Source organism: Sphingomonas sp. Marseille-Q8236 (assembly GCF_965112005.1).
Genome location: NZ_CBCOPO010000001.1, coordinates 2,505,209 through 2,601,476, shown reverse-complemented (window position 1 = coordinate 2,601,476; position 96,268 = coordinate 2,505,209). Strand labels below are relative to the sequence as shown.

Annotated in this window: 93 protein-coding genes and 3 tRNA genes (1 of these 96 only partly in view); 47 read left to right on the top strand and 49 right to left on the bottom strand. The window is 66.1% G+C overall.

All coding sequences use genetic code 11. The annotated features are described in order from the left end of the window. Together ACWPWT_RS12460 and moaB are read left to right on the top strand one after the other, a co-directional pair. Positions 1–1,676: lytic transglycosylase domain-containing protein (locus tag ACWPWT_RS12460; RefSeq protein WP_454279853.1), on the top strand; the 1,676-nt coding region annotated here is incomplete at its 5' end. A gap of 188 nt (positions 1,677–1,864) precedes the next feature. Further along, on the top strand, positions 1,865–2,392 hold the full coding sequence (moaB, locus tag ACWPWT_RS12455; protein WP_454279852.1) for a molybdenum cofactor biosynthesis protein B: 528 nt from the start codon (positions 1,865–1,867) through the stop codon (positions 2,390–2,392). A 4-nt stretch (positions 2,393–2,396) separates the two neighbouring features. Here the strand turns inward: moaB and ACWPWT_RS12450 are convergent, their stop codons facing one another. Then, positions 2,397–2,729 carry a VOC family protein gene (locus ACWPWT_RS12450; RefSeq protein WP_454279851.1) on the bottom strand — a complete coding sequence of 111 codons (333 nt, stop codon included), beginning with the start codon at positions 2,727–2,729 and terminating at the stop codon, positions 2,397–2,399. A gap of 105 nt (positions 2,730–2,834) precedes the next feature. Here ACWPWT_RS12450 and ACWPWT_RS12445 point away from each other — a divergent pair, with 105 nt between their 5' ends. Continuing rightward, positions 2,835–3,902, top strand: a complete 1,068-nt coding sequence (locus ACWPWT_RS12445; protein WP_454279850.1) for a PA0069 family radical SAM protein — start codon at positions 2,835–2,837, stop codon at positions 3,900–3,902. 48 nt (positions 3,903–3,950) lie between these two features. Beyond that, positions 3,951–4,085 (top strand): hypothetical protein, encoded by a 135-nt coding sequence (locus ACWPWT_RS12440; RefSeq protein ID WP_261267952.1) that lies wholly within the window; start codon positions 3,951–3,953, stop codon positions 4,083–4,085. 45 nt (positions 4,086–4,130) lie between these two features. Here the strand turns inward: ACWPWT_RS12440 and dnaE are convergent, their stop codons facing one another. Continuing rightward, entirely contained in the window at positions 4,131–7,619 is a 3,489-nt protein-coding gene (gene dnaE / locus ACWPWT_RS12435) for a DNA polymerase III subunit alpha (protein ID WP_454279849.1), read from the bottom strand. 103 nt (positions 7,620–7,722) lie between these two features. On the opposite strand from dnaE, the gene ACWPWT_RS12430 reads away from it, so the two are divergent. Then, the gene (locus tag ACWPWT_RS12430; protein ID WP_454279848.1) at positions 7,723–8,289 is read left to right on the top strand and encodes an HdeD family acid-resistance protein; all 567 of its coding nucleotides are present in this window, start codon (positions 7,723–7,725) and stop codon (positions 8,287–8,289) included. 48 nt (positions 8,290–8,337) lie between these two features. Here ACWPWT_RS12430 and ACWPWT_RS12425 read toward each other — a convergent pair whose 3' ends face one another. The 5 genes from ACWPWT_RS12425 to ACWPWT_RS12405 all read right to left on the bottom strand — a co-directional run bounded on the left by ACWPWT_RS12425 (position 8,338) and on the right by ACWPWT_RS12405 (position 14,400). After that, positions 8,338–8,817, bottom strand: a complete 480-nt coding sequence (locus ACWPWT_RS12425) for a glutathione peroxidase (RefSeq protein WP_454279847.1) — start codon at positions 8,815–8,817, stop codon at positions 8,338–8,340. Continuing rightward, complete coding sequence (locus tag ACWPWT_RS12420; protein WP_454279846.1) at positions 8,814–9,407, bottom strand: GNAT family N-acetyltransferase; 594 nt, start codon at positions 9,405–9,407, stop codon at positions 8,814–8,816. Before ACWPWT_RS12420 ends, ACWPWT_RS12425 begins: the two co-directional genes overlap by 4 nt. Next, positions 9,404–10,102, bottom strand: a complete 699-nt coding sequence (locus tag ACWPWT_RS12415) for an ABC transporter ATP-binding protein (protein ID WP_454279933.1) — start codon at positions 10,100–10,102, stop codon at positions 9,404–9,406. Before ACWPWT_RS12415 ends, ACWPWT_RS12420 begins: the two co-directional genes overlap by 4 nt. 13 nt (positions 10,103–10,115) lie before the next feature. After that, positions 10,116–11,366 carry a lipoprotein-releasing ABC transporter permease subunit gene (locus tag ACWPWT_RS12410; RefSeq protein WP_454279845.1) on the bottom strand — a complete coding sequence of 417 codons (1,251 nt, stop codon included), beginning with the start codon at positions 11,364–11,366 and terminating at the stop codon, positions 10,116–10,118. A gap of 586 nt (positions 11,367–11,952) precedes the next feature. Then, entirely contained in the window at positions 11,953–14,400 is a 2,448-nt protein-coding gene (locus tag ACWPWT_RS12405; protein WP_454279844.1) for a TonB-dependent receptor, read from the bottom strand. 246 nt (positions 14,401–14,646) lie between these two features. On the opposite strand from ACWPWT_RS12405, the gene ACWPWT_RS12400 reads away from it, so the two are divergent. Next, positions 14,647–15,126 (top strand): Hsp20 family protein, encoded by a 480-nt coding sequence (locus ACWPWT_RS12400; protein WP_261267959.1) that lies wholly within the window; start codon positions 14,647–14,649, stop codon positions 15,124–15,126. A gap of 178 nt (positions 15,127–15,304) precedes the next feature. On the opposite strand, the gene ACWPWT_RS12395 is transcribed toward ACWPWT_RS12400, so the two are convergent. Both ACWPWT_RS12395 and secG read right to left on the bottom strand, forming a co-directional pair. After that, positions 15,305–16,954 (bottom strand): CTP synthase, encoded by a 1,650-nt coding sequence (locus ACWPWT_RS12395; RefSeq protein WP_454279843.1) that lies wholly within the window; start codon positions 16,952–16,954, stop codon positions 15,305–15,307. Between the two features lie 106 nt (positions 16,955–17,060). Continuing rightward, positions 17,061–17,447, bottom strand: a complete 387-nt coding sequence (gene secG, locus ACWPWT_RS12390; RefSeq protein ID WP_261267961.1) for a preprotein translocase subunit SecG — start codon at positions 17,445–17,447, stop codon at positions 17,061–17,063. 382 nt (positions 17,448–17,829) lie between these two features. Here secG and ACWPWT_RS12385 point away from each other — a divergent pair, with 382 nt between their 5' ends. The 8 genes from ACWPWT_RS12385 (at position 17,830) to eda (ending at position 25,072) form a co-directional block, all read left to right on the top strand. Then, complete coding sequence (locus ACWPWT_RS12385) at positions 17,830–18,150, top strand: MarR family transcriptional regulator (RefSeq protein WP_454279932.1); 321 nt, start codon at positions 17,830–17,832, stop codon at positions 18,148–18,150. After that, a complete protein-coding gene (locus ACWPWT_RS12380; protein ID WP_454279842.1) occupies positions 18,086–18,460 on the top strand; it encodes an SH3 domain-containing protein in 375 nt (124 codons plus the stop codon). Before ACWPWT_RS12385 ends, ACWPWT_RS12380 begins: the two co-directional genes overlap by 65 nt. After that, complete coding sequence (argC, locus tag ACWPWT_RS12375; RefSeq protein WP_454279841.1) at positions 18,457–19,383, top strand: N-acetyl-gamma-glutamyl-phosphate reductase; 927 nt, start codon at positions 18,457–18,459, stop codon at positions 19,381–19,383. Before ACWPWT_RS12380 ends, argC begins: the two co-directional genes overlap by 4 nt. A gap of 9 nt (positions 19,384–19,392) precedes the next feature. After that, the gene (gene zwf / locus ACWPWT_RS12370; protein ID WP_454279840.1) at positions 19,393–20,856 is read left to right on the top strand and encodes a glucose-6-phosphate dehydrogenase; all 1,464 of its coding nucleotides are present in this window, start codon (positions 19,393–19,395) and stop codon (positions 20,854–20,856) included. A gap of 103 nt (positions 20,857–20,959) precedes the next feature. Further along, entirely contained in the window at positions 20,960–21,670 is a 711-nt protein-coding gene (gene pgl, locus ACWPWT_RS12365; protein ID WP_261267965.1) for a 6-phosphogluconolactonase, read from the top strand. After that, complete coding sequence (edd, locus tag ACWPWT_RS12360) at positions 21,667–23,484, top strand: phosphogluconate dehydratase (protein WP_454279839.1); 1,818 nt, start codon at positions 21,667–21,669, stop codon at positions 23,482–23,484. The genes pgl and edd overlap by 4 nt, the downstream gene beginning before the upstream one ends. 20 nt (positions 23,485–23,504) lie before the next feature. Continuing rightward, entirely contained in the window at positions 23,505–24,470 is a 966-nt protein-coding gene (gene glk / locus ACWPWT_RS12355; protein ID WP_454279838.1) for a glucokinase, read from the top strand. Then, positions 24,467–25,072 (top strand): bifunctional 4-hydroxy-2-oxoglutarate aldolase/2-dehydro-3-deoxy-phosphogluconate aldolase, encoded by a 606-nt coding sequence (gene eda / locus ACWPWT_RS12350; protein ID WP_454279837.1) that lies wholly within the window; start codon positions 24,467–24,469, stop codon positions 25,070–25,072. The genes glk and eda overlap by 4 nt, the downstream gene beginning before the upstream one ends. Before the next feature lie 106 nt (positions 25,073–25,178). Here the strand turns inward: eda and ACWPWT_RS12345 are convergent, their stop codons facing one another. Beyond that, positions 25,179–26,048: a LysR family transcriptional regulator gene (locus ACWPWT_RS12345; protein WP_454279836.1), complete on the bottom strand. Its 870-nt coding sequence runs from the start codon at positions 26,046–26,048 to the stop codon at positions 25,179–25,181. Between the two features lie 94 nt (positions 26,049–26,142). On the opposite strand from ACWPWT_RS12345, the gene bla reads away from it, so the two are divergent. Further along, positions 26,143–26,997, top strand: a complete 855-nt coding sequence (gene bla, locus ACWPWT_RS12340) for a subclass B3 metallo-beta-lactamase (protein ID WP_454279835.1) — start codon at positions 26,143–26,145, stop codon at positions 26,995–26,997. Positions 26,998–27,000: 3 nt separating this feature from the next. On the opposite strand, the gene mltG is transcribed toward bla, so the two are convergent. The 6 genes from mltG to fabD form a co-directional block, all read right to left on the bottom strand. Next, positions 27,001–27,969 carry an endolytic transglycosylase MltG gene (mltG, locus tag ACWPWT_RS12335; RefSeq protein ID WP_454279834.1) on the bottom strand — a complete coding sequence of 323 codons (969 nt, stop codon included), beginning with the start codon at positions 27,967–27,969 and terminating at the stop codon, positions 27,001–27,003. Between the two features lie 192 nt (positions 27,970–28,161). Beyond that, positions 28,162–29,418: a beta-ketoacyl-ACP synthase II gene (gene fabF / locus ACWPWT_RS12330; RefSeq protein ID WP_454279833.1), complete on the bottom strand. Its 1,257-nt coding sequence runs from the start codon at positions 29,416–29,418 to the stop codon at positions 28,162–28,164. 122 nt (positions 29,419–29,540) lie between these two features. Beyond that, complete coding sequence (locus ACWPWT_RS12325; protein ID WP_007403554.1) at positions 29,541–29,777, bottom strand: acyl carrier protein; 237 nt, start codon at positions 29,775–29,777, stop codon at positions 29,541–29,543. A 130-nt stretch (positions 29,778–29,907) separates the two neighbouring features. Continuing rightward, a complete protein-coding gene (fabG, locus tag ACWPWT_RS12320) occupies positions 29,908–30,648 on the bottom strand; it encodes a 3-oxoacyl-[acyl-carrier-protein] reductase (RefSeq protein ID WP_261267973.1) in 741 nt (246 codons plus the stop codon). 10 nt (positions 30,649–30,658) lie between these two features. Then, on the bottom strand, positions 30,659–31,081 hold the full coding sequence (locus ACWPWT_RS12315) for a GxxExxY protein (RefSeq protein WP_454279832.1): 423 nt from the start codon (positions 31,079–31,081) through the stop codon (positions 30,659–30,661). A 46-nt stretch (positions 31,082–31,127) separates the two neighbouring features. Continuing rightward, positions 31,128–32,087, bottom strand: coding sequence for an ACP S-malonyltransferase (fabD, locus tag ACWPWT_RS12310; protein ID WP_454279831.1), 960 nt, complete (start codon positions 32,085–32,087; stop codon positions 31,128–31,130). Between the two features lie 256 nt (positions 32,088–32,343). On the opposite strand from fabD, the gene rpsF reads away from it, so the two are divergent. Genes rpsF through rplI form a run of 3 tightly spaced genes read left to right on the top strand, consistent with a single transcriptional unit; the run spans position 32,344 to position 33,587 of the window. After that, complete coding sequence (gene rpsF, locus ACWPWT_RS12305) at positions 32,344–32,754, top strand: 30S ribosomal protein S6 (RefSeq protein WP_037567458.1); 411 nt, start codon at positions 32,344–32,346, stop codon at positions 32,752–32,754. Continuing rightward, positions 32,754–32,978 (top strand): 30S ribosomal protein S18, encoded by a 225-nt coding sequence (gene rpsR, locus ACWPWT_RS12300; protein WP_007403456.1) that lies wholly within the window; start codon positions 32,754–32,756, stop codon positions 32,976–32,978. Before rpsF ends, rpsR begins: the two co-directional genes overlap by 1 nt. Before the next feature lie 12 nt (positions 32,979–32,990). Further along, positions 32,991–33,587, top strand: coding sequence for a 50S ribosomal protein L9 (rplI, locus tag ACWPWT_RS12295; protein ID WP_261267976.1), 597 nt, complete (start codon positions 32,991–32,993; stop codon positions 33,585–33,587). A gap of 423 nt (positions 33,588–34,010) precedes the next feature. Here rplI and ACWPWT_RS12290 read toward each other — a convergent pair whose 3' ends face one another. Together ACWPWT_RS12290 and mutL are read right to left on the bottom strand one after the other, a co-directional pair. Continuing rightward, positions 34,011–34,976, bottom strand: coding sequence for a hypothetical protein (locus tag ACWPWT_RS12290; RefSeq protein ID WP_454279830.1), 966 nt, complete (start codon positions 34,974–34,976; stop codon positions 34,011–34,013). 125 nt (positions 34,977–35,101) lie between these two features. Beyond that, positions 35,102–36,892, bottom strand: a complete 1,791-nt coding sequence (mutL, locus tag ACWPWT_RS12285) for a DNA mismatch repair endonuclease MutL (RefSeq protein WP_454279829.1) — start codon at positions 36,890–36,892, stop codon at positions 35,102–35,104. A gap of 135 nt (positions 36,893–37,027) precedes the next feature. Here mutL and ACWPWT_RS12280 point away from each other — a divergent pair, with 135 nt between their 5' ends. From ACWPWT_RS12280 to ACWPWT_RS12245, 8 genes are all read left to right on the top strand, one after another. Then, complete coding sequence (locus ACWPWT_RS12280) at positions 37,028–38,068, top strand: rod shape-determining protein (protein WP_261267979.1); 1,041 nt, start codon at positions 37,028–37,030, stop codon at positions 38,066–38,068. 24 nt (positions 38,069–38,092) lie between these two features. Beyond that, entirely contained in the window at positions 38,093–38,962 is an 870-nt protein-coding gene (mreC, locus tag ACWPWT_RS12275) for a rod shape-determining protein MreC (protein ID WP_261267980.1), read from the top strand. Further along, complete coding sequence (gene mreD, locus ACWPWT_RS12270) at positions 38,959–39,483, top strand: rod shape-determining protein MreD (protein ID WP_454279828.1); 525 nt, start codon at positions 38,959–38,961, stop codon at positions 39,481–39,483. Before mreC ends, mreD begins: the two co-directional genes overlap by 4 nt. 1 nt (position 39,484) lies before the next feature. Further along, complete coding sequence (gene mrdA, locus ACWPWT_RS12265; protein WP_454279827.1) at positions 39,485–41,554, top strand: penicillin-binding protein 2; 2,070 nt, start codon at positions 39,485–39,487, stop codon at positions 41,552–41,554. Further along, the gene (gene rodA, locus ACWPWT_RS12260) at positions 41,551–42,660 is read left to right on the top strand and encodes a rod shape-determining protein RodA (RefSeq protein WP_261267983.1); all 1,110 of its coding nucleotides are present in this window, start codon (positions 41,551–41,553) and stop codon (positions 42,658–42,660) included. Before mrdA ends, rodA begins: the two co-directional genes overlap by 4 nt. 114 nt (positions 42,661–42,774) lie before the next feature. Next, positions 42,775–42,850 (top strand) — tRNA-Lys (locus tag ACWPWT_RS12255). A 77-nt stretch (positions 42,851–42,927) separates the two neighbouring features. Beyond that, on the top strand, positions 42,928–43,290 hold the full coding sequence (locus ACWPWT_RS12250; protein WP_261267984.1) for a DUF6481 family protein: 363 nt from the start codon (positions 42,928–42,930) through the stop codon (positions 43,288–43,290). Next, on the top strand, positions 43,287–43,958 hold the full coding sequence (locus ACWPWT_RS12245; RefSeq protein ID WP_261267985.1) for a spermidine synthase: 672 nt from the start codon (positions 43,287–43,289) through the stop codon (positions 43,956–43,958). The genes ACWPWT_RS12250 and ACWPWT_RS12245 overlap by 4 nt, the downstream gene beginning before the upstream one ends. Positions 43,959–44,006: 48 nt before the next feature. Here the strand turns inward: ACWPWT_RS12245 and ACWPWT_RS12240 are convergent, their stop codons facing one another. The 6 genes from ACWPWT_RS12240 to ACWPWT_RS12215 form a co-directional block, all read right to left on the bottom strand. Continuing rightward, positions 44,007–44,186, bottom strand: a complete 180-nt coding sequence (locus ACWPWT_RS12240) for a DUF4169 family protein (protein ID WP_454279826.1) — start codon at positions 44,184–44,186, stop codon at positions 44,007–44,009. Then, positions 44,186–45,640, bottom strand: a complete 1,455-nt coding sequence (locus tag ACWPWT_RS12235) for a phospholipase D-like domain-containing protein (RefSeq protein ID WP_454279825.1) — start codon at positions 45,638–45,640, stop codon at positions 44,186–44,188. The genes ACWPWT_RS12240 and ACWPWT_RS12235 overlap by 1 nt, the downstream gene beginning before the upstream one ends. 70 nt (positions 45,641–45,710) lie before the next feature. Beyond that, entirely contained in the window at positions 45,711–46,754 is a 1,044-nt protein-coding gene (locus ACWPWT_RS12230; RefSeq protein ID WP_454279824.1) for a sulfate/molybdate ABC transporter ATP-binding protein, read from the bottom strand. Continuing rightward, entirely contained in the window at positions 46,751–47,596 is an 846-nt protein-coding gene (gene cysW, locus ACWPWT_RS12225; protein WP_454279823.1) for a sulfate ABC transporter permease subunit CysW, read from the bottom strand. The genes ACWPWT_RS12230 and cysW overlap by 4 nt, the downstream gene beginning before the upstream one ends. Beyond that, on the bottom strand, positions 47,593–48,423 hold the full coding sequence (cysT, locus tag ACWPWT_RS12220; protein WP_261267990.1) for a sulfate ABC transporter permease subunit CysT: 831 nt from the start codon (positions 48,421–48,423) through the stop codon (positions 47,593–47,595). Before cysT ends, cysW begins: the two co-directional genes overlap by 4 nt. A gap of 4 nt (positions 48,424–48,427) precedes the next feature. Further along, positions 48,428–49,462, bottom strand: coding sequence for a sulfate ABC transporter substrate-binding protein (locus ACWPWT_RS12215; RefSeq protein WP_454279822.1), 1,035 nt, complete (start codon positions 49,460–49,462; stop codon positions 48,428–48,430). Positions 49,463–49,666: 204 nt separating this feature from the next. On the opposite strand from ACWPWT_RS12215, the gene ACWPWT_RS12210 reads away from it, so the two are divergent. After that, entirely contained in the window at positions 49,667–51,106 is a 1,440-nt protein-coding gene (locus ACWPWT_RS12210; protein ID WP_454279821.1) for an NAD-dependent succinate-semialdehyde dehydrogenase, read from the top strand. Positions 51,107–51,176: 70 nt separating this feature from the next. On the opposite strand, the gene ACWPWT_RS12205 is transcribed toward ACWPWT_RS12210, so the two are convergent. Beyond that, the gene (locus ACWPWT_RS12205) at positions 51,177–51,545 is read right to left on the bottom strand and encodes a winged helix-turn-helix transcriptional regulator (RefSeq protein WP_261267992.1); all 369 of its coding nucleotides are present in this window, start codon (positions 51,543–51,545) and stop codon (positions 51,177–51,179) included. A 108-nt stretch (positions 51,546–51,653) separates the two neighbouring features. Between ACWPWT_RS12205 and ACWPWT_RS12200 the strand changes: the two genes are divergently transcribed. Then, positions 51,654–52,262, top strand: coding sequence for an NAD(P)-dependent oxidoreductase (locus ACWPWT_RS12200; RefSeq protein WP_454279820.1), 609 nt, complete (start codon positions 51,654–51,656; stop codon positions 52,260–52,262). Between the two features lie 142 nt (positions 52,263–52,404). Beyond that, positions 52,405–52,480: transfer RNA gene (locus ACWPWT_RS12195), tRNA-Lys, on the top strand. A gap of 20 nt (positions 52,481–52,500) precedes the next feature. Here ACWPWT_RS12195 and ACWPWT_RS12190 read toward each other — a convergent pair. The 3 genes from ACWPWT_RS12190 to ACWPWT_RS12180 all read right to left on the bottom strand — a co-directional run bounded on the left by ACWPWT_RS12190 (position 52,501) and on the right by ACWPWT_RS12180 (position 57,860). Next, positions 52,501–53,124 (bottom strand): hypothetical protein, encoded by a 624-nt coding sequence (locus ACWPWT_RS12190; protein ID WP_454279819.1) that lies wholly within the window; start codon positions 53,122–53,124, stop codon positions 52,501–52,503. Positions 53,125–53,235: 111 nt separating this feature from the next. Beyond that, positions 53,236–54,894, bottom strand: coding sequence for a S10 family peptidase (locus ACWPWT_RS12185; RefSeq protein WP_454279818.1), 1,659 nt, complete (start codon positions 54,892–54,894; stop codon positions 53,236–53,238). Positions 54,895–55,274: 380 nt separating this feature from the next. Continuing rightward, on the bottom strand, positions 55,275–57,860 hold the full coding sequence (locus tag ACWPWT_RS12180; RefSeq protein ID WP_454279817.1) for a M1 family metallopeptidase: 2,586 nt from the start codon (positions 57,858–57,860) through the stop codon (positions 55,275–55,277). Between the two features lie 137 nt (positions 57,861–57,997). Here ACWPWT_RS12180 and ACWPWT_RS12175 point away from each other — a divergent pair, with 137 nt between their 5' ends. After that, on the top strand, positions 57,998–58,951 hold the full coding sequence (locus ACWPWT_RS12175; RefSeq protein ID WP_454279816.1) for an NAD(P)H-dependent flavin oxidoreductase: 954 nt from the start codon (positions 57,998–58,000) through the stop codon (positions 58,949–58,951). On the opposite strand, the gene ACWPWT_RS12170 is transcribed toward ACWPWT_RS12175, so the two are convergent. Continuing rightward, entirely contained in the window at positions 58,948–59,409 is a 462-nt protein-coding gene (locus ACWPWT_RS12170) for a DUF1465 family protein (protein WP_261268055.1), read from the bottom strand. The genes ACWPWT_RS12175 and ACWPWT_RS12170 overlap by 4 nt on opposite strands. 74 nt (positions 59,410–59,483) lie before the next feature. Continuing rightward, the gene (locus ACWPWT_RS12165) at positions 59,484–59,681 is read right to left on the bottom strand and encodes a YdcH family protein (protein ID WP_261268056.1); all 198 of its coding nucleotides are present in this window, start codon (positions 59,679–59,681) and stop codon (positions 59,484–59,486) included. A 204-nt stretch (positions 59,682–59,885) separates the two neighbouring features. On the opposite strand from ACWPWT_RS12165, the gene ACWPWT_RS12160 reads away from it, so the two are divergent. Continuing rightward, positions 59,886–60,041, top strand: a complete 156-nt coding sequence (locus ACWPWT_RS12160) for a YdcH family protein (RefSeq protein ID WP_261268057.1) — start codon at positions 59,886–59,888, stop codon at positions 60,039–60,041. 164 nt (positions 60,042–60,205) lie between these two features. Here ACWPWT_RS12160 and ACWPWT_RS12155 read toward each other — a convergent pair whose 3' ends face one another. Together ACWPWT_RS12155 and dksA are read right to left on the bottom strand one after the other, a co-directional pair. After that, positions 60,206–60,601 carry a PilZ domain-containing protein gene (locus ACWPWT_RS12155; RefSeq protein WP_454279815.1) on the bottom strand — a complete coding sequence of 132 codons (396 nt, stop codon included), beginning with the start codon at positions 60,599–60,601 and terminating at the stop codon, positions 60,206–60,208. Positions 60,602–60,795: 194 nt separating this feature from the next. Then, the gene (gene dksA, locus ACWPWT_RS12150) at positions 60,796–61,257 is read right to left on the bottom strand and encodes an RNA polymerase-binding protein DksA (RefSeq protein ID WP_261268059.1); all 462 of its coding nucleotides are present in this window, start codon (positions 61,255–61,257) and stop codon (positions 60,796–60,798) included. A 413-nt stretch (positions 61,258–61,670) separates the two neighbouring features. On the opposite strand from dksA, the gene ACWPWT_RS12145 reads away from it, so the two are divergent. Beyond that, a complete protein-coding gene (locus tag ACWPWT_RS12145) occupies positions 61,671–61,985 on the top strand; it encodes a hypothetical protein (RefSeq protein WP_454279814.1) in 315 nt (104 codons plus the stop codon). On the opposite strand, the gene ACWPWT_RS12140 is transcribed toward ACWPWT_RS12145, so the two are convergent. The 3 genes from ACWPWT_RS12140 to ACWPWT_RS12130 form a co-directional block, all read right to left on the bottom strand. Next, entirely contained in the window at positions 61,969–62,400 is a 432-nt protein-coding gene (locus ACWPWT_RS12140) for a hypothetical protein (RefSeq protein WP_454279813.1), read from the bottom strand. The genes ACWPWT_RS12145 and ACWPWT_RS12140 overlap by 17 nt on opposite strands. 66 nt (positions 62,401–62,466) lie before the next feature. Then, positions 62,467–62,679 carry a hypothetical protein gene (locus tag ACWPWT_RS12135; RefSeq protein WP_454279812.1) on the bottom strand — a complete coding sequence of 71 codons (213 nt, stop codon included), beginning with the start codon at positions 62,677–62,679 and terminating at the stop codon, positions 62,467–62,469. 47 nt (positions 62,680–62,726) lie between these two features. Then, positions 62,727–63,242, bottom strand: coding sequence for a host attachment family protein (locus ACWPWT_RS12130; RefSeq protein WP_261268062.1), 516 nt, complete (start codon positions 63,240–63,242; stop codon positions 62,727–62,729). Between the two features lie 89 nt (positions 63,243–63,331). Here ACWPWT_RS12130 and serS point away from each other — a divergent pair, with 89 nt between their 5' ends. The 5 genes from serS to tyrS all read left to right on the top strand — a co-directional run bounded on the left by serS (position 63,332) and on the right by tyrS (position 68,437). Further along, a complete protein-coding gene (serS, locus tag ACWPWT_RS12125; protein ID WP_454279811.1) occupies positions 63,332–64,609 on the top strand; it encodes a serine--tRNA ligase in 1,278 nt (425 codons plus the stop codon). Next, entirely contained in the window at positions 64,609–65,373 is a 765-nt protein-coding gene (gene surE / locus ACWPWT_RS12120; RefSeq protein ID WP_454279810.1) for a 5'/3'-nucleotidase SurE, read from the top strand. Before serS ends, surE begins: the two co-directional genes overlap by 1 nt. A gap of 43 nt (positions 65,374–65,416) precedes the next feature. Continuing rightward, positions 65,417–66,631, top strand: coding sequence for a peptidoglycan DD-metalloendopeptidase family protein (locus ACWPWT_RS12115; RefSeq protein ID WP_454279931.1), 1,215 nt, complete (start codon positions 65,417–65,419; stop codon positions 66,629–66,631). 112 nt (positions 66,632–66,743) lie between these two features. Beyond that, positions 66,744–67,154, top strand: coding sequence for a hypothetical protein (locus ACWPWT_RS12110; RefSeq protein WP_454279809.1), 411 nt, complete (start codon positions 66,744–66,746; stop codon positions 67,152–67,154). Between the two features lie 56 nt (positions 67,155–67,210). Next, on the top strand, positions 67,211–68,437 hold the full coding sequence (gene tyrS, locus ACWPWT_RS12105; protein ID WP_454279808.1) for a tyrosine--tRNA ligase: 1,227 nt from the start codon (positions 67,211–67,213) through the stop codon (positions 68,435–68,437). Between the two features lie 212 nt (positions 68,438–68,649). On the opposite strand, the gene ACWPWT_RS12100 is transcribed toward tyrS, so the two are convergent. Continuing rightward, positions 68,650–69,090 (bottom strand): DMT family transporter, encoded by a 441-nt coding sequence (locus tag ACWPWT_RS12100; protein ID WP_454279807.1) that lies wholly within the window; start codon positions 69,088–69,090, stop codon positions 68,650–68,652. Positions 69,091–69,123: 33 nt separating this feature from the next. Further along, positions 69,124–71,178, bottom strand: a complete 2,055-nt coding sequence (gene recG / locus ACWPWT_RS12095) for an ATP-dependent DNA helicase RecG (RefSeq protein WP_454279806.1) — start codon at positions 71,176–71,178, stop codon at positions 69,124–69,126. Between the two features lie 78 nt (positions 71,179–71,256). Between recG and ACWPWT_RS12090 the strand changes: the two genes are divergently transcribed. Further along, positions 71,257–71,523, top strand: coding sequence for an FAD assembly factor SdhE (locus ACWPWT_RS12090; protein ID WP_061779069.1), 267 nt, complete (start codon positions 71,257–71,259; stop codon positions 71,521–71,523). Positions 71,524–71,574: 51 nt separating this feature from the next. Next, on the top strand, positions 71,575–75,042 hold the full coding sequence (mfd, locus tag ACWPWT_RS12085) for a transcription-repair coupling factor (protein WP_454279805.1): 3,468 nt from the start codon (positions 71,575–71,577) through the stop codon (positions 75,040–75,042). A 41-nt stretch (positions 75,043–75,083) separates the two neighbouring features. Here mfd and ACWPWT_RS12080 read toward each other — a convergent pair whose 3' ends face one another. Then, positions 75,084–75,512: a YybH family protein gene (locus ACWPWT_RS12080; RefSeq protein ID WP_454279804.1), complete on the bottom strand. Its 429-nt coding sequence runs from the start codon at positions 75,510–75,512 to the stop codon at positions 75,084–75,086. Further along, positions 75,500–77,209 carry a putative bifunctional diguanylate cyclase/phosphodiesterase gene (locus ACWPWT_RS12075; RefSeq protein WP_454279803.1) on the bottom strand — a complete coding sequence of 570 codons (1,710 nt, stop codon included), beginning with the start codon at positions 77,207–77,209 and terminating at the stop codon, positions 75,500–75,502. Before ACWPWT_RS12075 ends, ACWPWT_RS12080 begins: the two co-directional genes overlap by 13 nt. A gap of 83 nt (positions 77,210–77,292) precedes the next feature. On the opposite strand from ACWPWT_RS12075, the gene moaA reads away from it, so the two are divergent. From moaA to ACWPWT_RS12060, 3 genes are all read left to right on the top strand, one after another. Beyond that, on the top strand, positions 77,293–78,336 hold the full coding sequence (gene moaA / locus ACWPWT_RS12070) for a GTP 3',8-cyclase MoaA (protein WP_454279930.1): 1,044 nt from the start codon (positions 77,293–77,295) through the stop codon (positions 78,334–78,336). Next, positions 78,333–79,112, top strand: a complete 780-nt coding sequence (locus ACWPWT_RS12065; protein ID WP_454279802.1) for an NAD kinase — start codon at positions 78,333–78,335, stop codon at positions 79,110–79,112. The genes moaA and ACWPWT_RS12065 overlap by 4 nt, the downstream gene beginning before the upstream one ends. Positions 79,113–79,222: 110 nt before the next feature. Then, a tRNA-Asn gene (locus ACWPWT_RS12060) sits at positions 79,223–79,297 on the top strand. 40 nt (positions 79,298–79,337) lie between these two features. Here ACWPWT_RS12060 and ACWPWT_RS12055 read toward each other — a convergent pair. The 3 genes from ACWPWT_RS12055 to ACWPWT_RS12045 all read right to left on the bottom strand — a co-directional run bounded on the left by ACWPWT_RS12055 (position 79,338) and on the right by ACWPWT_RS12045 (position 81,362). After that, the gene (locus ACWPWT_RS12055; protein WP_454279801.1) at positions 79,338–80,486 is read right to left on the bottom strand and encodes a glutathionylspermidine synthase family protein; all 1,149 of its coding nucleotides are present in this window, start codon (positions 80,484–80,486) and stop codon (positions 79,338–79,340) included. Beyond that, positions 80,483–80,863: a hypothetical protein gene (locus ACWPWT_RS12050; RefSeq protein ID WP_454279800.1), complete on the bottom strand. Its 381-nt coding sequence runs from the start codon at positions 80,861–80,863 to the stop codon at positions 80,483–80,485. Before ACWPWT_RS12050 ends, ACWPWT_RS12055 begins: the two co-directional genes overlap by 4 nt. 130 nt (positions 80,864–80,993) lie before the next feature. Further along, entirely contained in the window at positions 80,994–81,362 is a 369-nt protein-coding gene (locus tag ACWPWT_RS12045) for a glycine zipper 2TM domain-containing protein (RefSeq protein ID WP_261268076.1), read from the bottom strand. Between the two features lie 138 nt (positions 81,363–81,500). Here ACWPWT_RS12045 and ACWPWT_RS12040 point away from each other — a divergent pair, with 138 nt between their 5' ends. Further along, entirely contained in the window at positions 81,501–81,920 is a 420-nt protein-coding gene (locus ACWPWT_RS12040; protein WP_454279799.1) for a secondary thiamine-phosphate synthase enzyme YjbQ, read from the top strand. Positions 81,921–82,029: 109 nt separating this feature from the next. Further along, positions 82,030–82,611: a CC0125/CC1285 family lipoprotein gene (locus ACWPWT_RS12035; RefSeq protein ID WP_454279798.1), complete on the top strand. Its 582-nt coding sequence runs from the start codon at positions 82,030–82,032 to the stop codon at positions 82,609–82,611. 62 nt (positions 82,612–82,673) lie between these two features. On the opposite strand, the gene ACWPWT_RS12030 is transcribed toward ACWPWT_RS12035, so the two are convergent. The 3 genes from ACWPWT_RS12030 to ACWPWT_RS12020 all read right to left on the bottom strand — a co-directional run bounded on the left by ACWPWT_RS12030 (position 82,674) and on the right by ACWPWT_RS12020 (position 86,332). After that, complete coding sequence (locus tag ACWPWT_RS12030) at positions 82,674–83,012, bottom strand: hypothetical protein (protein WP_454279797.1); 339 nt, start codon at positions 83,010–83,012, stop codon at positions 82,674–82,676. A gap of 209 nt (positions 83,013–83,221) precedes the next feature. Further along, the gene (secA, locus tag ACWPWT_RS12025; protein ID WP_454279796.1) at positions 83,222–85,966 is read right to left on the bottom strand and encodes a preprotein translocase subunit SecA; all 2,745 of its coding nucleotides are present in this window, start codon (positions 85,964–85,966) and stop codon (positions 83,222–83,224) included. A 108-nt stretch (positions 85,967–86,074) separates the two neighbouring features. After that, complete coding sequence (locus tag ACWPWT_RS12020; RefSeq protein ID WP_454279795.1) at positions 86,075–86,332, bottom strand: hypothetical protein; 258 nt, start codon at positions 86,330–86,332, stop codon at positions 86,075–86,077. Between the two features lie 257 nt (positions 86,333–86,589). Here ACWPWT_RS12020 and argJ point away from each other — a divergent pair, with 257 nt between their 5' ends. The 3 genes from argJ (at position 86,590) to ACWPWT_RS12005 (ending at position 88,949) form a co-directional block, all read left to right on the top strand. Next, complete coding sequence (gene argJ, locus ACWPWT_RS12015) at positions 86,590–87,816, top strand: bifunctional glutamate N-acetyltransferase/amino-acid acetyltransferase ArgJ (RefSeq protein WP_454279794.1); 1,227 nt, start codon at positions 86,590–86,592, stop codon at positions 87,814–87,816. A gap of 5 nt (positions 87,817–87,821) precedes the next feature. Continuing rightward, positions 87,822–88,433, top strand: a complete 612-nt coding sequence (locus ACWPWT_RS12010) for a glutathione S-transferase family protein (RefSeq protein ID WP_454279793.1) — start codon at positions 87,822–87,824, stop codon at positions 88,431–88,433. Between the two features lie 186 nt (positions 88,434–88,619). Continuing rightward, positions 88,620–88,949, top strand: a complete 330-nt coding sequence (locus tag ACWPWT_RS12005; RefSeq protein WP_454279792.1) for a helix-turn-helix domain-containing protein — start codon at positions 88,620–88,622, stop codon at positions 88,947–88,949. Between the two features lie 394 nt (positions 88,950–89,343). Here ACWPWT_RS12005 and trxA read toward each other — a convergent pair whose 3' ends face one another. The 4 genes from trxA to ACWPWT_RS11985 all read right to left on the bottom strand — a co-directional run. Further along, positions 89,344–89,664 carry a thioredoxin gene (gene trxA / locus ACWPWT_RS12000; protein WP_261268085.1) on the bottom strand — a complete coding sequence of 107 codons (321 nt, stop codon included), beginning with the start codon at positions 89,662–89,664 and terminating at the stop codon, positions 89,344–89,346. A gap of 51 nt (positions 89,665–89,715) precedes the next feature. Beyond that, positions 89,716–93,159, bottom strand: a complete 3,444-nt coding sequence (addA, locus tag ACWPWT_RS11995; protein WP_454279791.1) for a double-strand break repair helicase AddA — start codon at positions 93,157–93,159, stop codon at positions 89,716–89,718. Positions 93,160–93,312: 153 nt separating this feature from the next. Continuing rightward, on the bottom strand, positions 93,313–96,267 hold the full coding sequence (locus tag ACWPWT_RS11990; protein WP_454279790.1) for a PD-(D/E)XK nuclease family protein: 2,955 nt from the start codon (positions 96,265–96,267) through the stop codon (positions 93,313–93,315). Next, positions 96,260–96,268: the end of a nucleotidyltransferase family protein gene (locus ACWPWT_RS11985; protein WP_454279789.1), read on the bottom strand. Its footprint extends 747 nt past the window's final position; only the last 9 of its 756 coding nucleotides appear in the window; its start codon lies off the right edge, out of view — the gene reads right to left on this strand; its stop codon occupies positions 96,260–96,262. Before ACWPWT_RS11985 ends, ACWPWT_RS11990 begins: the two co-directional genes overlap by 8 nt.

The window sequence follows — 96,268 nt, the reverse complement described above, 5'->3', positions numbered from 1 at the left end:
CCGCGATCCGCGAAAGCCGCTGGACCGATGCGCAGTTGGAACTCGACGCGCTCAAGCCCGGCCCGCTCCACGCGATCGCTCGCGCCGAACTCTACACCGCCAAGGGCTCACCCAAGGTCGAGGTCGACCGGCTGGTCGCGCTGCTCAACGAAGCCCCCGAGCTGCCCCAGGCCGAACAGCTCGCCCGCCTGGCCCGTTCGCGTGGCGCGCGCGACCTGCCCCCGCTGCCCGAAGCCCATAATCTGATCTGGCAGGATGGCGCCCCCCGCCGGCTCCGCGCCAAAAGCGTAAAGAGCGATATGATCGCCGCCGATTTGGCGGTGAAGATGCAGCCTTTCGTCAAGGCGGATGACGGCCCCTCTGCCCTGGCGCTGCTCGAATCGACACAGGGCCTTTCGCCCGAGGCGCTGACCGAGTGGCAGCAGCGTGTTGCCTGGATCTATTTCCTGATGGGCGACGACGCCAACGCCCGGACCTTGGCCGCCAAGGCGGCGGACGGGGTCGGCGATTGGGCGATCCAGGGGCGCTGGACCGTCGCTCTCTCCGCCTGGCGTCAGAATGACTGCCAGACCGCCGAAACCGCGTTCGAGGGAACGGCGGCGCGCGCGACCGATGTCGACCTGCGCGCCGCTGCGCTCTACTGGGCGGCCCGCGCCGATATGGTATGCGGACGCCCCGACCGGGTCGAGGGACGGCTGCGTTCCGCCTCGCAATTCCGTGAGAGCTTTTATGGTCAGCTTGCCCGCCAGGCGCTGGGCATGCGTGGCGACCGGGAGTCACGCGGGCAACTGGTTGCGACCGACTGGGCCGCGCTGGACCGTCGCCCCAACATCCTGGTCGCCGCCGCGCTGGTCGAGATCGGGGAGACCGACCTGGCCGATGCCGTGATCCGGCAGCAAGCCCGGATCGGCCAGTCTGGCGAGTTCCGCAGTCTGGTCCGCCTGGCCGAATCGCTCGACCTGCCCGCGACGACCGTCTGGCTGGCGCATAACTGTCCGGCCGGTGTCACCGCGACCGCCGAGGCCCGTTATCCGACACCGAGTTGGACGCCTGACAGCGGCTGGCGCGTCGAAAAGGCCTTGGTCTACGCTCATACGCTGCAGGAGAGCGGATTCCGCAACAAGGTCATCAGCCCCGCCGGTGCCTATGGCCTGATGCAGATCATGCCCGCCGCCGCCACCGATTTCGCGCGCGAACGCGGTGTGTCGATCGACCGCAGCGCGCTGACCAAGCCCTCGACCAACATGGACATCGGGCAGCGCCATCTGGAGCGGCTCCGCGACATGACCGGCGTCACCGGCGGCCTGCTGCCCAAGGTCATCGCCGCTTATAATGCCGGGCCCAAGCCCGTGGCCGAGTGGAACAGCATCGTGCGCGACAATGGCGATCCGCTGCTCTACATCGAGAGCATCCCCTATTGGGAGACGCGCGGATATGTCACCATGGTCCTGCGCAATTACTGGATGTACGAAGGCCAGACCGGCAAGAGCAAGTCGCCCAGCCGGTCGGCGCTGGCCCAGGGGCTATGGCCGCGCTTCCCGGGGTTGCCGGGCGCGAGTGCGATCCGACTGCAACGCCCCAATATCGCACAAGCGAGCCTACCCGCGAAGACGACGATCGCCCTGAACGCCACGATCAGCCCGCAATCGAGCACGGCGGTTCCCCAGGCGAATTGAGTGGATTTGGGGCGTCGGCATAGCATGGCCTTCGACCTTGCTCAGGCTGAACGACATTTGGAGCGGGACCCGGTCCCCAACCTCGGTTCACGCTGAGCGACGTCGAAGAGCAAGTCCCGCCTTTCGCCAAGCCGCCCCCTCTATTCCCGTCGGAGCTTTACCCGCCAATCTCTGTTTCGAAAGCCGCCATGCCCATCGATACGACCCGCCCGTTCCTGCCCGTCCGCATCGCGGTGCTGACCGTCTCCGACACCCGCTCGCTGGCGGAGGATCGTTCGGGCGATACGCTGGTCGGGCTGCTGACCGAGGCAGGCCATGACCTGGCCGAGCGGACGATCCTGCGCGACGATGCCGACCATATCGTCGCACAACTCCATCGATGGATCGACGACGGCAGCATCGACTGCATCCTGACCACCGGCGGCACCGGCGTAACCGGCCGCGACGTGACCCCCGAAGCGGTCGAGCGCGTCGCCACCAAGATGATTCCCGGCTTCGGCGAACTCTTCCGCTGGCTCAGCTTCCAGACGATCGGCACATCGACCATCCAGTCGCGTGCCTGCGCCTGCGTCGCGCGCGGGACCTATATCTTTGCGCTGCCGGGCTCGACGGGTGCGGTGAAGGACGCTTGGAACGGCATATTGCGCGATCAGCTCGACAGCCGTCACCGCCCCTGCAACTTCGTCGAACTCATGCCCCGGCTGCTGGAGCGCTGATCGCTCACTCGCCCTGCATCGCGGCGAGTTCGTGACCGTCGACATCGCGAAAGTGGAAACGCCTGCCGCCCGGAAAGGCGAAGATCGGCACGCTGATCGCGCCACCCGCGCGCTCGACCGCCGCCTGTGCCGCCTCCAGGTCGTCGACGCGTATCACCGGCAACGGCGCGGCGACCTTCTCGGGTGAGGCGTCGAGGCCAAGATCGGTGTCCCCGCTCATCGTCGCGGCATAATCGGGACCGAAATCGGTGAAGTCCCAACCGAACGCATCGGCATAGAAGCGCTTGGCCTCCGCCCGATCGGAAACCGGAAGCTCCAGATACTCGAACCGTGCCATCACACTTCCCCTCGTTCTTGATACGTTCCCGTTGATGCGATAGCCTGACCCTATGGTCAAGGACGATTCTTCCGATATGATCGCGCGCCGCTCAGGGGCGCTACCGTGACGAGGATCACGGGCCGGGGCGCGACCGGGAATGCGACGAGCCGGCGCTTCAACCTGCCCGAACAGGAGGCGGACGGCGACTGGCTGGACCAGCGTGCGGTGGTCGATGGCGAACCGCCACGGCTGCGGACGAGCGTGACGATCGTCAAACCCCGCACGATCCTGACCCGGAATAGCTCGCCCGACGTGCCGTTCAGCCAGTCGATCAATGCCTATGGCGGGTGCGAGCATGGTTGCATCTATTGCTTCGCGCGACCGACCCATGCCTATCACGACCTGTCGCCGGGGCTGGACTTCGAGACCAAGTTGTTCGCCAAGCCGGATGCCGCCGCGCTGCTTCGCGTCGAACTCGCCAGGCCCGGCTATCGCGTCGCGCCGATCGCGCTGGGGACCAATACCGATCCCTATCAGCCGATCGAGCAGCAATGGCGGATCACCCGGCAAATCCTGGAGGTGCTGGCCGAAACGGACCATCCCGTCGCGATCACTACCAAGTCCGACCGGGTGGTGCGCGACATCGACATTCTGGCACCGATGGCTGCCAAGGGGCTGGCGACGGTGTGCGTCTCGGTCACGTCGCTCGACGCCAGATTGTCGCGGACGGTCGAGCCTCGCGCGCCCACGCCCGAGCGACGGCTTGCAGCGGTGGCGAAGCTGTCAGCGGCGGGCATCCCGACCTATGTCTCGCTGGCGCCGGTAATCCCGGCCATCACCGACCATGAGATCGAGCATCTGGTTGCCCGTGCGGCGCAGGCGGGGGCCGGTCATGCCTTCTTTATCCCCGTCCGCCTGCCGCACGAGGTCGCGCCGCTATTCCGCGCCTGGCTGGATACGCATTTCCCCGAACGGGCGGGCAAGGTGATGGCGATCATCCAGTCGCTGCGCGGCGGGCGAGACAATGATCCTGGCTTCTTCACCCGGATGCGCGGACAAGGCCCCTGGGCGGAATTGCTGCGCGTTCGTTTCCACCGAGCATGTCGGCTGCATGGGCTGAACCGCGATCGGCCGCTGCTCGACACCAGCCTGTTTCGCCCGCCAAGGGGAGCGCAAGGCGAGTTGTTTTGAGGATCATCCCGCTTCGTCCACGCGTTGGAACCGGGAAGGAGAGCGACGATGATCCACGACCCCGAACAGACCCCGCCCGAACAGGTGCCCAACGAGGACGAGGCCGACAGCTCCGGCGGCGGCTATGGCAATCATGGTGAGGCGGGCGACGAAGAGCAGGATCGGCGCGAAGTCGGGGGCTAATGCCGGGCCGTCGCCCCAGCGTGCGCTGGGGCGACGGTTCAGCCATTACCCCACCAATGCCAGACGCGCCTCCGACGACTTCATCGCGACTGCGGTCACGCCCGGCAGGTCCTCGATATGGCTGGCCAGTTCGGCGTCGAGCAGGAAGTTACGTCCCAGCATCAGCAGCGTATCGCCGTCCGGCCCCGCGATCCGCGCCCGGACCTCTCCCCGGCCGTTGCGCAGCGGGTCGAGCATCGCGTGAAGCGCCTTGAACGCCGCCTTGTCGGCCACCGTCACCTCGACCACGAACTTCGCGGTGCTGGCGAGCCCGTCGAATGGCTGGACCCGCTTGATGCTGACACGTGGGGCCTCTTCGCCCGGACGGCGATCAAGTTCGACGGTGATGAGCGCGCAATCGCCCTCCTTGGCGGCCTTTTCCAGATCGCCCGCCACCGAATCGTCGAAACAGGTCGCCAGGAACTGCCCCGTCGCGTCGGATAGCTGCGCCATCATATAGCGCTTGCCCCGCGCCGAGGTCCGCCAGCGCGCATCTTCGACCAAAGCCGCCATCGTCGCGCCGATCCGCGCGCCGTCGTCGGGGATGATCAGGTCGGTCAGCGAGGTGTAGGTCCGCGCGCCGTGCATCTTGGCGATATGCGCGTGGCGATCGACCGGATGGGCGGAGAAATAGAAGCCGAACGCTTCCTTCTCCTGCTCCATCCGCTGCGACAGGCTCCAGCGCGTGCCGGTCGGCAGCTTGACCGCGTCGCCCGCCACCTCGGTCTCACCGAACAACCCGCCCTGTCCGCTCGTCCGACCCTCATGGGTGCGCGCGGCGATGGCGAGAACGGTTTCGGCGACCGCATGGACGCCCGCTCGGTTGACCTCGATCCCGTCGAACGCCCCTGCGGACGCCAGCGTCTCCAGCTGGCGCTTGTTCATCAGGCGCGGATCGACCCGCTTGGCCAGCGCATCGAGCGAGGCGAAGGGGCCGCCCGCATTGCGCTCAACGACAAGCTTCTCCATCGCGCCCTCGCCCACCGACTTGAGCGCGCCCAGCGCGTAGCGGACGCCCAAGCCGTCCTCATGCGGCTCGACATCGAACTCCGCCTGGCTGGCGTTGATGCAGGGGGGCAGCATCGTCACGCCCATCCGCCGCGCATCGTCGACGAAGATCGCTAGCTTGTCAGTCAGCGCCATGTCGTAGCACATCGACGCGGCGTAGAATTCGTGCGGATGATGCGCCTTCAGCCACGCGGTCTGATAGGCGAGCAGCGCATAGGCTGCCGCATGGCTCTTGTTGAAGCCATAGCCGGCGAACTTGTCGATCAAGTCGAACAGCTCATTGGCCTTTTGCGACGGGATGCCGTTCACCTCCTGGCATCCCTTGACGAAGATGGCGCGCTGCGCGTCCATCTCCGCCTTCACCTTCTTGCCCATCGCGCGGCGGAGAAGATCCGCGCCGCCCAGCGAATAGCCCGCCAGGATCTGCGCGGCCTGCATCACCTGTTCCTGATAGACGAAGATGCCATAGGTCTCGGACAATATCTGTTCGAGCAGGGGATGCGGGTAGACGATCTCCTCGGTCCCCTGCTTGCGGCGACCGAAGCTGGGGATATTGTCCATCGGACCCGGCCGGTAGAGCGACACGAGCGCGATGATGTCGCCGAAATTGGTCGGGCGTACGGCGGACAGGGTGCGCCGCATGCCTTCCGATTCCAGCTGGAACACGCCGACCGTGTCGCCCTTCTGCAGAAGAGCGTAGGTGGCCTCATCATCCCAGGCCAAGGCCCCGAGATCGACCTCGACCCCGCGCTTGGCGAGCAGCTGCACCGCCTTTTGCAGCACGGACAGCGTCTTGAGGCCGAGGAAGTCGAACTTCACGAGGCCCGCACCCTCGACGAACTTCATGTCGAACTGCGTCACCGGCATGTCCGAGCGCGGGTCGCGATAAAGCGGCACCAGCTGCGCCAGCGGCCGGTCGCCGATCACCACACCGGCGGCGTGAGTGGACGAGTGACGCGGCAGCCCCTCCAGCTTGGTCGCCAGGTCGAGCAGGCGGCGGACCTGATTGTCGTTGGCATATTCCTTCGCCAACTCCGGCACGCCGTTCAGCGCGCGCTTCAGGTCCCAGGGGTCGGTCGGATGGTTAGGCACCAGCTTGGCGAGCCGGTCGACCTGACCATAGCTCATCTGGAGTACGCGGCCGGTATCCTTCAGCACCGCGCGCGCCTTCAGCTTACCGAAGGTGATGATCTGCGCGACCTGATCGCGACCATATTTCTCCTGGACGTAGCGGATGACCTCGCCACGCCGGGTTTCGCAGAAGTCGATATCGAAGTCGGGCATCGACACGCGTTCCGGGTTCAGGAAGCGCTCGAACAGCAGGCCCAGCTTCAATGGATCGAGGTCGGTGATGGTCAGCGCCCAGGCGACCACCGAGCCCGCGCCCGAACCACGGCCCGGCCCCACGGGAATGTCGTGATCCTTGGCCCATTTGATGAAGTCGGCGACGATCAGGAAATATCCGGGGAAGCCCATCTGGATAATGATGTCGACCTCGAACTTGAGCCGTTCGTGATAGGCCTCGCGCCAGCCGGGTTCGCCCTCGCCCTCCAGCTCGGCGATACGGTCGAGCCGCGCCTCCAGCCCCGCCGTCGCGTCGCGGCGGAGCATCGCCGCCTCGCCCTCGCGGTCGCCCGCGAGGCTGGGGAGGATCGGTTTGCGCCAAGGCGCCATCACCGCGCAGCGCTGTGCGACGACCAGCGTGTTGTCGATCGCTTCCGGCAGGTCGGCGAAGAGCTGCTTCATCACCTCGGCGGGCTTCAGCCAGGCCTCGGGGCTGCTCTTGGGGCGGTCGTCCATTTCGACATAGGTCGAATTGGCGATGCACAGCATGGCGTCATGCGCGTCGCGGAACCCGCTATCGGCAAAGCAGCAGGGATTGGTCGCGACCAGCGGCAGGTCCCGGTCATAGGCAAGGTCGATCAGATCCTGCTCGGCCGCGATCTCGATGGGATCGTCGCGGCGGGCGAGCTCGACATAGAGCCGGTCGCCGAAAATCGCCTGGAGCCGGTCGGCATAGGCCTTGGCCCGGTCCGGCTGGCCTTCGGCGAACAGCCGCGCGATGCCGCCCTCCCCGGCCGCGGTCAGCGCGATCAGGCCGGTGCTGAACTTCTCCAGCGTGTCGAAGCCGACATGCGCCGCCAGCTCGATCGGCCGGTCGAGATGCGCCGCCGACACCAGCGCGCACAGATTGTCATAGCCGGTCATGTCCTGCGCATAGAGCGCGATCCAGTCGACCACCGCGCCGACATTGTCGGGCATGTCGGGCCGCGCGACGCCCAGCATCGTGCCGATGATCGGCTGCACCCCCGCTTTCTTCGCGGCGTCGGAAAAGGCCATGGCGGCATAGAGGCCGTTGCGATCGGTCAGCCCGGCGGCGGGGAAGTTATTGGCCTGGGCCTGCGCGGCTATCGCCTTGGGATCGATCGCGCCATCGAGCATCGTGAAGGACGAAAAGATGCGGAGGGGCACATAACCGGAATGCATGCCCCATCCCTACCCGACCTCGCGTGATTCGACCAGCGCGGAACCCGGCCACAGGCGATCCGTTACGGCAACAGAAGGGCTGATCTACCGCAGGATATTGACGATGACCGACACCGATCGATCCTATGCGACTTCGCTTCGTCCCGGCGCGGGCTGGGGCTGGATCCTGGCCTACGGCATATTGTCGGCACTGCTTGGCCTGGCGGCGTTCGTCTTTCCCGTGCCGGCCACGCTGGCGGCGACGCTCGTCATCGGGGCGTTCTTTCTGGCGTCGGGGATCGTGGCGATCGGTGCGGGGATTTTCGGCAAGGGCCATGAGGGGCGCGGCTATGCCATCGGCTTTGGCCTGATCTCGCTCGTCATCGGACTGATCATGGCATTCGAGCCGGCGACGGGCGCAATCTCGATCACCTTGCTGGTCGCGGTATGGCTGGGCCTGCGCGGCGCGCTGGAGATCGGCTTGGGCGCGCGGATGCGCCGTCGGCGCGGATGGATGATCGCGCTGGGCGTGCTCAACATCATTCTGGCGGTATTCGTGCTGGCCACGCTGCCTTGGAGCGCGATGACGCTGCCGGGCTATATTTTGGGGCTGAGCTTCTTCTTCGGCGGCATCACGTCGATCGCTTCGGCACTGGATCACAAGAAGGGCGCGAGCGCGTTTTCGATTTGAGCGGGTGGCTCGGCCTTAAACTTCGCCCAGGCTAAACGGATATTGGGTTTACAGCAGAACCTCGATGTCGCGCGCCAGATCCTCGGGCTTGGTCGTCGGGGCATAGCGGCCGACCACCTTGCCCGAGCGATCGACCAGGAATTTGGTGAAGTTCCACTTGATCGCCTTGGTCCCCAGCACGCCCGGTGCCTGCGCCTTCAGCCACTGGAACAGCGGTTCGGCCGCGTCGCCATTGACCTCGACCTTCGCCATCACCGGGAAGGTCACGTCATAGGTCAGCGAACAGAAATTCGCGATCTCCGCCGCATCGCCCGGCTCCTGCGCGCCGAACTGGTTGCACGGAAAGCCCAGCACCGTCAGCCCTTGCGTCTCATATCGGCGATGCAGCGCCTCCAGCCCCTCATATTGCGGGGTGAAGCCGCATTTGGACGCGGTGTTCACCACCAGCAGGACGCGCCCGGCATATGTCGCCGTGTCGACAGGCTGACCATCCGCCGCCCGGACAGTGAAATCCGCAATCCCGCTCATGCGTATTTCCCCAGCAGATAATCGAGATTGGCGCGCACGCCCGGCCATTCGCGGTCGATGATCGAATAGACGATGCTGTCGCGAATGCGCCCGTCGGCCATCACCTGATGCCCGCGCAACACCCCGTCCTTCTTGGCGCCCAGCCGCTCGATCGCCGCCTGGCTACGCTTGTTGAGCGCGTCGGTGCGGATTTGGATGGCCTGGCACTCCATCACCTCGAACGCATGGGCGAGGAGCATCCGCTTTGCCTCGGTATTGACGCCGGTCCGCTGGACGCGGGTGGCGTAGAAGGTACCACCGATTTCCAAGCGCCGATGCTGGGGCGCCATCCGCATATAGCGCGTCGTGCCCACCACCTCGCCATTCGGCGTCTCGACGGTGAAGAGCAGCGCCCGTCCCACATCCCGTTCTTTGAGCGCCGCCGCCAGCCAGCGCTCGGGCGTCTTCATCATCGAGACATTGGCATAGAAGATATTCCAGAGATCGCCCTGCCGAGCCGCCTCGACCAGGGCCGGCAAATCCGCCTCTTCGAACGGGCGGAGCGTGACGTGACGGCCGGTCAGTGTGGGTGTCTCGGACCATGAATTCATTGCAACCGCCCCTCATGCAGCCGGACTACCCGGTCCATCTTCAGCGCTAGCCGCTCGTTATGCGTCGCGATTAGCGCCGCCGACCCCTCGCCCCGCACTAGCCGCAGAAACTCGGCCAGCACCACTTCAGAGGTATGTTCGTCCAGATTGCCGGTAGGTTCGTCCGCCAGCACCAGAGGCGGCTGGTTGGCCAGCGCACGGGCGACCGCCACGCGCTGCTGCTCGCCGCCGGACAATTGGCTGGGCCGGTGGGTCAGCCGGTGGCCGAGGCCGAGCGCGGTGAGAAGACCCTTGGCCCGCTCGTCGGCGGCGGCAGGCAGCTTGCCCTGCACCAGCTGCGGCAGGACGACATTCTCGATCGCGTTGAAATCGGGCAACAGATGGTGGAACTGATAGACGAAGCCCAGATGATCGCGCCGCGCAATGGTGCGGCCATGCGCGTCGAGCTTCGACACCTCCTCGCCCGCGATCCGGATCGAGCCGGAGAAACCGCCCTCCAGCAAGCCGACCGCCTGCAACAGCGTCGACTTGCCCGAGCCCGAGGGGCCGAGCAGCGCCACGATCTCGCCCGGCGCGATGGCCAGGTCGACACCGCGCAGCACCTCGATCGTCTGGCCGCCCTGGGTGAAACTGCGCGAGAGTCCGCGCGTCTCCAGCACCGGCTCGGCGGCGGGGCTCTGTATGGCGGCTCCCATGCGGATGATCGGATCATTCATAGCGCAGCACCTGAACCGGGTCCGTGCTCGCCGCCTTCCAGGCGGGGTAGAGCGTGGCGAGGAAGGAAAAGACCAGCGCCATCGACGCGATGACGATGACCTCGACGGGATCGGTCTTGGACGGCAACTCGGTCAGATAGCGGATCGATGGGTCCCACAGATTCTGCCCCGTCACAAACTGGACAAAGTTCACCACGCCCTGGCGGTAGAAGAGGAAGATCGCCCCCAATACCAGCCCGGCCAGCGTCCCCAGCGCGCCGATCGTCGTGCCGACCGTCATGAAGATCCGCATCAACCCGCCCCGCGTCGCGCCCATGGTGCGAAGGATCGCAATATCGCGCGTCTTGGCACGAACGAGCATGATCAGCGAAGACAGGATGTTGAACACCGCGACCAGGATGATGATCGACAGCACGGTGAACATCGCCACCCGCTCGACCGCCAGCGCCTCGAACAATTGTGCGTTCATCGTCCGCCAGTCGGCGATCACCGCACGCCCGCCCAACTTGTCGGCCAGCGGGGCCAGGATCTGCCCCACCCGGTCGGCGTCCACCGTCTGAATCTCGACCATGCCGACCGTGTCGCCCATCAGAAGCAGTGTCTGCGCATCCTCGATCGGCATGATGACATAGGCCTTGTCATAGTCATACACTCCGATCTCGAAGATCGCGCCGACCGTATAGCTGACGATCCGGGGCACGGTGCCGAAGGGCGTGGTCTGTCCCTGCGGACTGATCAGCGAAATCTCCGAGCCCACGCTCGCGCCCAACGCCTCGGCTAGGCGGCTGCCGATCGCGATCCGGCCGCTGCCGGGCGTGATGCTGTTCAGATTGCCCATGACGATCTTGGACCGGATCGCGGAGTTGCCGCGTATATCGGCGACGCGCATGCCGCGCACCAACACCGCCTCGACCCGGCCATTATAGCTGGACATCAGCGGTTGTTCGATCATCGGCACCGCGCTGGTGACGCCGGGTGTCGCGCGGGCGTCGCGCACGATGTCGCGCCAGTCGGGCAGGCGGCCGCCCACCCCCTGCACCACCGCGTGCCCGTTGAGCCCGACGATCTTGTCGAACAGTTCGGCGCGAAAGCCGTTCATCACGCTCATGACGATGACCAGCGCGGCGACGCCCAGCATGACCGCGACCAGGCTGATCGAGGCGACGAGGAAGATGAACGCCTCCCCCTTGCCCGGCAGCAGATAGCGCCGCGCGATCATCCGTTCGTAACGAGACAGGATCATTGAGGTCCGATCGATCCATGAAGACAAGGAAATGCCGTGAGGCTGTAGGAGCGGCACCCGATGCTGGCAATGCCGCACCGGGTTCGGCCTGCAAAACCGGTCAATCCGGGGATTGTTGCGCGCACGCCACACCGGCCGAGCAATCGTAGCGCGGATGCCGCAAGAGGGATGACAAGCCAGCCTTCCCTAACGTAACACAATCTTACTGAGACACAGGCAGAAACGGCCGTGGTTCGGGGATTGCTCCAACGCTCACCCAAAGAGGTTGATGCGGGAGCGGGAAAAGGGGGCTGACGAGCGATCGTCACGCAGGCGCCCGGATCGGAAACGGTCCGGGCGTTTGTCATTCGGGCCCTTCCGCACATCCTGTCCCACCGAAAAGCCGCCGGAACCGGCGAGGGAAACGGGGAGCTTCCAGACTCCATCCCCAGATGCCGGCCCGGCGCCCGTTTACGGGACTATCGCTATACCAGATCAAGATGAACCGAATGTGGACGAATCCTGTGAATCGTCATTGGGGCGCCGCGCTTCACCCACAGCTTTCGCGAACGGGGTCCTCCCCAAGCGGCGCTTGGGGAGGATGGGATCAAAACGACTTGGAGATCGTGAACCCGTAAGTTCGCGGATCGCCCGGCTGGCCGACGATCAATCCGGTCGATCCGGACTGGGTCGCCAGCAATTCGTAATAATCGTGGTCGAACAGGTTCCGCACCCAGACAAAGGCGTTCAGATTGCCCGGCGCCTTGAACCCGGCCCGGACGTTGGACAGGCTGTAGCCGTTGATATCGGTATAGGCCGAGCGTGACGGATTGGACGAGAATTTCGACCGATAGCTACCGTCATAGCCCAGATAGAATTGCCCCTCGGTCCCGGCCACGGTCGCGGGCAGATCATATTCGGCGCCATAGGAAAATGCCCAGCGCGACACGCCCGGCAACCATTGGCCCGAAATATCGCAATAGGGCAGCGAGTTGCCCGGCGTCCCCGCCGCCGCCGGCGTGCCGACGATCTGGCCGTTCACCACCGGCAGGGCCGTGCCACCCGACAGTTCCGGCGGGCATGGCGCGTTGGTGAAGCGCGTGTAGCGCGCGTCCGTGAAGGCGCCATTGGCATAGACGTTGAACCGCTGCGTCGGGCGGAAGGCCGAATCGATTTCGATACCGCGCGTCCGCACCCGGCCCGCATTGGCGAGATAACCGCGCAGGACGTTGACCTGTAGATTGTTCACCGTCGCCTGATAATCGCCGATCTCGGTCCAGAAGCCCGCGATGTTCACCGTCGCGCGGCGATCGGCGAACTGGGTCTTCAGCCCCAGCTCGAAATGGTTGACCTTTTCGGGTTTCACCGTCTGGGTCGCCAGGATCGGATTGTTCTGCCCGTCGAGCGGCAAGCCGGACAGATTGATGCCACCGGACTTATAGCTGCGCGCATAGGTCGCGTAATAATGGACGTTGGGGTTGAACTCGTACGCGATGGTCAGGTCGCCCGACAGGTTCCAGTTGGTGAAGGACGGCGTGTAACTCTGCGGCGCAAGAACGCCGCGCTGGTCACTGGTCAGCGTCGTCGAGCCCGCGCCGTTGGTGACGGTCGAGACATAAGAGCCGTCCTTGCGATCATAATTGAGCCGCAACCCTGGCGATACCGACAGGCGATCGTCGACATGCCAGGTCAGCTTGCCGAACAACGCCGCCGAGGTGTTCGTGAAGCCGATCCTATTGCGCGAGGTCAGCCCGTTCAGCGTCGCGGGATTGCGCCCGCCTGCACTGGTCGGGTTGAGCAGGAAGGCGCTCGCCGCCGGGCCCTGCACCTGCAAGCCTTGCGTGTCGATCGACTGCCAGAAATAGAAAGCGCCCAGAACATAATCCAGCGTTCGCTTGCCGTTGGAGGCGATACGGATTTCCTGCGTCACCTGACTCTGCTGCGACGGATTCGCGGAGACGGTGGTGATCGGCAGGCCGATGAAGTCGCGATCGTTCGACGGGTCCCAATGCCAGAAACGCCAGGCCGACACGCTGGTCAGTGTCGCCTCGCCCACATCCCAATTGGCCACCAGCGACAGCCCGCCCAGTTCCTGCTTGGCCCGCAGATCGGTATCGACATCGGTCACCCGGTCGAAGGCGTTGGTCGAGGGCACGCTATAGCCCTGTGCCGCCGCCAGGGCGGCATATTGCCGATTGATCGGGCGCTGGGTCGCGCCGACACGGGCGTAATATTGGACGCAGCAATTGGGGTTCTGCCGCGCATAATCGCCCGACAGGGTCAGATCGAGCATCGGCGTCGCGTGCCACAGGAACTGGCTGCGCAGCGACAGATTGTCCTGGCTGTTCTGCCATTCCTGCTGGCGCGTGTTCCAAATGGTACCGCGCCGCGTGGTGATCGAGGTGGACAGCCGCACCGCGACCTTGTCGTCGACCAGCGGGCCAGACACCGACGCCTTGCCCTGGAAGAAGTCGTAATTCCCGCCGCTGACCTCGACCCGCGCCTCGGGCGTGAAGCTGGGCGGGCGGGTGATGATGTTGATCGCGCCCGCCGTGGTGTTCTTGCCATAGAGCGTGCCCTGCGGCCCGCGCAGCACCTCGATCCGCTCGGTATCGGTGAAGTCGAATGTCGCCGAGGCGATGCGGCTGTAATAGACCTGATCGACATAGATGCCGACGCCCTGCTCGATCCCGTCATTGGTGAGACCGAACGGAGCGCCCAGGCCACGGATATTGGCCGCCGAATTGCGCGGGTTGGTCGAATAGAATTGCAGGGTCGGCTGTATCTGGGTCAGCCGATTGACATTGTACGTCCCCGTCTCGGCCAGCGCGGTGCCGCCGATCACCGACATGGCGATGGGCACCGATTGGATCGTCTCGGCGCGGCGGCGCGCGGTGACGACCACGTCGCCCCCGCCCTGCTGTGCGGTGCCGAGCCGTCCTTCGTCGCGGCGGGCTTGCGACGGTGGTGCCTGTGCGGCGGCTATATCCTGCGGCTCGGTGGCGGCCACCGCCGTCGTCTGCGCCGCCAGAACCAGCGCGAGGGTCAAGGACATGGAAGCTCCCCTTTTGGTTTCACACCCTATTCGCACATCAATTTAATGGACATTCAAGTCGCACGACGCTTGGGATGGGTGAAGATTTGCTTTTCGATCCTGCGAGGCTCTTGAAGGCCATTTTTCATGAACCATATTGGTTCACGTGCGGTGCCGATCATCGGGCCGCACGATCGATCAAAGCCGTTCCGTGCCGGAGCGGCGCTGACGATCCTGGTTCAATTCGCTTCTGATGGAGGTTTTGACATGCGTATCGACCTGACCCCTTATCGTCGTTCGACCATCGGGTTCGACCGGCTGTTCGACCTGCTGGAGACCAACGCGCGTGGCGCTTCGGCGGAAAATTATCCCCCCTTCAACCTCGAACGTCTGGCCGAGGACCGTTACCGCATCACCCTGGCGGTGGCCGGTTTCTCGCGGGACGAAATCGAGATCACTGCGCAGCAGAATATGCTGCTCGTCACCGGCAAGAAGGATGACAAGGCGACTGCGCCCAACTTCCTGCATGTCGGGATTGCCAATCGCTCGTTCGAGCGGCGCTTCGAACTGGCGGACTTCGTGTTCGTCGAGGATGCGCGCCTGAACGACGGCCTGCTCGTCATCGACCTCGTCCGCGAGGTGCCCGAGGCGATGAAGCCCAAGACGATCGCGATCAAGACGGGCCAGCCGCTCGCCGCAGTGGAACATCACGCCGACCACAAGGCCGACGAGGCCAAGGCGGCGTAAGCAAGCTCGACGTCTTTCCCTCCCTAAAGACGTCGCGAGGCGTCCGGACCGACGGGTCCGGGCGCCTTTTGATTTTTTCTCGAGACTCCGTTCGGGCGGAGCGAAGTCGAAGCCTACGCCTCGCCGCCAACCCAAAAGAAAAACCCCGCCTCCATCATCTGGAGGCGGGGTTTTCAAATCACACCAACCGGCTCTGCTTGACCGCCGCTTCGATGAAGCTGGCGAAGAGCGGATGCGGGTCGAAGGGCTTGGACTTGAGTTCCGGGTGGAACTGCACGCCAACGAACCAAGGGTGATCGGGCCGCTCGACAATCTCGGGCAGCGTACCGTCGGGCGACATGCCACTGAACACCAGGCCGCCCTTTTCCAGCGCGTCCTTATAGCCGGTATTGACCTCGTAACGGTGACGATGACGTTCCGAGATGTCCTCGCTGCCATAGATGGAGGCGACGACGCTGTTGCCTGCCAGCTTGGCCTGATAGGCGCCCAGCCGCATCGTGCCGCCCAGATCGCCGCTCGCCTCGCGCTGTTCCAGGCCATCACGGCCCATCCATTCGGTGATGAGGCCGACCACCGGCTCGGACGTCGGGCCGAACTCGGTCGAGGAGGCGTCCTTAATCCCCGCCAGATGCCGCGCGCCCTCGACACACGCCATCTGCATCCCGAAGCAGATGCCGAAATAGGGCACACGGCGTTCGCGCGCGAAGCGAACCGCCTCGATCTTCCCTTGCGCTCCGCGTTCGCCGAACGCGCCGGGGACCAGGATGGCGTGGCACGGCTCGAGCTGCTGCGCGATCTCGCTCTCGTCGCCCTCGAACAGTTCGGCGTCGATCCAGCGGATATGGACCTTCACCTTGTTGGCGATACCGCCATGCACCAGTGCTTCGTTGAGCGACTTGTACGCGTCCTGCAGGCCGACATATTTGCCGACCACGCCGATCGTCACCTCGCCTTCCGGGTTCACCAGACGATCGACGATCTCGGTCCAGCGCGACAGGTCGGGCGCACCCTGCGGCTCGATCCCGAAGGCGCGCAGCACCTCCGAATCGAGGCCCTCGGCATGGTATTGGAGCGGCACCGCATAAATGCTCTTGGCATCCAGCGCCGGGATGACCGCCGAGGGCGGCACGTTGCAGAACAGGCCGATCTTGGCGCGATCCGAGGCGGGCAGCGGATGCTCGCAGCGACAGACCAGCACGTCGGGTGCGACACCCAGAGCCGCGATCTCGCGCACCGAATGCTGGGTCGGCTTGGTCTTCAACTCGCCCGCCGCCGCGATGTACGGCACCAGCGTGACATGGATGCTGATCGACTGGCCACGGCCCAGTTCGTTCTTGAGCTGGCGGATCGCCTCGATGAAGGGCAGCGACTCGATGTCGCCCACGGTGCCGCCGATTTCACAGAGGACGAAATCCAGATCCTCGCCATTCTCATCGACGGTATCGGCCTTTGCGAACGCCTTGATCGCGTCGGTGACGTGCGGGATCACCTGCACGGTCGCGCCGAGATAGTCGCCGCGCCGCTCGCGCTCGATGATCGTCTTGTAGATGCGGCCGGAGGTGACATTGTCCGACTGACGCGAGGCCACGCCGGTGAAACGCTCATAATGGCCGAGGTCGAGATCGGTCTCGGCCCCGTCATCGGTGACGTACACCTCGCCGTGCTGATACGGGCTCATCGTGCCCGGATCGACGTTGAGATAGGGATCGAACTTGCGGATGCGCACGCGATAACCGCGTGCCTGGAGAAGAGCCGCAAGAGAGGCCGCCATGAGGCCTTTGCCGAGCGACGAAACCACGCCGCCGGTGATGAAGATATACCGCGCCATGGGAAGAATCGCCTAGCTTGGATGGGGTGGATACGACAACAGCAAAGATGCGCGCCGCCGACAATTTGCGGCGGCGCGAGGGCCTAAGCTGCGATGAAAACGGGATTTAGCGGGCGAGCGGAACCGCCGAATTGTCGGCAGGCTGCGGCGCGGCCGAGCCCTGGGCGGGGGCCGCCGCACTGCCGGTCGGCACCGGAGCCTGGGCCGGCGCGGTGATCGGTGCCTGAGTCGCAGGCGTCCGGGCGAGCGAGGTGTCGATCGCAGGCGCCCCGCGCGTCGCGGCGAGGACCGCGAGCAGGATCGAGAAGCCGACGAACAAGGTCGCCAGCACCGCCGTCGCGCGGCTGAGGAAGTCCGCCGCACCACGCGCCGACATCAGACCCGACGGGCTGCCCCCCATGCCCAGACCGCCGCCTTCCGACTTCTGCATGAGGATCACCGTGACCAGGGTCGCGGCGATGAGAGCGTGGATGACGAGCAGAAATGCGAACATGAGGCGCGTGTGATCCCGATTGAGGGGTGTGCGAAACCGCGCACATAGGCGAGCCGGGGGATGGGATCAACCATGTGGCGCCGAACCCGATCGCCCTGCCCTCGCTCACCCGGAGGAAACGGGGTCGAACGGCGGCGCGGCGGCGGCCCTTCTGCCCATCCCCGCCCGCTCCGCCATCGTGGGCACGAAGCCCGCCTCGGCGGGAATGATCCGGCAAGATGGGAATCCCCTCACCCAAGTTGTTCATCTCAAAGGAACAGGAGTGAAACCACCATGGATAAAGGGCGTTATGACTTCGAAACAACGCCCGGCAAAGCCCGGCTCAGCCATTGGAATCATCGTCGTGTCCCACCCGCACGAAGCTCAGTCGCTGTTGGCCTGGATGAGCGCCTTGGTCGATTATGTCCGTTCGGGCGAACCCGATCTGACCAACCGTCAGATGGCCTTGCTGCTGGTCGTCTATCTGCGTCCGGGGCCTCATACGGTGCGCGGTTTGGCGCGCGCTTTGAACGTCTCGAAACCCGTCGTCACCCGTGCCTTGAATAGACTAGGAACGCTGGGCTATCTGCGCCGCCAACGCGATGATAACGACAAGCGTAACATCTTTGTCGCCAGGACACCTGAAGGGGCGGACTTTCTTGAAGAATTCGGACATTTCATCGGCGCTGGCGACGCCCCCGGCCTCCAGCGGGCCAGCGCGTAAGAGCTTTGCGCTACAGGGACGGCGGGTCAGTCTCGACCCGCGGACCCATGCGGTGCGTCCCGATCTGGCCGATGTCCGGCTCGCTGAATACGTATTCGCGCCGCATTATGCCGCTCCCCTGCCCTATAAGACCAGCGCCCCGGTGACCTTGCGCGAGGGACGTGCGACGGACAGCATGGTGCTGGCCGAACTGGCGTCGGGCGAGACTTTCGAGGTACTGGAGGTCGCCGGCGGCCTGGCCTGGGGCATCGCCCCGGTGATGGGGCTGGTCGGCTATTGCGACGCCAGCGGTCTGGAGCAGGTGCAGTGACGAAGACGGTTTTCATCGATGGCGGCGCGGGGACGACCGGGCTGGAGATCGCCGACCGGCTGTCCGGGCGGCCAGATCTGTCGATCCTGACGCTGCCCGATGAACGCCGCAAGGATGCACAGGCCCGGCGTGAGGCGATCAACGATGCCGACTTCGTCATCCTCTGCCTTCCCGACGATGCCGCGCGCGAGGCCGTATCGCTGATCGCGAACGACCGCACGCGAGTCGTCGACGCCTCGACCGCGCATCGGACCGCTGAAGCTTGGGTCTACGGTTTCGCCGAACTGGAGCCGGAACAGCAGCAGCGTGTCGCGAACGCCCGCTTCGTCTCCAACCCGGGCTGCTATCCCACCGGCTTTCTGGCGCTGGTCCGCCCGCTGGTGCGTGCCGGGATCATTCCCGCCGACTGGCCTGTCTCGGTCAACGCCGCGTCGGGCTATTCGGGAGGGGGGAAGGCGATGATCGCGGAATATGAAAGCGCCACCCAGCGCGCCTTCCGTGCCTATGGCCTGTCGGTGGCGCACAAGCATGCGCCCGAGATGCAGCGCCATTCGGGGCTGACCCACGCCCCCATCTTCGCCCCCGCCGTAGTCGACACCTATCGCGGCATGGTGGTCGAAGTACCCCTACCGCTTTACGCCCTGCCCGGCGCGCCGTCGCTCGACACGGTCGCGGCCACCCTGGCCGAGGCCTATGCGGACAGCCGCATCGTCACGGTCGCTCCCGGCGACATCGCGGCGGTGAATATCGAGGAAAATGCCGGATCCGACCGGATGACCTTGCGCGTCTGCGGCAATGCGGCCACGGGTCAGGCTCGACTGATCGCCACGCTCGACAATCTGGGCAAGGGTGCCGGGGGTGCAGCGGTGCAGAATTTGAACATCATGGCCGGACTCGATCCGACCGCCGGCCTCGTGCTCTAAGGAGACGTCATGACGCGCAATCCCGTTGGCAAGCTGCTGCTGTTCGGTGCGACCGGCGACCTGTCGCAGCGTATGCTGCTGCCGTCGCTGTTTAATCTTCATTCCGACGGCCTGTTGCCCGAAGACCTGACGATCACCGGCACCGCGCGCTCGGATCATGACGACGCCAGCTTCCGGGCGTTTGCCAGCCACGCGCTCGACACCTTCCTGCCTGATGACCGCAAGGACGAGGAAAAAATTGCGGGCTTTTTAAATCGATTGCAGTATCAGTCGCTCGACGCTTCGACGACGGAGGGTTTCCCCGCGCTGGCGGAGAAGGTCGGCGATGTGTCGAACGGCTTGGCCATCTATCTCTCGACCGCGCCCAGCCTGTTCGAATCGACGATCAAGGGCCTCGAATCGGTCGGCCTGGCGGGTGAGACGGTGCGGATCGGCCTGGAAAAGCCGCTGGGCTATGACCTCGCCTCGTCCAAGGAGATCAACGACGCGGTCGCCTTCGGCTTTCCCGAGGAGCGGACCTTCCGCATTGACCATTATCTGGGCAAGGAAACCGTCCAGAACATCCTGGCGCTGCGCTTCGGCAATTTCTTCTTCGAGCCGATCTGGAACGCCAACGGCATCGACAATGTCCAGATCACCATCGCCGAGACCGTCGGGCTGGAGGATCGCGCCGGTTACTATGAGGGTGCAGGTGCGCTGCGCGACATGGTGCAAAACCATATCCTGCAACTTCTCGCGCTGATCGCGATGGAGCCGCCGGCGCGTTACGACGGCACCGCGATCCGCGACGAAAAGGCCAAGGTCTTCCGCTCGCTGCGCCTGATGACGCCGGAGGAAGTGCCCCAGAACACCGTCACCGGCCAATATGTCGACGGCGCGGTCGGCGGCAAGATCGTCGGCTCCTATGCCAATGAACTGGGCAAGCCGTCCAAGACCGAGACCTTCGTCGCGATCAAGGCGCATGTCGACAATTGGCGCTGGCAGGGCGTGCCCTTCTACCTGCGCACCGGCAAGCGCATGGCGACCCGCCGTTCGGAAATCGCGATCCAGTTCAAGCCGGTTCCGCACTCGATGTTCGCCGGGCGCGGCGGCATCCTTCAGCCCAACACACTGGTCATCCGCCTCCAGCCGGAGGAATATATCCAGTTGCTGGTGATGGCGAAGGAACCGGGTCTGGACCGCGACGGCCTGCGCCTGCGCGAAGTGCCGCTGAACCTGTCGCTGGACGCGGAGTTCGCCGGAACCCGCCGTCGCATCGCCTATGAACGGCTGTTGCTCGACCTGATCGAGGGCGACCAGACGCTGTTCGTTCGCCGCGACGAGGTGGAGGCGCAATGGACCTGGATCGACGCGATCCGCACCGGTTGGAACGCTGCCGACGTCAAGCCCAAAAGCTATCCGAGCGGCAGCTGGGGCCCGTCCGCCGCGATCGCGCTTACCGAGCGGGATGGCGTGACCTGGCAGGACGACTGACACGCCCTATTCGCCGAACGAGGGCGGATGCGTTTTGGCGCCGACTTGGCCCGCCCCAATGGCGGGCCGGGGACGGCTCCGCGAATATCAGGACAGAGATGACATGACCGACGAAATCGAATGGTGGGACTATGAGGATACCACCGAAATGGCGAACGCGCTCGCCGGCGACATCCAGTTCATCATCGAAAGCGCGATCGAGGCGCGCGGCGCGGCGGTGATCGCGCTGTCGGGCGGCAAGACGCCGATCCCGGTCTATGAAAAGCTGGCCCAGGCCAAGCTCGATTGGAAGCGGGTGACCATCGTTCCCGCCGACGAGCGTATCGTGCCGTTGGGCGATCCGCTGTCCAACGTGACGATGATCGGCAAGATCTTCCTCCCCAAGGGCGCAAGGGTCATGCCGATCGTGCCGCAGGCGACGTCCGACTATAAGGCCGCCGGACGTTCGGCCGATGCGCTGATGCAGGAGCTGCACTGGCCGCTCGATCTGGTTCTGCTGGGCATGGGGGCGGACGGTCACACCGCCTCGATCTTCCCCGGCCCCGATTATGACGAAGCGCTCAACGGGCCGAAGGAGCGCCGTGCGCTAGGCCTGATGCCAGAGCCCCTGCCGCCTGAGGCGCCGGTCGCGCGCGTGACGCTCAGCCGCGCCGGGATCGTCTCGGCCCGCTCGATCATGTTCGCCATTTCGGGCCCCGCCAAGAAAAAGGTTCTGGAGGACGCGATCAAGGAAGGCGCATCCTCGCCCTATCCCGTCGGCCGCGTCCTGGCCGAGGTCGAACTGCCAATCGACATCCACTGGAGCGAGCAATGAGCCTGAACGCCGCCGTTTCCGCCGTCACCGACCGGGTCATCGAGCGTTCGAAGCCCGGGCGGCAGGCCTATCTCGACCTGATCGCGCACGAGGCCGAAACGGCGGTGCGCCGCCCCAATCTGGGCTGCGCCAACCTCGCCCATGCCTATGCCGGGACCGAGGAGGACCGCGACGCCATGAAGGCGGATCGCGGCATGAACATCGGCATCGTGTCGGCCTATAACGACATGCTGTCCGCGCACGCCGTCTATTACCGCTATCCGGAACTGATGAAGGTCTGGGCGCGCGAGGTCGGTGCCACGGCGCAGGTCGCGGGCGGCGTGCCCGCCATGTGCGACGGCGTGACGCAGGGCTATGCGGGCATGGAGCTGTCGCTGTTCAGCCGCGACACCATCGCGCTGTCGACGGCGGTCGCGCTGAGCCACGGCACCTTCGAGGGGGCTGCGCTGCTGGGCATCTGCGACAAGATCGTTCCGGGCCTGCTGATGGGCGCCCTGCGCTTCGGGCATCTGCCGATGATCCTGGTTCCCGGCGGCCCGATGCCGACGGGCCTGCCCAACAAGCAGAAGGCCGCCGTCCGCGAGGCCTTTGCCGAGGGCAAGGCGGGGCGCGAGGAACTGCTCGATGCCGAAATCGCCGCCTATCATTCCAAGGGCACCTGCACATTCTACGGCACCGCCAACACCAACCAGATGATGATGGAGGTGATGGGCCTGCACATGCCGGGCGCCGCCTTCGTCAATCCGGGCACCAAGCTGCGCCAGGAGCTCAGCCGCGCCGCCGTGCACCGGCTGGCCACGATCGGGCAGCGGGGCGAGGATTACCGGCCGCTGGGTCGGTGCGTCGATGAAAAGGCGATCGTCAACGCGGCAGTCGGCCTGCTGGCGACCGGCGGCTCGACCAACCACCTGATCCACCTGCCCGCCATCGCGCGCGCGGCGGGGATCATCATCGACTGGGAGGATATGGACCGCCTGTCGGCCGCCGTGCCGCTGATCGCGCGGGTCTATCCCAACGGCTCCGCCGACGTGAACGGGTTCGAGGCGGCGGGCGGCATGCCCTATGTCATCCGCGAACTGCTGTCGGAAGGGCTGCTCCACCGCGAAATTATGACGGTCGCGGGCAAGGACTTGTCCGATTACGGCCAGACGGCGGTGATAGCCGACGACAAGCTCGCCTGGACCCCAGTCGGCGACAGCGGCGACGAGACGATCCTGCGCCCGGCCGCCGCGCCCTTTTCGCCCGATGGCGGGATGCGCATCCTCTCGGGCAATCTGGGCCGCGCCTGCATCAAGGTGTCCGCCGTTGAGCGCAAGCGCTGGATCATCGAGGCGCCCGCGCGCGTATTCTCCGACCAGTCCGAAGTGCAGGCCGCGTTCAAGGCGGGCGAGCTGGAGCGCGACGTCGTCGTCGTCGTCCGTTTCCAGGGGCCCAAGGCCAATGGCATGCCCGAACTGCACAAGCTGACCCCACCGCTGGGCGTGCTCCAGAACCGGGGCTTCAAGGTGGCGCTGGTCACCGATGGCCGTATGTCGGGCGCGAGCGGCAAGGTGCCCTGCGCCATCCATCTCAGCCCCGAGGCGATCGGCGGTGGCGCGATCGGGCTGATCCGCGATGGCGACATCGTCCGGCTGGACGCCGTCGAGGGTACGCTGAATGCACTCGTCGATCCGGTCGAATGGGCCGCGCGCGAACAGGCCGTGACCCCCGTCCCCGTTCAGGGCATGGGGCGCGAGCTTTTCGCATTGTTCCGCCAGGCCGCCGACGAAGCCGAGAAGGGCGCATCGCCCATTCTCGCCGGCGCCGGTCTGTAAAAGATAAGGGGGAGGACATCATGGAAATCGTTGCCGTCGATATCGGGGGCACGCATGCGCGCTTCGCGATCGCCGAGGTCGAGAATGGCCGCGTCGTCAAGCTGGGCGAACCCTGCACGCAGAAGACCGCCGAGCACGCTTCGCTCCAAACCGCGTGGCAGGCGTTCGAGGCGCATGTCGGCCGTCCGCTGCCCAAGGCGGCGTCGCTCGCCATCGCCTCGCCGATCACGGGCGACGTGATCCGCATGACCAACAATCCCTGGGTCATCCGCCCCTCGCTGATCCCCGAGCGGCTGGGCGCGGACATCTATACGGTCATCAACGATTTCGGCGCGGTCGGCCATGCCGTCGCGCAGGTGCCGGAGGAGGATTTCCTACATATCTGCGGCCCCGAAGAGCCGATGCCCGAACAGGGCGTCGTCACCGTCTGCGGCCCCGGTACCGGCCTGGGCGTCGCGCAGGTGTTGCTGACGCCGCAACGTTATCATGTCATCGAGACTGAAGGCGGGCATATGGACTATGCCCCGCTGGACGGCATCGAGGATGCGATCCTCAAGCGCCTGCGCCGGACCTATACCCGCGTGTCGTGCGAGCGGATCTGCTCGGGGCCCGGCATCGTCGCCATCTATGAAACGCTTGCCTCGATGGAAGGCCGCGCGATGCCCAGCCGCGATGATCGCGAAATCTGGACCGAGGCGCTGGACGGCACCGACTCGATCGCGCTGGCCGCGCTCGATCGTTTCTGCCTGGCGCTCGGCGCGGTCGCGGGTGACTTCGCCCTGGCGCAGGGGGCCAAGACCGTCGTGATCGCGGGTGGCCTGGGCTATCGGATCAAGGACAAGCTGTTGCGCTCGGGCTTCGACCAGCGCTTCGTCGCCAAGGGGCGTTTCCAGTCGCTGATGGCGCGCATTCCCGTCAAGCTTATCACCCATCCCCAGCCCGGCCTGTTCGGCGCGGCTGCGGCCTTCGCACAGGAGCATACATGACCGACATCGCCACCATCATGCGCACCAGCGCGGTCATCCCCGTGCTGGTCATCGACGACGCCGCCACCGCCAAGCCCCTGGCCGAGGCGCTGGTCGCGGGCGGCCTGAAAGTCCTGGAGGTGACGTTGCGCACCCCCGCCGCGCTGGAAGCCATGGCCGAGATGAAGAAGGTCCCGGGCGCGATCGTCGGCGCGGGCACTGTGATCAACGAGAAGCAGCTGCGCGACGTGGCGGATGCCGGCGCCGAGTTCATCGTCTCGCCGGGTCTGACCGACCGTCTGGGCGCGGCGGTGATCGACAGCGGTATTCCCTATCTGCCGGGCGTGGCCAATGCAGGCGACATCATGCGCGGGCTGGACCTGGGCCTGACGCACTTCAAGTTTTTCCCCGCAGAGACCAGCGGCGGGCTGAAGGCGCTGAAGGCGCTGGCCGCGCCCTTCTACCGGGCTCGCTTCTGCCCGACCGGCGGCATCACCGAGGCCAGCGCACCCGATTGGCTCGCATTCGACCGCGTGCTGTGCGTCGGCGGTAGCTGGGTGACCGGCGGATCGATGGCGGACGTCGAGGCCAAGGCCCGCGCCGCGTCCGCCCTTCGCGGCTGATCGCAAACCCTCCCCAAGCGCTGCTTGGGGGGGGACGCTCATTGAGTGGGACGGCGGGGCGGTCGCGCCATTAAAAGAGCGATCCCCTCCGTCACGCTGGCGGCGATCAACCGCCCGCCAGCTCTAGCAACCACGTCCGAAACGCGCGCATCGCCAGCCCTTCCTTGCGCGACAGCAACCGCGTCAGCCAATAACGCCCCGCGTCGACCTCCACGGCGAAGGGCTGGACCAACCGCTCGGTCGTCAGCTCGTGTCCGAACATCGCCTTGGGCGCGAGCGCGACGCCGAGTCCCGCCATCGCCGCGCCCACCATCAACGCCGAGCTGTCGAACATGGGACCGCGCAGGGCGGGCGGCTGAACGCCCGCCGCCTCGAACCAGCGCTCCCATTCGCTGACCCGGTAGGACCGGAGCAACCGCTCGCGGACCAGATCGGCGGGATCACGCAATCGCTCCGCCACCAGGGGCGCACAGAGCACCGTCAAAGGTGCCGCCATCAGCGGTTCGGCATGGGTGCCGTGCCAGGCGCCGTCGCCGAAACGGATCGCGAAGTCCAGTCCCTCCCCTGCCAGATCGACCCGGTTGTTGTTGATCGACACCCGCAGGTCGATATGGGGATGCGTCGCCGCGAAATCGTCGAGCCGGGCGAGCAGCCATCCGGTCGCGAAGGTGCCCACGACGCCGATATTCAGGACATATTGGAACCGGCCATCGGCGAAACGGTCGAGCGTTGCACCGATCCGGTCGAACGTCTCCGCCAGTACGGGCACCAGCGCCTGCCCGTCATCGGTCAGCGCCAGTCCGCGCGGGAGGCGATGGAACAGCCGCGCCCCCAGCCGCTTTTCCAGCGCCGATACCTGATGGCTGACCGCCCCCTGGCTGACGCATAATTCGATCGCCGCGCGGGTGAAATTCAGATGCCGCGCCGCCGCCTCGAAAGCGCGAAGAGCATTGAGGGGAAGTTGCGCGCGGTCCATGGCCTATCATGAGATTGGCTCATGGCTGTGTCTAGGGAAGATGCTTTGTACGCCGCGCATCGCACCCGCATGATCGCGACCGAGGAGAACGACCATGCTAGCCACATTCGCCATCGCCGTCACACTGGCGGCCGCCGCCGGACAACCACAAGCCGATCCACTGACCCAGCCGATCGCGACCGAGCGTGAGGCCGAATGGCTGGCCCCACGCCCGCCGGTACGGGTGTTCGGCAACAGCTATCTCGTGGGCTTTGGCGGGTTGAACGTCGCATTGATCGACACGGGACGGGGCCTCATCCTGATCGACGGCGGGCTTCCCCAGGCGGCTCCGGCCATCCTTGCCAATGTCGCCAAGCTCGGCTTCCGCCCCCGCGACATCAAATATATTCTCAGCACCGAGCCGCATTTCGACCATGCCGGGGGGATCGCCGCGCTCGCACGCGACACCGGCGCGACCGTCATCGCCAGCGCGCGCGGGGCGGAAGGGTTGCGGACCGGACGGCTGGCGGCCGACGATCCTCAGCGTGGTTATGACAGCCGCTTTCCCGCCGTCCGCTCGGTAAGGGTGATCCGCGATGGCGAGCGGCTGGCCCTGGGCAACACCGTCCTCACCGCACGCGCGACGCCGGGCCACACCATGGGCAGCATGAGCTGGACCTGGCGTTCCTGTCAGCGCGACCAGTGCCGGTCGATCGTCTTCGCGAGCAGCCTGAACCCGGTCTCGACCGACGATTATCGCTTCTCGGCCTCCTCCAGCCGCCCCGTGGTCGCCGCCTTCGCGCGCGGCCAGTCTGCGATGCGCGCCCTGCCCTGCGACATATTGATCACCGCCCATGCCGATCAGGACGGCGCGACCGACCGTTTCCGCACCACAGCCGGTGCCTGTCGCGCTTATGCGCAATCATCCGAACGCGCGCTGGCCAGGCGGCTGCGCAGCGAACGGCGCTGAGCCTTACATCTCGCCGCGCTGGCGACGGATCGCGTACCATTTGCGCACATTGGCATTATGCTCTGCCAACGTGTCGGCAAAGACATGGCCGCCCGATCCGTCCGCCACGAAATATAGCGCCTTGCTGTCCGCCGGGTTCAGCACCGCATCGATCGAGGCGCGGCCGGGATTGGCGATCGGGCCGACCGGCAAGCCGGGGCTGGCATAGGTGTTGTACCCGTTCTTGACGTGCAATTCGGACCGCAGGATGCGACGCCCCAGCGGGCGGCCTTTGGTGATCGGATAGATCACGGTCGGATCGGCCTGAAGCGGCATCCCGATACGCAGCCGGTTGCCATAGACCGCCGCCACCGTGCGTCGCTCGGAGGGTTTGCCGGTTTCCTTCTCGACGATCGAGGCCAGGATGATCGCCTGCTCCGGCGAAGCGACCGCGATGCCGGGCTTCCGGTTCGCCCACGCCTTGGCGAGATAGTCGCGCATCGCCTTCTGCATCCGCGCCACCACCGAGGCGCGGGTGTCGCCCTTCTGATAGGCGTAGCTGTCAGGCAGGATCGATCCTTCCTTCGGGACCGACACATCGCCGGTCATGCCATCGGCGCGCATCAGCGCGTCATGGACCAGCACCGAAGGATAACCCTCCGGCACGGGGACCAGCCGCTGGCGAACCTTGCCCTCCTTCAACAGGGTCAGCACATCGGAGGCACTGGCATGTTCGGGAATGGCATATTCGCCCGCCTTGATCGCGGCCCCGCCACCGAACAGCCGCGCATAAAGACGGAAGCGCCCGGCCGAGCGAATCGCGCCAGCCTTTTCCAGTTCGTTGGCAGCGCGGGCGAGGCTCGCCCCTTCGGGCACGACAACGGCGAGCGGCCTGTCCGCCGGGCCGCTGCCCGCCCAGTCATGCGCGACCCAGGCGAAGACGGCGATGCCGATCAGCCCCAGCAGCAACCCGATACAGCCGACCTTGCGCATATATCACCCGGTTAGGAAAGGGCGCGAGGCCCGAACACATAACAACCCCGGCACCGATCCGGGCCCGCTTGCATATCCAGCCCGATGGCGCGGGCCTGAACGTTTTGCAAGCGGACCCAGCGGTCGCCGGGGTTGGAATTCATCGCTTCACTCGATTCGCGCCGAGCGGAGGTCGGGAAGCGGTATGAAAGCTCAGATCGCCTTCATCACCAGCGAGGCGTTGGTGCCGCCGAAGCCGAACGAGTTGTTCAGCACCGCCTTCACTTCACGCTTCTTGGCGACGTGTGGAACCAGGTCCACGCCCTCGGTCCCTTCGTCCGGATTGTCGAGGTTCAGCGTCGGCGGCACGATCTGGTCGCGCAGCGCCAGGATGCAGAAGATGCTCTCGACCGCACCGGCACCGCCCAGCAGATGCCCGATCGCCGACTTGGTGCTCGACATCGACGCGCCCGACAGGTCGTCGCCGAACACGCGCTTTGCGGCGGCCAGCTCGATCGTGTCGGCCATGGTCGAAGTACCATGCGCATTGATGTAATCGATGTCCGACGGCTCCATGCCCGCCTTGCGCAGCGCCATGCGCATCGCATTCTCCGCACCCTTGCCCTCGGGGTGCGGCGCGGTGACGTGATAGGCGTCGCCCGACAGACCATAGCCGACGACCTCGGCATAGATCTTCGCGCCGCGCGCCTTGGCATGCTCATATTCCTCGAGCACGACGACGCCCGCGCCCTCGCCCATCACGAAGCCGTCGCGGCCCTTGTCATAGGGACGGCTCGCCTCGGTCGGGCGGTCGTTCATGCTCATGTTGAGCGCGCGCGCCTGGGCGAAGCCGGCCACGCCCAGCGGGTTGATCGTGCTTTCCGCACCGCCCGCCAGCATGATGTCGGCATCGTCGTCGCGGATCATGCGCGCCGCATCGCCGATCGAATGCGCGCCGGTCGAGCAGGCGGTGACGACCGCATGGTTCGGGCCCATCAGGCCGTATTTGATGCTGACCTGGCCCGAGATCAGGTTGATCAGGCGTCCATGGACGAAGTGCGGGCTGACCCGGCCGGGGCCCCGCTCGTGCAGGTTGACCGATTCGATCTCGATACCCGGCAGGCCGCCGATGCCCGAGCCGATCGACACGCCCGCGCGCAGCTTCGTGGCCTCATCCATCTCGGTCAGGCCGGCATCTTCCAGCGCCTGTCCGGCGGCGTCGATGCCATAGACGATGAAGGGATCGACCTGACGCTGGACCTTGTGGTCGACGCGCTTGTCGGGGTCGAAGCCAAATTCATGGTCCTTGGGCTTCACCTCGCACGCGATGGTGCATTTCTGCCCCGTGGTATCGAACCGCGTGATCGGACCGGCGCCGGACTTGCCAGCGATCAGATTGGCCCAGGCGGTTTCCACGTCCGCGCCCAGAGGCGTGACAAGACCCAGTCCGGTGACGACGACGCGCCGCATATTCCACTCCATTCCACAACGAAAACGGCTCCCCGCCCGCTATGTCGGGGTCGGGGAGCCGCTTTAAACCTGGCCTTGGCGGCCCGTTCGGCCCGCATCACCTGCGGGCCGAGGCCCCGGTATCAGGCCTTGTTCTCGTCGATGTACGTGATCGCGTCCTTGACGGTCGTGATCTTCTCGGCGGCATCGTCCGGGATTTCGACACCGAACTCTTCCTCGAACGCCATGACGAGCTCGACGATGTCGAGGCTGTCGGCACCGAGGTCGTCGATGAAGCTCGCGTCCTCGGTCACCTTGTCGGCTTCGACGCCGAGATGCTCGACGACGATCTTCTTCACGCGGTCGGCGGTCTCGCTCATGGTAATCCCTTCTCGTAATTCATCGGGGGTTGATACTTCCTGAACGCACGTAGAACGCGCGTCCTAGTCTGGCAAGCCCGTCCAGCGACGGACTTTGGCCAGGATAGGATCATTCGTGTCCGTCAGCGGCTCAAAGCATCGCCATGCCGCCGTTGACGTGGAGCGTCTGGCCGGTGACATAGCCCGCCTCCCGCGACGCCAGATAGACGACGGCCGCGCCGATATCCTCGCCCTTGCCCAGATCGCCCGCCGGAATGCGGGTCAGCAGCGCGGCCTTCTGCGCCTCGGGCAGAACGTCGGTCATCGCCGAACGCATGAAACCGGGGGCCACGCAGTTGACGGTGATGTTGCGACTGGCCAGTTCCTGCGCCACCGCCTTGGACATGCCGACGATCCCGGCCTTGGAGGCGGCATAGTTGGCCTGCCCCGGATTGCCGGTCGCACCGACGACCGAGGTGATCGAGATGATGCGGCCGAAGCGCGCCTTCATCATCGGCTTGGCGGCGGCACGGATCAGGCGGAACGCGGCTTCGAGGTTGACGCGGATCACCTGATCCCACTCCTCGTCCTTCATCCGCATGGTCAGATTGTCGCGGGTGACGCCCGCGTTGTTGACCAGGATGTCGAGCTTGCCGCCCAGCGCCTCGACCGCCTGCGGGATCAACGCATCGACCGCGGCGGGGTCGGACAGGTTGCAGGGGACTGCAACATGGTCCCCGCCGAGTTCGGCGCGAAATGCCTCCAGCTTGTCGATATTGGAGCCGGACAGCGCCAGCTTCGCACCCTGCGCCGCCAGCGCCTTCGCCACCGCCGAGCCAAGGCCACCGGACGCGCCGGTCACGAGGGCGGTCATTCCTGTCAGGTCGAACATTGGAAACTCCCTAGAAATTTTGTTCGCGCAGAGGCGCGGAGGACGCAGAGGGGTTATGGTTGTTGACGAGACGGCGTATGCCCTCGCGCAACGTCTCCCCTCCGAAGTTGATCAACAGCCCCACAGGTTGCCCGGTGAGACGAAGATACGTCAGAAGTTGTTTGGCGTGAACAGGAGCCAGTCGCTCCACCGATTTGATTTCCACCACAAGCCGCTCATCGACCAAGAGGTCGATTTTGAAAGCCCCTTCGATGCGCACGCCTTCAAATTCGATATCGATGCTGCGCTGACGCGCGACGGAATAGCCCATGGCCGCCAATCTGGCGGCCAGAACAATTTCATAAACACTTTCGAGAAGGCCGGGACCAAGCTCGCGATGCAGCCGCAAAGACACATCGACTACATCCCCACTGACGAGATCAATGTCCCGCATGGCCCCGATTCCCCCTCTGCGCCCTCCGCGCCTCTGCGCGCAAAAATCAGAGCTTGGCGAGAAGCCCCTCGATATCGTCCATCGTCACGACGCTGACCGCGTCCGCATCGGGCGCGATACGCTTGACCATGGGGCCGAGCACCTTGCCGCCAAACTCGACGAACTGCGCCACGCCCGCCGCTTCCATCGCCAGCACCGATTCGCGCCAGCGGACCATGCCCGTCACCTGCGCCACCAGCAGCGCACGGATCGCGCCCGGATCGGCGACCGGCGCCGCCTCGACATTGGCATAGACCGGGACCAGCGGCGCGCGGATCGTCGCTTCGGCGAGGGCGGCGTCCATCGCGTCGGCGGCGGGCTGCATCAGCGGGCAGTGGAACGGCGCCGACACCGGCAGCAGGACGGCGCGCTTGGCGCCCAGGTCCTTGGCCAGCGCCACCGCCTTCTCGATCGCGGCACGGTGGCCCGAGATCACCACCTGGCTCGGGTCATTGTCATTGGCGACCGTGCAGACCAGCGCCTCGCCACCACCGGCCAGCATCGCATCGACCGCCGCGCCCGCAATGACCTTCGCCTTTTCGAGGTCCGCGCCCAGCAGAGCGGCCATCGCCCCCTCGCCCACCGGCACCGCCGCCTGCATCGCACGGCCGCGCAGCTTGAGGAGACGCGCCGTCGTCGCCAGGTCGATCGCATCGGCCGCGCACAGCGCCGTATATTCGCCCAGCGAATGGCCCGCGACGAAATCGGCCTTTTCCGACAGGCGGACGCCGCCTTCCTTCTCCAGCACGCGCAGGGTCGCGATGGCATTCGCCATGATCGCGGGCTGCGCATTCTCGGTCAGAGTCAGTTCGTCGGCGGGCCCCTCGACCATCAGGCGATAGAGATGCTGGCCCAGCGCCTCGTCGACCTCCTGGAACACCTCGCGGGCGACCGGGCTCGCCTCGGCCAGCGCCTTGCCCATGCCGACGGCCTGGCTGCCCTGGCCCGGAAAGATGAATGCACGCATGTTCGTATCTGCCATGAAACGGTAATAGGATGGCCCGCGCGGTAGAAAGGTCGCCCGCCGCTGGCAAGTCCGAGGCCCTTCGCCGCTTGCCTTTTGCCGCCAAATCGCTATGAGCCAGCGCACCATTGGGCGGGAAGCACCTGCTTCACCCGCCCTCATGCCATTTTGGCGTGACGGTATTGAAGTATGGAAGACAGCCGGAGGGGTGTCCCACATGGGGTGGGCATCAGCGATCGGCCAACATAAGGTAAGCTGCATGGCTCTTTACGAGCACGTGTTCCTTGCGCGCCAGGATCTGGCACAGGCGCAGGTGGACGCGCTGGCGGAAGCCGCCACGAAGATCGTCGAGGACAATCAGGGCAAGGTCGTGAAGACCGAGACCTGGGGCTTGCGTTCGCTGGCGTACAAGATCGCCAAGAACCGCAAGGCGCATTACGTCATGCTCGAAATCGACGCCCCCGCGGGTGTCGTCGCCGAGCTGGAGCGCCAGACCCAGATCAACGAAGACGTGATCCGCTACATGACCGTCAAGGTTGACGGCCATGAAGAAGGTCCGTCGGTGATGATGCGCAAGCAGGAGCGCGACCGCGAGCGTCGTGCCGATCGTGGCGAACGCCCCGACCGCGCTGACCGCCCCCGTCGTGATCGTGAAGAGGAAGCCGCATAATGGCCCGCCCGTTTTTCCGTCGCCGCAAGAGCTGCCCCTTCTCCGCGAAGGACGCGCCCCGGATCGACTATAAGGACGTCCGTCTGCTCCAGGGCTTCGTGTCCGAGCGCGGCAAGATCGTGCCTTCGCGCATCACCAGCGTGTCGGCCAAGAAGCAGCGCGAGCTGGCACAGGCCATCAAGCGCGCCCGTCACCTGGGCCTCCTGCCCTACGTCGTGAAGTAAGGAGTCCTAGAGATGGACGTTATTCTGCTTGAGCGCGTCGAGAAGCTCGGCGCCATCGGCGACGTGGTCACGGTGAAGGACGGCTTTGCCCGTAACTTCCTGCTGCCGCGCAAGAAGGCGCTGCGCGCCAACGAAGCCAACAAGAAGGTGTTCGAGGCCAACCGCGCCCGCATCGAAGCCGAGAACGCGAACCGTCGCGCCGAGGCCGAGGTCGAGTCGAAGACCTTCGAGAACGCCACCGTCACCCTGATCCGTCAGGCGTCGAACGTCGGCCAGTTGTACGGCTCGGTCGCGGTGCGTGACCTGGTCGAGGCCCTGGTCGCCGACGGCCACAAGGTCAACAAGAGCCAGATCGTGCTCGACCGTCCGATCAAGGCGATCGGCCTGTACGACGTGCGCGTCGCGCTTCACCCGGAAGTGGCCGTGACCGTCAAGGTCAACGTTGCCCGCTCGCCGGAAGAAGCTGAGATGCAGGCACAGGGCGTCGACGTCATGGCCTCGATGTTCGAGCGTGACGAAGCCGGCTTCACCGAGGATTACGATCCCAACGCAGAGCCCGGCGCCACCGCCGAGGTTCAGCCGGAGCAGGAAGAAGAAGCGCAGGGTTAATCCCCAGCGCTTCGGCTTTCCGCCGATACAGGAAGGGCCGCCCGGTCATGCCGGGCGGCCCTTTTTGCGTTCTGGAAGACGACAATGTCCGGCGCGGCTTGCGACTGCGCCTGCCGGCTTACGGGCAGCTGACGCAGGCTCCGACCATGGCGGCCAGAGGGATCAGCGCGAAAAACAGAGGCATAATATGTTTCATATCGAGAACCGTCCAAGCCCTTATTGGAACCGATAATACACGGCGCCGTGCAAAAGTTGCGTTAAGATGAACAGGAGGCCCGAAATATTTTCGGCTGATCGCTCTATGGGCTCGTGTCGTCGTCAAAACAAGGGTGTCCAGCCCGGATCATGGGCCGTCCCTTCCAATCGGTTCTGTCGTCGTCTCCCCCGTTTCTCGTGATGCCGACCGACCGACTTATCCGACGGTCACTTGGTCACATCGGCATCGCCATCCTCCTCGGCTTCTGGACCGACCATTGATTTCAGGGTCAGCCGCACGACTTCCTGTCGGAGCACCGCCGCTTCGGCACTGTCGACGGGAAGCTGCTTCAGCGATTGCTCCACCCCCAGTATCGCCTCACGCCTACGCGAGAGCTCTGCGCGTCGGACGAGTTCGCGGCGATAGGCACTCACATCGCTATTGTTGTTCGCCGCCTTGAGCAGGAGTTCGAGGCCTTTGTAGAACGAGCATTGGGCGTGATAGGCATTCACGTCGCGAATGGCGTCGTCGATCGACCATGCCTCGAGCGCCTGACCATAATGTTTCTGGATGTCGGCCTGACGCAACTGGCGCTCCGACCAGATCACCTGACTGATCGCCTGTGCGATCGTGTTACGATAGACGTGAACGTTGATATGGTCGCGGCTGGCCCCTGCAAGGGTCGCTCCGCCCGCCAGGATCGATTTGGCAAGATCGCCCGAGACGATCGACGCTGCCGTGGAAAAGCCCGTCCCGAGAATGCTGAGCGTGGTGTTCACCGTCGCCTCATTGGCGGTCAGTCGCCCAAGTTCCTGAACGCAAATATCATCCGACTGCTTGATAAGGATCGAGGTCAAACGATTGCGATAGATCGAGTTTTTAGTAGCCATCGCGTAGGCCAGATTGCGCCGATCGCTAATCCCGTAATGCGGCGTCCTGCCCTCCTCACGATCATATCGGGCATCGACTTCCGGAAAGGCGAAGCAATCGAGGTTGATCGCGCCCATGCGGGTGTCCGATCCGCTGGCCATGACCAATGGACAGAATTTCTGTGGATAGGCGGCGGTCGAGACCGGGTTGACGCGACTTTGCGCTTCCAGAGCGTTGCGCTGACTGGAGCATCCCGTCAGGGACGCGCCGATACCCAAAACGCCGATCACCGATCGCCACGACGATGCCCTGCCAAACGTCATAATGCCCCCATTATTTCGTCACGAGTCCCGGGCGACGATACTATGGGGTCAAACAGGCATCGCCATCCTATCGTATCCGGATCGGTGGAACTGATCCGCTCCGGCCGGTGATAGCGGGCAGGCGATCACTTCCGCCCGAACAGCTTCTCAATATCGCCATGCTGCAACTTCACCCAGGTTGGACGACCGTGATTGCACTGGCCGGAGTGCGGCGTGATCTCCATTTCGCGAAGGAGGGCGTTCATTTCCGCGACCGACAGGATGCGACCCGCACGGACCGACCCGTGGCAGGCCATGGTCGCCGCGACATGGTCCAGGCGCTCGCGCAGCGACAGCGCCTGATCGAACGCCGCCAGTTCGTCGGCCAGATCGCTCACCAACCCCTTGGGATCGCTCTGCCCCAGCAGTGCCGGGGTCGCACGGACCAACATCGCGGTCGGCCCGAAGCGTTCCAGGTCCAGTCCGAAGTCGCTCAATTCCTCCGCGCGCGCCTCCAGACGGTCGCAGGCGGGTTCGTCCAGTTCCACCACTTCGGGGATCAGCATCGCCTGCGACGCGACCCGCCCGCCGGTGAGTGCGGCGCGCATTCGCTCCAGCACCAGCCGTTCGTGCGCGGCATGCTGGTCGACCAGCACAAGGCCATCCTCGGCCTCGGCGACGATATAGGTCTTGGCCACCTGACCGCGAGCGACGCCCATCGGGAATTGCCGGACCTCGGGCGGGGCCGCGAAGGCGGCTTCGGCGCGGGCGAGCGGCGGCGGGGAGGAGAAGCCGGGACGCGGGGCGAAGAGCGACTGGCGCTCCATCACGCGCGCCTCGGGTGCCGCGGGACCCCAGTCGTCGGCGGGCGGCGGTGCGGACGGGGCCACGCCAGCGACGCTCTCGCTCTGCCACATCGCCAGCGCCGACTCCGGCGGTCGCTGCACGCTGCGATGCCCGGCTTCGTCGAGCGCGCGACGCAGGCCCGAGACGATCATGCCTCGGATCAGAGCGGGGTCGCGAAATCGGACTCCGGTCTTGGCGGGATGGACGTTCACATCGACTTCAGTCGGTGGCAGATCGAGGAACAGGGCAACCACGGCGTGGCGATCACGTGGCAACATCTCCGCATAAGCCCCTCTGATCGCACCCATCAGCAGGCGGTCGCGGACCGGACGCCCGTTGACGAACAGATATTGGTGATCGGCAATACCGCGATTGAAGGTCGGGATGCCCGCTACCCCGCCCAGCGTCACGGAGTCCCGAACCCAGTCGATCGCGACCGAATTCTCCGCGAGCGCCCGGTCGGTCAACCCGGCGACACGGCCGGGCCGCTCCTCACCACCCGGCACGGTCAGCACCCGCCGGCCGTCATGTTCCAGTGTGAAGGCAATGTCCGGCCGGGCCATGGCCAGGCGACGGACCATATCGAGACAGGCGGCATATTCCGACCGGGGGGAGCGCAGGAATTTGCGCCGGGCGGGGACGCGAGCGAACAGATCCTCCACCACGATCCGCGTGCCCGGCGGCACGGCGGCGGGCCCGTCACGCAGCACCTCGCCATTGTCGACCACCCGGCTCCAGCCGTCGCGGCCTGCCGGGCGGCTCTCAATCGTCACCCGCGCCACGCTGGCGATGGAGGGCAGGGCTTCGCCGCGAAATCCGAGGGTTACGACCGATTCGATCGCCTCGTCCGGCAGCTTGGAGGTACAATGCCGCTCCAGCGCGAGCGCCATATCCTCCGCCGACATGCCGCAACCATCGTCCGCGACCTCGATCCGGCCGACCCCGCCTTGACCCAGCGCGACCGCGATCCGTGTCGCCCCGGCATCGATCGAATTTTCGACCAATTCCTTCAACGCACTGGCGGGCCTTTCCACCACTTCACCGGCCGCGATACGATTGACGAGATGGGGAGGCAGACGCCGTATTGACATGCGGCAAACCCTAGCCCAAGCGACGGCATCCCGCGACCCCGCAAATGACGGTGCAGGTGCCTGTGACGGCTCTTGGCGGCGGTTCGGGATATGAGTCCAAGCCCACCCCGGTCCACAGACGGAACGAAAGCCTCGATGCCCCTCCCCCGCTTCCTGAAATTCATGTCGCAAGACATGGCGATCGACCTCGGCACCGCGAACACCGTGGTCTATGTCCGCGGACGCGGCATCGTGCTGAACGAGCCGTCCGTCGTCGCGGTCGAGACGATCAACGGCATCAAGAAGGTAAAGGCGGTCGGCGACGACGCCAAGCTGATGATGGGCAAGACGCCGGGCAATATCGAGGCGATCCGTCCGCTTCGTGACGGCGTGATCGCGGACATCGACGTCGCCGAGCAGATGATCAAGCACTTCATCCTGAAGGTGCACGGCCCCCGCAAGTTCGCGCGCTGGCCCGAGATCGTGATCTGCGTGCCGTCGGGTTCGACCAAGGTCGAGCGGCGCGCGATCCGCGACGCCGCCTCGAACGCGGGCGCCAGCCAGGTCTTCCTGATCGAGGAGCCGATGGCCGCCGCAATCGGTGCCGACATGCCGGTGACCGAACCGATCGGATCGATGGTCGTCGACATTGGCGGCGGCACGACCGAAGTTGCGGTGCTGTCGCTCCGTGGCCTGGCCTATACCACCTCGGTCCGCGTCGGCGGCGACAAGATGGACGAGTCGATCGTCTCCTATGTTCGCCGCAACCATAACCTGCTGATCGGCGAAGCCACCGCCGAGCGGATCAAGCAGGAAGTCGGCATCGCGCGTCCCCCAGCGGACGGCATCGGCGTGACCATCCAGATCAAGGGCCGTGACCTCGTCAACGGGGTGCCCAAGGAAATCCAGATCAACCAGGGCCAGATCGCCGAGGCGCTGTCCGAACCGGTGGCGACCATCGTCGAGGGCGTCCGCGTCGCGCTGGAGAACACCGCGCCCGAACTGGCCGCCGACATCGTCGACCAGGGCATCGTCCTGACCGGCGGCGGCGCGCTGCTCGAAGGGCTGGACGAGGTGCTGCGCGACGAGACCGGCCTGCCGGTCACGGTGGCGGAAGACCCGCTGACCTGCGTCGCCCTGGGAACCGGCCGTGCGCTGGAAGACCCGATGTATCGCGGCGTCCTGCTGAACGGCTAACCTCCAGCATAAGGGGACCGGCGCATGGCGCCCGCCCGCGACCGTCGCACCGGTTTCTCGCGACGGCGGCAATATGGAGCTTTCCTGGCCTATGTGCTCGCGGTGGCGGGTGCGGTGGTGGGTGCGGTGCTGCTTGTCGCATCGACCTTCAACCCGCCCGCCTTCGGCGCGTTGCGCATGACGCTGGGCAGCGTGACCGCGCCGGTTTCGTCGGGGTTCGTCATGATCGGGGATGCGGTGAAGGGCGTCCCCGATGCCATCGGCCAATATTTCTTCGTCCATTCCGAAAACCAGCGCCTGCGCGCCGAACTGGAGCAGTCGCGCAAGCTGCTGCTGACTGCACGGACCATCGCCTATGACAATCGCCGGTTGCGGCGGCTGCTGGCGGTGCGCGACCGGACGCCCGACACGGTCGCCACCGCCCGGCTGGTCAGTTCGACGGGGGCCAGCGGCCGGCGCTTCGCCCTGCTCAACGCCGGACGCTGGCAGGGCGTAGCGGCCGGTATGGCGGTGCGCGGTCCCGAGGGGCTGATTGGCCGCGTGACCGAGACGGGCCCCGCCGCCGCCCGCGTCCTGCTGCTCACCGATCCGGAAAGCATCGTGCCGGTTCGTCGCACCCGTGACGGCTTGCCTGCCATCGCGGTCGGGCGCGGCGACGGTTTGCTCGACGTCCGCTCGGTCAACACCAATGTCCGGCTGGCCAAGGGCGACCTGTTCGTCACTTCGGGCACGGGCGGTCTTTATACCCCCAACATCCCGGTCGCGCGCATCCGGACCGATGGCGGCGACGTGGCGATTGCGCGCCCCTTCGTCCATCCCGACACGCTGGATTTCGCGATCGTTCAGCGCGCCTTCATGCCGATGCCGCCATCGGCGCCGGCACCCCGGCCGTGACCCTCGACAACTTCAACCCCTTCGACCCCGGACTCCCCCCCGCCCGCGCTCGTGCGCTGCCGTGGCTGACCGTGATGGCCGGTTCGCTCGTCGCCATCGTGCCGGTGGTGGCGATCGTTCCGTTGCAGCCGCCGATGGGCTTGTTGATGCTGCTCGCCTGGCGGCTGGTCGCGCGCTTCGCGTTGCGGCTTTGGGCGGCGGCGCCCCTGGGGTTGTTCGACGATCTGTTGTCGGGCCAACCCCTGGGCTCGGCGATGCTGCTCTGGTCGCTGACCTCGCTCGCCATCGATCTGTTCGAGCATCGGCTGGTCTTCCGCGACTTCTGGCAGGACTGGCTGATCGCGAGCGGCGCCATCGCCTTCTGCCTGATCGCTGGGCGTTTCCTGGCGGTGCCGGTTGGCGCGCAGGTGGATGCGCCGCTAATCCTACAGATCGTCATCACCATCCTGCTCTTTCCCATGGCCACCCGCCTGGTCGCCTGGATCGATCGCAAACGCGGCCGCAATGAGGTAGGGGTCTGACATGGAACGCCAGGGGCGGATCATGACCGAGGCGGCGCAGGCCTATAGCTTCTCGCGCCGCGCCTTTGTGCTCGGCGCGGCACAGGGCGCGGTCGGGCTGATGCTGGCCGGGCGAATGGCGTGGCTGTCGATCGCGCAGAACGAGAAGTATAATCTTCTCTCCGAGAGCAACCGCGTCAACACGACGATGATCCCGCCGCGTCGCGGCTGGCTGATCGACCGGCACGGCCAGCCCATCGCGAACAATCGCACCGATTTCCGCGTCGACATCATCCCCGACCGACTGGAGGACAAGGACCGCGTTCTCGCGCTATTGCGCCAGATCCTGAAGCTCGACGACGAGGCGATGAACCGCATCCGCCTCGACCTCGAACATGCCGCCGGGTTCCAGCCGGTGCAGGTGGCCGAGCGGCTCGATTGGGAACGCTTCGCAGCAGTCAGCGTCCGTCTGCCCGAATTGCCCGGCGTGCAACCGACGCGCGGCTTTGCGCGCTTCTACCCGGCCGGCCCCGCGGTCGCGCATCTGACCGGCTATGTCGGCACGCCCACCGCCGAACAGTTCAAGGCGACCCACGACCAGTTGCTCGTCACCCCCGGCTTCAAGCTGGGCAAGGACGGGCTGGAGAAGATGCTGGAGCCGTATCTCCGCGGCAAGCCCGGCGCCAAGCGCGTCGAGGTGACCGCGCGGGGCAAGGTCGTGGCCGAACTCGCCACCCGCCCCGACGTGCCGGGCAGGAATATCCGCCTGACCATCGATGCGGGGTTGCAAGAATATGCCGCGCGGCGTCTGGGCACCAACTCGGGATCGGCAGTGGTGCTCGACTGTCGCACGGGCGAGACGCTGGCCATGGTGTCGATGCCCGCTTACGACCCCAACAGCTTTTCGGACGGGATCAGCCATCTCGAATGGGCGATGCTGTCGGAAAACGACCATGTTCCCCTGATGAACAAGGTCACCCAGGGGCTGTATCCGCCGGGATCGACGGTCAAGCCGATGAACGGCCTGGCCCTGCTCGAAGCCGGGGTCGGCGCGGACGACCGCGTGCTGTGCACCGGCGCGATGCGGGTCGGCACCGGCGTCTTCCACTGCCACAAGCGCGGCGGGCACGGCGCACTGAACTTGAAGGGCGCGATCGAGCAGAGCTGCGACATCTATTTCTACGAGATGATCCGGCGCATGGGGTATGACCGGATCGCGCCTGTCGCGCGGATGCTGGGGCTGGGCCAGAAGTTCGACCTGCCGTTGAATACCCAGCGTTACGGCACGGTGCCCGATCCGGCGTGGAAGCTGAAGAAATACAAGACGAAATGGACCATCGCCGATGGCCTGAATGCGTCGATCGGCCAGGGCTATGTGCTCGCGAATCCGCTTCAACTCGCGGTGATGGCGGCGCGGATCGCGTCGGGCCGCCATCTCAAGCCCAGCCTGTTGTCGCATCAGGTCCATCTCGACGCGCCCGCCCTCCCCGTCGCCTCCGAACATCTGGCAGTCGTGCGCGACGCGATGTTCGGTGTCGTCAACCAGGGCGGCACCGGCGGCGCGGCGCGGATGCTGGTTCCCGGCGTCTCGCTGGCGGCGAAGACCGGGACCGCGCAGGTCCGACGCATCACCATGGCCGAACGTCGCATGGGCGTGCTGAAGAACGGGCAGCTTCCCTTCAAGCTGCGCGACCATGCGCTGTTCGTCTGCTTCGCGCCTGCCGACAATCCGCGTTATGCCGCCGCGGTCGTGCTGGAGCATAACGGCCATACCGTACGCAATCTCGATACGCCGCTGATCGGGCGGGACATCATGACTTATTTGTTCGACCGCGACCGTGCGCTGGCTTCGCTGGCGCAGGACGAACCGACCTGGGGCGGCGACATCGCCACGCGGATGCGGGCCGAGGAAGCCGCCTATCGCGCCGCCCATTCGCCCAAGCCCGCCTCCGCCGCGACCAAGACCGATGCGGGGGCCGCCACCGACGCGCCTGCCGTCGAGGCCGCGACCAATGTTTCGGATGCACAGGCCGAGGCGATGGCGACGCGCGAGACCGATCCCAGCGACGATGTGGCGGACCCCAATCCATGAGCGGCCGCATCATTCCCGAACCCATCGCAAAGCTGCCATGGCGCGTGATCCTGCTGGTCATGGCGATCGGCTGTTTTGGGCTGGTCGTGCTCTATTCGGCGGCGGGCGGTTCGCTGACCCCCTGGGCCAAACCCCAGGGGGTGCGGTTCTTCGTCCTGCTCGCGGGTTCACTGGTCCTGTCGCGGCTGCCGCTCGACCTGTGGCGGCGCATCGCCATGCCGGGCTATCTGCTGCTCGTCGTCGCGCTGGTGCTGGTCGAATTGCTGGGCGCGGTGCGCGGCGGCAGCCAGCGCTGGCTTGACGTCGGTTTCATCCGCTTGCAGCCGTCCGAGTTGATGAAGCTGTTCATCGTGCTGGGCGCGGCGCGCTTCTACGAACTCATGCCGCCCGCCGAGACGCGGCGTTTTTCCGGCATCTGGCCGGTCGCGGCGATGATCGGCGTGCCGGCCGCGCTGGTGATGAAGCAGCCCGATCTGGGCACCGCGCTGATGATCTGCGCGGGCGGGGCGACGGTGATGTTCCTGGCGGGTGTGCCGTTACGCCTGTTCATCGGGGGCGGCATCGCACTGGCGGTCGCCGCCCCGCTCGCGGTCAATTTCGTACTGCATGACTATCAACGCAACCGCGTGCTGATCTTCCTCGACCCCGAGAGCGATCCGCTGGGCACCGGCTATCATATCAGCCAGTCCAAGATCGCGATCGGTTCGGGCGGCATCTGGGGCAAGGGATTCCTGAACGGCACTCAGAGCCATCTGGACTATCTGCCCGAGGGGCATACCGATTTCGTCTTTGCGACCATGGCGGAGGAATGGGGGCTGGTCGGCGGGTGCCTGCTGATCCTCGCCTTCCTAATGGTCATTCGCTGGGGGTTGAACGTGGCGCAGGCCGCGCCGAACCGGTTCGCGCGCCTGACGGCGGCGGGGCTGTCCACGACCATCTTCATCTATGTCATGGTCAATCTGATGATGGTGATGGGCCTCGCGCCGGTGGTCGGCATTCCCCTGCCGCTGGTCAGCTATGGCGGGTCGTCGCAGATGACGGTGTTATTGTGCCTGGGCATCCTGATGGCCATCGACCGCGAAAACCGCCGCGCCGCGCGCTGGTAGCGCCGCATAATTTCGCAGGTGGGCGCAAAAACCATTTGCAAAGCCCGACACGGATGCTAAAGGCGCGCCTCCCGATCACGAGGCAGGCCGGACGGCCAGGGCAGCGTGACGATCGGACGCATAGCTCAGTTGGTAGAGCAGCTGACTCTTAATCAGCGGGTCCTTGGTTCGAGCCCAAGTGCGTCCACCAGTTTCTCCGACGGCTCCGCAGCGATGCGGGGCCGTTGTGCTATGGGGCCGTCCGGCCCCCAACGGGATAGATGATTGATGGCAGGATATAAGGTTCCCGGTTTCGCCGATCGTGCATCGGCCTCGCGCGATGCCAAGGCGGCAGCGCTCGAAAAGTTGCGCAACAAGGCCGCGCCCGATCCGGCAGTGGTTGCCGCCCGCGCCGCCGCGCGCGCAGCCAAGGAAGCCGCCGAGGCCGAACGCCGCGCCGCGCACAAGGCTGCGATCGAGCAGGAAAAGGCCGCTCGCGAAGAAGCCCGCGCCAAGGCCCAAGCCGAGGCCGAAGCGGCCGCCGAAGCCGCTGCTGCCGCCGCACGCCCGCCGGTGGTCCCCACCGCCGCCGAACTGAAGGCGGCCCGTGACGCCCGCTACGCCGCGCGCAAGGCTCGCCAGGGCAAATGACCCCCCGCGAGCTGCTCGGGATTGCCGAAGTGCCGGGCGGCGAGCCCCTGCGGCTGTTCCGCCGGGGCAAGGACTTCATGATCGTGCTCGACCGCAACGAACTGATGAGCACGCGGATGAGCGGCTCGGAAGTGGCGTTGGGCACAATGACCTGCGACCGGCTGGCGGGACGGCGTGCGCCGCATCTGCTGATCGGTGGCTATGGCATGGGCTTCACCTTGCGCGCCGTCCTGGCGCGGCTGGGGGCGGATGCGCGGATCACCGTGGCGGAACTGGTGCCCGGCATCATCGAATGGGCGCGCGGGCCGATGGCGGCGCTGACCGACGGATGCTTGGACGACCCCCGCGTGACGCTCGCCATGGGCGATGTCGGCAACGCCATCTATGCGGGGCGCGGCCAGTATGACGCGATCCTGCTCGACGTGGACAATGGACCGGACGGGCTGACCCGGCCGGACAATGACGGGCTCTACTCGCTCCGGGGCCTGGAGGAAGCGCGCGTCGCGCTGCGCCCTGGCGGCGTGCTCGCCATCTGGTCCGCCGCGCCCGATCCGGTGTTCACTCGGCGGCTGTCTCGCGCGGGCTTCACCGTCGACGAGGTGAAGGTGCGCGCCCGCGAGAATGGCAAGGGCGCGACCCACACAATCTGGTTCGCGGTCCCGCGCTGAAATCATCTCCCTCCCCTGCCCGTGCAGGGGGAGGAATTTGGACCGATACTAATCGTCCTCCCGCTTGGCGCCGTCCAATTCCCGGCGCAACCGTTCCTGCTCGGCGACGTCACGCTCCTTCTGAGCCTTGGTACGACCGAAGCGCGCCCGGTTCTCCGTCGCCTGTTGCTCGGCGGCCTTGCGAACCAGACTTTTGCGGGCCTGGCGGAAGTTGATGATCTCGGCCATCAGCGCCGCCGCAACCGGCGGAACAGCCCCTTTCGGCTCGTGAAGGACTCGAACATCTCGTCCGGGCCTTCGGGATCGAGCACTTCATTGTCCGCGAGCCATTCCTCGACGCTGGACAGATCGGGCGCTTCATAGGGACGCAGCGTCCGTCCCTCGGTGCCCCGCAGCGCCTCGACCGCCGCGATCAACGATCCGTTACGCTCGACCGCATCGTGCACCGTGGCGGGGGAAACGCCCAGATGCTCGGCCAACAGATCGTCGCGGATCGCCGCGATACGCTGCCCCGCCGCGCTGTCCGGCTCGACCGCGATGGCGAGGTCACATTCGGTGTCCAACCGCATCGAGCGGTTGTTGAGGTTGGACGACCCCAGCCGGAACACGCGATCGTCCGCGATCAGGATCTTGGCATGGCAGTAGATCGGCTCCCCGCCCGCCGTGAACGGATGATAGAGCCGCAGGCGCCCATGCCGGTCCCGCCGCCGGAGCGCCTCCATCAGCCTTGCGCGCGCCGTGTCCATCGCAATCGGCTCCAGCCATCCTTGCGCGGTCAGCGGATTGATGATGACGAATTCAGGGCCATTCTCTTCGTCCAGCCGTCGGGCGATCGCCTCCGCCACCCGGCGCGACGCGAAATATTGGCTCTCGATATAGAGGTAGCGTTCGGCCCGAGCGATCTGGGCGAGGAACAGCGCCTCATTTTCATGCACGGGCGTCTGATCGTCCATCTCGGGCATGGTGCGCGCAATCGCCACCGGCTGGTCGATGAAATCGGGCTCGAGCCCCTCCGGCCAGCAGCTTGCACCCGGGACGGCAGGTGCCATCGGCTTGCCCCCGGCGGCGTGCCACCGCGTCCGGAACAGCTCGCCCAGCGCCTGCGTCACGGGGCCCTCGACCGCGCTGATCGCGTCGTGCCACGGCTTGTAGGGCTGACCGCCCGGGCGCCTGCGCCGCGGATCATCGTCACGATGCTCGCGCGTGTCCCAGCGGTCGCTGGTCATGTCGATGCCCCCGCAAAATGCCAACTGGTCGTCGATGATAACGATCTTCTGATGATGCGAGGCGGCGATCGGGTGATGGCCATCCAGCTTGGTATGGATGCGCTTGTGCGCCATCCACTTCAGAACCGTAAAGAAGGTTCGCCCCCGGAACAGCGACTTGATCGCGCCGGTGTCCCAGCGGAGCAGGTAAATCTCCAATTCCGGCTGGCGCTGCACCAGCGAGTAGATGAAGTCGCCCACCGTCTCGCCCGGCGCGTCGTCATGATCCAGGACGATGCGCGCGTCGAAGTCCCATCCGATCAGCAATATCTGCCGCCGCGCGTTCAGCATCGCGCGGCGGGCCATGCGAAAATACCGCTCCGCATCGACGATGACCGCCATCCGGTCGGCCTGCTCGATCCGCCAGCATTCCTGTCCGACCTTCAACCTCGATCTCCCCGTTTGCGACCGCTTCATGCCCGCCCCTTCCGGGGCTGGCAAACGGGCAAACGGTTGCGAGGACGAAATGGTCCGCCGATCCGGGCGGTCAGGTCGTCGCGAAAATTCGGTAACGGGTGGGACGCAGCGACAGCCGCTCCCCCGTTTCAGCCCGCGTATCGACGGGCAGGTCGAAGGTCAGCGGCTCGGTCAGCCCGGCCATCTCGGCGGTGATGCGGCGCGACCGGCCGATCGGGCGGCTGGTCAGGACGGTCACGGCCAAGGCGTCGGTCGCGTCCGCCCCGATCGGCTCGACGTCGTGCGGGCGGATATGGAGTTCTCCCGCGCCCTGCCCGTTCGCTTCGTCGCGAAGCGTCGCCAGCCCCCGGCCGACGACCGCCACGCCGTCGCTGCGCGTAACCGGCAGGCAGTTCGTCTCGCCGATGAAGGACGAGACGAAGGCGGTGGCCGGCTTGGCCTGAACCTCATGCGGGGTGCCGATCTGCTCGATTACGCCGCCACGCATGACGACGATCCGGTCGGCCAGTTCCAGCGCCTCTTCCTGGTCGTGCGTCACGAAGATCGAGGTCAGCCCCGTCTCGTCATGAATACGTCGCAGCCAGCCGCGCAAATCCTTGCGCACCTGGGCGTCTAGCGCGCCGAAAGGCTCGTCCAACAGCAACAGGCGCGGCTCGATCGCCAGCGCGCGGGCCAGCGCGACGCGCTGGCGCTGGCCGCCAGACAGTTGGGCTGGGTAGCGATCACCGACATCGGGAAGCTGGATGAGCGCAAGCAGTTCGGCGACCTTGGCCGCGATCGCCGCCTTGGCGGGCCGATCGCGCCGCTTGCGCACCGTCAGGCCGAAGGCGATGTTCTGCGCCACCGTCATATGGCGGAACAGCGCATAGTTCTGGAAGACGAAGCCGATCCGCCGCTCGGCCGCCGGGGTGCCGGTCATGTCCTGTCCCTCGAACAGGACGTGCCCCTCATCGGCGAAGTCCAACCCCGCTATGGTCCGCAACAGCGTCGTCTTGCCCGACCCCGACGGCCCCAGCAGCGCCAGAAACTCGCCCGGCCGGGTCTCCAGCGACACGCGGTCCAGCGCGGTGAAGCCGCCGAAGCGGCGGGAGATATTCTCGACAGTGATGCTCAATGCGCGGCTCCCGCCCGGTGGATGCCGAAACGCCATTCCAACACGGTCTTCACTCCCAGGGTCACCAGCGCGAGCGAGGCGAGCAGAGACGCCACCGCGAACGCGCCGACAAAGTCATATTCATTGTACAGGATTTCGACATGCAACGGCATGGTGTTGGTCAGCCCCCGGATATGCCCCGACACGACCGACACCGCGCCGAACTCGCCCATCGCACGGGCATTGCAAAGCAGCACGCCGTATAGCAGCCCCCAGCGAATATTGGGCAGGGTGACATGCCAGAAGGTCTGCCAGCCACTCGCGCCCAGTGATCGCGCCGCTTCCTCGTCGTCGCGTCCCTGTTCGGCCATCAGCGGGATCAGCTCGCGCGCGACGAACGGAAAGGTCACGAATACGGTCGCCAGCACGATGCCGGGCACCGCGAAGATGATCCGCACGCCATGTTCGGTCACCCACGGCCCCAGCCAGCCCTGCGCGCCGAACAGCAGGACGAAGATCAGCCCCGACACCACCGGCGACACAGAAAAAGGCAAATCGATCAACGAGATGAGAAAGCTTTTTCCGCGAAAGTCGAACTTTGCGATCGCCCAGGAGGCAGCCACGCCGAACACCGCATTGACCGGCACCGCGATCGCCGCGACCAGCAGGGTCAGGCGGATCGCTGCCAGCGCGTCGGGATCGACCAGCGCTTCGAGGAACACGCCCCATCCCTTCGCCAGTGCCCCCGCGAAGACCATGACCAGCGGCAGGAACAGGAACAGCGCCAGGAACAGGAACCCGACGCCGATTAGCGCCCGCCGCGCCCAGGGGCTTTCATGGATCGTAGGATTGGAGCCGCTCATCGCGTCCCCCGCTTGGCGCGCCACGCCTGGAGCAGATTGACGAACAACAGCATCGCGAAGGACAGGATCAGCATGACGCAGGCGATGGCCGTCGCGCCGTTATAGTCGAACTGTTCGAGCTGGGTGATGATCAGCAGCGGGGCGATCTCCGACTTGAAGGGCATGTTGCCCGCGATGAAGATGATCGAGCCATATTCGCCGACCCCGCGCGCGAAGGCCAGCGCGAAGCCGGTGAGCAGAGCGGGCGCGATGGCGGGCAGGATGATCCGGCGGAATGTCTGACCGCGCGTCGCGCCCAGCGTCGCGGCGGCCTCCTCCACATCGCGCCCCAGGTCGGCCAGCACCGGCTGAACCGAGCGAACAATGAACGGCAAGCCTATAAAAACCAACGCGATCGTTACGCCCAGCGGGGTATAGGCGACCTTGATCCCCAGCGGCGCGAGCAGCGATCCGATCCAGCCATTGTCCGAATAAAGCGATACCAGGGCGATACCCGCCACCGCCGTGGGCAGCGCGAAGGGCAGGTCCACCGCCGCGTCGATCAGCTTCTTGCCGGGAAATTCGTAGCGGACGAGGATCCATGCGATCAGCAGTCCGAACACCGCATTGACCGCCGCCGCCGCCAGCGCCGCGCCGAAGCTCAAGCGATAGGCGGCCAGCGCGCGCGGCGACAGCCCGACCTCGGCAAAGCCTTCCCAGCCCATGCCCGCCGCCCGGATGACGAGCGCCGACAGCGGCACGAGCACGACCAGCCCCAGCCAGAACAGGGTCATCCCCATGGTCAGGCCGAAGCCCGGCAGCGCCGAGCGGCGCTTTTTAGCTCTCATGCGATCAGCGCCGCTTTCCGCCGGCATAGATGGCGTCGAACACGCCGCCATCCGCGAAGAACCGCTTCTGCGCCGCGCCCCAGCCGCCGAAATCGCGGATCGTTACCATGTCCAGCTTGGGGAAGGTCGCGGCATATTTCGCCAGCACCGCCTGGTCGCGCGGGCGATAGAAGTTGCGCGCGACGATCTCCTGCCCCTCGGGCGTGTAGAGGAATTTAAGATATTCGGTCGCGACCTGCTCGGTCCGATGGGCCTTGGCATTGGCATCGACCACCGCGACCGGCGGCTCGGCCAGGATCGAGATGGAAGGCACGACGATGTCGAACTTGCCCGCGCCCAGTTCCTTCTCGGACAACAAAGCCTCATTCTCCCAGGCGATCAGCACATCGCCCAAGCCGCGCTCGACAAAGGTCGTGGTCGCGCCGCGCGCGCCCGAATCCAGCACCGGCACATGCCCGTACAGATCAGCGACATATTTCTGCGCCGCCGCGTCCGACCCGCCCCCGGCCTTCTTGCCATAGGCCCAGGCGGCGAGGAAATTCCACCGCGCGCCGCCGCTGGTCTTCGGACTGGGGGTGATGACCTGCACGCCCGGCTTCACCAGATCGGCCCAGTCGCGAATGCCCTTGGGATTGCCCTTGCGGACCAGGAACACGATGGTCGAGGTATAGGGCGCGCTATTGTCCGGCAGACGGGTCTGCCAATCGGCCGGAAGCAGCTTGGCCCGCTCGGCAATCGCGTCGATGTCATAGGCGAGCGCCAGCGTCACCACGTCCGCCGACAGCCCGTCGATCACCGAGCGCGACTGCTTGCCCGATCCGCCATGACTCATGCGGAACGACACGGTCTGGCCGGTCTTGGCCTGCCACTGTTTGGCGAAGGCGGCGTTGACGTCCTTGTAGAGTTCGCGCGTCGGATCATAGCTGACGTTCAGCAGCTCGACCGAGCCCTTGCCGCCGCTGCCGCCGCCCGAGCAGCCGGACAGGCCGAACGCCCCGATCATCAATGCGGCAAAGGCTGCCGGAAATGGTGCTCGCATGTGGACCCGTCCCTTTCGTTTCGGCGCGTAACCTATCTCGATCCCCCCGATAGGAAATGCCGGAAAGCTTGGGACGCACAAAGCCCTGCTTTTGCTCCCTCGATCCCGGCATAAGGCCGGTTGAGCCGCCTACGGCCTTGCATCACCGGCGGACAAGGCCGATCTCCCGCCCGCATATTCCCATGTCTTTCGGAAAGGACACCCATGACCGCGCCGCAATTCGACGTGAAAACCGGACTTTATATCGGTGGCGAGTGGTTGGGCCCCGAAGGGCGCGACACGCAGGCGGTGTTGAACCCCGCGACCGGCCAGCCGCTGGGCGATCTGCCGCTCGCCACCACCGCCGACATGGACCGCGCGCTGGAGGCTGCCGCGCGCGGCTTCGAGCAATGGCGGAAAGTCGCGCCGCAGGAGCGCGCGGCCGTCCTTCATCGCACCGCCGCGCTGGTTCGCGAGCGCGCCGAGGAACTGGCCCGACTCGCCACGCTGGAGGAAGGCAAGCCGATCGTCGAGGCGCGGGGCGAAGTCGCTGCGACCGCCGCCCTTCTCGACTTCCATGCGGGCGAGGCGGTGCGCATCTATGGCCGCGTCCTGCCGCGTCCCACCGGCACCCGCTCGCTCGTGCTGCAGCAGCCGGTCGGTCCGGTCGCGGCCTTCTGCGCCTGGAACTTCCCGGTGATGAACCCGGTGCGCAAGATTTCGCCTGCTATTGCGGCTGGCTGCTCGGTCATCCTGAAGCCCAGCGAGGAAACCCCCGCCAGCGCCATCGCGATCATGCGCTGCTTCCAGGATGCGGGCCTGCCCGGCGACGTTGCGCAGCTCGTCTTCGGCGTGCCCGACGCGGTGTCGCGTCACCTGCTCGCCTCACCCGTCACCCGCAAGCTCAGCTTCACCGGATCGGTACCGGTCGGCAAGCATCTCCTTAAGCTGGCCGCTGACACGGTGATGAAGTCGACCATGGAGCTGGGCGGCCACGGCCCGGTGCTGGTCTTCGACGATTGCGACCTGGACAAGACGCTCGACATCCTCGTCACCCACAAGTTCCGCAATGCAGGACAGGTCTGTGTCGCGCCCACGCGCTTCCATGTGCAGGAGGGCATCTATGAACGCTTCGCCAAGGGTTTCGCCGAGCGCGCCGCCGCGCTGAAGATCGGTGATGGCCTGTCGTCGGACACGCAGATGGGCCCGATGGCCAATCCCCGCCGCCCCGAAGCCATCGGCGCGATGATCGAGGATGCGGTGAAGAGCGGCGCGCGGATGCTGACAGGCGGCGAGGCCAAGGGTGGCGACGGCTTCTTCTTCTCTCCCACCGTGCTGGCCGACGTGTCGCTCGACGCCAAGGCGATGAACGAGGAGCCGTTCGGCCCGATCGCGCTGATCCGCCCCTTCGCCACCACCGAGGATGCGATTGCGGAGGCCAACCGCCTGCCCTTCGGTCTGGGCGCCTATTGCTTCACCGAAAATGGTCGCCGCCAGAATCAGCTCGGCGACGAGATCGAGGCGGGCATGGTCGCGATCAACACCGTTCGACTGAGCTGGGGCGATGCCCCCTTCGGCGGGGTCAAGGAAAGCGGTTACGGCTCGGAAGACGGGCCCGAGGGCATCGCCAACCATATGGTCACCAAGTCGGTCCATATCGCCTGACGCCATCCCCCCCATCGCCAGGCTGATGCCCAGCGTCCCCCTCCCCAAGCCGCGCTTGGGGAGGATGGGCTCAGTCCCGCGCGCGATAGGCGGCGCGGGCGGCCTCCACCTCCGGCTGATGCGTATCCGCCCAGCGAATCAGCCCGCGCATCGGCTCCAGAAACGACCGGCCCAATGGGGTCAGCCGATATTCGACGCGTGGCGGCACCTCGGGATAGACGGTCCGCGCGACGAACCCATCCTCCTCCAGCCGCCGCAGCGTGCGCGACAGCATCTGCTTCGACACGTCCCCGATCCGGCGCAGCAGCACGTTGAACCGCAACGTCTCGGGTTCCAGCGCGGCGAGCACCAACAGGCTCCACTGATCGCCGATCCGGTCGAGCACCTCGCGGATCGGGCACCCCCCATCGCTGGTCCGCGCGAAGGACGGGACGGTCACTTCGCCGTGACCTTGTCCCTCCAAAATGACGTCTTGTGCGGGTGACAGGCTCTGCATAGCTCCACGGTCTAGAAAGTGGACCAAGGCGTCAACAGGAAAGGAACGCTCATGAACATCGCGCTGATCGGAGCCTCGGGCCATGCAGGCTCGCGCATTTTGAAGGAATTGTCGGATCGCGGCCATCAAGTGACCGCCATCGCCCGTCATCCCGAACGGATCGCCGCCCTGCCCGGCGTCACCCCGACCGCAGGAGACACGGCCGACGCCACCGCGCTGGCCGACGCGCTGCGCGGCCATGATGCGGTGATCAGTTCGGTGCATTTCCTGGCGGTCGATGCGCAAGGCCTGATCGACACCGTCCGCGCCTCGGGCGTGAAGCGCTATCTGGTCGTCGGTGGCGCAGGCAGCCTGGAAGTCGCGCCCGGACAACGCCTGATCGACCAGTCCGGCTTCCCGGAGGAATATAAGGCGGAAGCAAGCGCAGGTGCGACTTTCCTCGACCTGTTGCGCGGCGCGGACGATCTGGAATGGACCTTCCTCTCCCCCTCCGCGATGTTCGTCCCCGGTGAGCGGACGGGCCTGTTCCGGCTGGGCACCGACACCCTTTTGTCCAACGAGCAGGGCAGCAGCATCTCGTTCGAGGACTATGCGATCGCCCTGGTCGACGAAATCGAGCAGCCGCGTCATATCCGCCAGCGCTTCACGGTCGGTTATTGAAGCCTCGACATGGTCGGGATCGAACATCCGGTCCCGACCGCAAGAAAAATGTCAAAAACCCTCTTGGCAGGTCGGACATGCTCGGCTAACAGCGCGCCACCAGACGGGGACATCGCTCCCCGCCATGCCGCAGACCGGCATTGGACGCATAGCTCAGTTGGTAGAGCAGCTGACTCTTAATCAGCGGGTCCTTGGTTCGAGCCCAAGTGCGTCCACCATCATCCCCCTTTATTCCTGATCAATGGTCCTCCGGAAAGGGGCGATACCAATCGCGTTCGGTCGGCAGGTCGGGCCCCGGAGCAAAACGTCGTATGAGCGCGAGATTGAGCCGTTTGATACGACCGTAATGTGGGCTGCAATTGCCGCGCCCCGACGTCACCCGCTCTCCTCTGATTCGCTCGAATGCGACCGGCGCCCCATCAGTGCACCCCTCATCGGCACCCGGCCAGCCATCCGTCAGCCGATCCATCACATCCGCATATCGGCGATAGTCCCATGCCGGAACCGTGAAAGCTCGGGGGTGAACGACGGCCTCAGGCGTTCGACTGCCCAAGACATAAAGCGAGCCCTTCGCCGACTTCGCGCCCTGTCTCAGCGATAGGGTGAAGGCGTAATCGCTTTGGCTGAAACTGGGTGTAACGACGAAACGAAAGCCATCCCCATGCAGAGACGCGATCGGGAGCAACTGCCTCAGATAGTCCAGCAGATCGTCATTCGGAAGGCGAGTGTCCCGCTTGAGTGGCCCCTCCTGTGTCTTGGACCACTCCCACCAAGATCGGGTACGACGCGCCTCATCCCATTCATCCCGGCAAATGGCACCGATGATGAACAGAATTTGGATCGCGACTAGCGTCGTCGTCACATAGCCGACGCGATGCAGCTATTGCAGCCGGGCAGGAGAGCAACGATGCTGAGACGCATCCTGCTGCGGTGCGTCGCTCATCCCCCGCTCCCCGACCACAATCGCACAAGATTAGTTTGGCCGCCGCTCCAAAGCACCGGCCCCCTGCCCCGAAGGCGGCACCGGCGGGGTCGACGATTTCGCGTCGCTGACCGCTTCGTCATACCAGCCCGCCAGATCGGCCTTCATGCTCCGCAGCGCGTCGGGGTTGAGATAGGTCATGTGGCCCGCCGGATAGTAAGTGAACCGCAGGTTCGCCTGCTGCGCGGGTTCCAGCATCATATGGCCCAGGTCGTTCTCGGTCCCAAAGAATGGCGTTGCCATGTCGTAATAGCCGTTCATCGACAGGACCTTGAGATACGGGTTCGCCCGCATCGCGGCGCCCAGATCAATCGCGGTGTTGGGATTGTTCTGCGACCCGTCGGGCGACTTGTGCTTCCAGTTCCACGTCCAGCCCGCCGCATCGCGAGCCGACAGGCGATAGGGCAGTTCGGTCTTATAGCCGAGTGTCGACTGCAGATAATCCTGGAAGGACGCGATATAAGCCCCTGAAATCGCGTCGGAAGAAGCGTCCGTCTCGGGTCGCTCGCCCGCCGCATCGGTGTCGATGCCCAGATAGCGCGAGTCGAACCGGCCCACCGTCCGCGCCGAGCCGCGCAGCAGCTCCTTCTGGAAACGCGGCAGGTCGATGCGCAGGTTGGCGCGCTTGATGAAGTCGGGCGAGATACCGATCAACCGGCTCATCTGCTCGGCGATCTGGTCACGTTCCTGCGGCGAGATGCTCTGCCCCTTGGCCAGTGCCGACATATAGGGCCCGACCGCAAAGGCGCGCGCCTGCGCCACCACCGTCGCGACATCGGCGGGGCGATCGGCCAGGCGATTGTGATACCAGGCGGTCGCGGCATAGCTGGGCAGGTAGTTGAGATAGACCTGGTCAAGCCCCGGCTGGCGATAGCCATAGTTCATGATCGAGCTGAGCAGCACGACGCCGTTCAGCGCCATGCCCTTCTCCTGCAACTGATAGGCCAGCGCGCCCGAGCGCAGCGTGCCATAGCTTTCGCCGAGCAGGAATTTGGGGCTCATCCAGCGCCCATATTTGGTGACATAGCGCTGGATCGCGCCCGCGAAGACATCGACATCCTCGTCTACGCCGTAAAATTGCGCGGGCTTCATATCGCCCAGCGGCCGCGAATAGCCAGTGCCGATCGCGTCGAGGAAGACGAGGTCGGTCTTGTCGAGCAGCGAGTCCGGGTTGGGCCCGACATCATAGGGGGCGGGACGAACGAATTCCGGACTGGTGGTGCGGATGCGGATCGGCGCGAAGGATCCCATGCGCAGCCAGAAGGAGGGCGAACCCGGGCCGCCATTGTACAGGAACGTCACCGGCCGCTTGGTGCCGGGCTTCACCCCGTCCAGCGTATAGGCGGTGTAGAACATGGAGGCGGTCGGCTTGCCCTCGATATCGCGCACGGTCAGCGTGCCCGCCGAGGCGACATAGGTATAGGCGCGCCCGTTGATCGTCACGCTGTCGCGGTGGCGGACCTCCGCCTCCTCCAGCGGCGCGCGGGCCCAGGCGGCCTCCGCCTCGGCCTCGGCGGCTTCATGATGCGAAGCCTTTTTCTCCCCCTCCTCCTGGGCGGCGAGCGGGGCGGTCAACGCGGTGGCGGCAAGGAGAAGGACAAGGCTTTTGCGGATCACGTAACGCTCACGATTGGATGACGGAGCCGTCATCGTTTCGTGTTTCGGCATTGGAAGCAAGAGTCTGCAAGAATCTGGGGCAGTTAATGCGTTCGCCTACCCGCCTCAGCGACGCCGGAGGCCGGGCGCCCCCCTTACCCCGGGCCGTACCCCGGCGAAGGCCGGGGCCCAGTTACCACCCGGACGAGATGGCGCCTTTCGTCGGCGTGGCAGGCCAATCGACACTGAGCACCTTAGCCTCCCCCCCTCGCCATTCTCCTTCCCTCTCAACTTCTTCGCAACTGGACCCCGGCTTTCGCCGGGGAGCAGAGAGAGTGAAGTTTTCCCCTGGCCTTTCGATTTCGCTCAGGCTGAACGGCAATTAGAGATGGGTGGGGGGCTGGCGGGGGGAACGGCCCCCGCCAGCCTCTATATCAGCGCGCCAGCCAAGCCTGCACGGCGGGCTTCAACCGATCGGCCACCGCCTTGCGCACCGCGATCTGCGACACCGAGCGCTTCGCCCCGCCACGCGAGCCTTCGGGCAGGTTGGCGGCGGCCCAGCTTTCGATCTTTCCGGGCATGGCGGGGTCGTTCGATCCCGCGCCCAGCCCGACGATGAAGCTCGCACGGTTGCTTTCCTCGAGGAAGCTATCGACCAGAGGCTTGTTCGCCACCGCCCAGTCGAACGCCATGTCGGGATGCGCGCCCGCGATCGAGCGAAGCAGCGCGGCGCGCTGCGGCGGGGTGAAGGTCTCGCTCTTGAGCAGGTTCAGCGCCCGGCGCGCCGCGCTTTCGTCTTCGGCATAACCCAGCAGCGCGACGAGGCGGTTCTTCACCACCGGATTGCGCTCGGCCTTGGCGAGGTCGAGCAGCTTGTCCCACTCTGCGGGCGTCGCGCGCGTGGCATAGGTCGCCAGGATCGGCTGGCGGATCGCGCCTGGAATTGCATTCGGATTCTTCGCCAGCGCCGCGACATAGCCACGGGCCCGCGCTGCGACCATCGCGTCGCCGCTGGTGCCAAGACGCCCGATCAGCGTCTCCCGCAGGTTGGAAACCAGCGCACTGTCATCCGGCTTGGGCTCGAACCCGATCCGGGCCAGCACCGGTGACAATAGGGCGGCGACCTTTGCCCGCAGCGGCTTTTCCAGCGGCGTGCCCTCGTACAATCCGTCCAGACGCGCCAATTCGCCCGCGACCGTTTGCCATTCCAACGGATCGGCTTCGGGTCGAACCTGTGCCATCAGGTCGAACCAGCGGGCCAGATTTTGATAGCCGCCCGCCGCCAGCGCATAATCGTCGCCCAGCGTCCCCAGCTTGTCCTCCAGCGACAGCCTGGCATAGTCGCGGACGATCGCGGCATGGCCGGCATCGTCATACATGACGCGGGTATAGGATCCCTTGCCCCGGTTGAGGACCAGTGTCCCGCAGCCGCCGACCGTGACCGGCGCCGGCGCCGCCCCCGTGACGATGGCGCTGGTTTCGCCCCCGCCGATCGTCGCCACGCGGATCGGCACGTGCCAGGTCTGCGCGGCCTTGGAGGCCTCATCCAGACCGAAGCGTCCCTGGGACAGCATCGCGACCGTCTTGCCACCCTCGCAGCGCGAACCCGACAGGGTGATTAGCGGGACGCCGCCCTGAAGCGTGAAGTCGTTCGCGATCGTCGCGACGTTGGTGCCCGACGCCTTGGACAGTTCCTCCCAAAGCTGATCGGTGACGGTGTTTTGATACTTATACTTGGCCATATAGGCGCGGATGCCCTTGCGGAACGTGTCCGCGCCCAGCGTGGACTCGAGCATCCCGATCACCGCCTGCCCTTTCAGATAGGTGATGCTGTCGAACGCCTCGCCGATCTGGTCGACGGTCTCTACCTTGCGGATGATCGGATGGGTGGCGCTGGTCGCGTCGATCCCCATCGCCGATTCGCGCTCGCCAGCGACGCTGGCGGCCGCGGCTTCCCAGGCGGGGTTGAGGTCGTTGGAGGCCTTGCCCTCCATCCACGAGGCGAAACCTTCGTTCAGCCAGAGGTCGTCCCACCAGCGCGGGGTGACGAGATCGCCGAACCATTGGTGCGCCATCTCATGCGCGACGACGGTATGGATGCGCTGGCGATTGCTCTCCGACATGACCTGCGGGTTGAAGAGCAACTCGTTCTCGAAATAGAAGATCGCGCCCCAATTCTCCATCGCGCCGAAGAACTGGCTGGAGCCCGGCCCCGCGATCATGTCCATCTTGGGCAACGGATAGGGCGTGCCGAAATAGTCGTTATAATAGGACAGCAACTTCGTAGCCGCGCCCAGCGAATAATCACCCTGGTCGACCACGCCCTTGCGGCTGACCACGCCGATCTGGACGCCGCCCGCGTCCACCGTCTTGCGGTCGAGATTGCCCGAGCCGAAATAGAGCAGATAGCTCGACATCACCGGCGTCTCGTCGAAGCGATAGAGCTGCGTCCCGTCCGCCTGTGGGGTGATCGACGCGGCGGGCATGTTGCTGATCGCGCGCTGGCCCTTGGGGGCAGTGGCGGTCAGGCGAAACTTGGCCTTGAAAGCGGGCTCGTCCCACATCGGCGCAAAGCGGCGCGCGTCGGGCGCCTCGAACTGGGTCGCCAGCATCCGATCGGGCGTGCCGTCGGCATTGGTATAGTCGATCGCGAACAGGCCGTTGGCCGAACGGTTGATCGTCCCCGTCCAGGCGAAGCCGACCTTATGTCGCCCGACCGCGGCCGCCTGTGGCAGAGACAGCGTCACCGTCTGCGCATCCCTGTCGAGCGCGAAAGGTACCGGCTTTCCGTCGAAAGTGGCGCGGGTGATCTTCAACTCGGCCGCGTTCAGGACGATCGTCGCGGTCGCCTGGCGCACATCGACATCGACGGTTTCCTCGCCGGAAAAGCTCATCGCCTTGGCATCGGGCCGGACGGTGATATCGTACAGGATCGGCGCCACCGTCTGCGGCAGCTGACCCGCCGCCAGAGCCGGGGTGGAAACGGTCAGGGCAAGCAGGACCGAAAGGGCGGACTTCATCGCGTTCAAAGCCTTTCAACTGGGAATAGCAAAGCTCTACGCGCTCGACAGCGCAAAGCAAATGACGCTCATGTCATAAAGTTACATGGCACAACCCTTCGACTGGACAGGCTTTCCGTTTACGTTATCGTCAACTCATGAGCCTGCCCCCCGCCTTGAGTCGTCTCGCGCTGCCCGTCATCGGATCGCCGCTGTTCATCATCTCGAACCCCGATCTGGTCATCGCCCAGTGCAAGGCGGGGATCGTCGGCTCGTTTCCGGCGCTGAATGCACGACCCGCCACCTTGCTCGACGAGTGGCTGCACCGCATCACCGAGGAACTGGCGGCTCATGACCGCGCGCATCCCGATCGGCCCGCCGCTCCCTTTGCCGTCAACCAGATCGTGCACCGCTCCAACGACCGGCTGGAGACCGATCTGGCAACCTGCGCCAAGTGGAAAGTCCCGATCGTCATCACCTCGCTGGGCGCGCGGGAGGATGTTAATGCGGGTGTCCATGGCTGGGGCGGCATCACCTTGCACGACGTGATCGACGATCGCTTCGCGCGCAAGGCGGTCGAGAAGGGTGCGGATGGCCTGATCGCGGTGGCGACGGGCGCGGGCGGCCATGCGGGGCGTCTATCCCCCTTCGCGCTGGTACAAGAGATCCGGGCATGGTTCGACGGGCCATTGGCCTTGGCGGGATCGATCGCGACCGGTGACGCGATCCTGGCCGCCCTGGCAATGGGCGCCGATCTGGCCTATATCGGCTCCCCCTTCATCGCCACGGTCGAGGCCAATGCGGCGGACGCCTATAAGCAGGCGGTGGTAGAAGGCCGCGCGAGCGACATCGTCTATTCCAGCCTGTTCACCGGCGTTCATGGTAATTACCTGCGCGCGTCGATCGTCGCGGCAGGACTCGATCCCGATCATCTGCCCGAAGGAGACGTCGCGACCATGAACTTTGGCGGCGGACAGGCGGCCAAGGCGTGGCGGGACATTTGGGGTGCGGGTCAGGGAATCGGCGCGATCGACCACATTGCGCCCGCGGCCGAGCGGATAGCTACGCTCGCCCGGCAATATGACGCCGCCCGGGCGCGGCTGCTGACTTAAAACGCGTGGATCAAACGCGCCTGTAGGCTCTGGACCGGGCTTCCCACCGGTCTTGCATCGTCGGCCATCCGGTCGAGCCGTTCGACACGGCGATGCAGGTCGAGGCTGGCCTGGGTCAGGCGACGGGCATGAACCGGAAGCTGTTCGACCCGCTGCGCATCCGTTTCGGGCGAACGGCCCAGACGCCGTACCGGCTCCCGCGCCTCCGTCCAGTCCAGTTCCCCCGCATCCACGGCCCGCTGGGTCAGCACCCAGGCCAGGACATGCATCAGTCGCGTCGTCACCTTGAGCGACTCGCATGAAAAGGTAACGCGAAGGACAGGGCTGAGCCCGTCACGATCCTGACGCCCGATCCCGTCGAAATAGCTGCGTGCCGCCTCGGCCAGCATCATCGTCTCGGCATAAAGGCCATCGATCAGCCGGGTCTGGAAATGGCTTTCGATCGGGGGATGCAACATGGCTTTGACGCTCGCACGGGGCCACCGCCTCGGGCAAGTGGGCGGATCGAGGGACCTGTCCCGATCCGGCGCGGTCAGGCGATGATGTCGGGGATCAGCCGGTCTTCCAACTCCACCAACTCGTCCCGGAGCCGCAATTTGCGCTTCTTCAGTCGCGCAATCTGCAATTGATCGGGGGTCTGCGCCATCAACAGTGCCGAGATGGCATCGTCGAGATCGCGATGCTCGACACGCAACATATCGATCCGCGCGCGCGCCAGCGTGACGTCCATCCTGCACCCCCTGATGGGTCGACGCCGCGAAGCACGCCGTCTCCACGCCCCTCTAGCAAGCCTGTCGCGCCACGGCGAGAGGTCCCAACATGTCATCGGGCCAAATCGCTCGACCGGTCGATTTTCCTGAAAATGAGGGGGGACAGATCGCCCTTTTGGTGTTTTACTCCTTGTCCCAAAGCAACGACAGGAGGTTGAAGCCCTATGCATACGGCGCATCAAACGGCCCTGGAGACCAAGCACGCCACGCTCGACCGGCGCATCAGCGCCGAATCGCAGCGCCCCGTGCCTGACACTCAGATTCTGGCGGATCTCAAGAAGCAGAAACTGAGGCTGAAGGAAGAGATTCAAGGCCTATAGCCTTGGCTGGCCGCGCGGGTCATCGGACCCGCCGCGGCCTTTATACCCGGCGATGGCCGGGCATTATGGAATTGCGCGATCATGGCCCTGTTGCGGCCCCGCCCCATGGGAGGCAGATCGGCGAGACTGACCGCCTAAGCAGTCACCCCCTTTAACGGCATCGATCAGTAGCTGAACGGACGCGTGCGCAAGCCCGTCGCCGCCTTGGCATATTCTGGGGTCGTCGTGCCGCCGCCCACTGGCTTGCGAACCAGCTTGGGATCGATCGGCCGGTCGAACGCGACGCCGATGCGCCCCTGGGTACACCAGGCGACCCGGCCGGAGACCGGACCGATGCCCCGAAGATCGACCATGATCGGCGCACCGATTTCCACCGCGACGGGCAGTTCGGCCATCAGCCCGCCCTCGGAGATGTTGCGCACCCGCACTTCTCGCGGGGCCGTATCGCCGCTCAATGTCATCTGCGCCATCAGCAACAGGCTGTCGCGCTGACCGGCGCGGTCCGCCCGGTCCTGCTCGTCGTCCGCCATCGGTTTCCCGTCGCCGGGTTCGCGGTTCATCGCGTCCATATCGAAATCCGTCGGTGCCCCAAATTGCTCGCGCGACCATGCACTACCGGCGATGGCCTTGCCAATTCCTTAATCTAGGATGAGCCACAGGGGTTGTCGCCCTTTGGGGCAAGCCGGATGCGCCCGACCGACGCCTTCCGCCGGTCAACGCCCGATCGAGCGCGATGAACCGGCGGCACGATGGATCAGTCGTCGCGCGAAACCTTTTCGTTCCGCTCGTGACGTTCCTGCGCCTCGACCGTCATGGTCGCGATCGGGCGTGCTTCCAGTCGACCCAGGCTGATCGGTTCGCCCGTCACTTCGCAATAGCCATATTCGCCCTCGTCGATCCGGCGCAGCGCGGCGTCGATCTTGGAAATCAGCTTGCGCTGGCGATCACGGGTGCGAAGCTCGATCGACCAGTCGGTCTCGCTCGATGCGCGATCGGTCAGATCGGGCTCGCGCAAGGAGTCGATCTGAAGCTGCGACAGCGTGCCCTGCGCCTCTCGCTGGATGGACTCCTTCCAGTCCAGCAATTTGCGTCGGAAATACGCCTGCTGCTTCAGGCTCATGAAAGGCTCGTCCGCGCTGGGACGATAATTTTCATCGATATCGTTGGCCACATCCGGGCCGGTGGAGTCCGTCACGCGATTAAACACCGTCGCCATACCATCCTCCCAAAGGGCCCGTCAGTGCAACGGTCGGCACCGTGTCCTCGGGGCCGCCCCCTAATGGTCGAGAGCGCCTATAGTCGGTGCCACCGTCCGCCGCAAGCGACCGGCATTTCATCGTAATCACTTATTCTATAATAATATTGCGACGTGAATAAGAAATGGACGAAAGCGCCAGCCAATCGTCAGATTCCACACCCGATCCTCGAATCCGCCTTGGGCGACCGACCGGTCGCCTCGAACCGGATTCGGACCAGAAGGCGCGAATCCCAAAGCTGAACGGGCATCCGAACAATGGTGTTGGACCTTAAAGCTTTATTGGTCAGTATGATGACAGAGACGACCCCATGGAGGCCGTGCAGGCGGCCGGACGGCAACTCCGTCCCCTTGCCCGGTTTGAGGATGTGACGATGTCAGTGCGAATGGCCTTGGCGAAGCTGACGGCATGTGCCGCGGGCGGCGCCGTGATCGGCGGAGGTGCCGTCCATATGGTGGACCATCCCCAGCGGCCGCCCCTGGTCAAGCAGACCAAGGTCAAGACGAAACGGATCGTGCATCGTCCTCCCCCGCCTCGCCCGGCGCGACGTATCGTCACGCGTCGGACGACGACCACCACCACGCCGCCGCCGACCGTCATTACCGTCACGACCGAGACGCCCCCCGTTCCCGTCCCCCTGCCCCCAGCCCGCCGATGGCGACCGGCGGCGGCTATGTGCCGGCGGTGATCGGCGGCTGGGGGGGTTTCGGCGGCGGCTGGGGCGGCGGCTTCGGTGGAGGGCTTGGCGGGGGCTTCGGATTTGGCGGCGGCGGATCGAGCGGAAGCGTCGTCATCTCGTCGACCAGCAGCGGCGGATCGACCTCCACCTCCTCCGCATCGGGCGGCTCGGGCGGATCGTCCAGCTCGACCGGCGGCGTCAGCAGCACCTCGTCCTCGGGCAATGTGTCGAGCACCTCGTCGAGCGGCAATGTTTCCTCGACGTCTTCCACGGGCGGATCGTCGACATCGTCTGGTAACGTTTCCTCGACATCCTCCACGGGCGGGTCGTCCACATCGTCCGGCAATGTCTCTTCGACGTCGTCCACCGGAGGGTCCTCGACTTCGTCGGGCAACGTGTCCTCGACCAGTTCGTCCTCGGGCAATGTCAGCTCGTCGAGCGCGTCCAGCGCCTCTTCGGCGTCCTCGGCTTCCTCTGCGTCGTCGAGCGGCTATGGGTCGAGCAGCGACGGCTGGTCGTCCAACGGTTCCTCGGCCAGTTCGGCCTCCAGCGCCTCCTCCGCGTCGAGCGCCTCGTCGGCGAGCAGCGCGTCGTCATCGGGCAGTTCGACCGGTGGCCCGCCGACCCCGGTTCCCGCTCCACCGATGGTCCTGCTGTTCGGCGGCGCGGCGGCGGCGCTGGTGATCCGGCGGCGCCTGGCCAAACCCAAGGCCGCCTGAACCACCGCTCCGCCGTCGCCGGCGGCTTGCGCTACGCCTTTTGCAGTGCGGCTTCGATCTCTGGCACCGGATGCCCGGTCAGATCCTTGGCAAGCTCGCCCACCAGCCGGTCCTCGACCGTCTTGTGATAATGCTTACGCAATTCGCCCAGCGTCTTGGGCGGCGCGACGACGATCAGCGCCTCAAACTCGTTGGCGAGCGCCCGCCGCTTGAGCATATCGGCCGTCTCGGCGGCGAAGCGGTCCTCTTCCTGCTGATGATAGTCGGTTTCGCCCATCGAACCACGCGCCGGCGCGAATTGCGCGCCCTGGCCGCCGCCGCCCGCCTGATTCGATCCGCCTTGCGCGATGGCCGGGGCACCCGGTCCGCTCTGGGTCGAGGAAGCGGAACCCGCTTTGTCGGTCTTCTGGTCGCGATCGGCGGGATTGGGATGCTCGACCGCGTGTTCGACGACCAAATTGGGGTATTCGGCATCGCCTTCGTTGCGAAAGAACAGGCTCTTGCGGCCATCGACGACCAGCACAAAGCTGTTATGCGGCACCTGCATCGGGTTTCTCCTTGTCTGTGCAAGGGGATAACGCCAGGTCACCGGCACGGGTTGCGTGACGGCGGAGCGGAGGCCATAGCCTCGCCCCCATGCACGACATTCGCCTGATCCGGGATGACCCCGCCGCCTTCGACGCCGCGCTTGCCAAGCGGGGTGCCGCACCCCACGCCGAGACGCTGATCGCGATCGACGAACGCCGCCGCGCGATCGTCGCCGAAGCGCAGGCAGCACAGACCCGCCGCAACGAATTGTCGAAGCAGATCGGCCAGGCCAAGGCGGCGCGGGACGAGGAACGCGCCCAGACGCTGATGGACGAGGTCGCCTCGCTCAAGGCGCGGCTGCCCGAACTGGAGGAACAGGAGCGCGTGGTCGAGGAGGAGTTGAATACCGCGCTCGCCGCCATTCCCAATTTGCCCGCCGCCGACGTGCCGCAAGGGTCGGACGAGAATGACAATGCGCTGGTCCATCAAAAGGGCGAGCCCACCTCCTTCGCGTTCGAGGCGCGCGAGCATGACGCGATCGCGCCCGCGCTGGGCATGGATTTCGAGACCGGCGTGGCGCTGTCGGGGGCGCGTTTCACGCTGCTGCGGGGACAGATGGCGCGCCTGTCGCGCGCGCTCAGCCAGTTCATGCTCGACCGGATGACCGAGCAGCACGGTTTCGAGCTGGTCCAGCCGCCTCTGCTGGTCCGCGACGAAGCCGCATTCGGCACCGGGCAGTTGCCCAAATTCGCCGAGGATCTGTTCCGTACCACCGATGGCCGCTGGCTGATCCCCACGGCGGAAGTGTCGCTGACCAACATCGTCCGCGAGTCGATCCTGAGCGAGGCGGAACTGCCGCTGCGCTTCACTGCGCTGACCCCTTGTTTCCGCTCGGAGGCGGGCGCGGCGGGGCGGGACACGCGCGGGCTGATCCGTCAGCATCAGTTCGACAAGGTCGAGATGGTGTCGATCACCACCCCCGACCAATCGGAAGCCGAGCATGAACGGATGACCGCCGCCGCCGAGGGCGTGCTGGAGGCGCTCGCCCTGCCCTATCGCCGCATGCTGCTGTGCACCGGCGACATGGGCTTCACTGCCGCGCGCACCTATGACCTGGAGGTCTGGTTGCCGGGACAGGCGCGGTATCGCGAGATTTCGTCCTGCTCGACCTGCACCGATTTCCAGGCACGCCGGATGATGGCCCGCTATCGCCCGACAGAGGGCAAGGGAACGCGCTTCGTCCATACGCTCAACGGATCGGGTCTCGCGGTCGGCCGGACGCTCGTCGCGGTGATCGAGAATTATCAGCAGGCCGACGGCTCGGTCGTCGTGCCCGAGGCCCTGCGGTCTTATCTAGGCGGACTGGCGGTGCTGGAGCCGCGCTGATGCGGATCCTGCTGACCAATGACGATGGCTATCATGCCCCGGGCCTGGCCGCGCTGGAGCGGATCGCCGCGACGCTGTCCGACGATGTCTGGATCGTCGCGCCCGCCGAAGACCAGTCGGGGACCAGCCGTTCGCTGACCCTGACGCGGCCGATGCGGTTGCGGCAGTTCGGCGAACGGCGCTTCGCGGTCACGGGCACGCCGACCGATTCGGTGCTGATGGCGCTGGGCGAGGTGATGGCCGACCGAAAGCCCGACCTGATCCTGTCGGGCGTGAATCGCGGCGCCAATCTGGGCGAGGATGTGTTCTATTCCGGGACAGTGTCCGCCGCGATGGAGGGTGCTCTGGCAGGCATACGGTCGGTGGCGCTCAGTCAGCGCTACGCCGTCCAGGGATTGGGCGACGCGGTGTCCTTCGCCACGGCAGAGGCCTGGGGAGAGCGGGTGCTGCGCCCGCTGCTGTCACTCGATTTCGGCCCCAGGACGCTGATTAACGTCGACTTTCCGCCGGTCCCGCCCGAGGCGGTGCGAGGAATTCGCGCCACCCGTCAGGGCCTGCGCGACTATGGCCGGGCGAAGCTGGAGCGGCGTAGCGACCCGCGCGGATATGATTATTACTGGCTGGCGCTCGGTCGCCTGCCGCACCAACCGGGCGACGACACCGATCTGGACGCCATCGCGGAGGATTGCATTGCGGTCACGCCGCTGCATCTCGACCTGACGCATCGGGCGTCGCTCGCTATGCTCGGCGCGGCCTATCGCTGATGACGGTCTGGGGGGACTTGGCGTGAATCGGACATCGAAGCCCATGGCAGGCGTCATCGCAGCGTCGTTGTTGCTGTCGGCGTGCATCCCGAACATGGAGCCACCCATGGTCACGCCCGAGCCGGTCGCTCCGCCTACCCCGGTCATGACACCGCCACAGACGACGGCCGCCGATCGTGCGCCCCGTCCGATCGCGCCCGCACCCCGGACAGGTGCGCCGCGATCCACGATCCGCCGCTCGGTACCCGTCACGCGGCGTCAGTCACCCCCGCCAGTCCCGGTCCAGTCGCCCGTCCGGCCCGCGCCCATCCCGGCCACACCGCGCGAGCCCGTATCCACGCTGCCCGCCCCTCGCCCCTCCTGGGAGGTGCGGCCCGTCACCCCGGACGCCAGGGAGATCGCCGCATCGACCTATGTCGTCCAGTCGGGCGACACGCTGCGCGGCGTGGCCGATCGGACGGGCGCTGGGTCGGAGGTGATCGCGCGCGTCAACGGGCTGACCGCGCCGTACGTCATCCGCGCGGGACAGCGGCTGACCATTCCCGGCGGACGCTATCATCTGGTCCGATCGGGCGAGAGCGGCATCGCGATCGCCCGCGCTTATGGCGTGCCCTGGTCGCGCATCGTCGAAGCGAATGCGCTGGCCGAACCCTATGTGCTGCGCGCGGGACAGCGCATCCTGATCCCCGGCACCGCCGCAGGAACGCCCGTGTCGAGCAGCCTGGCCGAGCGGGCGGCGGCCTTCACGCTGGACGTGGACGACATCCTGACCGGCGGCGAACCGGCACTCGCCACCAATCAGGCCCCCGCCAGGCCCAGCGCGACGCCGGCCCGCGTCCTGCCTCCGACTGCCGTGGTCGCCGCGCCCAGCCGCCTGCGCTCGGGCTTTGCCTGGCCAGTCGAGGGCAAGGTGGTGAAGCGGTTCGGCGCAGGCTCCAGCGGGGAGCGCAATGACGGCATCAAGATCGCGGTGCCGGTCGGCACGCCGATCAAGGCGACGGCGGACGGCGTCGTGGCCTATGTCGGCGACGGCATCGCCGCTTTGGGCGGGCTCGTCATCGTCAAGCATGGCGATGGCTGGACCAGTGTGTACGGTCACGCGTCCAAGCTGATGGTCCAGCGCGGACAGAGCGTGAAGCGCGGACAGACGCTGGCACTGTCGGGGCAGACGGGCTTTGCCGATCGCCCAGAGCTTCATTTCGAACTGCGCCGGGGACGCTCGCCGGTCGATCCGATGAGCCAGTTGCCCGGCCGTTGATCCTCTCCGCCCAATCCTGAACGCCGCCTAACACGCTGTTCAGGATCGGGAACGCCACACCCTGTCATAGGTTGGGGACGATCATGGGGCCCCTGCCCCCGGGAGTTGGCGTATGAAGAAGATGTTCCAAGCTTTGGCCGCGATCGGCCTGACCATGGCGGGCGTCGCGACGACGACGGCGCTTCCCGTATCCGGCGCGCAGGCCCAGTCCTGGCGCGACGATGGCCCTCGTTTCGATCGCGACCGGCGTGACCGGCGTGACGATCGCCGTGACTGGCGAAACGATGACCGTCGCGATTGGCGTGGCGAGCGTCGAGGCTGGCGCGACGATCGCGGCTGGCGCCGGGACGATTGGCGCGGACGGCGCGAGGCGCGGACCCAGCGCGAATTCGATCGGGCGCGTCGCACCCCCGGCTATGTCGATCCGCGATCGCAGGGCGACTATACCAATTATAACGGTCGCGGCTCTGGCTACCGCCCCTGCAACTATGTCGAGCGCAACGGCCGGACCGTCTGTCGCTAAACCCATGTTCGCCGGAGGGTGACGAACGCGGATGGGGCGTGTAACGAGCGGCCATTATGGCATACACGTCCGATCTGCTTCGCACCCTCAATGAACGGGGTTACGTCCACCAGATGACCGATGCCGCCGCGCTGGACAAGCTGGCGGCATCGGGGGTGGTGCCCGGCTATATCGGCTTCGACCCGACCGCGCCGTCGCTGCATGTCGGCAGCCTGGTACAGATCATGCTCCTTCGCCGGATGCAGCAGACCGGCCACAAGCCGATCGTCCTGATGGGCGGCGGCACCGGCAAGATCGGCGACCCCAGCTTCAAGGACGAGGCGCGCAAGCTGCTCGCCGAGGACGGGATCCAGGCCAATGTCGCCTCGATCAAGCGCATCTTCGAACGCTTCCTGACCTTCGGCGATGGCCCCACCGATGCGGTGATGGTCGACAATGCCGACTGGCTCGACAAGCTGGAGTACATACCCTTCCTGCGCGAAGTGGGGCAGCATTTCTCGGTCAACCGGATGCTGTCGTTCGACTCGGTGAAGCTGCGGCTCGACCGCGAGCAGTCGCTCAGCTTCCTCGAATTCAACTACATGATCCTCCAGGCTTATGACTTCCGCGAATTGGCCCAGCGCCAGGGCTGCCGCCTTCAGATGGGCGGGTCGGACCAGTGGGGCAATATCGTCAACGGCATTGAACTCGCCCGCCGTATGGACGGGACCGAGGTGTTCGGCGTCACCACGCCGCTGATCACCACGGCGGATGGCGGCAAGATGGGCAAGACCATGGCCGGGGCGGTCTGGCTGCACGAGGACCAGTTGCCGCATTTCGATTACTGGCAATTCTGGCGCAACACCGACGACCGCGATGTGGGCCGCTTCCTGCGGCTGTTCACCGACCTGCCGCTGAACGAGATCGCACGCCTCGAACGGCTGGAAGGTGCGGAGATCAACGAAGCCAAGAAGATCCTCGCCAACGAAGCCACCGCCATGTGCCGTGGCCGCGCGGCGGCGGAGGAAGCGGCCGAGACGGCGCGGCGGACATTCGAGGAAGGCTCCGCGGGTGCCGCACTGCCGAGCTTTGCGGTCGCGGGCGGGTCGATCGGCATCGTTGATGCGCTGATCGGGCTGGGCTTCGCCAAGTCGAAGGGCGAGGCGCGACGCCTGATCGCAGGTGGCGGTGCGCGCGTGGACGGCGAGAAGGTGGCGGACGAAAACGTCGTCATCGCGGTGGGTGCCGAGCCGGTGAAGCTGTCGTCGGGTAAGAAGAACCATGGGTTGCTGACGGCGGGGTGACTCCCCCGGCCTTTGACTCCGCTCAGCCTGAACGGGGGTTTGGAGCAATACCCCTCTAAACCTCTGTTCCCCGGCGAAGGCCGGGGCTCAGTTCCTAATCGGCCGACGAAGCGGGATAACGATGCGTGGGGGCACGTTCCTTCCACCGCCAACGCCCGGCAACTGGACCCCGGCCTCCGCCGGGGTACGGCCGGGTCGATAGGCCAGCCCCCTCACCCCCGCCGAACCACCACCGCTCCGGCGATCACCAGGCCGACGCCAACGAGCTTTCCGATCGAAACCGGCTCGACCTTGACGTCGAACAAGCCGAAATGATCAACGATTAGCGCCGCGACCAACTGGCTGGCGATTGCGGCGGTCAGGGCGACCGAGATGCCCAGCTTTGGCGCGGCATAGGCCAGCACCGCAACAAAACCCGCGCCATAAAAGCCGCCCAGCCATGCCCAGCCGGGTGCGCCTTTCAGCGCCATAGGACTGGTCCGGTCGATCGCAGCCCAGGCCACCAACAGGACCACTGCCCCGATCAGGAACGACGTCAACGCCGACAGTATGACCGAGCCTGACGCCTTGGCCAGCGCCGCATTGGTCGGCGGCTGCACCGCCAGGCCAATACCGGCGATGAGGACGAGGATGAGCGGTAAAAGGCCAGCCATATCCGCGCCCTAACGCCGGACGCGCCGCTTCGTTCAGCCGGAGCGCAACAACGCCACGCCCGCGTCCCGCTCGAACAGATAAAGTGCCGTCCGCGCCGCCTGGCCGCGTGGCGCCTCCAGCCCGCCATCGCGGTCGATCAGCAACCGTGCATCGTCCTGTGCGCACTGCATCAGATCGGCCATGTTTTCGGGCGTGGCGAGCCGGAACGCCATTTCCCCCGATTGCCGCGTGCCGAGCAATTCGCCCGCCCCGCGCAACCGCAAATCCTCCTCGGCGATACGGAAGCCGTCATTGGTCTCGCGCATCAACGCCAGCCGCGCGCGCGACGTCTCCGACAGATGCGAGCCGCGCAGCAACAGGCACCGCGACAGCCCCCCACCCCGCCCGACACGCCCGCGCAGCTGGTGCAACTGCGCCAGGCCGAAGCGGTCGGCATGTTCGATCACGATCAGGGTCGCGTTGGGCACGTCCACCCCCACCTCGATCACCGTCGTCGCGACCAGCACGCCCAGACGCCCGCCCGCAAACGCCTCCATGACGGCGTCCTTCTCGGCAGGCTTCATCTTGCCGTGGACCAACCCCACCCGATCCCCAAACCGCGCGCGAAGGGTTTCGGCGCGCATTTCGGCGGCGGCGAGGTCGGACTTCTCGCTTTCCTCGACCAGCGGGCAGACCCAGTAAGCCTGACCGCCATCGGACAAATGCCGACCGAGCGCGTTGACCACCTCGTCCAGCCGGTCCTCCGACACCACGCGCGTCTCGATCGGCTGACGGCCCGGCGGCATCTCGTCCAACCGGCTGACATCCATCTCGCCATAATTGGCCAGGGTCAGCGTGCGCGGGATCGGCGTCGCGGTCATCGCCAGTAGATGCGGCGGCGCCTTGCCCTTGGCGGACAGCATCATCCGCTGCGCCACGCCGAAGCGGTGCTGTTCGTCCACCACCACCAGCGCGAGGTCGCGGTACGTCACCGTCTCCTGAAAGATGGCGTGGGTGCCGACGAGGATGTCGATCTCTCCCGCCGCCAGCGCCATCAGCGTGGCCTCGCGCGCCTTGCCCTTGTCGCGGCCCGTGAGCACCGCGATCTCGACCGGCAGCCCGGCGAGCGTCTTGCGAAGCGTCTCATAATGCTGGCGCGCGAGGATTTCGGTCGGGGCCAGCATCGCTGCTTGCGCCCCCGCCTCGACCGCGATCAGCATCGCCATCGCCGCGACCAGCGTCTTGCCCGCACCCACATCGCCCTGGAGCAGCCGCAGCATCGGCGCGTCCTGCGCCAGATCGCCCTCGATCTCGCGCACCGTCCGGCTCTGCGCGCCGGTCAGCGTGTAGGGCAGCTTGAGCATATCGCGTAAGCGCCCGTCGCCGTTCAGCGCCCGCCCGCGTCGCTTGCGGGTGTCGGCGCGGACCAGCGTCATCGCCAGCTGATTGGCGAACACCTCGTCATAGCCCAGCCGCTCGCGCGCCTTCGCGTCGGCCGGATCGGCATGGATGCGGGCGAGCGCCTCCTTCCAGTCGGGCCAGCCACGCTGCGCCTTCAACCCCGGCTCGATCCATTCGGGCAGTTCGGGCGCGCGCTCCGCCGCCTGCACCGCGAGCGCGCCCAATCGCCGCGAGGTGATCCCCTCAGACAGCGGATAGATCGCCTCGCGCTCGCGGAAATCTTCGGTGCTGTCGCCCAGGTCGGGATGGACGATCTGCAAATCCTGACCGTAGAGGTCGAGCCGCCCCGACACGACCTTGGTCTCGCCGATCGGGAGCAGCTTCTTCACCCAGCCCGAATTGCCGCCGAAATAGACGAGCGCGACGCTGTTGCCGCGCGCATCCTCGGCGCGCACCCGTGTCGGCCCGCGTGGGGAGGAGGAAACGCGGTGCTCCTTCACGGTCAGCGGGATCGCGATCACCCGCCCCGCGTCCGACACCATCAGTTCGTCGCGGGGAAAGCGGTCGATATGCCCGGTCGGCAGGTGAAAGGCGACATCGACCACGCGCGCGATGCGCAGGCGTTCGAGCGGCTTGGCGAGACCGGGGCCGACGCCTTTCAGCGACGTGACCTCGGCGAACAGCGGATTGAGGATATCGGGACGCATGACTAGATGGGTCTGTATAGCCTCTGCTTCGCGCGCCGCCAGAGCCTGCGGAGCCTATTCTCGTTGGATCGGAATCCCATGGACCACGAAACCCGTATCAAGCGCCTTCGCTTCCGCGCATGGCATCGCGGCACCAAGGAAGCCGATCTGATGATCGGCGGCTTTTTCGACGCGCATCACGAGACGCTGAGCCCCGAAGAGCTCGACTGGTTCGAGGCGCTGCTGGAAGAACAGGATGTCGACATCATGGCCTGGGCCATCGGGACGCAGCCCTGCCCGCCGCAATGGGACGGCCCGGTGATGCAGCGGATGCGCGCGCTGAATTTCGTGCCCATCGCCCGGTAACTTACCGCCACACGGACGTTCAAACGCACACCTTTCCAGCTTCGGAACCCCATGCCCGATATCAAGACGATCCTGACCGCCAAGAGCCCGCTGACCCTGTCGGGCGTTCCGGCGGGGTTCCTGCCGGTGCTGCTGGCCGACCTGTCGCGCGCGGCGACGACCCGCGCGGTCTTCATCTGCGCCGACGAAGCGCAGATGCGCGAACTCGCCTCGACCGCGACCTATTTCGCGCCGGAACTGGAAATCGTGCAGATCCCGGCCTGGGATTGCCTGCCCTATGACCGCGCCTCGCCGACCCTACGCGTCATGGCGGAACGGATCGCGGGGCTTCACCGGCTCCAGGCCAAGCCGAAGACGCCGCAGCTGGTCCTGACCACCGCCAATGCCGCGACCCAGCGCGTATTGACGACGTTCCGCATCCGGCAACTGGTCGCCCGCCTCGCGCCCGGCGAGAGGATCGGACTGGAGAAGCTGGCGGCGCTGCTCCAGGCGAACGGCTATGTCCGTACCGAGACGGTCCATGACCAGGGTGAGTTCGCGGTGCGCGGCGGCCTGGTCGATCTGTTCCCCAGCGGCGAGGAACAGGCGCTGCGGCTCGATTTCTTCGGCGACGAGATCGAGAGCGTCCGCACCTTCGACCCCGCCGACCAGCGGACCACGGGACGGATCGAGGGCTTCACTCTCCTCCCCGCGTCGGAAGCCCTGCTGGACGAGGAATCGATCAAGCGGTTCCGCACCCGCTACCGCGAGACCTTCGGCGCGACGGCGACCGGCGATCCGCTCTATCAGGCGGTGTCCGAGGGACGGCGGATGGCGGGCATGGAGCATTGGCTGCCGCTGTTCGAGGAGAAGCTGGCGACGCTGTTCGACCATCTCGGCGACGGCGCGGTCGTCGTGCGCGACAATGGCGTCGCCGCGGCGGCGAGCGGCCGCTTTGACGCGATTGCCGACTATTATGAGAACCGCAAGCGTGCCGAGGCGGCCCAGCCGGGCAGCTTCCGACCCCTGCCCGCCAAGGCGCTCTATCTTGCGCCCAAGGAATGGGACGAAGGGCTGCAGGCCGCGACCGCGCACCTCGTCTCGCCCTTCCACGAGCCCGAAAGTGCCACTGTGCTCGATTTCGAAGTGGACGGCGCACGCGACTTCGCCCCCGAGCGTGCCGCCCACACCAATATCTATGAGGCGGTGGTCGATCATGTCGAGGCGCTGCGCAAGGAAGGGCGCAAGCCCGTCCTCGCCAGCTATTCCAACGGCGCGCGCGAACGGCTCGGCAGCCTGCTGAAGGACCATGGTCTCAAGGGCGCCAAGGCCGCCGAGACCTGGCAGGAAGCGCTGGGCATCGCCGATACCGCGAAGAGCTTCGGCGTCGCGCTGATCGTCCTGCCGCTCGACCATGGCTTTACCGCGCCGGGCATCGCGGTGCTGACCGAGCAGGACATGCTGGGCGACCGGCTGGTCCGGCGGCAAAAGCGGCGCAAGTCAGCCGACGCCTTCCTGGCCGAGCTGGCGACCCTCTCGCCCGGCGATCTGGTCGTCCATTCGGATCACGGCATCGGCCGCTATGAGGGGCTGACCTCGATCCCCGTCGGCAAGAGCCCGCATGACTGCGTCGCCCTGTCCTATGCGGGCGGTGACAAGCTGTATGTGCCCGTCGAGAATCTGGAAGTCCTGACCCGCTATGGCACGGGTGAGGACGGCGCGACGCTCGACCGTCTGGGCGGCGAGGCGTGGCAGCGGCGCAAGTCGAAGATGAAGGAGCGCATCCGCGAGATCGCGGGTGAACTGATCGCCACCGCCGCCGAACGGGCGCTGCGCCCCGGCGAGGTGGCCGAGCCCGACAGCGCGGGCTATCCGGCGTTCGTCGACCGTTTCCCCTATGAGGAAACCGACGATCAGGACCGGGCGATCGACGATGTGCTGGGCGACCTGACCGCGGGTAAGCCGATGGACCGGCTAATCGTCGGCGATGTCGGCTTCGGCAAGACCGAGGTGGCCCTGCGCGCCGCCTTCGTCGCGGCGATGGCGGGGATGCAGGTGGCGGTCGTGTGCCCTACAACCCTGCTTGCCCGCCAGCATTACAACAATTTCGTGGCCCGGTTCGAAGGCTTCCCGATCAAGATCGGCCGCCTCTCCCGCCTCGTCACCGCGACCGAAGCGAAGAAGGTCAAGGACGGTGCGGCGTCCGGCGACATCGACATCGTCGTCGGCACCCATGCGCTGCTCGCCAAGAATGTCGAATTCAAGCGGCTCGGCCTCGTCATCGTGGACGAGGAACAACGGTTCGGCGTGACGCACAAGGAACGGCTGAAGGCGCTGAAGGCCGACGTGCATATGCTGACGCTGACCGCGACGCCGATCCCACGCACGCTGCAAATGGCGATGTCGGGCCTGCGCGAACTGTCGGTGATCCAGACGCCGCCGGTCGACCGTTTGGCGGTGCGCACCTATGTCATGCCCTGGGATCCGGTGGTGCTGCGCGAGGCTCTCTTGCGCGAACATTATCGCGGCGGGCAGAGCTTCCTCGTCACCCCGCGCGTCGCCGACCTGCCGGATATCGAGGAATATCTGCGCAAGGAGGTGCCCGAGGTCCGCTATGTGGTCGCGCACGGCCAGATGTCGGCGACCGAGGTCGAGGAGCGCATGTCCGCCTTCTACGACCGCAAGTTCGAGGTGCTGGTCTCGACCACCATCATCGAGAGCGGCATCGACATCCCGTCCGCCAACACGATGATCGTCAACCGCGCCGACCGCTTCGGCCTGGCCCAGCTCTACCAGTTGCGCGGGCGGGTCGGCCGATCGAAGACGCGCGCCTATGCCTATATGGTGACGCCGCCAGAGCGGATGATGACCGAGGCGGCGGAGAAGCGGTTGAAGGTCCTGTCCGACCTGGATTCGCTGGGTGCAGGCTTCCAGTTGGCCAGCCACGACCTCGACATTCGCGGCGCGGGCAATCTGCTCGGCGACGAACAGTCGGGTCATATCAAGGAGGTCGGCTACGAACTCTACCAGTCGATGCTGGAAGAGGCGATCCTGGAGGCCAAGGCGGGCGGCGCGTTCGAGAAAAAGCGCGACTTCTCGCCTCAGATCACCGTCGATGCGCCGATCCTGATCCCCGACGATTACGTCCCCGACCTCGACCTGCGCATGGGGCTGTATCGCCGCCTCAACGATCTGGAAAAGCACGGGGAAGTCGAGGAATTCGCAGCCGAGATGATCGACCGCTTCGGCCCGCTGCCCGAGGCGACCGACAATCTGATCCAGGTCATCAAGATCAAGCTGAACGCCAAGAAGGCCTGCATCGCCAAGATGGATGTCGGCCCGCGCGGCGTGCTGGTCGCCTTCCACGACAACCGGCCGCCCAATGTCGACGGTCTGTTCGCCTATGTCGAGCGGCTGGGCGAATTGGCCAAGCTGCGCCCCGACGGCAAGCTGGTCCTCAACCGCGCCTGGCCCGATGCCAAGGCGCGGCTGCACGGGGCGTTGCAACTGTCCAAGGGACTGGCGAAAGCGGCCGGTTGATGACGGATGCCTCCCCGTTTCGGCGGGGAGGAATAAATAGGTCAGCTGCTATGGTCGGCCACGATTTTCCACCCATCGGCGCGACGTTCGAAGACCAGGGTCGTCATCCCGCTTTCCGCTTCCGCGCCGCCAGACAAATTCCATCGCGCGAACAGGATGCGGCGGTCGCCGATCGGCTTCAGGTCGAGAAAATCGAAGCGCAGAGTCCCGCGGCTATTGCCCGATCCGGTGAAGCTGCGGCGGTAATTGTCCGCGATGGCGGTCTTGCCCCGGATCAGGTCGCGCTTGCCGACGAAGATCGCGTCGGGGGCGTAGATGGCCACGAAGCGGTTCAGATCGCCGGCATTCCACCCGGCCGCACTGGCCAGCATCGCGGCGCGAATGCCCGCCGCCGCCGGATCGCTGGCGGGGGCCGCCTGCACCACGCCCGGCATCAGCGCCAGGGCCGCCATCACCGTCATACCGCGCATTTCACCTCCTCCTCGACCATTGCACGCAGCGCGTCTTCATCGAGCGGGGCAGCACGCAGGAACCCTTGATAGGTCTGGCAACCCAGTCGCCCCAGAAGCTGCGCCTGGTCATGGGTCTCCACCCCTTCGGCGATGATCGCCATGCCCAGCCGTGCCGCGATCCGGATGATTCCGCGCACCACGACCCGGCTGCGGGGTGCCCCATCGACCTCGGCCACCAGTGACCGGTCGAGCTTGATCGCGTCGATCGGCAGGCTGGTCAGATAGGCAAGACTGGAATAGCCGGTGCCGAAATCGTCGATTGCGATCCGCACCCCGGCCTCGCGCAAGCTTTCCAACACCACAGCCGCCCGGTCCAGTTCGTGGATCAACCCCGTCTCGGTGATTTCGGCGGTCAGGCGGTCGATTGGAAAGCCGCTGTCGGCCACCCGGTCGAGGAACAGCCGCGCGAAACCTGCCCGTGCCACATCGGCGGCGGTGATGTTGATCGACAGCCGGAGATGCGCCAGGGCGAGCGGCCATTTCGCCGCCTTTCGCAGCGCCATCAGCTGGATATGGTCCGACAGCGCCAGGCCCAGATCGGCCCGCTCCGCCGCCGCGAACAGAGGATCCGCCCCCAGGGGCCCCAGCGTGGGGTGCCGCCAGCGCGCCAGCGCCTCGACACCCGAGATCAGGCCGGTGGCGATCGCCACCTGAGGCTGGAACAGGATGTCGATCTCACCGCGCTCGATCGCATGGTGGAGATCGGCGGCCAGCACGTCGAGCGGGGCGACATCGCCCGGATGCGCGAATCGTAGCATCGATCCGTCGCTGGCCCGCGCCCGCGACAGCGCCTCGCCCGCCCGCGCGAGCAGCGTGGCGGGGTCCTCCCCCGTCCGGTCCGTCGCCAGCCCCAGCCGGACGCCCAATCGGATGGGCACAGCCCCGGCCTGGAACGGCGTGCCGAGCAACGCCTCCACCATCTCCGCCACGGCGCGGGCCCGGTCTTCCTCGATCACGCCCGCCAAGATGAATTCCGCCCCGCCCGAACGCGCGACGATCGCCCGGTCGCCAAAGGCTTCCTCGGCGGCCGCCTGCATCCGCGCCTCGACCCCGCGCAGCAGCATGTTGCCCGCCGGGCGGCCATGCGCAGCGTTGATCAGGTCCAGCCGCGACAGCGACACGATGATGGCGACGCATGGATCGCCCCGTTCGATCGTGTCGGCGATCCAGCGATGGACCTCGCCCACCTCACCATCCGCATGGCTGCGCCGCCGCCGCACGTCCAGCGTCCGACGGGCATGACGCTCGGCCAGTTTCAGCGAGGCGTGGATCATCGCCTCATCCGCATCGGGTGCCAGGACATGGGTGGCACCCGCCGAGAGAAAGGCGTCCAGCGTCTCGTGCCCCGTATCGGGCACCACGGCCAGCATGGCGGCGCCCGTCGCGGCGATCACCGCGCCCAACGCCTGCGCCGCGCGCAGCCCCGTATCGCCCGGTCCGCGCGCATCGATCAGAGCGACCCGCGCCTCGCTCGCCAAAAACGATTGTACCAGCGTATCGCCGGCTGGGGCGCCGCCGTCGCCCGGCGCCATCGACCAGATGGCCCAACCTGCACGGATGATCGCTTCGTCCAGCATGGCAGGGTGATGGAACGAAAGCGCGAAGACCGCCGTTCCCCTGCTGTGGGCGCCAAAACCGAATTCATCCTGCGTCATGGGCGCACCCTATCCACCGACTGGGACAAGACCAATGGCAATCCGCCTTGCCCGCGTCCCGCCATGGGGCTAACTCCATGACGATGGGCTACGCCACTTCCTCGACCGTTGCATTGCCGACCGATCGGCGCACGGCCGGGGATTCGCTGATCGATCAGCATGGCCGCGCGATCCGCTACTTGCGGATTTCGGTAACCGATCGCTGCGATCTGCGCTGCCGCTATTGCATGGCGGAGCAGATGACCTTCCTTCCGCGTGCCAAGCTGCTCAGCCTGGACGAAATCGCGATCATCGCCGAGCGGTTCATCGCGCGCGGCGTGACGCGAATCCGTTTGTCGGGCGGCGAGCCGCTGGTCCGGCGCGACGTGGCCGAACTGGTTCGCCGACTGGGCAGCCATGTCGGGCACGGTCTCGACGAACTGACGATGACGACCAACGCAACCCGGCTGGCCGACCATGCCGCCACGATGGTCGATGCAGGCATCCGGCGGATCAATGTCAGCCTGGATAGCCGCGATCCCGAACGCTTTCGCTACATCACGCGGCATGGCGACGTGCACCAGGTGATCCATGGCATCCTCACCGCGCGCGACGCGGGGCTGGCGATCAAGATCAACATGGTTGCGCTGAAGGGGCTGAACGAGGACGAGATCGGCACCATGCTGGACTGGTGCGTGGCCGAGGGGCTGGACCTATCGCTGATCGAGACGATGCCACTGGGCGCGATCGATGAGGATCGGGTCGACCGTTTCCTGCCGCTGACCCAGGTGTTCGAACAGCTTGCCGCCCGCTTCCCGCTGGTCCGCGCGGGACATCGGACCGGCGGTCCGGCCCGTTATTGGCAGGTCGAGGGAACCGGTACCCGGCTGGGCCTAATCTCGCCGCTGACCGCGAACTTTTGTGACGGCTGCAATCGGGTGAGGCTTACGACCGAAGGCAAATTATATATGTGTCTGGGTCATGAGGATCAGGTGGATTTGAAGGCCGCGTTGCGCGACGGCGGGGTCATAGGGCTGGACGTCGCGATCGACGCGGGGCTGGCCGCCAAGCCCGCACGGCACGATTTCCGTATCGAGGCGGGATCGGCCCCGGCGGTATCGCGTCATATGAGCGTGACCGGCGGATGACGTTACCCGTCCGGCGGGCATTGGTCGCCTCGCCCACCGCACCGGCACAGGCGGCCGCCGTCGAGTTGCAGCAAAGCGCCGATTGGGTCGAATTCGACGAGGCCGACTATGTCATCGCGCTGGGCGGCGACGGCTTCATGCTTCAGACGCTGCATCGGATGCTGGAGCGGCGGCGCGGCCCCGTGCCGGTGTTCGGCATGAACCTGGGCACGGTCGGCTTCCTGATGAACGAATGGCGCGGCTATGGGCTGGAGGACCGGCTGGCCCGCGCCAAGCCTTTCCGCGTCACTCCGCTCAAGATGACGGCGACCGGAATCGATGGCCGCGTCCATAGCCTGCCCGCGATCAACGAAATATCGCTGCTGCGTGAAACGCGACAGACCGCCAAATTGGAGGTGATGGTCAACGAACGGATCGTCCTTCCCGAACTGGCCTGTGACGGAATCCTGGCCGCGACTCCGGCCGGGTCCACCGCCTATAACTTCTCCGCGCAGGGGCCGATCCTGCCGCTCGGCTCGGCTTTGATCGCGCTGACCCCGATCAGCCCGTTCCGTCCCCGGCGCTGGCGCGGGGCGATCCTACCCGACAAGGCGCGAATCTCGATCCGCGTCCTCGACCCCGGCAAGCGCCCGGTCTCGGCCGTGGCCGACCAGCGCGAGGTCCGCGACGTGGCGCAGGTCGACATCTGCATGGACCGTTCGCGTGAACTGACCCTGATGTTCGACCCCGAACACGCGTTGGACGACCGCATCACGATGGAGCAGTTCGTCTCCTAAGCCGGGGATTTATCCACAGCTTTGGCTGCTGCCCTTACGCAAAAGCGTCAAAAAGGGGGTTGCGGCATTTTTCCGGGCCTTTATAGGACCCCTCCACAGCGCCGGAACATTCCCTGATAGCTCAGCGGTAGAGCTCTCGACTGTTAATCGAGCGGCCGTAGGTTCGAATCCTACTCAGGGAGCCACCGGCGCTGTCTTTCCCAAGACAGCGCCAGCCATGATGAATCAGCCGTCGATCACATGCGGTACGAACCGCGCGGTGTTCGAGGTGATCAGCCCGTCTTCGCGAATCCCCATTCCGACGGGTGCGCCGTCCACTACCCAGCTTCCCAGCACCGGAAAACATCCCGGCGCGGTTTCGGGCAAGCGGTAGAGCGACTGGTAGATATAGCCTTCCTCGCCATAGGCGCCCGCCGTCTCCGCCACGATGGCCCCCGCCCGCCGGATGGACACATTTGCCCCCTCCCGCGACAATAGCGGCTTGGCGACCGCATCCCCATTCGGAATGCTGAAGCTGGCGGGCAGCAGATTGGGATGGCCGGGAAACAGATCCCACAGCACCGGCAGGATCGCCTTGTTCGACCAGATCATCTTCCAGATCGGCTCGATCCAGGTCAGGTCGCCACGCTCCAGATTGTCGAGCACGTGCGGCGCGAAGTCCTCATGCACCAGCCATTCCCATGGATAGAGCTTGAACAGCGCCTCGATCCGCATGTCCGCCTCATCGACGAAACAATGCGCCTCGTGATTCCAACCGATCCGCTCCATCAGGATCGGTACCGTTGCGATCCCCGCCGCCTCGGCCGTGTCGCGCAGATAGGCCGCCGTCACCGCATCCTCGCCCGCCATGTCGGCGACATGCGCGACGTGTAGCGTGGAGGGCATGTCTGGCGCGATCTCTCGCCACCGCGCGATCAGCGCCTCGTGCAGGCTGTTATACTGGTCGAGCGCGGGGAAGCATTCCTCCTTCCACGCCCATTGCACCACGGCGGCTTCCAGCAGCGAGGTCGGCGTGTCGCAGTTGAATTCGAACAGCTTGGGCGCATCCGCTTCGTCATAGCCCAGGTCAAAGCGCCCGAAATTGAGCGAGGGCGGCTCGGCCTCCCACGCCTCGCGGATCGGATCGTGAAAGACCGGCGGAATGGCGAAGCGGTTCAGCAAGGCCGGATCGCTGACCACCGCCTCTCCCGCCGCCAGGAACAGCCGGTAGAGTTCGGTCGTGGCCGCCTCGATCCGGTCGACCTGACCACGCGTGAAGCGATAACAGGCGCTTTCGTCCCAATAGGGTCGCTCCGCCCCCGCATGCCAGATCAGGCCCAGCGCCTCGACCTTGGCGCGCCAATCGGGCCGGGGCGACAGGGTTTCGCGGATCATGCGTGGATGCTGCCGAAACGCGATGCCGAGGAACCGAACCCGCCGCGACTGACCGCCGCTGCGCGGGTCATTGCGCTACCCGCCGGGGCGGTGGCGTATCGGGCACCGGATGCGGCCCGGAAGCTGCCGCCAGTGGCGCGCTCGCCGTAAAAGGGAATGGTACGACCGCGTCCGAGAAAATACCAGAAGGCCCCGCCCCCGCCACCGCCGACGCGGTGTTGCCGACAGCGATCGTCGGGCAGGCGCTTGCCCTGGGCATCGGTGCAGATCGCGGTATCTTGTTCGGCGGTCCAGCCGTCATCGGCATCGGCGCGGTTGCAACCGCTGGCGAGCAACGCGGCTGCCATCGCCGTGGTCCATTTGAGATCGAAAGCCATCAAGTCCCTCCCACCCGTATCATGGGGCAGGCGCAGGGCGTTTGGCTAGTGGGGGCGGCGACGCGAGGGCCCCATGGCGAAGGGGACGCCGCCGGGCCGCCCGGCGACATCCCCTTTTCGCATCAGCGATTTAGCGGCAGCGAACCTTGCCACGATCGATCGACCGGCCCAGCAGCGCGCCACCGCCGGCGCCCAGCAGCGTGCCCAGCGTACCACCGCCGATCACATTGCCCAGCACGCCGCCGCCCAGCGCGCCGACGACGAGCCCGGTGGTGCCGTCATTGCGCTTGCAATAGGTGCGGCCATCGCGGCCTCGGAAAATCTGATCTTCGCGGCTCAAGCGACGCTCGCGGGCATTGCCGCGGCGGTAGTCGCGCGACGGCTCCCAATCGTCGCGATCGCCATGCCAGCGATAGTCGCGGTCCTGCGCGACGGCGGGCGTGGCCGCGATGGGGGCGGCGACGGTAACGACGGCCAGAGCGGCGAGCAGGGCTTTCATGGCAGGTCTCCTTTTCCTCAAGCCGGCACAACGCACGGCCCCCTCACCCGTTCAATCCACGAACCATGACATTGCCTTCATCGCGCGGGATCGCGCGAAGGGCTGGCACCGTTCGGGCGCCTCGGGCATTGATCCCGCATGCGCCAAGCCACCACGATATTGTCGATCGACACCCATGGTCAGGGCCTGACCGAGATGACCCGCGCCGTGTCCGCCTGGGTGCGCGAACAGCATATGGACGAGGGGCTGCTGACCCTGTTCTGCCGCCACACCTCGGCTTCGCTGATCATCCAGGAGAATGCCGCGCCGGAGGTGAAGACCGATATCCTGGCCTACTTCGCCCGGATCGCGCCGGAGGACCGGCAGGCCTATGCTCATGACGACGAAGGCCCCGACGACATGCCCGCCCATCTGCGCAGCGTCCTGACCGGGGTCCACCTGTCCATCCCGCTGATCGGCGGGCGGCTGATGCTGGGAACATGGCAGGGCATCTACCTGTTCGAACATCGTCGCGCTGCGCATCGCCGGCAGGTGGCGCTTCATATGGCTGGCATGTGACGCACTATTCATCGCAGGAGCAAAACCGTTCATCGACCGTTTTGCTGCCATACGCTACAGGGCTGGTGCCGCCCGGTACGGCCGAGCGGCAAGAAAGGAAGAAAAGTCCATGCAATTCGGTCGGAAGGTCGCGCTCGCCCTGGTCGGCGCCAGCACCTTGATGGTCGCGGGATGCGCGACTGAAACCACCTATCGCCCGGCCACGGGATCGGGCTTCTACCGCACCGGCTATTCGGATCAGCAGCTCGAACCGGGCCGCTTCATCGTCAGCTTCGCCGGCAACACGGTGACCTCGCGCGATACGGTCGAGCGTTACCTGCTGTTCCGGGCGGCCGAGCTGACGCTGGCCAATGGATATGACTATTTCGTAATGGCCGACCGCGACACGCAGCTTCGGTCGCGCACCTATTCCACCCCCGGCGCGTTCGGTCCCGGCTTTGGCGGCTGGGGCGGCGGCTGGTGGGGCCCGTCCTGGCGCTATTATGGTCGCGGCTTTGGCTGGCGCAGCTGGGATCCGTTCTGGGGCGATCCCTTCTTCGGCAACAACATGGATATCAACACGATCGACCGTTACGAAGCGACGGCCGAGGTCGTGATGCGCAAGGGCCCGATCCCGCGCGACAATCTGCGCGCGTTCGATGCCCGCGCGATCGTCAGCACCATCGGGCCGACGGTCGTGATGCCGAAATAAGCCTCGCGACGATCCGACAAATGGGGGCGGCCGTCACGCGACGGCGGCCCCTTTTTTGTGGCTCAAGGCTTTCCGCCCCTGACCCGCCGCGCGTTGACCATGCCGCGTAACGCCTCGGTCCGGCTTTGCAGTTCGGCCTGTTCGGACAGCGACAGCCCATCGGCGGCAAAGCGGTCCGCCAGTGATCCGATCGCCGCATCGTCCCGCCGAAAGGATCGCGCCTCGGCACGGGAAATATCGCCGCTACGCCGCCCCTCTCGGATCGAGCGGCGGATGGCGGCGCGATCGCTACGAACGCTCGGCTGGCTGGGCATGGCGACGCCGTCGGCGGGCGGTCCGGCCTGCGTGAATTGCGCGGGCGCCGCAGTGGATAGCGCGAGCAGCGCGGCAGCAACGATCACCTGGTGTCTCATCCCTCTTTCTCCCTGTTGCGGGAGGATTGCGCGGCCCGGCTTAACGCCGGCTGTCCGCCTCTTCCTCATCGTCATCCCAGCAAAGACTGTGGTCCTTTTCGGCAGTGGGGTTCGACCGGGGACGCCGGGGCCACCGTCATGCGAAAAGGGCGGCGGACCGAAGCCCGCCGCCCTCGCTGCTTACCATGAGGTGAGGATCAGACCGTCACCGCCCCGTGGCAATGCTTGTACTTCAGACCCGAGCCGCAGGGGCATGGCGCGTTGCGGTTGACGCGGCCTTCCCACTGCCCGGGGTCGGTGCCGAGATCCATGCCCTCGGGCTGGGGAATCTGCATCGGCGGCATCTGCGGCTGGAGCAGCCCGCGCGCCGCCGCATCCCAGTCGTTCGTATTGTCCTCACCCGTGAACGGATCGAAATGCGAGGTGATGAAGTCGGGCAGCTCGGGCAGTTCGGGCGGCGCCTGGATCTGGAACTGGGCATAGGCGATGGTGCGCGTCACATCCTCGCGGATATTATCGAGCATCCGCTGGAACAGCGAAAACGCCTCATGCTTATATTCGTTGATCGGCGTCTTCTGCGCATAGGCGCGCAGATGGACGACCTGGCGTAGCGCGTCGAGCGTCGCCAGATGCTCCTTCCAGTGATGGTCGAGATTCTGGAGGAGGATGGACTTTTCGACGCTGGCCCAGGTTTCCGGCTCCAATTCCTTGGCCTTGGCCTCGACCATGGCATCGGCCTCGGCGCTGACGCGTTCCAGCACGATCTCGGGGTCGATCGCTTCCTCGGTCAGCCAGTCGTCGACCGGCGGCTCCAGGTTGAGCAGGTCCTTGAGCTGCTGCTTCATGCCCGCCACGTCCCACTGCTCGGGATAGCTGTTGGGCGGGCAGGCGGTGCCGACGATCGCGTTCACCGTCTCAGCGCGCATATCGGCGACGACCTCACCCACCGTCTCGGCATCCATGATGTCGGCGCGCTGCTCATAGATGACCTTGCGCTGGTCGTTCATCACGTCGTCATATTCGACGACCTGCTTGCGGATGTCGTAGTTGCGTGCCTCGACCTTCTTCTGTGCGGTCTCGATCGCCTTGGACAGCCACTTGCTGCCGATCGCCTCGCCATCCTCGATATTGCTGCGCATCATCTTGGCGAACAGCGTGTCGGGGCCGAAGATGCGCAGCAGATCGTCGTCGAGGCTGAGATAGAAGCGCGACAGGCCCGGATCGCCCTGACGGCCCGAACGACCGCGAAGCTGGTTATCGATGCGGCGGCTCTCGTGCCGCTCGGTCCCCAGTACGAACAGGCCGCCCGCTTCCAGCACCTTCTGCTTCTCGGCGACGATCTCGGCGCGGATGCGGGTCGCCGCTTCCTCATATTCGGGTGTCCCCTCGACCAGATCGGGATGCTCGTCGAGCATCCGGAATTCGAGGTTGCCGCCCAGCTGAATGTCGGTGCCGCGACCCGCCATATTGGTCGCGATCGTCACCGCGCCCAGGCGCCCCGCCTGCGCCACGATATGCGCCTCCATCTCGTGATAGCGCGCGTTCAGCACCTTGTGCGGCACGGCTTCCTGGGTCAGGAATTCGCTGAGCAGTTCGGACTTCTCGATCGAGACGGTACCGACCAGCACCGGCTGTCCCTTGGCCGCATGGTCGCGGATCTTCTTGGCGATCGCCAGGAACTTGTCCTGGGTGTTCTTGTAGAACTCGTCCTCCTCGTCGACACGCGCGATCGGCAGGTTGGTCGGGATGGTGACGACGTTGATCTTGTAGATGTCGTAGAATTCGCCCGCTTCGGTCGCGGCGGTGCCGGTCATGCCCGAAATCTTCGGGTACATGCGGAAATAATTCTGGAAGGTGATCGAGGCCATGGTCTGGTTCTCGGGCTCGATATTGACGCCCTCCTTCGCCTCGACCGCCTGGTGGAGCCCCTCCGACCAGCGCCGCCCGTCCATCATGCGGCCGGTGAACTCGTCGATGATGACGACCTTGCCGTCCTTCACGATGTAGTCGGTGTCGCGCTTGAACATCATGTTCGCGCGCAGCGCCTGGTTCAGATGGTGGACGACCTGCGTATTCTCGAAGTCGTAGAGATTCTCACCCTGGAGCAGCCCGGCCGCCTCCAGCAGGCGCTCGGCGCGCTCGGTGCCGTCCTCGGTCAGGATAATCGACTTCTGCTTCTCGTCCTTCTCGTAATCGTCGGCGGTGAGCTGCTTCACGATCGCATCGACGCCGATATACAGCTCCGACTTGTCGTCGGTCGGGCCCGAGATGATCAGCGGGGTGCGGGCCTCGTCGATCAGGATCGAGTCGACCTCGTCGACGATCGCATAGTGGAAGGGGCGCTGCACCATCGAGGAGCGCTCATACTTCATGTTATCGCGCAGATAGTCGAAGCCGAACTCGTTGTTCGTGCCGTAGGTGATATCCGCCTCATAGGCGGCGCGGCGCTGGCCATCGTCCAGATTGGGGATGATGGTGCCGGTGGTCAGGCCCAGGAAATTATAGATGCGGCCCATGGTCGCGGCGTCGCGGCTGGCCAGATAGTCGTTGACGGTGACGACATGCACACCCTTGCCGGGCAGCGCGTTCAGATAGGTGGCGAGCGTAGCGACCAGCGTCTTGCCCTCGCCCGTGCGCATCTCGGCGATCTCGCCGCGATGGAGGACGATGCCGCCGATCATCTGCACGTCATAGTGGCGCTGGCCCAGCACGCGCTTGGCCGCTTCGCGCACCGTCGCGAACGCTTCGGGCAACAGGCTGTCGAGGGTCGCCCCCTGATCGAGCTGTTCGCGGAACTTGACCGTCTGTGCGGCAAGCTGCTCGTCGCTCATCGCCTCCATCTCGGGCTCGAACGCGGCGATCTTGGCGATCGTGGGGCGGAGCGACTTGACGTAGCGGTCGTTGGACGAACCAAACAGGGACTTGGCGAGGCCGCCGAACATAAGCGATTTCCTGACTGATAGCGTGTTGCAGGCGCAGCCACGTCGAAGACGACGGCGCGCGACCATATGGGGTAAGAAATGGGGTCGGCGCGATGCCGACGCCAGCGCCTATTCGCGCCGACGGCCCATGAAGATGGCCGCGACGGCACGCGGCTCATCGGCGCGGAACAGGGGCAGGGCCCCGGCGCTTTGGATCAACGTGGCAAGCGGCTGCACCGGCCGGGTCGCGGCCCGCGCAACGGCGGCCTGCTTGGCGGCGGCGATGCTGCATTCGGCCACAACGCCCCGCGCCTCCTGCCCACGCGCGCTCGCACCCACGCCGGTCAGCGCGGACAAAAGGGCGGAAAGGAGCAGAAGCAGGTTCATGCGGGGTCTGTCTTAGGCAGATACGCGCGGCACGTCCATCCGTTGCATGGACCACCGCAACGATCGAACGTCGAAGCTGCGATACTTGCCACGGGCCGGGCGCGCCCGGAGCTCAAGGGCGGGCCGGAACCAAACATGCGCCACGGCCGTGCGACAGGTCCTCCGGTCGAGGATCGCATGACCGCTAGTTTTCGTGACTTCGCGAGCGGGCGGAAGCGCTTGCTCCCGTTACACGCTCGGCTATGTAGCTTGCCCCTATGAGCACCGCCACCTCGCCCCTCGCCCTGCCCTTCCCTGCGATGCCTGCGATCGACGGCGTGACGCTTCGCGTTGCGCGGGCGCGGTACAAGAATTGGGATCGCTGCGATCTGACCTTCGTGACGCTGCCCGAGGGGACCAGCGTGGCGGGCGTGTTGACCACCAGCAAATGCCCATCGCCCGAAGTGGAATGGTGCCGCAAGGCGCTGGTGCTGGGCCAGGCGCGCGCGCTGGTGGTCAATGCGGGGAACTCCAACGCCTTTACCGGGCACCGGGGCCGCGCGGCCGTAGAGGCCATCGCCGCCCGTGCCGCCGCCGCCATCGGTTGCCAGCCATCGGACGTTTTCGTCGCCTCGACCGGGGTGATCGGCGTACCGCTTCCCATCGACAAGGCCGAAGCGGGCCTGGACGCCGCCTTCATCGCCGAGCCCGGTGGCTGGGAAGACGCCGCCGCGACGATCATGACCACCGACACCTTTGCCAAGGGCGCGACGACGACCGCCATCGTCGACGGCCGCACGGTGACGCTGGCCGGGATCATCAAGGGGTCGGGCATGATCGCGCCGGATATGGCGACGATGCTGGGCTTCATCTTCACCGACGCCGCCGTCTCGCCCGAGTTTCTGCAACGCGCCTTGGCGGCGGCCAATGGGCGAAGCTTCTCGTGCATCACGGTCGACGGCGATACCTCGACCAGCGACACCGTCCTCGCCTTCGCGACCGGCAAGGCGGCCAATGCGACGATCATCGACGACGATAGCGATGGCGCCGACGCATTCCGCGCGGCGCTGGCCGATCTGTGCCATCGACTTGCGCTGCTGGTGGTGCGCGACGGCGAGGGCGCCAGCAAGCTGATCGAAATTCGCGTCGAGGGGGCGGAGAGCGACCGTTCGGCCCATCGCATCGCCATGTCGATCGCCAACTCGCCGCTGGTGAAGACCGCCATTGCGGGCGAGGATGCCAATTGGGGTCGCGTCGTCATGGCGGTCGGCAAGGCGGGCGAACCCGCCGAGCGCGACAAGCTGTCGATCCGCTTCGGCGAAACGCTCGTCGCGCGCGAAGGGCTGGCGGTAGAGGGATATGACGAAGCCCCGGTCACCGCGCACCTGAAAGGACAGGAGATCGCGGTCGGAGTCGATCTGGGACTCGGGGACGGCGTCGCGACGGTTTGGACCTGCGATCTGACCCACGGCTATATTTCGATCAACGCCGATTATCGGAGCTGATTTCCATGCTCACCATCTGGGGCCGCCTCAACTCGCACAATGTGAAGAAAGTCGTCTGGCTGGCCGAGGAATTGGGGCTGGCCTATGAGCGGCACGATGTCGGCGGCGCGTTCGGCATGGACGCGGCCTATCGTGCGCGCAATCCCAATGCGCTGATCCCGACGATCGAGGATGATGGCTTTACCCTGTGGGAGTCGAACGCGATCCTCCGCTATCTGGCAGGCTGTCACGGCGGCGAGGCTCTTTATCCGACCGATCCCAAGGCGCGTGCCTCGGCGGATCGCTGGATGGACTGGAACTTCACCTGGGCCGATGCGATCCGCCCCATCTTCTTCCAATTGATCCGCACCGCCCCCGACCAGCGCGACGCGGCCCTGTTGGACCGAAGCGTGGCGCGGGCCGCAAGCCTGTCGTCCATCCTGGAGGATGTGCTGGATCGCCAGCGCTGGCTGTCGGGCGAGGCGTTCGGGATCGGCGACATTCCGATCGCGACCTATGCGAACACATGGTTCCAGTTGCCGGTGGAGCGCCCTGCGCGACCCAAGCTCGAACGCTGGTATGCCGCGCTTCAGGAGCGGACGACCTTTCGCGACGTGGTCATGATCCCGCTGAGCTGACGCGGGTCACGCCGATCGGGCCTAGCGCCAGAACGCGGCCAGGTGATGGAACAACTCACGCCAGAAAAGCCCGCCTAGCCCCCCGGCGATGGCGCTGAAGATGATGAGCCGGGCCCGGCCCTGAAGCTCACGTCGCTCGCCTGTATCCCCCATTGCCCCCACCTGAAATATACAAAAATTGTATAAATGCATTTTCCCGATAAGGGAAGTGGGTCAGTTGCTTACGCCAAGGCCCGCTTTTTCTTGGACAAATATGTCTTCCATGCACTGGGAAAGCAGCTGGCCAGCTTTATGGCGACGATCCGCAAGGAGGCAGGTCTGACACAAGTCGAGCTCGCCCGTCGCTTGTCGAGGCCGCAACCGATGATCTCTCACATCGAACGGGGCGAACGCCGTGTCGATATGCTGGAGTTCTGCGAAATCGCCTGGGCGCTGGGGCAGGACCCGGTAGAAATATTCGCTCGCTTCTCACGCGAAGTATTGGGTCCGGAACGTAACCGGCCGACCGGCCCGTAAAACCGCCTCTCTGCCTCGCATTCCTAAGAAGGATTGGCATCAATGGCCCCTCCCGCATTGACGGAAGAGGACTGAAGCCTGTCATCATTCAACCCCGTCGCAGCCTTCGCAGAAATGTGACAGGCCAAGATTTTTATATCGGGCGTCATGACGGGCGAGGTCAGCCACCCTGCGCCAAAGCGGATAGCCCCACCATTCTTCCGGTCCGCTTCCTCGAGATCACGAGATTAGGCCAAAATGGTTCCGATAAAAGGACCGATTGAGGCGAATACACCAAGGCCTCCCCAACGCAGCTCCGGCCCTTGCCGGGATGATGAGGAGGCCTCAGGCAATCCCCTGGGAAAGGGGATCGGGCCTGCCCCGTGAATGTCGGGGATGCCCAGCGATTTCGATCTTATAGCGCGCCTTCGATCCATGCCTTGATCCGACCCTTGGGCTCGGCACCGACCTTGGTCGCGGCGGCGGCCCCGCCCTTGAACAGGATCATCGTCGGAATGCCGCGCACGCCATAACGCCCCGGCGCGTCGGGATTGTCGTCGATATTCAGCTTGGCGATCGTCACCTGCTCGCCCAATTCCTCGGACAGTTCCTCCAGCGACGGGCCGATCATCTTGCACGGTCCGCACCACTCGGCCCAAAAGTCGACCAGCACCGGCTTGTCGGAGTTCAGGACGTCCGCTTCGAAGCTGGCGTCGGTGATCTGCTTGGTTGCCATTTATCGTTACTCCTTGGATTGAATCCCATCTAGGATGGGCGCGTCGGTCCCTCAACCTCCGAACGGCAAGCTTTGCTCCCCGTCGCGATAGCCGGGCTTGTGTGCGGCGAGCAGCGCATCGGGAACCGTGATGAGGCGCGGCCCGGCGGTGTAGAGCAGCGCGACCGATACCGGGCGCCCCGGAAAGATTACTTCCAGCGCCGCCGCATAGCCCGCCATCTGCGCGAGGTGGAACACCGGGACGTCATCAATGCCTCCCGGCGCGCGCCTCCCGGTTTTATAGTCGATCAGCCGTATCTCCTCCGCGCCGACCAGCAAGCGATCGACTCGCCCGGACACGACCAGCCCATTGGAGAGTGTCGCGGCGATCGGCGCCTCCGCCAACGAGCCCGGCCCGAACAGCGGCGCATAGGCCGGATCGTCCAGAATGGCGAAGACCGCCGCCGTCACATCGGCGCGCAACGCCGCATCCTCGACGCCCGCCGCCTGGGTCAGCCAGCGCTCCGCAGCCCCACGTCGCAAATCGGGGGCGACCGGGGGCAGGCGTTCGAGCAGGCAATGGATCAGCCGCCCACGTTCCGCCGCCGCGCGCATCGCGAGGGTGGGCGGCGGGTCGGCGACCATATCCTCGCCCAGTTGCGACGGGGCGAGCGGACGTGGCGGACGCGACTCCTGCGGCGCGGGCCGGTGGACCCATTCGGGTAGCACCGTTTCCACGCGAGCGCCGGACAGGGCGACGACGCCGGGGCGCGGCGTGACGGGTGGCTGCGACACCGTGCCGATAAACGTTCGGGGCTGCCCATCGCCCGGCTCGGTCTCGGGCACGCCCAGCGCGGTCATCGCGCGGGAACAGGTCGCGTACCAGCTATGCATCGGCGGCACCCCGGCGGCCCGCTTGCCGAGTGCACCCGCGATGACCAGCTGCTCTTCGGCGCGGGTCGCAGCGACATAGAAGAGGCGCCAATGCTCGGCTAGTTCGCGCGCGGCGATCTCGGCCGCTACCGCGTCGAGCGGGCCGCCGCGCTCCTCGGCACGCGGCGGGAAGACCGGGATGGGCAGTGCGCCGGGTTCGGGCGTCCAGCGCAGGATCGAACGGGGGCTGGCCGTCGGGTCGGCGGTCGCATCGGCCAGGATGACCAGCGGCGCCTGCAACCCCTTGGAACCATGCGCCGTCATCACCCGCACCGCGTCGAGCGGCGCGGACGGATCGCGCACGATCTCCACATCGCCGCGATCGAACCAGTCGAGGAACCGCTGAAGCGAAGGCGTCGTCGTACTTTCGAAGGTCAGCGCGGCGTTGAGCAGTTCCTCGATCGGATCGCGCGCTTCGGTCCCCAGACGCCGGATCAGCTTGCGCCGGCCATCAAGCGGCCCCGACAGCAATTCCTCCAGAAACTGGTATGGCGTCGAGACGTCCGCCCTTGCCAGCATCTGGCGGAGCGGGGCCAGATCCTCGGCCGGCCGTGTCCGCGTCAGATGCGCCCAGAGCGATCCCCGCTCGCGGTGCCCCGCCTGCATCAACTGATCCTGCGACCAGCCGATCAGGGGCGAGACGAGCAGCGAGGCGAGCGACAGGTCGTCATCGGGCTGAAGCGCGAAGCGCACCGTCGCCAGCAGGTCCTGCACGGCCAGCGGCGCGTTCAGCCGCAGCCGATCGACACCCGCCACCGGCACCCCCTCGGCATAAAGCCGCGCGACGATCAGCGAGGCGAGGTCGCCGCGCCGCTTGACCAGGATCATGATGTCCTGCGGCTCGAGGCGACGGCCCTTGCTCTCCAGCATGACGCCATCATCCAGCCAGCGGCGGACAGCGCGCGCGATGTCGGTGGCGACCTTGCGCACCGCATCGTCGATCCAGCCTTCCTCGTCCTCGTCGCTGCCGCCCGCCACCACTGGCGGCCAGAGCGTGACGCGGCCGGGGCCCTTCACCTCGCTGGCGTGACGCTCGACTTCGGACGCCATCCCCATGCCGGGTTCGCCAAGCGCCTCGATGGCGGCGTCCACGAACTCCAGTATCGGGGTGGTGGAACGGAAGCTGTGGGTCAGCGACAATTGGTTGAACGGCAGGCCGCGTTCCTCGGGCGGCCATTCGTCATCGCCCGCCACCTCCCCGGCCCTGCGCGAGAAATGGAGTTCGGCCGCCTGAAAATTGATCGGATCGGTGCCCTGAAAGCCGAAGATCGCCTGTTTGTGGTCGCCGACGGTGAACAGCGTCCGGGTCGAGGGCGCATAGAGCCCGCGCCCGACGAAAAACTCATCGGCCAGCGCGCGGACGATTCGCCATTGATGCGCATTGGTATCCTGCGCCTCGTCGATCAGGACATGCTCGGTCACCTGATCGAGCTTGTAGCGGACCCATTCTCCGATGCCCGGCCGCTCCAACAGATCGACGGTCGTGCGGATCAGGTCGTCGAAATCCACCGCCCCGATCGCGCGCTTGGACAGAGTATAGGCCCGTGCATAGTCACGCCCCACGGCCAGCGCATCCGCCAGGAGGTCGGCATGACGCGCCCTCGCCGCCAGGCCCAGCAGATGGCGACACGCCTCGCCCAGTTCGCGCGCCATATCCTCATAATCGGGATCGGCATCGGTCAGCTTTTTCGATGCCTTGCGCGGCTCCCCCTTGGCGGTGAAGACCGTGCCCATCAGTTCCTCAAGTCCGGCAACGCGACCGGCCCGGTCGCTCCCCAGCCATCGCTCCAGCACCGCCGCCACCTTTTCACCGGTCGCGGTGCCCCAGGCCCGGTTCGCGCCTGCCAAACGGGCGACGGCATCCTCGTCGATCTCGTCGACGCCCTCGGCAATCGCCTCGTCGATGTCGCCGGATGGCAGGCCCAGCGCGCGACGAAGCCAGGGTTGGATGCCGGTGGGCAACGCCTCCAAGGCCCCCGGCGAGCGGGCACAGGCGGCAAGGAAGCTTTCCGCCCCACCCTCACCCAATCGCAGCGACAGCGCGCCGACCGTTTCGACCGGCCCGACCCGGCCCTCCCGTTCCGCGGTCTCCAGCATCCGTGCCAGCGCCTCGCGCGCCAGCACTGCCTCTTCGCGCGCCTCCAGTGGACGAAAGCCGGGGGCGAGCCCCGCCTCGACCGGAAACGCCGCGAGCAACCCCTGGCAAAAGCCGTGGATCGTCTGGATGCGCAGCCCGCCGCCCGGCGCGTCGAGCACCCTCGCGAAGAGCGTTCGCGCCCGCTCCCGCAAATCGGGCGTCGCGGTTTCGCCCAGCGCGCGCAGGTCCGCGAACAGCTCGGTCTCGGGCATCCGCACCCAGGCGGCGAGGCGGCCGTTGATCCGCTGCGCCATTTCGGCCGCGCCTGCCTTGGTGAAGGTCAGGCACAATATCGCCTCGGGCGCGACGCCGCGCAGCAATAGACGAAACACGCGCGCGGCCAGCACCTGCGTCTTGCCGGTGCCCGCCGAGGCGGACAGCCAGACATGCGCGGCGGGGTCGCTGGCAGCGGCCTGATCGCCCTTGAGCGGGGGCAGGTTCGCCATGGGCCGCGCGCTCATGCAGCATGGTCCGGGCAGCGGGAGTCCCACGCGCTTCGACTTCGCTCAGCGTGAACGGAAGTAGGAACCAAGCCCCCGCTCCGTTCCGCCTGAACGGGATCAAAGGCCACGCCATCACGCGCGCCCGAAGCCAAGGACTTACCGATCACGGCCATACCATTCATCCCGCCGCATCAGTTGGTCATATTCCGCATAGGGCGCATATTCCGGCACCAGCTTTGCCGTGAACGGCGCATCGCCGGTCAGCCATTGCCCCGCCGCCTCCGCAAAATTCGCCGCTGCGATGGATACGAACTCATCCGTCCGTATCCGTTCACGCTTGCCGTCGGGATCGACCGGCGTGGCGATATAGCCCAGCCCCTCGCGTCCACGCCCCAGCGACCAGTATTCGAAGCCGCCCGCCTTGCCCGCCACGCCCTCGAACCCGCCGCGCTCGGCGATCAGGCCGAGCAGCCCGAGTTGCAGGCTGAACCCCTCGCGTACCGCCGTGGTCGAGGGCGGCTTGCCGGTCTTATAGTCGATCACCACCAGCGAACCGTCCGAAGCCTGGTCGATCCGGTCGAACCGCCCGGTCAGCGTCACGCCCGCCAGCTTGGCCTCGCCCTTGCCTTCCGCGCTCAGGACATGGCGGCCCTCGCCGGCCTTGACGGCGACCTCTGCGGCGATCCAGTCGATCGCCTCGATCAGCCGGGGCTGCCACAGCGCACGCATCATCGGATGCGTCCGCTGATCGCGCAGCATCGCCAGCGCGCGGGGGCGGAGGGCCGACACGTCACATCGATCCTCCTTCCACCACATTTCGAGAATGTCATGGACGGCGGTGCCCCGCCACGCCGCGCTGGGATCGGCATCGACCGGATCGAGCGGCGACAGGCGCAGCACGCGGCGCGCGTAGAAGGCATAAGGATCGGCCTTGAGCCGATCGACCTCGGTCACCGAAATCGCGGTGGGGCGGAGCGCGGCGGGCGGCTTGGGCGCGGGTCGGTCGGCGGGCCTGTAGTCCTCCGGCCGGTCGAGTTTCTCCGCCCAGCGTGCCAGGCTCGGATGCGCCTCGAACCGGTCGCCCGCCATCGCCTGAAGCCGCAGCCAGAAGCGCGAGGCGAGCGTCGGCCCGCTGCCATCCCGCCGGGCGCGGGTCAGGAGCGCACGCGGCGCGCCCATCGCCTGCGCCAGATCGTGCGCGGCGATCCCGATGCGCTGCTCCAGCCCGACCAGCCCGAGCAGCGAGCGGATACGCGGGGCCAACCACGGATCGGGCGCGGGGCGACCCGGCCAGACGCCTTCGTTCAAACCGCCCGCGATCATCAGGTCGGCGGTCTGGAGACGCGCCTCGATCGGACCATAGATGGCGAGACGCGGATGCTGGCCTTCGCGCGGGATGGCGCGGATGGCGATCTCATCGAACAGGCTGCGCAACAGGCCCGGCAGTTCCGCCGGATCAACGCGCGCGGGGCCGTGATCGGCCTGCTCCTCATAGCCCGCCAGAAATTCCGCCGCCGCGCGCCCGGCTGGCCCGGTCCACAGCGCATCGCCGCACAGCGCCTGCCCGCATTCCCGCAGACAAGCCAGAAGGCCGCGCAAAGACTGCGGCCCATCGCCGAAGGTGCGTCCTACCGCCTCCAGCATCGGCGCGGCCTTGGCCCAGAAGGCGGACGCCGTCGGCTTGTCGGCCACATGCGCGGCAATCCCGTCCAGCCCCGGCGCGGGGCGTGGCCCGCGGAGCGCCCGGTCGAGCGCCCGCACACCGCCCAGCCATTCGACCCGCTCCATATTGCCATGGATCAGCGGATGCTTGAGCAACGCCAGCAGGGGGAGCGGCGCGAAATGCTGGGCTGCCGCCTCCGCCAGTTGGAGGAGGAAGGTGCCCGGCAACAGGATCGACAAGGGCCGCCCCGCGGTGTCGTCGATCAATATCCCCCAACGCCGGCAATGCGCCGCCACCCGGCGCGCCAGTTCCCGGTCGGGCGTGACCAGCGCGGCGGTGCGTCCCGGCTCCTCGACGGCTTCGCGCAGGGCCAGCGCGATCGCCTGTGCTTCCTCGGCGGGCGTGGCGAGTTCGATGGTCGACACGCCGGACAGCCGCCGGTCCTCGGCGGGCAGATCGGTCCATTTGCCGGTGAAATCGGCGGGCGCCATGGCATTGGCGATGGCCCGACCGCGTATCGGCCCGGCGTCATAGTCGCCGCCACCGCGCCACACCGTCACCTCGCCCCGTCCGACGCCCATCCGGTCGAGCAGCAGCTTCAGCGCGAATTGCGGATGCGTCTCAATCGAGCGACGGGTCCGCCCCGTCTCCGGATCGGGCTTATGCGGGCCGAGCGCGTCCCACTCCTCGCCGGGCATGGTCAGATCGAGCCCTGCGAACACCACCGATCCGCCCGGCATCTCCGACACGCAGCGCAGCAGCCGTGCCACCGCCGGCGCGGTATCGGTCACGCCCGCCGCGCAGACGAAACCCGCCGGTTGCGCCCCTCGCCAGCGCGCGGCGATCCGGTCGAGCAGCAAGGTCCGCCGCCGCGCCGCATCGATCCGCCCCATCCGTTCCAGCACGCCCGGCCACCGGTCGAGCACCACCGAGAAGGTCGCAAGCGCGGATTGCCAATGCTCGGTCAGTTCGGGGCCCAGGTCGAGCGCGGCGAGTTCGGCCGGATCGACCTCCTCGACCAGCATCTGGTCCAGCGTGCGCGCCAGATCGCCAGCCAGCCGCACCGCCTCCGCCGCGGTGACCGGCTGCCCCGCCCGCGCGCGCTCCTGCTCGACCAGCCGGGCCAGGATCATCCGCCTGGCCGATGGCGCAATGGCGGGCGGTGGCGGCGCGTCCGCATCGGCGGGATCAAGCGCCGAGCCTGCCGCCTCGCCCAGTTCGGGGTCGCCGAGCGCGACCATGCGCGGCAGGATCAGGCCGCCGCCGCTCGCGCGCACGAACGCCTCCGTCACGGCGCGGACACCGCGATTGGTCGGCAACAGGATCATACCCTGCGCCAGTGTCAGCGGATCGCCACCCGTGCGCCGCATCAGCCCGGCGACCAGCGCATCGGCGAAGCCGCGATGCGCGGGAATGGTGTGCAGCCGGGGGCGGCGCGACTCAACCATC

Bases quoted from the DNA above. Each gene is read 5' to 3' on its own strand.
- ACWPWT_RS12245 (WP_261267985.1), top strand. From the start codon at position 43,287: ATGACCCCCCGCGAGCTGCTCGGGATTGCCGAAGTGCCGGGCGGCGAG.
- ACWPWT_RS12155 (WP_454279815.1), bottom strand. From the start codon at position 60,601: ATGAACCGCGAACCCGGCGACGGGAAACCGATGGCGGACGACGAGCAG.
- fabF (WP_454279833.1), bottom strand. From the start codon at position 29,418: ATGCGGCGCGTCGTCGTCACCGGACTGGGTCTTGTCACGCCTCTGGGC.
- ACWPWT_RS12170 (WP_261268055.1), bottom strand. From the start codon at position 59,409: ATGTTGCATCCCCCGATCGAAAGCCATTTCCAGACCCGGCTGATCGAT.
- surE (WP_454279810.1), top strand. From the start codon at position 64,609: ATGCGGATCCTGCTGACCAATGACGATGGCTATCATGCCCCGGGCCTG.
- ACWPWT_RS12200 (WP_454279820.1), top strand. From the start codon at position 51,654: ATGAACATCGCGCTGATCGGAGCCTCGGGCCATGCAGGCTCGCGCATT.
- trxA (WP_261268085.1), bottom strand. From the start codon at position 89,664: ATGGCAACCAAGCAGATCACCGACGCCAGCTTCGAAGCGGACGTCCTG.
- mltG (WP_454279834.1), bottom strand. From the start codon at position 27,969: ATGCGCAAGGTCGGCTGTATCGGGTTGCTGCTGGGGCTGATCGGCATC.
- ACWPWT_RS12050 (WP_454279800.1), bottom strand. From the start codon at position 80,863: ATGGCTTTCGATCTCAAATGGACCACGGCGATGGCAGCCGCGTTGCTC.
- ACWPWT_RS12415 (WP_454279933.1), bottom strand. From the start codon at position 10,102: ATGGGAGCCGCCATACAGAGCCCCGCCGCCGAGCCGGTGCTGGAGACG.
- dnaE (WP_454279849.1), bottom strand. From the start codon at position 7,619: ATGCATTCCGGTTATGTGCCCCTCCGCATCTTTTCGTCCTTCACGATG.
- mutL (WP_454279829.1), bottom strand. From the start codon at position 36,892: ATGTCAATACGGCGTCTGCCTCCCCATCTCGTCAATCGTATCGCGGCC.
- ACWPWT_RS12115 (WP_454279931.1), top strand. From the start codon at position 65,417: ATGGCAGGCGTCATCGCAGCGTCGTTGTTGCTGTCGGCGTGCATCCCG.
- ACWPWT_RS12405 (WP_454279844.1), bottom strand. From the start codon at position 14,400: ATGTCCTTGACCCTCGCGCTGGTTCTGGCGGCGCAGACGACGGCGGTG.
- rplI (WP_261267976.1), top strand. From the start codon at position 32,991: ATGGACGTTATTCTGCTTGAGCGCGTCGAGAAGCTCGGCGCCATCGGC.
- ACWPWT_RS12250 (WP_261267984.1), top strand. From the start codon at position 42,928: ATGGCAGGATATAAGGTTCCCGGTTTCGCCGATCGTGCATCGGCCTCG.
- tyrS (WP_454279808.1), top strand. From the start codon at position 67,211: ATGGCATACACGTCCGATCTGCTTCGCACCCTCAATGAACGGGGTTAC.
- serS (WP_454279811.1), top strand. From the start codon at position 63,332: ATGCACGACATTCGCCTGATCCGGGATGACCCCGCCGCCTTCGACGCC.
- edd (WP_454279839.1), top strand. From the start codon at position 21,667: ATGAGCCTGAACGCCGCCGTTTCCGCCGTCACCGACCGGGTCATCGAG.
- ACWPWT_RS12160 (WP_261268057.1), top strand. From the start codon at position 59,886: ATGCATACGGCGCATCAAACGGCCCTGGAGACCAAGCACGCCACGCTC.
- rodA (WP_261267983.1), top strand. From the start codon at position 41,551: ATGAGCGGCCGCATCATTCCCGAACCCATCGCAAAGCTGCCATGGCGC.
- ACWPWT_RS11990 (WP_454279790.1), bottom strand. From the start codon at position 96,267: ATGGTTGAGTCGCGCCGCCCCCGGCTGCACACCATTCCCGCGCATCGC.
- ACWPWT_RS12425 (WP_454279847.1), bottom strand. From the start codon at position 8,817: ATGAGCGGGATTGCGGATTTCACTGTCCGGGCGGCGGATGGTCAGCCT.
- ACWPWT_RS12395 (WP_454279843.1), bottom strand. From the start codon at position 16,954: ATGGCGCGGTATATCTTCATCACCGGCGGCGTGGTTTCGTCGCTCGGC.
- ACWPWT_RS12280 (WP_261267979.1), top strand. From the start codon at position 37,028: ATGCCCCTCCCCCGCTTCCTGAAATTCATGTCGCAAGACATGGCGATC.
- ACWPWT_RS12110 (WP_454279809.1), top strand. From the start codon at position 66,744: ATGAAGAAGATGTTCCAAGCTTTGGCCGCGATCGGCCTGACCATGGCG.
- glk (WP_454279838.1), top strand. From the start codon at position 23,505: ATGGAAATCGTTGCCGTCGATATCGGGGGCACGCATGCGCGCTTCGCG.
- ACWPWT_RS12210 (WP_454279821.1), top strand. From the start codon at position 49,667: ATGACCGCGCCGCAATTCGACGTGAAAACCGGACTTTATATCGGTGGC.
- ACWPWT_RS12185 (WP_454279818.1), bottom strand. From the start codon at position 54,894: ATGACGGCTCCGTCATCCAATCGTGAGCGTTACGTGATCCGCAAAAGC.
- ACWPWT_RS12430 (WP_454279848.1), top strand. From the start codon at position 7,723: ATGACCGACACCGATCGATCCTATGCGACTTCGCTTCGTCCCGGCGCG.
- ACWPWT_RS12090 (WP_061779069.1), top strand. From the start codon at position 71,257: ATGGACCACGAAACCCGTATCAAGCGCCTTCGCTTCCGCGCATGGCAT.
- ACWPWT_RS12400 (WP_261267959.1), top strand. From the start codon at position 14,647: ATGCGTATCGACCTGACCCCTTATCGTCGTTCGACCATCGGGTTCGAC.
- ACWPWT_RS12045 (WP_261268076.1), bottom strand. From the start codon at position 81,362: ATGAAAGCCCTGCTCGCCGCTCTGGCCGTCGTTACCGTCGCCGCCCCC.
- ACWPWT_RS12100 (WP_454279807.1), bottom strand. From the start codon at position 69,090: ATGGCTGGCCTTTTACCGCTCATCCTCGTCCTCATCGCCGGTATTGGC.
- cysW (WP_454279823.1), bottom strand. From the start codon at position 47,596: ATGAGCGGCTCCAATCCTACGATCCATGAAAGCCCCTGGGCGCGGCGG.
- ACWPWT_RS12175 (WP_454279816.1), top strand. From the start codon at position 57,998: ATGAGCCTGCCCCCCGCCTTGAGTCGTCTCGCGCTGCCCGTCATCGGA.
- recG (WP_454279806.1), bottom strand. From the start codon at position 71,178: ATGCGTCCCGATATCCTCAATCCGCTGTTCGCCGAGGTCACGTCGCTG.
- fabD (WP_454279831.1), bottom strand. From the start codon at position 32,087: ATGCGTGCATTCATCTTTCCGGGCCAGGGCAGCCAGGCCGTCGGCATG.
- ACWPWT_RS12235 (WP_454279825.1), bottom strand. From the start codon at position 45,640: ATGAAGCGGTCGCAAACGGGGAGATCGAGGTTGAAGGTCGGACAGGAA.
- ACWPWT_RS12075 (WP_454279803.1), bottom strand. From the start codon at position 77,209: ATGACGCAGGATGAATTCGGTTTTGGCGCCCACAGCAGGGGAACGGCG.
- ACWPWT_RS12130 (WP_261268062.1), bottom strand. From the start codon at position 63,242: ATGCAGGTGCCGCATAACAGCTTTGTGCTGGTCGTCGATGGCCGCAAG.
- ACWPWT_RS12315 (WP_454279832.1), bottom strand. From the start codon at position 31,081: ATGCGGGACATTGATCTCGTCAGTGGGGATGTAGTCGATGTGTCTTTG.
- secA (WP_454279796.1), bottom strand. From the start codon at position 85,966: ATGTTCGGCGGCCTCGCCAAGTCCCTGTTTGGTTCGTCCAACGACCGC.
- ACWPWT_RS12020 (WP_454279795.1), bottom strand. From the start codon at position 86,332: ATGAACCTGCTTCTGCTCCTTTCCGCCCTTTTGTCCGCGCTGACCGGC.
- ACWPWT_RS12055 (WP_454279801.1), bottom strand. From the start codon at position 80,486: ATGATCCGCGAAACCCTGTCGCCCCGGCCCGATTGGCGCGCCAAGGTC.
- mfd (WP_454279805.1), top strand. From the start codon at position 71,575: ATGCCCGATATCAAGACGATCCTGACCGCCAAGAGCCCGCTGACCCTG.
- dksA (WP_261268059.1), bottom strand. From the start codon at position 61,257: ATGGCGACGGTGTTTAATCGCGTGACGGACTCCACCGGCCCGGATGTG.
- secG (WP_261267961.1), bottom strand. From the start codon at position 17,447: ATGTTCGCATTTCTGCTCGTCATCCACGCTCTCATCGCCGCGACCCTG.
- ACWPWT_RS12010 (WP_454279793.1), top strand. From the start codon at position 87,822: ATGCTCACCATCTGGGGCCGCCTCAACTCGCACAATGTGAAGAAAGTC.
- ACWPWT_RS12080 (WP_454279804.1), bottom strand. From the start codon at position 75,512: ATGCGCGGTATGACGGTGATGGCGGCCCTGGCGCTGATGCCGGGCGTG.
- ACWPWT_RS12215 (WP_454279822.1), bottom strand. From the start codon at position 49,462: ATGCGAGCACCATTTCCGGCAGCCTTTGCCGCATTGATGATCGGGGCG.
- rpsF (WP_037567458.1), top strand. From the start codon at position 32,344: ATGGCTCTTTACGAGCACGTGTTCCTTGCGCGCCAGGATCTGGCACAG.
- fabG (WP_261267973.1), bottom strand. From the start codon at position 30,648: ATGTTCGACCTGACAGGAATGACCGCCCTCGTGACCGGCGCGTCCGGT.
- ACWPWT_RS12240 (WP_454279826.1), bottom strand. From the start codon at position 44,186: ATGGCCGAGATCATCAACTTCCGCCAGGCCCGCAAAAGTCTGGTTCGC.
- ACWPWT_RS12450 (WP_454279851.1), bottom strand. From the start codon at position 2,729: ATGGCACGGTTCGAGTATCTGGAGCTTCCGGTTTCCGATCGGGCGGAG.
- ACWPWT_RS12420 (WP_454279846.1), bottom strand. From the start codon at position 9,407: ATGAATTCATGGTCCGAGACACCCACACTGACCGGCCGTCACGTCACG.
- mreC (WP_261267980.1), top strand. From the start codon at position 38,093: ATGGCGCCCGCCCGCGACCGTCGCACCGGTTTCTCGCGACGGCGGCAA.
- ACWPWT_RS12410 (WP_454279845.1), bottom strand. From the start codon at position 11,366: ATGATCCTGTCTCGTTACGAACGGATGATCGCGCGGCGCTATCTGCTG.
- moaA (WP_454279930.1), top strand. From the start codon at position 77,293: ATGGGCTACGCCACTTCCTCGACCGTTGCATTGCCGACCGATCGGCGC.
- argJ (WP_454279794.1), top strand. From the start codon at position 86,590: ATGAGCACCGCCACCTCGCCCCTCGCCCTGCCCTTCCCTGCGATGCCT.
- ACWPWT_RS12040 (WP_454279799.1), top strand. From the start codon at position 81,501: ATGCGCCAAGCCACCACGATATTGTCGATCGACACCCATGGTCAGGGC.
- ACWPWT_RS12005 (WP_454279792.1), top strand. From the start codon at position 88,620: ATGCATTTTCCCGATAAGGGAAGTGGGTCAGTTGCTTACGCCAAGGCC.
- eda (WP_454279837.1), top strand. From the start codon at position 24,467: ATGACCGACATCGCCACCATCATGCGCACCAGCGCGGTCATCCCCGTG.
- addA (WP_454279791.1), bottom strand. From the start codon at position 93,159: ATGGCGAACCTGCCCCCGCTCAAGGGCGATCAGGCCGCTGCCAGCGAC.
- zwf (WP_454279840.1), top strand. From the start codon at position 19,393: ATGACGCGCAATCCCGTTGGCAAGCTGCTGCTGTTCGGTGCGACCGGC.
- ACWPWT_RS12165 (WP_261268056.1), bottom strand. From the start codon at position 59,681: ATGGACGTCACGCTGGCGCGCGCGCGGATCGATATGTTGCGTGTCGAG.
- ACWPWT_RS12290 (WP_454279830.1), bottom strand. From the start codon at position 34,976: ATGACGTTTGGCAGGGCATCGTCGTGGCGATCGGTGATCGGCGTTTTG.
- ACWPWT_RS12385 (WP_454279932.1), top strand. From the start codon at position 17,830: ATGAGCGCCTTGGTCGATTATGTCCGTTCGGGCGAACCCGATCTGACC.
- bla (WP_454279835.1), top strand. From the start codon at position 26,143: ATGCTAGCCACATTCGCCATCGCCGTCACACTGGCGGCCGCCGCCGGA.
- ACWPWT_RS12035 (WP_454279798.1), top strand. From the start codon at position 82,030: ATGCAATTCGGTCGGAAGGTCGCGCTCGCCCTGGTCGGCGCCAGCACC.
- cysT (WP_261267990.1), bottom strand. From the start codon at position 48,423: ATGAGAGCTAAAAAGCGCCGCTCGGCGCTGCCGGGCTTCGGCCTGACC.
- pgl (WP_261267965.1), top strand. From the start codon at position 20,960: ATGACCGACGAAATCGAATGGTGGGACTATGAGGATACCACCGAAATG.
- mrdA (WP_454279827.1), top strand. From the start codon at position 39,485: ATGGAACGCCAGGGGCGGATCATGACCGAGGCGGCGCAGGCCTATAGC.
- moaB (WP_454279852.1), top strand. From the start codon at position 1,865: ATGCCCATCGATACGACCCGCCCGTTCCTGCCCGTCCGCATCGCGGTG.
- ACWPWT_RS12345 (WP_454279836.1), bottom strand. From the start codon at position 26,048: ATGGACCGCGCGCAACTTCCCCTCAATGCTCTTCGCGCTTTCGAGGCG.
- rpsR (WP_007403456.1), top strand. From the start codon at position 32,754: ATGGCCCGCCCGTTTTTCCGTCGCCGCAAGAGCTGCCCCTTCTCCGCG.
- ACWPWT_RS12325 (WP_007403554.1), bottom strand. From the start codon at position 29,777: ATGAGCGAGACCGCCGACCGCGTGAAGAAGATCGTCGTCGAGCATCTC.
- ACWPWT_RS12065 (WP_454279802.1), top strand. From the start codon at position 78,333: ATGACGTTACCCGTCCGGCGGGCATTGGTCGCCTCGCCCACCGCACCG.
- ACWPWT_RS12440 (WP_261267952.1), top strand. From the start codon at position 3,951: ATGATCCACGACCCCGAACAGACCCCGCCCGAACAGGTGCCCAACGAG.
- ACWPWT_RS12180 (WP_454279817.1), bottom strand. From the start codon at position 57,860: ATGAAGTCCGCCCTTTCGGTCCTGCTTGCCCTGACCGTTTCCACCCCG.
- ACWPWT_RS12145 (WP_454279814.1), top strand. From the start codon at position 61,671: ATGTCAGTGCGAATGGCCTTGGCGAAGCTGACGGCATGTGCCGCGGGC.